Annotated in this window: 97 protein-coding genes, 7 tRNA genes, 1 other RNA gene and 1 riboswitch; of the genes, 76 read left to right on the top strand and 29 right to left on the bottom strand. The window is 65.7% G+C overall.

Annotated features, from left to right (window positions below; genetic code table 11):
• Positions 1–538 precede the first annotated feature (538 nt).
• The 7 genes from J2805_RS22360 to J2805_RS22330 all read left to right on the top strand — a co-directional run bounded on the left by J2805_RS22360 (position 539) and on the right by J2805_RS22330 (position 5,601).
• Positions 539–958, top strand: a complete 420-nt coding sequence (locus J2805_RS22360) for a DUF3052 domain-containing protein (RefSeq protein ID WP_214956791.1) — start codon at positions 539–541, stop codon at positions 956–958.
• Positions 955–1,458: a peroxiredoxin gene (locus tag J2805_RS22355; RefSeq protein ID WP_309980222.1), complete on the top strand. Its 504-nt coding sequence runs from the start codon at positions 955–957 to the stop codon at positions 1,456–1,458. Before J2805_RS22360 ends, J2805_RS22355 begins: the two co-directional genes overlap by 4 nt.
• 4 nt (positions 1,459–1,462) lie before the next feature.
• Entirely contained in the window at positions 1,463–2,383 is a 921-nt protein-coding gene (locus J2805_RS22350; RefSeq protein WP_309980221.1) for an NAD-dependent protein deacetylase, read from the top strand.
• 110 nt (positions 2,384–2,493) lie between these two features.
• A tRNA-Val gene (locus J2805_RS22345) sits at positions 2,494–2,569 on the top strand.
• A 103-nt stretch (positions 2,570–2,672) separates the two neighbouring features.
• Positions 2,673–2,963, top strand: a complete 291-nt coding sequence (locus J2805_RS22340) for a hypothetical protein (protein WP_309980220.1) — start codon at positions 2,673–2,675, stop codon at positions 2,961–2,963.
• A 311-nt stretch (positions 2,964–3,274) separates the two neighbouring features.
• Positions 3,275–4,072: an IclR family transcriptional regulator gene (locus J2805_RS22335; RefSeq protein WP_309980219.1), complete on the top strand. Its 798-nt coding sequence runs from the start codon at positions 3,275–3,277 to the stop codon at positions 4,070–4,072.
• Positions 4,073–4,245: 173 nt separating this feature from the next.
• Entirely contained in the window at positions 4,246–5,601 is a 1,356-nt protein-coding gene (locus J2805_RS22330) for an MFS transporter (protein ID WP_396134461.1), read from the top strand.
• A gap of 147 nt (positions 5,602–5,748) precedes the next feature.
• Here J2805_RS22330 and J2805_RS22325 read toward each other — a convergent pair whose 3' ends face one another.
• Positions 5,749–7,158 (bottom strand): aminotransferase-like domain-containing protein, encoded by a 1,410-nt coding sequence (locus J2805_RS22325; RefSeq protein ID WP_309980217.1) that lies wholly within the window; start codon positions 7,156–7,158, stop codon positions 5,749–5,751.
• Here J2805_RS22325 and J2805_RS22320 point away from each other — a divergent pair.
• Complete coding sequence (locus tag J2805_RS22320) at positions 7,157–8,158, top strand: DMT family transporter (protein ID WP_309980216.1); 1,002 nt, start codon at positions 7,157–7,159, stop codon at positions 8,156–8,158. The genes J2805_RS22325 and J2805_RS22320 overlap by 2 nt on opposite strands.
• A gap of 12 nt (positions 8,159–8,170) precedes the next feature.
• Positions 8,171–8,794 (top strand): FMN-binding negative transcriptional regulator, encoded by a 624-nt coding sequence (locus J2805_RS22315; protein ID WP_309980215.1) that lies wholly within the window; start codon positions 8,171–8,173, stop codon positions 8,792–8,794.
• Between the two features lie 100 nt (positions 8,795–8,894).
• On the opposite strand, the gene J2805_RS22310 is transcribed toward J2805_RS22315, so the two are convergent.
• Positions 8,895–9,959 carry a D-2-hydroxyacid dehydrogenase gene (locus J2805_RS22310; protein WP_309980214.1) on the bottom strand — a complete coding sequence of 355 codons (1,065 nt, stop codon included), beginning with the start codon at positions 9,957–9,959 and terminating at the stop codon, positions 8,895–8,897.
• A gap of 70 nt (positions 9,960–10,029) precedes the next feature.
• Here J2805_RS22310 and J2805_RS22305 point away from each other — a divergent pair, with 70 nt between their 5' ends.
• The 3 genes from J2805_RS22305 to J2805_RS22295 are packed head-to-tail and all read left to right on the top strand — an operon-like array spanning position 10,030 to position 12,856.
• Positions 10,030–11,016 carry an NAD(P)-dependent oxidoreductase gene (locus J2805_RS22305; protein ID WP_309980213.1) on the top strand — a complete coding sequence of 329 codons (987 nt, stop codon included), beginning with the start codon at positions 10,030–10,032 and terminating at the stop codon, positions 11,014–11,016.
• Complete coding sequence (locus tag J2805_RS22300) at positions 11,013–11,783, top strand: SDR family oxidoreductase (protein WP_309980212.1); 771 nt, start codon at positions 11,013–11,015, stop codon at positions 11,781–11,783. The genes J2805_RS22305 and J2805_RS22300 overlap by 4 nt, the downstream gene beginning before the upstream one ends.
• Positions 11,783–12,856 carry an L-idonate 5-dehydrogenase gene (locus tag J2805_RS22295; RefSeq protein WP_309980211.1) on the top strand — a complete coding sequence of 358 codons (1,074 nt, stop codon included), beginning with the start codon at positions 11,783–11,785 and terminating at the stop codon, positions 12,854–12,856. Before J2805_RS22300 ends, J2805_RS22295 begins: the two co-directional genes overlap by 1 nt.
• A 62-nt stretch (positions 12,857–12,918) precedes the next feature.
• Here the strand turns inward: J2805_RS22295 and J2805_RS22290 are convergent, their stop codons facing one another.
• Positions 12,919–13,647, bottom strand: a complete 729-nt coding sequence (locus J2805_RS22290) for a FadR/GntR family transcriptional regulator (RefSeq protein ID WP_309980210.1) — start codon at positions 13,645–13,647, stop codon at positions 12,919–12,921.
• 260 nt (positions 13,648–13,907) lie between these two features.
• Between J2805_RS22290 and gndA the strand changes: the two genes are divergently transcribed.
• Both gndA and J2805_RS22280 read left to right on the top strand, forming a co-directional pair.
• Complete coding sequence (gene gndA, locus J2805_RS22285) at positions 13,908–15,344, top strand: NADP-dependent phosphogluconate dehydrogenase (RefSeq protein ID WP_309980209.1); 1,437 nt, start codon at positions 13,908–13,910, stop codon at positions 15,342–15,344.
• Positions 15,345–15,475: 131 nt separating this feature from the next.
• Entirely contained in the window at positions 15,476–16,309 is an 834-nt protein-coding gene (locus J2805_RS22280; RefSeq protein WP_309980208.1) for an oxidoreductase, read from the top strand.
• Here J2805_RS22280 and epsC read toward each other — a convergent pair.
• From epsC to msrA, 3 genes are all read right to left on the bottom strand, one after another.
• Positions 16,306–16,890: a serine O-acetyltransferase EpsC gene (epsC, locus tag J2805_RS22275; protein WP_309980207.1), complete on the bottom strand. Its 585-nt coding sequence runs from the start codon at positions 16,888–16,890 to the stop codon at positions 16,306–16,308. The genes J2805_RS22280 and epsC overlap by 4 nt on opposite strands.
• 41 nt (positions 16,891–16,931) lie before the next feature.
• Complete coding sequence (gene cysK, locus J2805_RS22270) at positions 16,932–17,867, bottom strand: cysteine synthase A (protein WP_309980203.1); 936 nt, start codon at positions 17,865–17,867, stop codon at positions 16,932–16,934.
• Between the two features lie 77 nt (positions 17,868–17,944).
• On the bottom strand, positions 17,945–18,469 hold the full coding sequence (gene msrA / locus J2805_RS22265; RefSeq protein WP_307047693.1) for a peptide-methionine (S)-S-oxide reductase MsrA: 525 nt from the start codon (positions 18,467–18,469) through the stop codon (positions 17,945–17,947).
• A 100-nt stretch (positions 18,470–18,569) separates the two neighbouring features.
• Between msrA and J2805_RS22260 the strand changes: the two genes are divergently transcribed.
• Positions 18,570–19,496, top strand: a complete 927-nt coding sequence (locus J2805_RS22260; protein ID WP_309980199.1) for a Nif3-like dinuclear metal center hexameric protein — start codon at positions 18,570–18,572, stop codon at positions 19,494–19,496.
• A gap of 122 nt (positions 19,497–19,618) precedes the next feature.
• Positions 19,619–20,356 (top strand): zinc ribbon domain-containing protein, encoded by a 738-nt coding sequence (locus J2805_RS22255; protein WP_309980197.1) that lies wholly within the window; start codon positions 19,619–19,621, stop codon positions 20,354–20,356.
• 61 nt (positions 20,357–20,417) lie between these two features.
• On the opposite strand, the gene J2805_RS22250 is transcribed toward J2805_RS22255, so the two are convergent.
• Both J2805_RS22250 and J2805_RS22245 read right to left on the bottom strand, forming a co-directional pair.
• The gene (locus tag J2805_RS22250; RefSeq protein ID WP_309980195.1) at positions 20,418–21,182 is read right to left on the bottom strand and encodes a YaaA family protein; all 765 of its coding nucleotides are present in this window, start codon (positions 21,180–21,182) and stop codon (positions 20,418–20,420) included.
• Positions 21,183–21,361: 179 nt separating this feature from the next.
• The gene (locus tag J2805_RS22245; protein WP_309980193.1) at positions 21,362–21,889 is read right to left on the bottom strand and encodes an alpha/beta hydrolase; all 528 of its coding nucleotides are present in this window, start codon (positions 21,887–21,889) and stop codon (positions 21,362–21,364) included.
• Between the two features lie 118 nt (positions 21,890–22,007).
• Here J2805_RS22245 and rnpB point away from each other — a divergent pair.
• The 4 genes from rnpB to J2805_RS22225 all read left to right on the top strand — a co-directional run bounded on the left by rnpB (position 22,008) and on the right by J2805_RS22225 (position 25,366).
• Positions 22,008–22,400: RNase P RNA component class A (gene rnpB, locus J2805_RS22240), an RNA gene on the top strand.
• A 308-nt stretch (positions 22,401–22,708) separates the two neighbouring features.
• Positions 22,709–24,190: a glyceraldehyde-3-phosphate dehydrogenase gene (locus tag J2805_RS22235; protein WP_309980192.1), complete on the top strand. Its 1,482-nt coding sequence runs from the start codon at positions 22,709–22,711 to the stop codon at positions 24,188–24,190.
• A 76-nt stretch (positions 24,191–24,266) separates the two neighbouring features.
• Complete coding sequence (locus tag J2805_RS22230) at positions 24,267–24,476, top strand: hypothetical protein (protein ID WP_309980190.1); 210 nt, start codon at positions 24,267–24,269, stop codon at positions 24,474–24,476.
• 92 nt (positions 24,477–24,568) lie between these two features.
• The gene (locus J2805_RS22225) at positions 24,569–25,366 is read left to right on the top strand and encodes an HNH endonuclease family protein (RefSeq protein WP_309980188.1); all 798 of its coding nucleotides are present in this window, start codon (positions 24,569–24,571) and stop codon (positions 25,364–25,366) included.
• Positions 25,367–25,462: 96 nt separating this feature from the next.
• On the opposite strand, the gene def is transcribed toward J2805_RS22225, so the two are convergent.
• From def to orn, 3 genes are all read right to left on the bottom strand, one after another.
• Positions 25,463–26,035 (bottom strand): peptide deformylase, encoded by a 573-nt coding sequence (gene def, locus J2805_RS22220; protein WP_309980186.1) that lies wholly within the window; start codon positions 26,033–26,035, stop codon positions 25,463–25,465.
• A gap of 159 nt (positions 26,036–26,194) precedes the next feature.
• A tRNA-His gene (locus J2805_RS22215) sits at positions 26,195–26,267 on the bottom strand.
• Positions 26,268–26,411: 144 nt separating this feature from the next.
• Positions 26,412–27,047, bottom strand: coding sequence for an oligoribonuclease (gene orn, locus J2805_RS22210; RefSeq protein WP_309980184.1), 636 nt, complete (start codon positions 27,045–27,047; stop codon positions 26,412–26,414).
• A 157-nt stretch (positions 27,048–27,204) separates the two neighbouring features.
• On the opposite strand from orn, the gene mptB reads away from it, so the two are divergent.
• Positions 27,205–28,761: a polyprenol phosphomannose-dependent alpha 1,6 mannosyltransferase MptB gene (gene mptB / locus J2805_RS22205; protein WP_309980182.1), complete on the top strand. Its 1,557-nt coding sequence runs from the start codon at positions 27,205–27,207 to the stop codon at positions 28,759–28,761.
• Between the two features lie 53 nt (positions 28,762–28,814).
• On the opposite strand, the gene J2805_RS22200 is transcribed toward mptB, so the two are convergent.
• On the bottom strand, positions 28,815–29,504 hold the full coding sequence (locus J2805_RS22200; RefSeq protein ID WP_309980180.1) for a DNA alkylation repair protein: 690 nt from the start codon (positions 29,502–29,504) through the stop codon (positions 28,815–28,817).
• 180 nt (positions 29,505–29,684) lie between these two features.
• Between J2805_RS22200 and J2805_RS22195 the strand changes: the two genes are divergently transcribed.
• Positions 29,685–30,590 (top strand): aldose 1-epimerase family protein, encoded by a 906-nt coding sequence (locus J2805_RS22195; RefSeq protein ID WP_309980178.1) that lies wholly within the window; start codon positions 29,685–29,687, stop codon positions 30,588–30,590.
• Here J2805_RS22195 and xylB read toward each other — a convergent pair.
• Together xylB and xylA are read right to left on the bottom strand one after the other, a co-directional pair.
• A complete protein-coding gene (gene xylB, locus J2805_RS22190) occupies positions 30,580–32,007 on the bottom strand; it encodes a xylulokinase (protein ID WP_309980176.1) in 1,428 nt (475 codons plus the stop codon). The two genes, J2805_RS22195 and xylB, sit on opposite strands and share 11 nt — an antisense overlap.
• 85 nt (positions 32,008–32,092) lie before the next feature.
• Complete coding sequence (xylA, locus tag J2805_RS22185; RefSeq protein ID WP_309980174.1) at positions 32,093–33,280, bottom strand: xylose isomerase; 1,188 nt, start codon at positions 33,278–33,280, stop codon at positions 32,093–32,095.
• 138 nt (positions 33,281–33,418) lie between these two features.
• Here xylA and J2805_RS22180 point away from each other — a divergent pair, with 138 nt between their 5' ends.
• Positions 33,419–34,657 (top strand): ROK family transcriptional regulator, encoded by a 1,239-nt coding sequence (locus tag J2805_RS22180; RefSeq protein ID WP_309980173.1) that lies wholly within the window; start codon positions 33,419–33,421, stop codon positions 34,655–34,657.
• 41 nt (positions 34,658–34,698) lie between these two features.
• On the opposite strand, the gene J2805_RS22175 is transcribed toward J2805_RS22180, so the two are convergent.
• From J2805_RS22175 to J2805_RS22165, 3 genes are read right to left on the bottom strand one after another with little or no spacing between them, the layout of a single operon-like run.
• Positions 34,699–35,352, bottom strand: a complete 654-nt coding sequence (locus J2805_RS22175; RefSeq protein ID WP_309980171.1) for a GNAT family N-acetyltransferase — start codon at positions 35,350–35,352, stop codon at positions 34,699–34,701.
• Between the two features lie 45 nt (positions 35,353–35,397).
• Positions 35,398–36,144, bottom strand: a complete 747-nt coding sequence (locus J2805_RS22170; RefSeq protein WP_309980228.1) for an alpha/beta hydrolase — start codon at positions 36,142–36,144, stop codon at positions 35,398–35,400.
• A 14-nt stretch (positions 36,145–36,158) separates the two neighbouring features.
• Positions 36,159–37,256: a LacI family DNA-binding transcriptional regulator gene (locus J2805_RS22165; protein WP_309980169.1), complete on the bottom strand. Its 1,098-nt coding sequence runs from the start codon at positions 37,254–37,256 to the stop codon at positions 36,159–36,161.
• A gap of 159 nt (positions 37,257–37,415) precedes the next feature.
• Here J2805_RS22165 and J2805_RS22160 point away from each other — a divergent pair, with 159 nt between their 5' ends.
• The 5 genes from J2805_RS22160 (at position 37,416) to J2805_RS22140 (ending at position 41,428) form a co-directional block, all read left to right on the top strand.
• Positions 37,416–38,585, top strand: a complete 1,170-nt coding sequence (locus J2805_RS22160) for a Gfo/Idh/MocA family protein (protein ID WP_309980167.1) — start codon at positions 37,416–37,418, stop codon at positions 38,583–38,585.
• Positions 38,585–39,799: a dihydrodipicolinate synthase family protein gene (locus tag J2805_RS22155; RefSeq protein WP_309980166.1), complete on the top strand. Its 1,215-nt coding sequence runs from the start codon at positions 38,585–38,587 to the stop codon at positions 39,797–39,799. The genes J2805_RS22160 and J2805_RS22155 overlap by 1 nt, the downstream gene beginning before the upstream one ends.
• Entirely contained in the window at positions 39,796–40,653 is an 858-nt protein-coding gene (locus J2805_RS22150; RefSeq protein ID WP_309980164.1) for a sugar phosphate isomerase/epimerase family protein, read from the top strand. The genes J2805_RS22155 and J2805_RS22150 overlap by 4 nt, the downstream gene beginning before the upstream one ends.
• A 111-nt stretch (positions 40,654–40,764) precedes the next feature.
• The gene (locus J2805_RS22145; protein WP_309980162.1) at positions 40,765–41,196 is read left to right on the top strand and encodes an SRPBCC family protein; all 432 of its coding nucleotides are present in this window, start codon (positions 40,765–40,767) and stop codon (positions 41,194–41,196) included.
• 55 nt (positions 41,197–41,251) lie between these two features.
• Complete coding sequence (locus J2805_RS22140; RefSeq protein WP_309980160.1) at positions 41,252–41,428, top strand: hypothetical protein; 177 nt, start codon at positions 41,252–41,254, stop codon at positions 41,426–41,428.
• A 72-nt stretch (positions 41,429–41,500) separates the two neighbouring features.
• Here J2805_RS22140 and J2805_RS22135 read toward each other — a convergent pair whose 3' ends face one another.
• Both J2805_RS22135 and J2805_RS22130 read right to left on the bottom strand, forming a co-directional pair.
• Complete coding sequence (locus J2805_RS22135; protein ID WP_396134460.1) at positions 41,501–41,761, bottom strand: lipopolysaccharide assembly LapA domain-containing protein; 261 nt, start codon at positions 41,759–41,761, stop codon at positions 41,501–41,503.
• 433 nt (positions 41,762–42,194) lie between these two features.
• Positions 42,195–42,267, bottom strand: a tRNA-Arg gene (locus J2805_RS22130).
• Between the two features lie 219 nt (positions 42,268–42,486).
• Here J2805_RS22130 and ssb point away from each other — a divergent pair.
• From ssb to ettA, 3 genes are all read left to right on the top strand, one after another.
• On the top strand, positions 42,487–43,062 hold the full coding sequence (gene ssb, locus J2805_RS22125) for a single-stranded DNA-binding protein (RefSeq protein ID WP_309980158.1): 576 nt from the start codon (positions 42,487–42,489) through the stop codon (positions 43,060–43,062).
• A 209-nt stretch (positions 43,063–43,271) separates the two neighbouring features.
• Entirely contained in the window at positions 43,272–43,742 is a 471-nt protein-coding gene (locus J2805_RS22120; RefSeq protein ID WP_309980156.1) for a DUF6993 domain-containing protein, read from the top strand.
• A gap of 126 nt (positions 43,743–43,868) precedes the next feature.
• Positions 43,869–45,551 (top strand): energy-dependent translational throttle protein EttA, encoded by a 1,683-nt coding sequence (gene ettA / locus J2805_RS22115; RefSeq protein ID WP_309980154.1) that lies wholly within the window; start codon positions 43,869–43,871, stop codon positions 45,549–45,551.
• A gap of 115 nt (positions 45,552–45,666) precedes the next feature.
• Here the strand turns inward: ettA and J2805_RS22110 are convergent, their stop codons facing one another.
• Complete coding sequence (locus tag J2805_RS22110; protein ID WP_309980152.1) at positions 45,667–46,647, bottom strand: acyl-CoA thioesterase; 981 nt, start codon at positions 46,645–46,647, stop codon at positions 45,667–45,669.
• Between the two features lie 63 nt (positions 46,648–46,710).
• Here J2805_RS22110 and J2805_RS22105 point away from each other — a divergent pair, with 63 nt between their 5' ends.
• Positions 46,711–47,376 (top strand): hypothetical protein, encoded by a 666-nt coding sequence (locus tag J2805_RS22105; protein WP_309980150.1) that lies wholly within the window; start codon positions 46,711–46,713, stop codon positions 47,374–47,376.
• A 27-nt stretch (positions 47,377–47,403) separates the two neighbouring features.
• On the opposite strand, the gene J2805_RS22100 is transcribed toward J2805_RS22105, so the two are convergent.
• Positions 47,404–47,859: a globin gene (locus J2805_RS22100; protein WP_309980148.1), complete on the bottom strand. Its 456-nt coding sequence runs from the start codon at positions 47,857–47,859 to the stop codon at positions 47,404–47,406.
• Positions 47,860–47,861: 2 nt separating this feature from the next.
• The gene (locus tag J2805_RS22095) at positions 47,862–48,527 is read right to left on the bottom strand and encodes a mechanosensitive ion channel family protein (RefSeq protein ID WP_309980146.1); all 666 of its coding nucleotides are present in this window, start codon (positions 48,525–48,527) and stop codon (positions 47,862–47,864) included.
• A gap of 109 nt (positions 48,528–48,636) precedes the next feature.
• On the opposite strand from J2805_RS22095, the gene J2805_RS22090 reads away from it, so the two are divergent.
• Entirely contained in the window at positions 48,637–49,638 is a 1,002-nt protein-coding gene (locus J2805_RS22090) for an NAD-dependent epimerase/dehydratase family protein (protein ID WP_309980144.1), read from the top strand.
• Positions 49,639–49,679: 41 nt separating this feature from the next.
• On the opposite strand, the gene J2805_RS22085 is transcribed toward J2805_RS22090, so the two are convergent.
• The gene (locus tag J2805_RS22085; RefSeq protein ID WP_309980143.1) at positions 49,680–50,159 is read right to left on the bottom strand and encodes an OsmC family protein; all 480 of its coding nucleotides are present in this window, start codon (positions 50,157–50,159) and stop codon (positions 49,680–49,682) included.
• Between the two features lie 105 nt (positions 50,160–50,264).
• A complete protein-coding gene (gene pepN / locus J2805_RS22080) occupies positions 50,265–52,817 on the bottom strand; it encodes an aminopeptidase N (RefSeq protein ID WP_309980140.1) in 2,553 nt (850 codons plus the stop codon).
• A 145-nt stretch (positions 52,818–52,962) separates the two neighbouring features.
• Between pepN and J2805_RS22075 the strand changes: the two genes are divergently transcribed.
• From J2805_RS22075 to J2805_RS22065, 3 genes are all read left to right on the top strand, one after another.
• A complete protein-coding gene (locus J2805_RS22075; RefSeq protein ID WP_309980138.1) occupies positions 52,963–53,964 on the top strand; it encodes a hypothetical protein in 1,002 nt (333 codons plus the stop codon).
• Between the two features lie 113 nt (positions 53,965–54,077).
• Complete coding sequence (locus J2805_RS22070; protein ID WP_309980136.1) at positions 54,078–54,572, top strand: ribose-5-phosphate isomerase; 495 nt, start codon at positions 54,078–54,080, stop codon at positions 54,570–54,572.
• On the top strand, positions 54,572–55,510 hold the full coding sequence (locus J2805_RS22065; RefSeq protein WP_309980134.1) for an Fpg/Nei family DNA glycosylase: 939 nt from the start codon (positions 54,572–54,574) through the stop codon (positions 55,508–55,510). The genes J2805_RS22070 and J2805_RS22065 overlap by 1 nt, the downstream gene beginning before the upstream one ends.
• A gap of 67 nt (positions 55,511–55,577) precedes the next feature.
• On the opposite strand, the gene J2805_RS22060 is transcribed toward J2805_RS22065, so the two are convergent.
• Positions 55,578–55,651 (bottom strand) — tRNA-Gly (locus J2805_RS22060).
• A gap of 131 nt (positions 55,652–55,782) precedes the next feature.
• Here J2805_RS22060 and J2805_RS22055 point away from each other — a divergent pair.
• The 6 genes from J2805_RS22055 to J2805_RS22030 all read left to right on the top strand — a co-directional run bounded on the left by J2805_RS22055 (position 55,783) and on the right by J2805_RS22030 (position 61,071).
• Positions 55,783–55,857, top strand: a tRNA-Pro gene (locus J2805_RS22055).
• A 67-nt stretch (positions 55,858–55,924) separates the two neighbouring features.
• Positions 55,925–57,322, top strand: coding sequence for a trigger factor (tig, locus tag J2805_RS22050; protein ID WP_309980132.1), 1,398 nt, complete (start codon positions 55,925–55,927; stop codon positions 57,320–57,322).
• 270 nt (positions 57,323–57,592) lie between these two features.
• Positions 57,593–58,204 (top strand): ATP-dependent Clp protease proteolytic subunit, encoded by a 612-nt coding sequence (locus J2805_RS22045; RefSeq protein WP_309980130.1) that lies wholly within the window; start codon positions 57,593–57,595, stop codon positions 58,202–58,204.
• A 38-nt stretch (positions 58,205–58,242) separates the two neighbouring features.
• Entirely contained in the window at positions 58,243–58,902 is a 660-nt protein-coding gene (locus tag J2805_RS22040) for an ATP-dependent Clp protease proteolytic subunit (protein ID WP_309980128.1), read from the top strand.
• Between the two features lie 197 nt (positions 58,903–59,099).
• Positions 59,100–60,389, top strand: a complete 1,290-nt coding sequence (clpX, locus tag J2805_RS22035) for an ATP-dependent Clp protease ATP-binding subunit ClpX (RefSeq protein WP_309980127.1) — start codon at positions 59,100–59,102, stop codon at positions 60,387–60,389.
• Between the two features lie 67 nt (positions 60,390–60,456).
• On the top strand, positions 60,457–61,071 hold the full coding sequence (locus J2805_RS22030) for a mycothiol-dependent nitroreductase Rv2466c family protein (RefSeq protein ID WP_309980125.1): 615 nt from the start codon (positions 60,457–60,459) through the stop codon (positions 61,069–61,071).
• 421 nt (positions 61,072–61,492) lie between these two features.
• On the opposite strand, the gene valS is transcribed toward J2805_RS22030, so the two are convergent.
• Positions 61,493–64,114 carry a valine--tRNA ligase gene (gene valS / locus J2805_RS22025; RefSeq protein ID WP_309980123.1) on the bottom strand — a complete coding sequence of 874 codons (2,622 nt, stop codon included), beginning with the start codon at positions 64,112–64,114 and terminating at the stop codon, positions 61,493–61,495.
• Positions 64,115–64,175: 61 nt separating this feature from the next.
• Between valS and J2805_RS22020 the strand changes: the two genes are divergently transcribed.
• Positions 64,176–64,535 carry a DUF488 domain-containing protein gene (locus J2805_RS22020; protein WP_309980122.1) on the top strand — a complete coding sequence of 120 codons (360 nt, stop codon included), beginning with the start codon at positions 64,176–64,178 and terminating at the stop codon, positions 64,533–64,535.
• 9 nt (positions 64,536–64,544) lie between these two features.
• Positions 64,545–65,306 (top strand): SDR family oxidoreductase, encoded by a 762-nt coding sequence (locus tag J2805_RS22015; RefSeq protein ID WP_309980121.1) that lies wholly within the window; start codon positions 64,545–64,547, stop codon positions 65,304–65,306.
• Between the two features lie 7 nt (positions 65,307–65,313).
• Here the strand turns inward: J2805_RS22015 and J2805_RS22010 are convergent, their stop codons facing one another.
• Positions 65,314–66,339, bottom strand: coding sequence for an endonuclease/exonuclease/phosphatase family protein (locus J2805_RS22010; protein ID WP_309980120.1), 1,026 nt, complete (start codon positions 66,337–66,339; stop codon positions 65,314–65,316).
• A gap of 376 nt (positions 66,340–66,715) precedes the next feature.
• Between J2805_RS22010 and ileS the strand changes: the two genes are divergently transcribed.
• Genes ileS through ndk form a run of 4 tightly spaced genes read left to right on the top strand, consistent with a single transcriptional unit; the run spans position 66,716 to position 72,334 of the window.
• A complete protein-coding gene (gene ileS, locus J2805_RS22005; protein ID WP_309980118.1) occupies positions 66,716–70,069 on the top strand; it encodes an isoleucine--tRNA ligase in 3,354 nt (1,117 codons plus the stop codon).
• 3 nt (positions 70,070–70,072) lie between these two features.
• Positions 70,073–71,431, top strand: coding sequence for a bifunctional folylpolyglutamate synthase/dihydrofolate synthase (locus J2805_RS22000; protein ID WP_309980116.1), 1,359 nt, complete (start codon positions 70,073–70,075; stop codon positions 71,429–71,431).
• A 2-nt stretch (positions 71,432–71,433) separates the two neighbouring features.
• Positions 71,434–71,877 (top strand): DUF4233 domain-containing protein, encoded by a 444-nt coding sequence (locus J2805_RS21995; protein ID WP_309980114.1) that lies wholly within the window; start codon positions 71,434–71,436, stop codon positions 71,875–71,877.
• Between the two features lie 37 nt (positions 71,878–71,914).
• On the top strand, positions 71,915–72,334 hold the full coding sequence (gene ndk, locus J2805_RS21990; RefSeq protein ID WP_307047593.1) for a nucleoside-diphosphate kinase: 420 nt from the start codon (positions 71,915–71,917) through the stop codon (positions 72,332–72,334).
• Positions 72,335–72,456: 122 nt separating this feature from the next.
• Here the strand turns inward: ndk and J2805_RS21985 are convergent, their stop codons facing one another.
• Positions 72,457–73,128 carry a vitamin K epoxide reductase family protein gene (locus tag J2805_RS21985; RefSeq protein WP_396134459.1) on the bottom strand — a complete coding sequence of 224 codons (672 nt, stop codon included), beginning with the start codon at positions 73,126–73,128 and terminating at the stop codon, positions 72,457–72,459.
• Positions 73,129–73,597: 469 nt separating this feature from the next.
• On the opposite strand from J2805_RS21985, the gene J2805_RS21980 reads away from it, so the two are divergent.
• The 20 genes from J2805_RS21980 (at position 73,598) to J2805_RS21885 (ending at position 94,837) form a co-directional block, all read left to right on the top strand.
• Positions 73,598–76,921, top strand: coding sequence for an Rne/Rng family ribonuclease (locus J2805_RS21980; protein WP_309980111.1), 3,324 nt, complete (start codon positions 73,598–73,600; stop codon positions 76,919–76,921).
• Between the two features lie 102 nt (positions 76,922–77,023).
• A riboswitch (TPP riboswitch) is annotated at positions 77,024–77,121 on the top strand.
• The gene (locus tag J2805_RS21975; protein ID WP_309980109.1) at positions 77,104–78,693 is read left to right on the top strand and encodes a bifunctional hydroxymethylpyrimidine kinase/phosphomethylpyrimidine kinase; all 1,590 of its coding nucleotides are present in this window, start codon (positions 77,104–77,106) and stop codon (positions 78,691–78,693) included. It overlaps the preceding riboswitch by 18 nt.
• Before the next feature lie 323 nt (positions 78,694–79,016).
• Positions 79,017–79,325, top strand: a complete 309-nt coding sequence (gene rplU, locus J2805_RS21970) for a 50S ribosomal protein L21 (RefSeq protein ID WP_011692233.1) — start codon at positions 79,017–79,019, stop codon at positions 79,323–79,325.
• A gap of 61 nt (positions 79,326–79,386) precedes the next feature.
• Positions 79,387–79,650 (top strand): 50S ribosomal protein L27, encoded by a 264-nt coding sequence (gene rpmA, locus J2805_RS21965; protein WP_009372867.1) that lies wholly within the window; start codon positions 79,387–79,389, stop codon positions 79,648–79,650.
• A gap of 116 nt (positions 79,651–79,766) precedes the next feature.
• Positions 79,767–81,356: a GTPase ObgE gene (gene obgE, locus J2805_RS21960; RefSeq protein ID WP_309980107.1), complete on the top strand. Its 1,590-nt coding sequence runs from the start codon at positions 79,767–79,769 to the stop codon at positions 81,354–81,356.
• 64 nt (positions 81,357–81,420) lie between these two features.
• Entirely contained in the window at positions 81,421–82,518 is a 1,098-nt protein-coding gene (gene proB / locus J2805_RS21955) for a glutamate 5-kinase (RefSeq protein ID WP_309980225.1), read from the top strand.
• 26 nt (positions 82,519–82,544) lie between these two features.
• Complete coding sequence (locus J2805_RS21950) at positions 82,545–83,894, top strand: glutamate-5-semialdehyde dehydrogenase (protein ID WP_309980105.1); 1,350 nt, start codon at positions 82,545–82,547, stop codon at positions 83,892–83,894.
• Positions 83,895–83,974: 80 nt separating this feature from the next.
• Positions 83,975–84,199 (top strand): hypothetical protein, encoded by a 225-nt coding sequence (locus J2805_RS21945; protein WP_309980103.1) that lies wholly within the window; start codon positions 83,975–83,977, stop codon positions 84,197–84,199.
• A 55-nt stretch (positions 84,200–84,254) separates the two neighbouring features.
• Positions 84,255–84,872 (top strand): nicotinate-nucleotide adenylyltransferase, encoded by a 618-nt coding sequence (gene nadD / locus J2805_RS21940; RefSeq protein ID WP_396134462.1) that lies wholly within the window; start codon positions 84,255–84,257, stop codon positions 84,870–84,872.
• Positions 84,873–84,880: 8 nt separating this feature from the next.
• A complete protein-coding gene (locus J2805_RS21935) occupies positions 84,881–86,275 on the top strand; it encodes a hypothetical protein (RefSeq protein WP_309980099.1) in 1,395 nt (464 codons plus the stop codon).
• 107 nt (positions 86,276–86,382) lie between these two features.
• Entirely contained in the window at positions 86,383–86,784 is a 402-nt protein-coding gene (rsfS, locus tag J2805_RS21930) for a ribosome silencing factor (protein WP_104173103.1), read from the top strand.
• Positions 86,785–86,924: 140 nt separating this feature from the next.
• A tRNA-Ala gene (locus tag J2805_RS21925) sits at positions 86,925–86,997 on the top strand.
• Positions 86,998–87,183: 186 nt separating this feature from the next.
• Positions 87,184–87,256: transfer RNA gene (locus J2805_RS21920), tRNA-Ala, on the top strand.
• Positions 87,257–87,348: 92 nt separating this feature from the next.
• Positions 87,349–87,699, top strand: a complete 351-nt coding sequence (locus tag J2805_RS21915) for a zinc ribbon domain-containing protein YjdM (RefSeq protein WP_309980095.1) — start codon at positions 87,349–87,351, stop codon at positions 87,697–87,699.
• A gap of 87 nt (positions 87,700–87,786) precedes the next feature.
• Positions 87,787–88,926 (top strand): NAD(P)-binding domain-containing protein, encoded by a 1,140-nt coding sequence (locus J2805_RS21910; RefSeq protein ID WP_309980224.1) that lies wholly within the window; start codon positions 87,787–87,789, stop codon positions 88,924–88,926.
• 79 nt (positions 88,927–89,005) lie between these two features.
• Complete coding sequence (locus J2805_RS21905; protein WP_309980093.1) at positions 89,006–90,148, top strand: class I SAM-dependent methyltransferase; 1,143 nt, start codon at positions 89,006–89,008, stop codon at positions 90,146–90,148.
• A gap of 204 nt (positions 90,149–90,352) precedes the next feature.
• Positions 90,353–91,555, top strand: a complete 1,203-nt coding sequence (locus J2805_RS21900) for an ROK family transcriptional regulator (RefSeq protein WP_309980091.1) — start codon at positions 90,353–90,355, stop codon at positions 91,553–91,555.
• Between the two features lie 109 nt (positions 91,556–91,664).
• The gene (locus tag J2805_RS21895; RefSeq protein WP_309980090.1) at positions 91,665–93,080 is read left to right on the top strand and encodes an extracellular solute-binding protein; all 1,416 of its coding nucleotides are present in this window, start codon (positions 91,665–91,667) and stop codon (positions 93,078–93,080) included.
• 3 nt (positions 93,081–93,083) lie between these two features.
• Positions 93,084–93,965, top strand: coding sequence for a carbohydrate ABC transporter permease (locus J2805_RS21890; protein WP_309980088.1), 882 nt, complete (start codon positions 93,084–93,086; stop codon positions 93,963–93,965).
• Positions 93,962–94,837, top strand: a complete 876-nt coding sequence (locus tag J2805_RS21885; protein ID WP_309980086.1) for a carbohydrate ABC transporter permease — start codon at positions 93,962–93,964, stop codon at positions 94,835–94,837. The genes J2805_RS21890 and J2805_RS21885 overlap by 4 nt, the downstream gene beginning before the upstream one ends.
• Before the next feature lie 4 nt (positions 94,838–94,841).
• Here J2805_RS21885 and J2805_RS21880 read toward each other — a convergent pair whose 3' ends face one another.
• On the bottom strand, positions 94,842–95,045 hold the full coding sequence (locus tag J2805_RS21880; protein WP_309980083.1) for a hypothetical protein: 204 nt from the start codon (positions 95,043–95,045) through the stop codon (positions 94,842–94,844).
• Positions 95,046–95,207: 162 nt separating this feature from the next.
• Here J2805_RS21880 and J2805_RS21875 point away from each other — a divergent pair, with 162 nt between their 5' ends.
• The 8 genes from J2805_RS21875 (at position 95,208) to metE (ending at position 104,350) form a co-directional block, all read left to right on the top strand.
• Positions 95,208–96,215: an AAA family ATPase gene (locus tag J2805_RS21875; RefSeq protein WP_309980223.1), complete on the top strand. Its 1,008-nt coding sequence runs from the start codon at positions 95,208–95,210 to the stop codon at positions 96,213–96,215.
• Between the two features lie 10 nt (positions 96,216–96,225).
• Positions 96,226–97,167 carry a DUF58 domain-containing protein gene (locus J2805_RS21870; protein ID WP_309980081.1) on the top strand — a complete coding sequence of 314 codons (942 nt, stop codon included), beginning with the start codon at positions 96,226–96,228 and terminating at the stop codon, positions 97,165–97,167.
• A complete protein-coding gene (locus tag J2805_RS21865; protein WP_309980080.1) occupies positions 97,157–97,657 on the top strand; it encodes a hypothetical protein in 501 nt (166 codons plus the stop codon). Before J2805_RS21870 ends, J2805_RS21865 begins: the two co-directional genes overlap by 11 nt.
• On the top strand, positions 97,648–98,658 hold the full coding sequence (locus J2805_RS21860) for a vWA domain-containing protein (protein WP_309980078.1): 1,011 nt from the start codon (positions 97,648–97,650) through the stop codon (positions 98,656–98,658). Before J2805_RS21865 ends, J2805_RS21860 begins: the two co-directional genes overlap by 10 nt.
• Positions 98,655–99,662, top strand: a complete 1,008-nt coding sequence (locus J2805_RS21855; protein ID WP_309980076.1) for a vWA domain-containing protein — start codon at positions 98,655–98,657, stop codon at positions 99,660–99,662. The genes J2805_RS21860 and J2805_RS21855 overlap by 4 nt, the downstream gene beginning before the upstream one ends.
• Positions 99,659–100,456: a hypothetical protein gene (locus tag J2805_RS21850; protein ID WP_309980074.1), complete on the top strand. Its 798-nt coding sequence runs from the start codon at positions 99,659–99,661 to the stop codon at positions 100,454–100,456. Before J2805_RS21855 ends, J2805_RS21850 begins: the two co-directional genes overlap by 4 nt.
• A 433-nt stretch (positions 100,457–100,889) precedes the next feature.
• Positions 100,890–101,861, top strand: a complete 972-nt coding sequence (locus tag J2805_RS21845) for a methylenetetrahydrofolate reductase (protein WP_309980072.1) — start codon at positions 100,890–100,892, stop codon at positions 101,859–101,861.
• A gap of 143 nt (positions 101,862–102,004) precedes the next feature.
• Positions 102,005–104,350 (top strand): 5-methyltetrahydropteroyltriglutamate--homocysteine S-methyltransferase, encoded by a 2,346-nt coding sequence (metE, locus tag J2805_RS21840; protein ID WP_309980070.1) that lies wholly within the window; start codon positions 102,005–102,007, stop codon positions 104,348–104,350.
• Positions 104,351–104,494 lie beyond the last annotated feature (144 nt).

The following is a 104,494-nucleotide window of genomic DNA, read 5'->3' as shown; positions in this document are numbered from 1 at the left end:
CCCTGATCAGCGTATCCAGGGACTCAATCCATTCGGCGGTCTCTTCCGGATCACGATCAGGCAGCTGGTTAGTCAACCCGCTGAGGATATGGGAGGTATCTTCTCCTGCAGCCACGTCCAACCTCTCTTTGCGCGCATGCATCGGCGCCCTCAGGTCCGGCAGGGTAGCTGCCTGGCGTGAACGCGACGTGTGCGACGTATCGGTTACAACAGCCCGGTCATGTGCGCCGGGCAGGGTCCTACCACGTCTATGACCGTATAAATCCAGGGCGATCGCCCCGCCGGCATAGTCGTCATCAGCCACTCTAGCTGTGAGAGCTATCCGATGCGTAGCCGCCGCCTGACGGCCCCGTCGCATTTGACGTCATACTGGTTGTGTGACGGAAAGCCGCCTGTGCGGACGGACGCCAGCCCTTGGTGTGACGCAGAATAAGTGGGATCGCGGGGGCAACAGCTTGAAGAGCAGGCACAAAGGGTGTTGGCTTGTAGTAATGGAAATCACTAGATTTATGAAAATGACTAAGCATTGGAGGAACACGTGAGCGAGGCCGACGCCGCCACTTCGGTAAATGTGGCGGAAAAATTGGGTTTCAAAAACGGGGATCTGATTCAGGAGTTCGGTTACGACGACGACGTCGACTTCGACTTGCGTGACGATATTGAAGACCTCACGGGCTCGGAACTCCTTGATGAAGACGACCACGACGTAGTCGACGCCGTCATATTCTGGTGGCGCGACGGCGACGGGGACCTGGTGGACACGCTCATGGATTCACTGACCACCCTGAGTGAGAACGGTGTGGTCTGGGTACTGACGCCAAAGTCGGGGAGGCCCGGTTACGTGTCCCCTGCAGAGATCCAGGAAGCTGCGCCCACAGCGGGGCTGCACCTAACGACATCGCCGGGTGTATCCAAGGACTGGAGCGCCACGCGCCTGGTCACCAGGAAGAACAAGTGACCCCACCGCCGGTACAGACCGCCGATGCGGTCAGCGTAATTCCGGAAATCGGCGACACTGCGCCCGACTTTGAACTTGTCAATCAGTACGGCGAGCCCGTCCGGCTGTCGGAACTTCGGGGGCGCAACGTCGTCGTCGTTTTTTATCCGTTTGCCTTTTCCGGGATATGTACCGGGGAGCTCTGTGAAATCCGGGACAACCTTGCGCTGTTCGAGGATGCTAACGCCACCGTCCTCGCCGTTTCCGTTGACAGCAAGTTCACACTGCGTGCCTACGCCGAACAGGAAGGCTACGGCTTTGACCTGCTGGCGGACTTCTGGCCGCACGGCGGAGCGGCATCCCTGTACGGAGTCTTCGATCCCGACACCGGGATGGCGAAGCGTGGAACCTTCATCATCGATGCTGACGGCATCATCCGTTACGTCGTGGTGAATCCCCGCGGCCAAGCCCGTGACTTGGCAGGATACCGTGCCGCCCTTGCGGAGCTCGGCGGGAGCTGACGGAATGAGTGAGCGGCGCCCCGGGTTAGGCATGACTGGTTTCGCCAGCCTGCCACCGGTCAGCGCCGCCGCTCCTGCACCTGACCAGCTTGGAGTTCTTCGGGGCATCCGGGACGCCTTGGCGGGAAGGCGCTTCGCCCTCCTCACCGGCGCCGGCCTCAGTACAGACTCGGGCATCCCGGACTACCGGGGACCCGGTGCCGCACCACGGGCGCCCATGACCTATCAGGAGTTCATCGGCCACCAGGACAACCGGCAACGCTACTGGGCCCGCAACCACATCGGCTGGTCCCACCTGCGGCGTGCCGATCCGAACGACGGCCACACGGCGGCGGCCAGGCTGGAGCAACGCGGCCTGCTGACCGGCCTCATTACCCAAAATGTGGACCGGCTCCACGAGGACGCCGGCAGCGTAAATGTGGTCGACCTTCACGGCCGTTTCGACCGCGTGGCCTGCCTTGCCTGCGCGCGGCGGTATACGAGGACGCTGCTGGCCGGGTTGCTGGAAGAACTGAACCCCGGATTCCTCGAACAGGCCCTGGCGGACGGTGTGGTGGAGATGGCACCCGACGCCGACGCAACGGTGGAGGACTCAGCCCTTATCCGCAGTTTCGTTGTGGCGCACTGCCCGGCGTGCGGGGGGACGCTCAAGCCGGACTTTGTGTATTTTGGCGAGAATGTTCCCAAGGACCGCGTCGAACGCTCCTACGCCATGGTTGACGATGCCGGCGCCCTTGTTGTTGCCGGATCCTCACTGACCGTGATGAGCGGACTCCGCTTCGTCCGGCACGCCGCCCGGCAGGAGAAACCGGTGGTGATCATTAACAGGGGAGCCACCCGGGGCGACGATTTGGCAACCATTAAGCTGGAAGCCGGCGTCAGCGAATCGCTCACCTGGCTTGCCCGCGAACTGCCGGACCTGTGATGTGCGACTCACCGCAGCCCGGGGGCGGGCGCCGATTGGCGTTCTGCCGGTTTCATCCGGTACAGTTGCTGTTCGTTGGTTGAAGCGCTGAGGCGCCGAAATCACGGTTTGGGTCTTTAGCTCAGCTGGTAGAGCGCCACGTTTACACCGTGGATGTCATCGGTTCGATCCCGGTAGGACCCACCACCAAACCCCGTCATTGCAGGCCATAAAGGTCGGCAAGGGCGGGGTTTTTTGTGTTTGCTGCCGGTGACCAAAAATGTCCGACCCCGTCCCTAGTGTTGCGGGCATGGAACACGTCTTGATGAGGATGGCCCCGGACGGCCAACCGCTCGCCCTTGTCCGCGGCGGACGGGAATGGACCATCGGCGCGGAGCCGGTCCGCTGGTTTGAACGGGTCAGTTGGTGGGAGGCCGAACGGAGGATGCCGAAGGGCCTCGGAAGAGTGGACATTGAGGTGTGGCGGGTCCAGGCGCGGCTCGGCAGGAACGCCGACTCCGCCCTCACCACCATGGAACTGATCCGCGACGGACTCGGAGGAGGCTGGCGGCTGCGGGAGGCGGTTGCGGATGCCGCGTGATCCCCGGGTCCCGAAAACGGCAAGGCCCCGGGAAATTGGAAAAGCCTTCCACCGCGGCTATTGGGGGATGCCGCGGTGGAAGGCTTGAAATGAATATACAGTGAATTTTTCGAAATGTGAAACATTCGGGAGGACACGCCGTGGCTCTTCGCTGGTTGCCGGGCTGCCGGCCCGAAACCCGAGGGCAGCGGTCAGCCGCTGACCAGGCGGATCCGGCGGCCACACATTATGATGGTTACTGTTCAGCTGAATGAACACAACTGTGACTTAAGCGGCGCTTTTAACGGACGCGCTTTACCTGAAGGAGAATCATGGCCGATTCCCGAGCTCCCCGCACCTCTGACGGACTGGGCAGTGCGTCCCCTGCGCCGGCTGTAACGCGTGCCGCCGCCGTGTTGGAGGCGCTGGCCGCCTCCTCGAGCGGCAGGCTCACGTTGAGTGACCTTTCGAGGGAACTCGGCATCCCCAAATCGTCAACGTCGAATCTCCTGCTGGCCCTTGAAGAGGCCCGGCTGATCAACCGCCAGGGCGCAGACTTCACCCTCGGACGCAAACTCGTGGAGCTCGGCGCCGCCTACCTCAGCCGGCTGGACGAGGTCCAGGAGTTCTACCGCTTCTGCGAGCAGGCCCCCACGCTGTCCGGCGAAACAGTCCGCATCGCCATGCTGGACGGCGCCAATGTCATCTACCTTGCCCGCTATGAAGGGCACCCGGCTGTCAGACTGACGTCCAACATTGGCGACAAGATGCCGGTGTCGCTGTGCGCCGTTGGCAAAGCGCTGATCGCCCGGCTGCACGACCATGACATCGAGGAGATGTTCCCCGATGATGCGGAACTTCCGGTACTGACGCCGAAATCGCTTCGGACCGGCGCCGACTTCAAGAAGCAGCTGCCTGCCATCCGGGAGCAGGGGTATGCCTTCGAGGACGAGGAGTCCACCACCGGTGTTGTCTGCTTGGCGGTCTCCGTCCCCACCAGGGGAGCCCACGGCCCGAGCCTGGGGCTGTCCGTCACTGCCCTGAAGGCCACCTATTCCGCGGAGCAGGGCGCAATGATGGTGAAGGAACTGAGGGAATTGGCCCGCTCCCTGGGCAATCCCATGGGCTAGGGCCGCTTCCTGAACGGGCACAACGGGGTGGCACTGGTTCGCGCGAAAATAAATCGTATTTCTTCATTGGCGATTGGTTCAGCGTGCTGTACTCTGTTCAATATAGTGATCCACGCCGCAGGGGTGGCCGCTATCCCACCAGACCAACGGGGGTCTGGAGTGTTCTTAAGGGAGTGCTAGTGACAACTCGTACTAATTCACCGCTTGCCGATGTGGACGACGCCGTCGTCGAACCGGAACAACTGCGGAGGGCAACTCTTGCCAGCTCCGTAGGCTCCGCTCTGGAGTACTACGACTTCTACATTTACGGCCTGGCCTCGGCCCTCATTTTCGGCCCGCTCTTTTTCAAGCCGCTCGGCGAGGACGGCGCGCTGATCGCATCGTTCGCCACCTATGGCGTGGGGTTCGCCGCCCGCCCGTTCGGCGGAGTCATTTTCGGCTATATCGGTGATAGGTTCGGACGCAAAATGGTCCTGATCCTTACGATCGGCCTGATGGGCACGGCGAGCTTCGCGATCGGCCTGCTGCCGACGTTCGAGCAGGCGGGAATGCTGGGCGCGGTCCTCCTCGTCACGCTGCGCATCCTCCAGGGCCTCGGCGCCGGTGCTGAGCAGGCAGGTGCCACCACCTTGATTTCGGAAGTCGCGCCGCGCCGCCGTCGTGGATTCTTCGCTTCCCTGCCGTTTGTCGGCATCCAGCTGGGCACGCTCCTCGGCGCCGGCACCTTTGCCCTGATTGCCATGGCTGACAAGGCCGTCCTCGAGGGCTGGCTGTGGCGTGTGCCGTTCCTGGCCAGCATCCTCCTGATCGCGGTGGCCATCTTCATCCGGCTCCGCCTCAAGGAAACGCCGGTCTTCCAGGAGCTGGAGAAGCACAAGAATGTGGTCAAGAACCCCATCGGCCAGCTGTGGAAGCACTCCAAGAAGAACGTGCTGATTGGCATCGGCCTGCGCATGGGTGAGAACGGCAACTCCTCGATCTACTCAGCCCTCCTGATTGCCTTCCTGGCAGCGAAGGACGGTGTCTTCCCCGGCGACAAGTTCATCGGTCCCGTAGGCCTGCTCATTGCCGCCGGCTTCGCCGCCGTCATGGTGGTCACCTTCGGGGCGCTTTCGGACCGGTTCGGACGGGTGCCGGTGTACCGTTACGGTGCACTGTTCCAGGCCCTCATCGCACTCCCCGCGTTCTACCTGGTGACGCTGGGCAACGTAACCCTTGTCTGGGTGGTCATGGTGGTTGGCATCGCGATCGGCGTCCAGTCCATGCTTGGCCCGCAGTGCCCGCTCCTGCCGGAGCTCTTCGGTTCCCAGTACCGCTTCACCGGTGTTGCCATGAGCCGTGAACTCTCCGCCGTCATGGCCGGCGGACTTGTTCCGCTGGTGGGCGCGTCGCTCCTGGCGGCAACAGATCACTCCTGGCTGGTGCTGGCCATCTACTCGCTGGTTTTGGCGCTCATCTCGTTTGCCACAACGTTCTTCACTCCGGAGACTGTGGGCCGGGACCTCCTCCTCACGGAGGACGCAAGCTAGCGCCGCCTGCAACACCCGGACTGCACTCGGCAGCAAGGCTGTGGCTCCCTCTGCAGAGGGGGCCGCAGCCTTTGCTGCGCTGGGACCCGCCCGCCCCTGCCGTCCGATGCGGCCGGTCCGCCCTGCCAGCCAGTCCCTGCCCGGTTCCTAAGTGTTGCGTTCCAGTGCCTGGCCGATGATCCGGGCGCCTTCCGGGAAGGCGCCCGGGTTGGACCCCGAGTAGTTGAGGCGGATGAACGCGCCCGCGGGTTCTGCCGGGAACCACTCCCGCCCGGCGGCGATGATGACCCCGGCGCTTTCGCAGTCGCGGGTCAGCCGTTCCAGATCCGTGCCGTCGGGAAGACGCGCCCAGAGGTTCAGGCCCCCCTTAGGGACCTGCTCGATGTGCGCCTGCGGAGCGTGCTCGCGCATGCTGGTGACCAGGAGGTCGCGGCGCGACTGGAGCTGGTGGCGGAGGCTGCGCAGGTGCGTCTGCCACCCGGGCTGCGTCACGACGTCGAGCGCTGCGGCCTGGAGCAGGCCACTGACATACATCGACTCGGCTGCCCGGTCCGCGAGGATGCGCTCACGTGCCGGGCCGCGTGCGATGACGGCGGCGATGCGGATGGCCGGGGACACGCTCTTGGTCAGGGACCGAAGGTACACCACGTGGCCGGAATCGTCCCGGGAGGCGACGGGCACGGGGCTCGTGGTGATGCCGAAGTCGTGCGCCCAGTCGTCCTCCACCAGGAACGCACCCTTCGCGCGCACCACATCCAGCACCTCTTCCCCCCGCCCTGCGGCCCACTGCGCACCGGTGGGGTTCGCGTAATTCGGTTGGGCATAGAACAGTCGCGCACCCGTTTCGTCAAAGGCCCGGGCCAGTTCCGCAATGTCCGGGCCGTCCGGTCCGCTGGGCACCGGGACAACGCGGACCCCGGCCTGCGCGGCCGCCAGGATGGCGCCCCAGTAGGTCGGTGATTCCATCAGCAGCGGCTGTCCGCGGCCCGCGAGGGCGCTGAAGATGGAGCTGAGCCCGCTCTGGCTTCCCGGCAGTACGACGACGTCACTCGGGTTCGGCGGTGTGGTTCCGGCTGGTGTCGAAGTGCCGAGCTCGTGCGCGAACCACGATTGCAGTTCCGGCAGGCCCGCTGCGGGCGGACGGGACAGCGCCGCGTCGCCCCGGGCTGCGCGTGTGAGTGCCGCCCGGACGAGGCGCTCGGGCAGGAGTTCGCGGTCCGGGTAGCCCGAGTGGAAGGCGATGGCGTTGTTCGCGACGTCGCGCATGGTGCTGGAGGCCGACGGAAGCGGTGTCAATGGCGACCGCAGGGCCGCCGTCTGCCAGCCGTAGTCCGAGGGGCGCGCAGTCCGGACGGCGCGGACGAAGGTCCCGACGCCGGGCCGGCTCTCGATCAGCCCCTGCGCAGTGAGGGCCTGCAGTGCCTTTTGCACGGTCACCGGACTGGCCTGGTACTCGGCCACCAAGGACCGTGTGGACGGCAGCCTTGATCCGGGTGCGGCCTGAGCGATCCATTGCCGCAGTCGCGTCGCGATACGGGAACTGCTATCGTTGTTCATGAGAGACAATAGTAGCGCTACTATCCAGATTCGCCCAGTGGTACTGGCCCGTGGTCAGTCCGGGCTGTGGTTCGGGCTTCTCGGAGTAGCGGCCTTCTCCTTCACGGTTCCCTTCACCAAGGTCGCCGTCGCGGGGCTCCCGCCGCTGTTCATCGGGTCCGGCCGGGCCGTCGTGGCCGCGGTCCTCGCTGGCTTTGCCCTTGCACTCACCCGCCAGCGCTTTCCTCGCGGCGTGCAGTGGGCCCGGCTTGCGGTGGTGGCCGCCGGCGTCGTGATTGGATTTCCGTTGCTGACGTCCTTTGCGCTCACCACGACCCGGGCCAGCCACGGTGCGGTGGTGATCGCCCTGCTCCCGGCCGCGACGGCGACAGCCGCTGTCCTGAGGGGACGCGAGCGTCCACCCCGGGCGTTCTGGCTTATCACCGGTGCGGGCGCGCTGGCTGCCATCGTCTTCGCCTCCATGCAAGCCGGGGGATTCGGTCAGCTGCACTTTGCGGACCTGCTGCTCGTTGGTGCGGTGGTGGCAGCCGCCGTCGGCTACGCGGAGGGCGGCCTGCTGGCCCGCGAGCTCGGCCCCTGGCAGACCGTGTCCTGGGCATTGGTGCTGGCAGCGCCGCTGATGGTGCTTCTGACGACGCTCTCCATGGCCCAGCAGTCGCCGTCAGCCACTCCCGTCCAGTGGGCGGCGTTCGCCTACCTCGGTGTGGTGAGCATGTTCCTGGGCTTCTTCGCCTGGTATCGGGGCCTGGCCATCGGCCCCATGGCCCAGGTCAGCCAGATCCAGCTGGTCCAGCCGGTGCTGAGCATCTGCTGGGCAGGCCTCCTGCTGGGCGAGTCCCTGACCTGGAGCACGGTCATCGGCGCCCTCGCCGTCATCGCCTGCGCCGGCACCGCCGTGCGGGTCCGGTTCAAGCCGGCCGCCCCGGCCGCCGCACCTCCCGCTGCTGCTCCGGTCGCCAAACCGGAGGCCATTCCCGCCACAAAATTCTCCAGCCCATAAAGGATTAGCACTATGTACACACCAGCCCACTTCGCCGCCGGACCCGACGCGATCAGCGACCTCCTCGCCCGCCCGGCCGCGGCCAATCTGGTCACCATGTCCCCGCAGGGGCTGCTCGCCACGCTCCTGCCGTTCGTTTTCGATCCGTCGATTGGCGAACACGGTGCCCTGCATACCCACGTTGCCCGCAACAATGCGCAGTGGTCCGAGCCGGTGATCGGAGAAGCACTTGCCATCATTCAGGGCGCGGATGCCTACGTCTCGCCGTCCTGGTACGCCTCGAAGGCCGAACACGGGCGCGTTGTGCCCACCTGGAACTACTCCACGGCGCATGTATACGGCAACCTGGTGATCCACGACGACCCGGTCTGGCTGGCCAGTCAGGTCAGGCGGCTGACCGATGCCAACGAAGCAGGACTCGGTCACTCGTGGAGCGTGGACGATGCGCCGGAACGCTACATCTCAGGGCAGTTGCGCGCCATCGTGGGGCTGGAACTGGTGATCACCAGGATCGAGGCGAAGACCAAGCTCAGCCAGAACCGGCCGGACGCAGACATCGATGGTGTGGTGGCAGGACTGGCGGCCCGCGGGCAGGCAGAGAGTGCCGCCGACGTTGCGAGAGCAAGGCGGCACTAGTCCCCGGACCCACGAAAAGGGCGGCCCCTCCGTTTTTGGAGAGGCCGCCCTTTTACCGAAGGTGTGCCGCGAGGTCCCGCGGACTCCGGATTAGTCGGGTTTAGTAGAAATGCACTGTGTCCACGAGGTGGGGGAGTTCCCCGCCGTCGAGGAACGTGCGCAGGTTGCTGCTGAAGCGTTCGGCGATCAGCCGGTTCTCCGCCGCGCTCAGGGCCGAGGTGTGCGGCGACACCATGACCTTGGGGTGGTTCCAGAGCGGGCTGTCATGCGGCAGGGGTTCGACGGCGAACACGTCGAGGCAGGCATAACCCACTTGGCCGTTGTTGAGCGCCTCCAGCAGGGCGTCCTCGTCCACCACGGTGCCACGGCCCACATTGACGAAAACCGTTCCCGGCTTCATGGCCGCGAACACCTCGCGGTTGAACAGCTTCTCCGTGTATGGCGTGCCGGGCAAGGTGTTCACGACGGCGTCCGCAGAGGCGAGCAGTCCGGCCAGGCCGTCGTTGCCGGCAACCTCTTCGATGCCCTCGATCGGCTCAACGTTCCGTTTGGTGCCGCTCACCTTCATACCGAGCGCCCGGGCGATGCGGGCTGTTTCGAGTCCGATCTCGCCGAGGCCGGTTACCACCAGGGTGGAGCCGTTCACCAGGCGCGTCGGAGTGCGCAGTTCCGGCCAGACCTTGGCGGCCTGGTCCACGGCGAGCTCGGCGCTGCGCTTGAAGCCGTTGAGGATACCAAGGGCGGCGAACTCCGCCAGCGGCAGCGCGTGCACTCCGGCCGAGGTGGTGACTTTGAATTTCTGCAGCGTTTCCTGGTCCAGGCCCGAGGCCTTGACCGCTCCGCCGGCGCCTGCCGCCATTGCGTGGATCCACTGGAGTCGGGGATTGCTTCCGGCGATGCGGGCAAGCCCGGCAGGATTCTCGTTGGGGAAGCCATACAGAACGTCGGCCTTGTTCAGCATGTCCCAGTAGCGGTCCTCCTGTTCCGGGCTGCGCCTGAAGTCCGGATCGCCGGCGTGATCGGCGGGGAACCGTTCGGGCGGGAGAAGGTCGGGCTCATAGAGGACGGACACGGCGGGATCTACGGCGCGGATACGCTCAACCAGCTCAGCTTCGAGCGGGACGGCGATTGCGACAGTGGTTTTAGTCGTCATAGTGTTCATCATACTGAATGGAGGCTAGGATATTGAACAGATTCCCCTCCATTAACCACGATGAAGTGAGGTGCCCCTGTCGATGGATGTCCGGACAGACCACGATTTGAACGACTATTTGCGTGAAAAGAGGGCCGGTTTCGTCGGGCTGGGGCTGATGGGCGGCCACATGGCGGCCAACCTGCTCAAGGTCGGCTGGTCCATCACCGGCTGGAACAGGTCAGCTCCCGCCCTGGACGATTTTGTTGCCCGCGGCGGTGAGCGCGCTACCGGCGTTGACGCCCTGCGCGACGAACCGGCCATTGTTTTCATGCTCCCGGATCTGTCCTACATAGAGGAAGCGGCGGCCGGGCTCCTGGCAAGCTGGTCCGAAAGCCCTCCCCGCCCGGGTACCGCCGTCGTGGTGATGAGCAGCGTGTCCCCGGCAGCCGTGCGGGACTTCGGGGCACGGGTATCCGACGCGAGCCATGGCAACGCCGTCGTCGTTGATGCACCGGTCAGCGGCGGCACCGACGGCGCCAGCGTCGGAAGCCTGGCCATCATGGTTGGGGCGGAGGCAGACGAATTTCAGCGCCTCCTTCCGCTGTTCAACGCCATGGGCGGCACGGTGCGGCTATTGGGTCCCCTGGGGTCGGGCTCGTTGGCCAAGGCGTGCAACCAGCTGATCGTGGGAACCACGACGGCGGCGCTGGCGGAAGCAGCGGAACTCGCCGAACGCTCCGGGATGGATGTCGGTGCGCTGTATGAGGTGCTGTCCGGCGGGTTGGCGGGCAGTCGTGTGCTGGAATTCGTTGGGCCGCGCCTCGCCGCCAAGGACTACGCGCCCACCGGGCCGGCAAAGTTTATGCACAAGGATCTTTCCTTCGTCCTGGAAAGCGCCGAGGCGGTAGATGCCTCCGTACCCATGGCGACGGCGGGCGTCGAACTTTATGCGGAACTGAAGCGGCAGGGGCTGGGGGACCTCGATCTCGCTGCAGTCCGGCAAACCATCTCGAATCTCAGCAACGGCACAGTCGCAACCGCAGCCCCGTCCAGCAGTCAAGACCAATTGAGGAACAGGAAACAATGAGTGCACTTTTTGACCTGACGGGGCGGGTTGCCCTGGTGACGGGTTCGAGCCGGGGGATCGGTAATGCGCTGGCGCGGGCGCTGGCGGATGCGGGCGCGACGGTGGTGCTGAACGGGATTAATCCCGAACGGCTGAAGGCCGCTGAAGCTGTGATGGCGGGGGATTACCCGCCGGGGCGGGTGCACAGCTGCGCGTTCGATGTCACGAAGGACACCGAGGCCGCCCGGGGCGTGGCGTGGGTGGAAGAAAACGTCGGGCCGCTGGAGATCCTGGTGAACAACGCCGGCATCCAGCACCGCGTGCCGATGCTGGATCTGGACGTCGCCGATTGGGAGCGGGTGATCTCCACGGACCTGACCAGCGCGTTCCTGGTGGGGCGGGAAGCGGCCCGGCACATGATCCCGCGCGGGCACGGGAAGATCATCAACATCTGTTCGGTGCAGACCGACCTGGCCCGGCCCACCATCGCTCCGTATATTGCGGCCAAGGGCGGGCTGCGGAACCTGACCCGGGCGATGACCGCGGAATGGGCCGGGTCCGGGCTGCAGATCAACGGCATCGCCCCGGGCTACATCCACACCGAAATGACGCAGAACCTGGTCGATGATGAACAGTTCAATGCCTGGATCCTGGGCCGGACCCCGGCCCACCGGTGGGGCACGGTGCAGGACCTGGCCGGCCCGGCGGTGTGGCTGGCCTCGGACGGGTCCGACTTCGTGAACGGCCAGACCATTTTCATCGATGGCGGCATGACGGTGGTGGTCTGATGCCCGGCATCCAGGAACTCCCTATGACCTCGGCCGCGGTGGTGGCCCACGCCGCCGGGGACCTCCGGATCGAGGACGTGCCGGTGAAGGCCCCGGCTCCCGGTGAGGCGGTGGTGGAAATCGCGTTCGGCGGGATCTGCGGCTCTGACCTGCATTACTGGCTGCACGGGGCCGCCGGTGAATCGGTCCTGAAGGCTCCGCTGGTCCTGGGCCACGAAATCGTCGGCACCGTGCTGCAGGCCGCGGCGGACGGCACCGGACCGGTCGCCGGGACCCCGGTCGCGGTGCATCCGGCCACCCCCGGCCCCGGCGCTGCCCGGTACCCGGAGGACCGGCCCAACCTCTCCCCGGGCTGCACGTACCTGGGCAGCGCCGCCCGGTTCCCGCACACCGACGGCGCGTTCAGCCGGTACGCGACCCTGCCGGCCCGGATGCTCCGTGCCCTGCCGGCGGGCCTGTCCCTGCGGAGAGCGGCCCTGGCCGAGCCGGCAGCGGTGGCCTGGCATGCGGTGGCCCGCGCCGGGAACGTCAAAGGGAAAACGGCCCTGGTGATCGGGTCCGGACCCATCGGCGCCCTGGCCGTGGCCGTGCTCAAACGCGCCGGCGCGGCCCGGATCGTGGCCGTGGACATGCACCCCCGGCCGCTGGAAATCGCCCGGGCCGTCGGCGCCGACGAGGTCCTCACAGGCGATGATGCCGAGGCCATCGCCGCGGTCGAGGCGGACGTGGTCATCGAATCCTCCGGCAGCCACCACGGCCTGGCCTCCGCGATCAAAGGCGCCGTCCGCGGAGGGAAAGTGGTGATGGTCGGGCTGCTGCCCTCCGGCCCGCAGCCTGTGCTGATCTCCCTGGCCATCACCCGGGAACTGGAACTGCTGGGCTCCTTCCGCTTCAACACCGAAATCGACCAGGTCCTGGCAGCCCTGGCCGACGGCACACTGTTCGTGGACCCCGTCATCACCCACGACTTCCCCCTGCACCGCGGACTCGAAGCCTTCGACGTGGCCCGGAACTCAGCCGAATCCGGCAAAGTCCTTTTGGACTTCCGCCCGGAACCGGGGCCGGGGCAGTAGGGACACTGCCCGCAACCACCCTCGCCGGCCGGCCGTTGGCCGGCGTACGGCAGCCTGGCGGGTCAGGCCTGCGGCAGTGGAACGAAGACCCTGGGCTGGTCCCGCCAGCTGGCCTCCATTTCGGTAATCGTCTCGCGCATGATCCGGCTGGAGGCCTCCCGGGCACCGGCCGTATCGCCTGCGACAATGGCCTCCGCCACGTCCACATGCCACTGCAGTGCGGTCTCGCGCGGGTGGTCCGGCATGAGGCCGTGGACAGTCCGGCCGGTCAGGGTTTCGGCCACCTGACCCACGAGGTTGGCGAACATTTCATTGCCGGAACCGGTGAGGAGCAGGGAATGGAAGTGGATGTCCAGCTGCAGGAACTCCGGCACGTTGCCGGCGTGGCCGGCGTCGCGCATGGCGAGCGACACGTCCAGCAGCTCCTTCCGGAGGTCCTGTGGCGCGTTGGCGGCAGCCAGTTCGGCCGCGACGGGTTCGACGGCGGAGCGCAGCTCCGCGAGGGACCTGAGCTGGGCGCCGCGGCCTTCGCCGGCCAGGCGCCACCGGATAACAAGCGGATCGAACGGATTCCAGCGGTTGGCCGGAAGCACCCGGATTCCCACCCGCTTGATGGTCTCCACGAGGCCAAGGGACTGCAGGACGCGGACCGCCTCGCGCACCACGGAGCGGGATACCTTCAGCTCTTCCTCGAGCTGCTCAGCCAGCATCACATGGCCAGTGGGCAGGGCGCCGCTCACGATACGGGTTCCCAGGTGTTCGATGGCGCGGTGATGGAGGCTGGTTGACATAGTGGTAAGCATAATCGGGCCGGAGCGTCCGTCCGGTGCGGTCCAATCCGTTCCGGCGTCCGGGCGGCCTCCGCGTCGGGTGGACCTTGGCGGCATCATAGACTGTTTTATGACGCGCCGCCTTCCAAAACGTGGGCGCTACTTTCCCGTTGTCCGCGGAAATACATATGGTTTATTGACAGCCACTGGTTCTTAAAGCGTGTTCCGCAGGAAGTGCGGAACAGAATGCACACGTTGCACAGAAATGAATTGGAGTTTTGATGTCAGCACACATCGGTGTCACCGGCCTTGCGGTGATGGGGGCCAACCTCGCCCGCAACCTGGCCCGTAACGGCTTCACCGTTGCCCTGCACAACAGGTCTGTTGAGAAGACTGACGCGCTGCTGGAAAAGCACGGACACGACGGCGACTTCGTGCGTACCGAAACCCTCCAGGAGCTTGTCAATTCCCTGGAAAAGCCCCGCCGCGTACTCATCATGGTCAAGGCCGGCAAGCCGGTTGACTCCGTGATCGAGCAGCTGGAGCCCCTGCTGGAGGCAGGCGACATCATCATCGACGCCGGCAACTCGCACTACGAGGACACCCGCCGCCGCGAAGCCGCCCTGGCCAAGAAGGACCTCCACTTCGTGGGCGTCGGTGTTTCCGGCGGCGAAGAAGGCGCGCTCAACGGCCCGTCCATCATGCCCGGCGGCTCCAAGGAGTCCTACGACGCTCTGGGCCCGCTGCTCGAAAAGATCGCCGCAAAGGTCGACGGCGAGCCCTGCTGCGCCTGGGTTGGCACCGACGGCGCCGGTCACTTCGTCAAGATGGTCCACAACGGCATCGAATACGCCGACATGCAGGTCATCGGTGAAGCGTTCGACCTCCTCCGTTCGGGTGCCGGCATCGAGCCCGCAGAGCAGTCCAAGATCTTCACCGAATGGAACAAGGGCGAGCTGTCCTCGTTCCTGATCGAAATCTCCGCCGAGGTCCTGGGCCACGTCGACGCCAAGACCGGCAAACCGTTTGTGGACGTTGTGGTTGACGCCGCAGGCCAGAAGGGCACCGGACGCTGGACGGTCATCTCGGCGCTCGAGCTCGGCTCGCCGGTTTCCGGCATCGCGGAGTCCGTTTTCGCCCGTGGACTGTCCTCCCAGGCCGAGCAGCGCAAGCTGGGCCAGGAGCTGCTGGCCGGCGGGGAAGCTGCCGTGGAGGTCCCCGAGACTTTTGTCGAGGACGTCCGCCAGGCCCTGTACGCCTCCAAGCTGGTTTCCTACGCCCAGGGCATGGACATGCTGACGTCCTCCGCCAAGGAATACGGCTGGGACCTCAAGCTGGACGAGATTGCCTCGCTGTGGCGCGCAGGCTGCATCATCCGTGCAGAACTCCTCAAGGACATCACCAAGGCCTACGCCGCTGAAGAGAAGCCGGCCAACCTGCTCTTCGCACCGGCCTTCACCAAGGCCATCGCTGACGCACTTCCGGCCTGGCGCCGCGTTGTTGCGACCGCTGTTCAGCTCGGCATCCCGGTGCCGGTGTTCTCCTCCTCGCTGGCCTACTACGACGGCCTGCGCCGCAAGCGCGTGGCTGCCGCCCTGATCCAGGGCCAGCGCGACCTCTTCGGTGCCCACACCTACGGCCGCGTTGACGCCGAAGGCACCTTCCACACCCTGTGGGGCGAGGACAAGTCCGAAATCGAGGCAGTAGACACCCACTAGCTTCCACGCCGCACGGCTCACACCAACGGTGACATCAACGGCCGGTGCTTCCCGGATACTCTGGGAAGCGCCGGCCGTTGGCGTTAACAGGCCGAGTTTCCGATGCCTGCCGTTAGCAAGGAGTGCTGCACATGTCCCAGCCAGTCGCGTTAGTCACCGGTGCATCCGCCGGCATCGGGTTCGAGGCCGCCAGAAAGCTCAGCGAGCACGGGTTCACTGTGTATGCCGGGGCCCGACGGGTCGCGAAGATGGAACCGCTGAAAGCATCCGGCGTGGAGGTGCTGGAGCTGGATGTCACGGATGAGGCATCAATGGCAGCTGCCGTGGCTACGATCCTCGAAGCTCACGGCAGGATCGATGTCCTCGTCAACAACGCCGGCTACGGATCTTACGGGTCCCTGGAAGAGGTGGAACCGGCGGAAGGACGGCGGCAGTTCGACGTCAATGTCTTCGGCCTGGCACGCATGACCCAGCTGGTACTTCCCGCCATGCGTGCAGCGGCGCAGGGGAGGATCATCAACGTGTCCTCCATTGGCGGCAAGATGTACGAGCCCCTCGGCTCGTGGTACCACGCCACGAAGTTCGCAGTTGAGGGGCTCAGCGACTCCCTGCGCCTGGAACTCAAGCCCCACGGCATCAAGGTGTCAATCATCGAACCGGCAGGCACCCAGACGGAATGGGGCGGCATTTCCGGCGAGAGCCTGCTGGCAACGTCCGGGCATGGACCCTACCGGGACCAAGCGAAAATTGTCGCGGCGGCGCTGGCCTCCACGGCAGGTAGCGACAGGTCGACGCATCCGGAAGTCGTCGCGGATGCCATCGTCCACGCCGCCATGGCCGCCCGGCCGAAGACGCGTTATCCCGTCGGCAAGGGCGCCCGCGCCATCGTGACACTGCGCCGGCTGCTGCCGGACCGTGTGTTCGATGCGGTTTTCTGGGCCGTCTACCAGCGGGTGGGCCGCTAGATACGATACTCGATGTAGTACTCGGCCGGGTCCACTGCAGGCTTGGTTTCGCGCTGGGCATCGCGGTGGCGCCACGTTCCCGGGATTCCGGTGATGATGGATTCCGGCGGGGCGTCCTTGACCACGACGGCGTTGGCCCCCACGGCGCTGTCGCGTCCGATGGTGATGGGACCCAGGACCTTGGCACCGGCGCCGATGGTTACCCTGTCTCCGATGGTGGGGTGCCGCTTGACCTTGGCCAGGGACCGTCCACCGAGGGTTACGCCGTGGTAGATCATCACGTCCTCACCGATTTCCGCCGTCTCACCGATGACCACGCCCATGCCGTGATCGATGAAGAAGCGTTTGCCGATGGTTGCGCCCGGGTGGATCTCGATTCCGGTCAGGAACCGGGCCAGCTGCGAAATCAGGCGGGCCGGGAAGCGGAGCGAGGGATTCTGCCAGAGCTTATGCGTGAGGCGGTGCGCCCAGATGGCGTGGAGGCCGGAGTAGGCAAAGAAGTTCTCAAAAGAACCTCGAGCCGCCGGGTCATGCGACCGGGCGGCGTCGAGGTCTTCCTTAAGTCTTGCGAAAAAGCTCACAAAGACCTTTCTACAGGAAACAGTGAATGGCGGGCTAAGACTTAGCCTCGGATGTCGTCATAGAGCACGGTGGAGATGTAACGCTCACCGAAGTCGCAGACAACCGCGACGATCAGCTTGCCGGCGTTCTCCGGACGCTTTGCGAGCTCGAGGGCTCCCCAGACGATCGCGCCGGAGGAGATGCCGCCCAGGATGCCTTCCTTGATTCCGAGGTCACGGGCCACGCGGACCGAGTCCTCCAGGGTGGCGTCGAGGACTTCGTCGTAGACGTTGGTGTCCAGGATTTCGGGAATGAAGTTGGCGCCGATGCCCTGGATCTTGTGCGGGCCCGGAGCGCCGCCGTTAAGGATTGCGGAATCCTTCGGTTCGATGGCGACAATCTGGACGTTCGGGTTGCGTTCCTTCAGGACCTGGCCGACGCCGGTCACGGTGCCGCCGGTGCCGATGCCGGCGACGAAGATGTCCACCTTGCCGTCGGTGTCGGTCCAGATTTCCTCGGCAGTGGTGGTCCGGTGGATTTCCGGGTTGGCTTCGTTGGCGAACTGCTGGGCCCAGATGGAATTCTCCGTGTTGGCCACAATTTCCTGGGCCTTCTCCACGGCGCCACGCATGCCTTCGGAGCCCGGGGTCAGCACGATCTCCGCGCCGAAGGCACGCAGCATGACACGGCGTTCCGTGGACATGGTCTCGGGCATGGTCAGGATGACCTTGTAGCCGCGGGCGGCACCCACCATGGCCAGGGCGATGCCCGTGTTGCCGGAGGTTCCTTCGACGATGGTTCCGCCGGGCTTGAGGGCGCCGGACTTCTCCGCGGCATCAACAATGGCGACGCCGATGCGGTCCTTGACGCTGTTGGCCGGGTTGTAGAACTCAAGCTTGACGGCCACCTGGGCGTCCAGGCCCTCGGTCAGGCGGTTGAGCCTGACCAGCGGAGTGCCGCCGACAAGCTGGGTGACGTCGTCGTAGATCCGTGCCATGTATTTGTGCCTATCTCTGAAGAGTTCTCTGAACAGCGAATACTGAGGTCAGCCTAACGAGGGGTGCCGGAACGCTGCTAAGCATTAAGCCATGCAGAGTAATATTTCCGCGCCTTGGCCAGTTTCGGGTTGATGATCACCTGGCAATAGCCCTGTTCCGGATGCTTGGCGTAGTAGTCCTGGTGGAAATCCTCCGCCACGTGGAACACGGGCAGCCGGCTGACCTCGGTGACGATCGGGTGTGCCCACAGTTCCTGGTTCCGTTCGATGGCCTCTTCGAAGAGGATCTTTTCCTCGGTGGTCTCGTAGAACATGGACGAGCGGTACTGGGTGCCGACGTCGTATCCCTGCCGGTTGAGCGTTGTGGGATCGTGGAGGGCGAAGAACATGTCCAGGATGATCTCGGCGGGGATAACGTCCTCATCGAAGCTCACGGCCACCACTTCGGCATGGCCCGTGGTGCCTGAGCAGACCGAGTAATAGTCCGGATGGCGGTCATGGCCGCCGGTGTAGCCCGAAATGACCGATGTGACACCTTTGGTTTTTTGGTAGACGGCGTCAAGGCACCAGAAGCAGCCTCCGCCAAGCACAAAAGTTTTCATGTCCTCTTCAATGGTTGAAGCGCGCTGATGATTCCCCCCACCACCTTACGAGACTGTTACACGTGCGGGCGAAGCCCACGGATAGGGTAAAAATGAGGTTATGGAACCTGTGAACACCGACGTTGCAGACGACGCCCCTACCACTGCCGATAACGCCGGTGCGGAGTCCACTGAAGCGGCCGAATCCTCCGATGCCCCCACGCTCGGCCAGATCCTGCTGGCGGTCGAAGAGCTCTGGCCGGAGTCCCTCGCCGAGGAATGGGACGAGGTGGGCCTGGTGGCAGGCCATCCGTCAGCCGAGGTCAGCAGGATCATGTTCGCGGTTGATCCCACCCTCGACGTCATTGAGGAAGCCATCGAATGGGGTGCTGAACTTCTGATCACGCACCATCCGCTGCTGCTCAAGGGAGTCACATCAGTGGCGGCGACGACGGCGAAAGGCAAAGCGGTCCACCGCCTCATCGAATCCGGAACCGGACTGCTGACTGTCCACACCAACGGTGACTCCGCCGTCGGCGGCGTCTCTGATGTCCTGGCCGACGCCCTGGGCCTGCATGACGTTGTTCCCCTTACGCCCGCCCCCAACGGGCTGCCCGAAGAAGGAATCGGCCGGGTAGGGGACCTTGAGGACGTCATGACGCTGGGGGACTTCGCCGCCCGCGTCTACGGCATCCTGCCCTCCGTGGCGGGAGGCGTCCGGGTGTCCGGTGACAAGGACGGGCTGGTCCGGCGCGTTGCCGTCTGCGGCGGCGCCGGAGACTCCCTGTTTAACGAGGTGCGGGCAAGCAACGCCGATATCTTCGTGACGGCGGACCTTCGCCACCACCCGGCGTCCGAGGCCCGCGAGAATGCCGTGAACGACAGGCCGTACCTCATCGACGTTTCGCACTTCGCCAGCGAATGGCTGTGGCTGCCCGCTGCGGCCGACGCACTGGGAAATGTCCTCAGCGACCAGGGCCACGACGTCGACATCCGCGTCAGCACCACCAACAGTGATCCGTGGGACTTCATTCTGACTCCGGGCTAAGCCTGGCGTGCCCGGGGCCGCCGGGTGAGCGTATCGAGGCAGGGGAGCATGCTAGGCGCTAGAGTCTAAACTGCGCCGATCCGGTGCCCGGCTTCGGCCGGTAGGAACAAGCGGAGGTAATAGTGGCCAAGGCAGCACCGGCGGAACAGTTGAAATTGCTCGAATTGCAGGGACTCGACGCCAGGCTCAAGTCCCTGTCCAACCGCCGCCGGACCATCGAGAGCGATCCCCGGATCAGCGACCTTGAAGCTGCGCTCTCCGTGGCGAACGGCGAACTCGGGGCCGCGAAAATGGCCGTGCACGACGCCGAAGCCGAGCTCAAGCGCTCGGAAGCAGACGTTGAGCAGGTAGCCTCCCGGATCGAACGGGATGAGGCGCGGCTCAACAGCGGCACCGGCCTGTCCAAGGACCTCGTGGCCCTGCAGAGCGACATCGCCTCGCTCAACAAGCGCCGCTCCGCCCTCGAGGATGTTGAACTCGAAGTCATGGAGCGCCTCGAAGGGCTCCGCGAACGCCAGGCGGCCCAGCAGAAGATCGTGGACGACGTCCAGGGCTCCTTTGCCGTGATCCGGGCCGAGCTGGACACGGCCCTGGCCGAGATCGCCGCCGAGGCGGCAGAGGTGGCCGGCAAACGCTCGGAGTTCGCCGCTGGCCTCGATGCGGCCCTGCTTGCCGTCTATGAGAAGACTCTCGCCAAGCGCGGAGTCGGTGCGGCCAGGCTGTTCCACGGCAAGTCCGAAGGCTCCGGGATGCAGCTCAGCCCCGGCGACCTTGCAGAGATCAAGGCAGCAGCCGAGGACGACGTCGTATTTTGCCCGGACTCCGGGTGCATCCTGGTCCGTTCGGCGGAGTGGGCCTAAGCATCCCCAAGTAGCTGGCAGTTAGCGTCGTGAAAGCGCGAATGACGACGTTAATTGCGAGTTAGTTGGGCAGGATGATGTTCAGGGCGTGCGCTTTGCGCGCCGTGCCTTCGACCAGCTCGGCGTCCCATTTTTCCCGGGCCGCCTTGAGCAGCTGGGCGGGAGTGCGGGGAGCGGTGCCCCGGCGCGTCAGCAGGTGGCGGGCCAGTTCGCCGCGGGTGTGCTTGGCGAAGTGGCTGACCACCTTGCGGACGCCGTTGACCTCCGTGAAAACATTGACGGCTGCGGTCTGCGCCGGCGGGGGTGCCCAGGCGGCGGCGTAAGTGCTGGAGCGGCAGTCCACCAACAGCTCCCCTTCGGTTTCGGCCGCCAGAGCGTCCGAAATCTGCGGCTTCCAGAACGAGGCAAGGCGGCCGACGTCGGGCAGCGACGTCCCCATCGACAGCCGGTAGGCGGGCACCCGGTCGGCAAAGCGGATGGCGCCCCAGAGGGCGGAAATGACCAGTACCGACTCATCCGCCTTTCGGCGCTGTGCGGCCGTCAGGGACTGGTAGTCGAGTGCGTCGTACAGGACCCCGGAGTAGACCTGGTGCGCCGGCGCCGCCGGTTCCGTATGCAGCCGGGTGTTGCGTTCGACGTCGGCACTCAGCGAGGCGCCGACCCCCAGCAGCGCGAGGGCGTCGCGGTGCGCGCTGACATCTCCCAGCGCCTCCAGCACCTTCGCGCGGTACGTGTTCAAAGCGGGAAAGCTCAGGGCGGTCCAGTCGACGGCGTCACCGGTGGGAGCGGGGGTCTTGCCTTCGGACGGCGGCAGCAGAATCAGCACCGTACGATCTTACCGGCGCGCGCAAAACGCGGGGGCTGCGGTGATGCCGGCAGCGGCGTCAGGCCAGATTCCGGCCAAGGAACGAGAAGACATCCGGGAGGATGGAGCGCCAATAGCCGCTGTCATGGCCGCCGTCCTGGAATCCGCCCTCATGGTCCCCGGGCAGGCCGCTCACGTAGTCAGGCGAGGAGCAGTGCTCCGAATCCGCCCATTGACAGGCCGAAGACGGCGAGCCGGCCGGTATCGAGGCCCTGCTCGGCCAGTAAGGGGATGAATTCCTCCACCACCATGGCCTGTGTGTCCGTGCCGCTTGCGCGGCGGTGCCACCAGCTCTCGCCGCCATCCACAGCCGCGATCGCGAACGGCGTGGCGCCGCCGGATATGTGCTGTGACAGAACATCGGCCGCGCGGAGGTCCTCGAAGATCATGCGGTGGCCGGCACCTGTCCCGTGCAGGAAAACCGCCACGGGGGAGTTCCCGGAGGCGGCAGCGCCCGGCGCCCCTGAGGAGCCGGCCGATTCCGGGACGGCCAGGGACCAGCCGGTGGCGGTCTCCGGGCGGAACTGTAAGGTGAAGCTTCCGGTGCTCATGGACACGGCCCCGGCGGGGTCCGAGGTGGTCCCGGCGGCGCAGGCCGCCAAGGAAGCGGCCGCGGCGGCACCGCCGAGGCCCAGCAGCCGGCGGCGGGAAATTCCAGGGGATCCCATGGGCCGATCATAGGCGGATAGCGCGGGCAGGAGGAACGGAAAACGGATCGTCAGGACGGCAGGGCCCGATCCCCACCGGACGGAACGGACCGCTACTGCCCGTAGAATGAAATGCGGATGGGTTGACCAGGCGGCCGCGCGTCACGCAAGTGGCTCGAGGAACGTCCGGGCTCCGCAGAGCAGGGTGGTGGGTAACGCCCACTCGGGGTAACCCGCAGGCCAGTGCCACAGAGAACAGACCGCCTGCGTCGCGCCGGTTTTGAAAGCGGCACGAAGCAGGTAAGGGTGAAACGGTGGTGTAAGAGACCACCAGCTTCCCGGGTGACCGGGAAGGCTAGGTAAACCCCACCCGGAGCAAGGCCAGACAGGGCACGTTCGAGGGCTGCTCGCCCGAGTGTCCGGGTAGGCCGCTGGAGGGCGTCGGCAACGGCGTTCGTAGATGGATGGCCGCTATTCCCGCACCGGCAACGGGGCAGGAACACAGAACCCGGCGTATCGGTCAACCCATCCACCACCAACCTTCGGCGGGTTAGCCGGCAACGCGGCCCGTCGGCTCGCGAGCCGACGGGCCGGGTCGGCCTGTGTGAGTGACTTCACGCTTTTCGGGGCGGTGGAGGAGGCAGCGCGGCCCTAGAATGGATAGCGAACGTAGAAGTTCTGCCGCCGGGTCTGCGTTCGCAGCCGGCGGTTTTTTCTTTGCGCTTCTCGAAGGTGTCCGGGGTGGACCGAATCCCCGCCGATGCCTGTGCCCCGGAATACCTCCGGTGGCCGACATCCGCATACGAAGACGTATGTGGTTGACCCAAGGAAGGTAGTTCTGTGAGCCAGACGTCAGATTCTTGTCTTGATACGTGGATGGGCCGGGAGGCGCTCGCCGAGGCCATGATCCCGGTGATCGGCCGGCTGTACCGCGAGAACAACGTGGTGACCTCAATCCACGGCCGCAGCCTGATCAACAAGTCCACCATGAACATCCTGAAGGCGCACCGCTTTGCGCGTCGGATGAGCAAGGACGAGCTGCTCCTGGAAGAGACGGCCCCGCTGCTGGATGCCCTCGCCGGGCTGGAACTTGGCGCGGCGGCAATCGACATTGCCCGCCTGAACCAGAAGTACAAGACCGAGGCCAATGGCGCCAGCCTGGATGAATTCCTGCGCGCCGAACTTGCCGACATCGTGGGCAAGCGGGGCGGCGATGACCGCACCAGCACCGACGTCGTGCTGTACGGCTTTGGCCGCATCGGCCGCCTGCTGGCGCGCCTCCTGATCGAAAAGGCCGGTGGCGGTCACGGCCTCCGGCTTCGCGCCATCGTGGTCCGCCGCGGCTCGGACAACGACCTCGCCAAGCGGGCCAGCCTGCTTCGCCGCGACTCCGTCCACGGCTCGTTCGAGGGCACCATCAAGGTCGATACCGAGAACAACACCATCACGGCCAACGGCGTGCAGGTCCAGGTCATCTACTCGGACAACCCGTCCACGGTGGATTACACGGCCTACGGCATCAAGGATGCGCTCGTGGTGGACAACACCGGACGCTGGCGCGACGTCGACGGCCTGTCCCAGCACCTCCTGAGCAAGGGCGTTTCGCGTGTCCTGCTCACGGCACCGGGCAAGGGCGAACTGAAGAACATCGTGCACGGCATCAACCACGGCACCATCCTGGATTCGGACAAGATCGTCACGGCCGCGTCCTGCACCACCAACGCCATCACCCCGGTCCTGAAGGCCATCAACGACAAGTTCGGCGTGGTCCACGGCCACGTCGAGACGGTCCACTCCTTCACCAATGACCAGAACCTGATTGACAACTTCCACAAGGGTGACCGCCGCGGACGTTCTGCAGCGCTCAACATGGTGATCACCGAAACGGGTGCAGCCAAGGCCGTGGCCAAGGCCCTGCCCGAACTCCTGGGCAAGCTCACCGGCAGCTCCATCCGCGTTCCCACCCCGGATGTGTCCCTGGCCATCCTGAACCTGAGCCTGGAGCACGGCACCACCAAGGACGAGGTCAACGACTTCCTGCGCCAGATGTCGCTCCACTCGGACCTGCGCAAGCAGATCGACTACATCGATTCGCCCGAGGTCGTCTCCACCGACTTCGTCGGTTCACGCCGCGCCGGAATTGTTGATGGCCTCGCCACCATCTCCAATGACAAGAACCTGGTCCTCTACGTCTGGTACGACAACGAGTTCGGCTACAGCTGCCAGGTGGTCCGCGTGATGGAGGAAATGGCAGGGGTCAACCCGCCGTCATTCCCCGTCAAGGAGCCGGCCGCCGCGCTGGCAGCGATCGCAGCGGTCTAACCGACCGGCAGCTCGGGTCTGAGGTTTCCCGGCGGGTGCTCTGGCATCAGCCGGGAAACCGACACAGAATGGTGTCATGGAACAGGAATCGACTCTCGAACATGAAACCACGCTGGAACACGCCCTCGACGTAGCGCGTAAGAACCATAAGGAAGCCACCCGTCTGTTTGAGCAGGCGCGTGCGGCGCATGCTGCGGGAGAGATTCCGGAATCCAGGGTCAAACAGCTCGAGGACCTGCTGGACATCGCCACCGAAGACCTCAAGCGTGTGATCAAGGAGCAGTAACCGCTCCTCCACACTGTGGATATCGGCCTGGTTGTCGGTGCCAGCGCCTAGTCTTTTCGCGTGCATAAATACCGCCACCGGACGCAGCAGCCATGACCATCAGCTGGACGGCTTACCGCCGTGCCCGGCGCCGCTCCCGGCAGGCTTGGGCAATCCTGGTTGTGCTGGCCGTGGGGCTGGTTTCCGCAGTTTGCTGGTTTTTCACCGCCGGACAGTTCGCAGCAGCCGAGCCGCCGGTCACCGGTCCCAGCGACGTTCCCGTACTGGACCCGTCGTGGATGAAACCGGTTCTCCCGGTCCGGGCTGTGCCCGAAGGCAGTGCTGCAGCAGCGCTGGATACCCTTGAGGTCAAGGGCCGGGCGGCCAACGACAACTACGATCGCACGGCATTCGGCCAGGCCTGGATGGATGTGGACCGTAACGGCTGCGACACCCGCAACGACATCCTGCGGCGCGACTTGGGCGGCGTGCAGTTCACCGAAGGATCGCGCTGCCGCGTGGCGGCCGGCCAGTTCCACGAGCCGTACACCGGAGCGGTGGTGACGTTCACCAGGGGAGCCGAGAGCAGCAAGGCCGTCCAGATCGACCATGTGGTGGCGCTGGGGGATGCCTGGCAGAAGGGGGCCCGGCAGCTGACGCCGCAACAGCGCCAAAACCTCGCCAACGATCCCGTTAACCTCATTGCCGCCGACGGCCCGGCCAACCAGGAAAAGAGCGCTTCAGACGCGGCCAGCTGGTTGCCGAAGAACAAGGCCTTCAGGTGCCACTACGTAGCCCGCCAGATCTCCGTTAAAGCCGCCTACAAGCTGTGGGTCACTCCGGCGGAGAAGGATGCCATGAAGCGCGTGCTGGCATCATGTCCGCAGCAGCGAACGGTCGTTCCGCCCTAGGGCCCGGGAAAGCGGGCCGGGGGAGCGGGGGTGGCGCAGCGGGGGTGCCCGCGGCGCCCGGCAACCCACTGACCGTCCGACTGGCGGGTTCGCGGCTCAGTGCCCGAACGGATCGGGGTCGACGCCGGGCAGCCACGTCAGGCCGGGAACTCCCCAGCCGCTCCTTTTGGCCTGCTTCATGGCCTTCCGGGCGTAGCGGTCCATCAGCCGGTTCACATAGAGCTTGCCGTCCAGGTGGTCGAACTCATGCTGAATGATCCGGGCGAACCAGTCCGTGGCTTCAAAGTCCACCGGGTTCCCGTCACCGTCAAAGCCCTGCACCCGCGCCCACTCAGCACGCTTCAGGGGATACTGGCCGCCGGGAAACGACAGGCAGCCCTCCACTTCCTCATCCGGATCCGGAAGGGCCCCGGAAACCTTGGACAGGGTAAGCACCGGGTTCACCAGGACGCCGGCAGGGGGAACGCCGTCGTCATTGGCGAACTTGTACACAAAGATGCGTTTGCCCACGCCTACCTGGGGTGCGGCCAGCCCCACTCCGTTCGCGGCGTCGTTCGTCTCGAACATGTCGGCGATGAGCGAGCGGAGTTCGTCGTCGAAGACTTCAACTTCGGCGGCCCGGCGGTGCAGAACCGGCTCGCCCCAGATGGTGATCGGCAGAACGGTCATGTCAGGTTGTTCCTTTGGTGCAGTGCGGGATCAGATCCGGGAACAGTCCTGCCCGCAGTGACCGGCGGTGCCTTGGACATTCCAGGAAAACAACTAAAGGCCGCACCGGATAACCGGTGCGGCCTTTACGTAAGGGCGGAAAATCCTGCCCTTCATGAGGGTGAGCGACGGGGGTTGAACCCGCGACCTCCTGGACCACAACCAGGCGCTCTGCCAACTGAGCTACGCCCACCATGTGCCCTGCGAGACCGTCCGGCTATCCGGCTGTCTTGGAAGGCAACGTCATATAGCTTACCTGCTCCGCGGAGGTGTTTTTGCCACTTTTGCCGCTTTTGCGAAAAATTCCCTCAAACGTGGCGCAGATTACTTTTCCGCCCTACTTTTCCGACGACTCCGCGAGGGTCCCGGCAGAGGCCATGACGGACTTCGAAATGCGCTGGGCGGTGGCGCTGTCCGGACCCGGCGCCGGGACAAAAATTGCCTCGCGGTAATACCGCAGCTCATCGATGGAATCCTTGATGTCCCCGAGCGCGCGGTGGCCGCCGTGCTTGGCCGGAGCCTGGAAGTAGGCGCGGGCGAACCAGCGCCGTGAAAGTTCCTTGATGGTGCTGACGTCAATGACGCGGTAGTGCAGGTGCTCCACCACGGCGGGCATGTCCCGGGCGAGGAACACGCGGTCCGTGCCCACGGAGTTGCCGCCCAGCGGGGCCTTGCGGGGGTCCGGAACCCATTTCGCGATGTATTCCATGATCACGGCCTCTGCTTCGGCCATGGTCTTCCCGTGAGGAAGCTCTTCGAGCAGGCCCGAGCGGGTATGCATGTCCCGGACGAAGTCGTTCATCTGGGCCAGCGCGGCTTCATCCGGGCGGATGACGACGTCGACGCCCTCGCCAAGAATGTTCAGTTCGGAGTCCGTCACCAAGGCGGCAACCTCAATGAGGGCGTCGTTCTTGGGGTCCAGGCCGGTCATCTCGCAGTCGATCCAGACAATGCGTTCGTTAGTTATAGGCACCCGCCCAGCCTACCGTTTCGCGGCTGTTGAGCTGTCCGATGCTAGGATTTCGGGTACGTGGCGATGCCCTTTTTTCACCGCCGCGGCCCCGCTTCCGTCGGCCCGGCCGGCTGCCACCGGGTGAAATATGCCCCACAACAGATTGGACGATCCTGAGATGACGGCGCCTGTACCTGCGGCGGGAAATGTGGCTGCCGGTACGTTACCGCGGCCGGTCGCGGCTGAAGTGGACAACGCCCTCTCGCCCCTCCTGTCGGGGTTCGCAGGTTCCATGTTCATGGCAATCGGCTCGCTGGGGGTCGGCTGGCTCGCCCCCGTCTCCGAACTTCGGCGCCTGTCGCTGTTCATCTGGATGCGCACCGAAGCCCTCGGCGTTGCACTTTCCATCGTGTTGCTGGCCGTGGGCGGCATGCTCCTGGTCCGTGCCTGGCTTCGCCTCGGCCAGCGTGTCCGGGTCTGGGGAGCAGGTGCCCGCAGGGCCACCCTGCAGGCGGTGGTGTTGTGGGGGCTGCCCATGATGTTCTCCGTGCCTCTCTTCAGCCGGGACGTCTACGCCTACATCGGGCAGGGCCGCCTTATGGTCGAAGGCTTCAACCCCTACGAAAACGGCATCTCCGCCCTGTCCAACTATTTCCAGCTCGGCGCCGACAAGATGTGGACGGAAGCGCCGGTACCGTACGGCCAGCTGTTCCTGTGGATTGAACAACTCGTGGTGTGGACCACCAACGTGCACCCGGAAGCCAGCGTCATGCTCTTCCGGCTGGCGGCGCTCGTTGGGGTGGTGCTGTGCATTGTCTATGTCCCCAAACTGGCCGAGCTGCACGGCGTGAATCCGCACCGCGCACTGTGGCTGACCGCAGCCAATCCGCTCTTCCTCACCAACTTCATCGCCAGCGTCCACAACGACGCCCTGATGATCGGGCTGGCGCTGGCCGGCCTCTACTACTGCGCTACGCGGCGCGTGGTGTTCGGGCTGGTGCTGGTGACGCTTTCGATCTCCGTCAAACCGATCACCATCGTGTTCCTGCCGTTCATCGGGCTTCTCTGGGCCGGTAAGAACGCAGGCTGGCCGCGGAAATTCGTGTTCTGGGGACTCACTGCAGGCATCAGCCTGGCAATCCTGTACGGCATGAGCCTGGTGAACGGCTTCGGCTTCGGCTGGGTGAACGGGCTGTCCGCACCCGGCAGCATCTGGATCTGGTACGCACCGGTTGGCCTGCTCGGCCTCGTGGTGGCGTCCATTTCCAATGCCTTCGGGTTGGACGGCTGGGGGCTGGCCAAATGGGTTTACGACGCCGGCAAGCTGCTCGCCGTTGGAATCGTCGCCTGGCAGATCTTCCGCGGCGACCATGACCGGCTGATGCGCCGGCTCACCCTGGCGTTCGCGGCAGTGGTGCTGCTCGCGCCGATGATCCAGTCCTGGTACGTGGTGTGGCTTATCCCGCTGTTTGCCGTCACCGGTATCCGGGACGACTGGCAGGTGAAGGCGCTCTACTTCATCGTGTCCTTCTTTATGGTCTACGCCATCTCAGACCAGCTGGAGGTTTTCCCGTACCTGCAGACCGAGGACCTGGGCCTTCCCCTGGCCCTTGCCCGCAACGCCGCGGCTATCATCGCCCTGATGTTCGCGCTGTACCTGATCTTCCTGGATCCCAAAACGAAGCAGCTGTTCAGCAAGCCGGACGAGCCGGTGACCACGCGCCCGGTCATCTGACCAAGTCCGGGCATCTGACGGATCCGGGCGATTGCGGCTTTTAGTCCCGCAAATCAGTCCCCGGCAGGCAGGTTCCTGAGCGCCTCGCGGCGTGACAACGGGCTGAGGGCGTCCCCGTGCGCCGCAGTGAACTGCCTGACCCACGCCGGATCGGTTTTTGCGTATTCGCGCAAGGCCCAGCCGATCGCCTTGCGGATGAAGAACTCCCGGTCCGCCAGGTTGGCCTCGATAACAGCGGCCAGAAGTCCGGTGTCGGTGTTGGCTTTTGCGCCCAGCTGGGCCGTGATGGACGACCTCCTGATCCAGAAATCCGGGTCCTTGCTCCACTGCAGCAGGACTGGCGTCAGCACGCTCCGGTGCGCCTGCAGCAGCCGGCCCAACCGGTCCTCCACCCCATCTACCAGGTCCCACCACGCTCCGGTGCGGATGATTTCCTCATAGACAGGCAACATCGCCAGGTCCGTCCTCACAAGACGCGAGGCCGTCAGGTCTATCGCGGCGTACCGTTCCTCCCGGTAGGTCGCCGTCCGGAACAGCTCCAGCACGGCGCACCTCAGCTCATCGGCAGAGGTGAACGGCGCGGCTGCGGCCTCGGCTTTGACGATCCTTCGCACCTCGGGCACACGCACGCCCAGCTGCGGCATGGCCGATTTCAGGTAGGCCTGCGCGCCGGCGGCACGCGCCGGGTCGGCAGAGTCGGCGAGCCTGGCCCGGATGGCGGCCAGCAGGTCACGGTGTCCCATGGAGCAACCATAGCCACAAGAGGTCCACGGGTCCCCGTGCAAGGCCCCGGAGTGCACGTCCATACTCAGGAGCCGCCCGCGGGGTTGCCGGCCTCCGGCCGCGATGCGACTGGGAATTTACGGCCAATGGAAATAGGATAGTTAGCGCTAACAACCTCTCTAGCCAGTAACGGACCCCACATGACCGCCACCGAGCACCAGATCAGTTTCGGCCCCTACACTGCCATCGCAACTGCCAGGGGAGGAGCCCTTCGCGAACTTCGCCACGAAGGCCGGGATCTGGTGATCAGCTTCGGGGCCGACGGCGGAATCCCGGACTACCGCGGTGTGATCTGCGCACCGTGGCCGAACCGGCTGGCCGACGGCCGCTACAGCTTCGACGGCGGGGATTTCCAGGCCGTGGTCAACGAGGAGGAACGGGGGACCGCCCTGCACGGACTGGTGTTCGGTGCCGTGTGGGAGCTTCGGGAGCGGACCGCGTCGTCCGTCCGACTTGGCGCCCGCGTCGAGCCTGGCGACGGGTATCCGGGGCGCCTTGACGTTTCCGTTGAATACGAGCTGCGGACCGACGGGCTGCACTGCACCGTACGCGCCGAGAACATAGGCTCGGAAGTGGCGCCCTACGGCGTCTGCCCCCATCCGTACCTTGTGGCCGGGCCGGCCCCGCTCGACGAGTGGACCGTGCAGATCCCGGCAAGCGAATTCATGGAGGTCTCCGCCGACCGGCTGCTGCCCCAGGGCATGGCCGGGGTCGAGGGCCATGCCTTTGACTTCAGGGCAGAAAAGGTCCTGGGCACCGTGGAAATCGACCACGCCTTTACGGGACTGATGCCCGGTGCTGACGGTCTTGCCGCGGTTCGGGCCTACGACCCGTCCGGCTCCGGCGTTGAGTTGGAGTGGGATTCGTCGTGGCCGTGGCTGCAGATCCATACCGCGGACAAGCCCGTGGGGCCGTCCCGGCTGGGCCTCGCGGTGGAGCCCATGACGTGCCCGCCGGATGCCTTCAACAGCGGTACCGGGGTGATCCGGCTGGCACCGGGGGAGTCCCACAAGGCCAGCTGGACCATCCGGGCGCTCAGTCGGTGAGGTAGGCCCGCGCATACCGCCGGTACTGGGCGAGGACGTCCGGGGACCCGCCGCCGGGCGGAGTCACTTCGATCCGGGCCGAATCCCACTCCGGCCACCGTCCCGTGAGGACGGCCGCTGCCTGGCGGGCGGCGCCGTCGGCCACGTATTCCCCCGGCTCAGGCACCACCACGGGGAGCGCGAAAATGGAGGCGGCAATCTGCTGCACGGCCGCGGACTGCGCCCCGCCTCCCACCAGGACAATCCGCCCGGTCCTGACACCCTGAGCCTGCAAGGCAGCCAGGCCGTCCGCGAGGGAGCAGAGCACGCCCTCAATGGCGGCCCGGGCCAGGTTGGAACGGGTGTAGCTGGCAAGGGTAGCCCCGTGGAGGGAGCCCGTGGCGTGCGGCAGGTTCGGCGTGCGCTCGCCCTCGAAATAGGGCACGAGCGTGAGGCCGCCCGATCCGGCCGAGGCGTCGAGGGCCAATTCGGTGAGCCCGGCGAGGGTCACGCCAAGGAGCGCAGCGGTGGAGTCGAAGATCCGGGTGGCGTTCAGCGTACAGGCCAGCGGGAGGAAGTTGCCCGTGGCATCTGCAAATCCGGCGACGAGTCCCGTTGCGTCAGCGGCCGGGGTCTCCGAGACGGCGAAAACCGTCCCTGACGTACCCAGCGACACCACAACGTCGCCAGGGCGCGCGTCGACACCGAGTGCGGCAGCAGCGTTGTCGCCGGCTCCCGGGCCGATGAGCGCACCGGCCGGCGTCTTGCCAGCGGCTTCCAGGGGACCGGCGACGGCGGGAAGTACCGGCACGTGGCCCAGTACCTTCGCCAGGATCTCCGGAAGGTAGGTCCCTGAAGTCGTGGAGAAATAGCCTGTGCCCGACGCATCGGACCTGTCCGTCCGAAGCAGCTGCAGCGACGAGGGGCCTGTTCCCGCGCCATGACCGGCCAGCCGCCAGCTCAGCCAGTCGTGCGGGAGGCAGACGGCCGCGACTCGGCGCGCTTTGTCCGGTTCCTCCCGCGCCAGCCAGCGAAGTTTGGTGATGGTCAGCGATGCCACAGGGACCGTTCCGGTTGACTCCGCCCAGAAGGCGGCGCCGGCCTCGGTGTCGCCGTCACCCGCGTCTGCGATGAGACGGTCCGCGTCGCCGGCGGAGCGTGTGTCGTTCCACAGCAGCGCCGGGCGGACCACCGCGCCGGAGGAATCCAGGCACACCATGCCGTGCTGCTGGCCGCCAACGGATACGGCGGCGACGTCGTCGAGCCCGCCGGCCTGGGCGATGGCCTCCTGGAGTGCGGTCCACCAGTGGTCTGGGTGGATCTCGCTGCCGTCGGGGTGGGCCGCGCGCCCCTGGCGGACCAGCATGCCTGTGCCTGCGTCGCGGATCACCACCTTGCATGACTGCGTGGAGCTGTCGATTCCTGCGACCAGCGGCATGGCGGTTACTTTCTGCAAGGTTGCCGCCGGACCCGGGAGTCCGGATCCGGCGGCAGCGGATATGTGTTGGGTGGGTAAAGCGAGCCTAGCGGGCGCCGAGCAGGTGCTCGATGGCCAGTTGGTTGAGGCGGACAAAGGCGAACGAGCGCTGTGCTGCCGCATCGGCGTCGAAGTCCGCGAAGGCGGACGCGTCAGCCAGCAGATCCGCTGCGGTCTCTCCAGCGGCGAGCGTGGGCTCGCCGAGTTCGAACACGCCGGAGGTCTTCAGGGCCTCCTGGACATCCGGGTCGGCGCGGAAGGCGAGGGCGCGTTCCTTGAGGAGCAGGTACATGGCCATGTTGGACTTCGCGGAATCCCAGACACCGTCGTAGCCGTCGGTGCGCGAAGGCTTGTAGTCAAAGTGCCGCGGGCCGTCATACTTGGGGCCGCCGTTCGGGAATCCGTTTTCGAGGAGGTCAACCGTGAAGAATGCGCTGGTCAGGTCGCCGTGGCCGAAGACGAGGTCCTGGTCGTACTTGATGCCGCGCTGGCCGTTGAGGTCGATGTGGAAGAGCTTGCCCGCCCACAGCGCCTGGGCGATGCCGTGGGTGAAGTTGAGCCCGGCCATCTGCTCGTGGCCGGTTTCCGGGTTGAGCCCCACGATGTCGCCGTGTTCGAGTTGGGCGATGAAGGCCAGTCCATGTCCCACAGTGGGCAGGAAGATGTCGCCGCGGGGTTCGTTGGGCTTGGGTTCGAGTGCGATGCGCAGGCCGTAGCCCTTGTCCTTGATGTACGCCGCGGCCGTGTCCACGCCCTCCTTCATGCGGTCCAGGGCAGCCGAGAGGTCCTTGGAGCCGTCATATTCGCTGCCCTCGCGTCCGCCCCACATGACGAACGTTTCGGCGCCCAGTTCGGCTGCGAGGTCGATGTTCTGCAGGACCTTGCTGAGTGCGAACCGGCGGACGGAGCGGTCGTTGGAGGTGAAGCCGCCGTCTTTGAAGACCGGGTGGCTGAAAAGGTTCGTGGTGACCATCGGCGTCTTCAGGCCGGTCTCGGCGAGGGCTGCCTTGAAGTTCTTCAGGATCAGGTCGCGCTCGGAGGACGTGGCATCGAAGGGGACCAGGTCGTTGTCGTGGAAAGTGATGCCGTAGGCGCCAAGCTCGCTGAGCTTATGGACAGCCTCGACTGGGTCCAGGGCCGGGCGCGTTGCGACGCCGAAAGGATCCGCGCCGGTCCAGCCGACGGTCCAAAGGCCAAAGGTGAAGCGGTCTGCAGGGGTGGGCTGAAGAGTCATGAAGCGTCCTTGGTTCAGAGGTTGAAAGTAGGAAATCAGAGCGACCGGCCACCGCTGCGACGGCCGGCTAAGCATTTAGTTTTCAATCTGAACTATATGCGCCATGATTGACTTAGGTCAATGATGAAGGCAGCGGAAATGTCTCTGGAAAAAAATGCCGACGGCGGCGCGGGCCGTCCCGCGCCCGGCCGGGTGGAGGACGTCCGCCGCGGAAACCTGGTGCGGGTCCTGGCATCCCTGGCGGAGGCGCGCACTGATCCGGACGTGCGTCCCACGCGTGCCGATTTGGCCGCCCGGACCGGCCTGACCAAGGCCTCGGTGTCCAGCCTCGTGGCGGATCTCGTGGACGCCGGGCTGGTGGCGGAATCCGGAACCACCCGCGACGGCGAACGCGGCCGCCCGGGAGTGGGCCTGGAGCTCAACAGCCGCCGCGGCGTCGTGGGCATGGAAATCAATGTTGACTATATTTCCGCCGGGCTCCTGGACCTCGGCGGGACACTGCGGATCCACAGGACACTGGAAAGCGGCAACCGCGGCCAGCCGCCCGAAGCCGTTATGGCGCTGCTGGCCGGGCTGGTCAGCGAGGTTGCTGCCGAGGCGTCCGCGGCCGGCACGGTGATTCTTGGCGGCGGGCTGGCAGTGCCCGGGCTTGTGGATTCGGCGTCGGGGACTGTTGCCAGCGCCCCCAACCTGCACTGGCGCGGGGTTGCCCTGCAGCTTGACCGGCTTCTTCCCGACGCACCGTTCGGCACGGTGCTGCACAACGAAGCCAACTGCGCGGCATTGGGCGAGCTTTGGTACGGGCACGGCCTGGATTTCCACGACTACCTCTTTGTCTCCGGTGAGGTGGGTGTCGGTGGTGGCCTGGTGATCGGGTCCGAACTGTTCGCCGGACCTTTGGGACAGGCCGGCGAGGTGGGCCACATGGTGGTGGAACCGTCCGGCCCCGAGTGCTCGTGCGGCGGCCATGGCTGCCTTGAAACGTACGCAGGGCAGGAGGCCATCTTCTCCGAAGCCGGCATCCCGCCGGGATCGCCATCCGTGCGGCTCGCGATGCTCGGCGAACAGCTCGCCTCCGGGGAAGCGGCCGCTGTTTCAGCCGTCGCCCGGGCCGGCCGTTACCTGGGCATTGCGGCAGCGTCCACGGCGCGCCTGATGAACCTGTCCGCCGTCGTGCTCGGGGGCCACTTCACCCAGATGGGGCCCTGGATCGCCCCCGCTGTGGTGCGGAGCCTGGCCGACTACGCGCCCGGCGTTGTCAGTCCCTCAAGGGTGGCGGTCTCGGAGCTCGGCCAGTCCGCGGCCATGCAGGGCGCGGCCGGAAGCTCCCTGCGCTCTGTCCTGGCCGCCCCGTTCCGCCTGACACCGTCCGGTTAGATTTTTGGGGTCCGTACTGCCGGGCATTCAGGACTGTCCGTTCAGGACCGGGCCACGAGCCGGACCACCGCCCGGCCGGGCACCGCATCACTGACCACCTCGAAGCCGGCGGCCAGGAACAGCTTCAGCGTTCCCTGGTAGAGGTCGGCGGGGCCCGCCTTCGGCCGCAGCTCAGGATTCACCGGGTAGCCTTCCACGATGCCGGCGCCGTGAGCTAGCGCGTGGCCGACGGCGGCGTGCAGCAGCGCTGCAGCCACACCGCTGCGGCGGTGCCCCGCTGCGACGACGAAGCAGCTCACCGACCAGACGGGCACCTCAGGTCCGTCGCCGGGACGGCTGGACGCGGCCGGACCTGCCGCTTTCAGGACCTGCGAGCGCAGGATCCTGGGGTAGCAGTCACGGGGTTCGACGGCGCACCAGCCCACCGGCTGTCCGTCCCTGAAGGCGAGGACCCCCGGCGCCGGGGCACCGGCGTCGAACTTTTCCCGCAGTTGGTTTTTGCGGTCCTTGGGAGCGGAATCATTCCATTCCTGCCCGGTCAGGGCGAAGAACCTGCACCAGCAGCGCGACGGTTCGCCGCGCACCCCGAAGAGCCGTTCGACCTCGGGCCATTCGGCCGGCGCAGTGGTCACCGGCGCTGCGGTCACGGGCGCTGCGGTCGCGGGGGCAGGACTGTCAGGTCGCTTGGCGGTCATGGCAACAGGCTAGACCGGTTGCCTCCTGCGACGGAACGGCTGCTCTCACGAGCCGGCGACAGCAGCACGCCAGCCGTGCCCCGCAAGCCACTCGGCGCACAGCTCCGTCCACCGCTCCACTCCGGGAACCCCGGCCGCAAGCCCCAGCCCGTGCCGGCCGCGCGGAAACACATGCAGTTCGGCGGGCACGGCAGCGTGGCGCAGAGCGAGGGCGTACCGCAGGCTGTGTTCAACATCAACGGACGCGTCGTCAAAAGTGTGCCAGATGAAGGCCGGGGGAGTGTGGCCGGTGACCGTCAGCTCGGCAGACAGTCCCGTCAGTACCTCCTTGGATGGCGAGGCACCGAGCAGGTTATCGATGCTTCCCTGGTGCACCGCAGTTTCGAAGGACAGCACCGGATAGCACAGGATGGACAGGTCGGGCCGCGAGCCCGGTACATCGAGCGACGCCTCGCCAGAGGCCACTCCTGCCGCGAGCGTGGCCGCAAGGTGACCGCCGGCGGAAAACCCGAGGACACCCACCCTCGAGTCGTCGACTGGGAGTCCGTGCCGGCCGCTCCGGATCCAGGTGAGCGCTGCCTTTGCATCCTGCAGGGGCGCAGGGTGGCGGTGCGGAGCCACCCTGTAACGCAGCACGAAGGCATGGATGCCCAGCGAGGCCAGCCATTCAGCCACCGGTTCGGCTTCGTGGTCGGCGTGCCGTTCGTAGCCGCCGCCGGGAAGGACCAGCATGGCAGGGGACTCCCCACGCGCTTCCCCTTTGGCCGCGGTGATACTGAGGCCGGGCGGCATCGTGCGGTTGCCGGTCAGGGTGCCCACTCGGTGCTCCGCCTGAGGGTCACCTGTCCCGTAACGGTGCGACCGCCGTCGTCGTGGCCGTCCCCTCGATCGGCGGTTTCGGTACCCACGGTGCTCAGTGTGGCAAGGCGGCCGATTTCCTCGAGCGGAAGGCGGACCGTCGAGAGTCCCGGGCGGAAGTCCCGCAGGGTCTCGATGTCGTCGAACCCGGCGATCAGGGCGTCGCGGGGGATTCTGAATCCCTCGGAACGAAGCGCCGCCGCGGCGCCGATGGCCATGACATCGTTGGCTGCGAAGATGCACAGGCCTGGCCGTTTGCCCTCTTGCGACGCTCCGGACGCACGGGCCTCCCGGATCCGCCGGGCCAGCTCGAGTCCCGCCTGGTAGCCGCCGGCGCGGTTGAAGGATGCCCGGAGCACTTCCGCGGCCGGACGGCCGGCCGCGGCAAGGCCTGACTGGAAACCGCGGATCCGGTCATCGGAGGTGATCAGTCCCTCCGGGCCGCCGATGATCACGAATTCACCCGAATGGCCGGCCGCGAGGTTCCCGGCGAGTTCCGCAGCCAGCTCCTCGTTCGGAACTTCCACCAGATGGTATCCGTCCAGCGCTCCGGCACCGACGATTGCCTGCCCCACGACGCCTACGTGGCCGCCGTTGCGGCAGTAGCGGTCCAGTTCGGCGGCAAGTTCAGCATTGCCCTTGTCGTCCTCCGGCCGGCGGGACCGGGAGCCGGCAATGACAATGGCATCCGCCCGCCGGGCAGCGAAAGCGGCCACGGCTTCCTTCTCATCCGCCGGAGTTCCGCCCGTGGTGGCCAGCAGTACCATCTTGTGCTGCTCGCGGGCCACCTCCTGCACGCCGCGGGCTATGGCGGAGAAATAGGGATCCGCAATGTCGTGCACAATCAGGCCCACGAGTCCCGAACTGGATTTTGCCAGCGCCTGGGCCTGGGCATTGGGAATGTAGCCGAGGGCTTCAGCTGCCTGCCGCACCCGCTCGGACACGCCCGGGCCCGGCTTGCGGGCGGACCCGTTGAGGACCCGTGAGGCAGTTGCCGGCGAAACCCCGGCCAGTCGTGCCACCTCGGTGAGGGTACTTGCAGCCACCGATATCTCCTGTTCAGCCAACATGCGCGTACTGGCCATTATGGCAGTCTGACCGAGTTTCGGGAAAGCGCTTGCCATCCGGGACAGGAAGATGCATCATGATTGCAGTGGGAATGCGCTTTCCCGATCACAAACCAAGCTACGAACTGTGGAGGACACATGGGTTTCGAAACAAGGACGATCCGTATCGCCATGAACGGCATCACCGGCCGGATGGGCTACCGCCAGCACCTGCTGCGCTCCATCCTCCCCATCCGCGACGCCGGCGGCTTCACCCTTGAGGACGGCACCAAGGTACAGGTCGAACCCATCCTGGTCGGACGCAACGAAGCCAAGATCCGTGAACTCGCCGAACTCCACAAGGTGGCGGAATGGACCACGGACCTCGACTCCGTGATCAACGACCCCACCGTGGACATCATCTTCGATGCCTCCATGACCAGCCTCCGCGCCGCCACCCTGAAGAAGGCCATGCTGGCCGGCAAGCACATCTTCACCGAGAAGCCCACGGCCGAAACCCTCGAGGAAGCCATCGAACTGGCCCGCATCGGGAAGGAAGCCGGCGTCACCGCCGGCGTTGTGCACGACAAGCTGTACCTCCCCGGCCTGGTCAAGCTGCGCCGCCTGGTTGACGAAGGCTTCTTCGGCCGCATCCTGTCCATCCGCGGCGAATTCGGCTACTGGGTATTCGAGGGCGACGTGCAGGCGGCGCAGCGCCCGTCCTGGAACTACCGCAAGGAAGACGGCGGCGGAATGACCACGGACATGTTCTGCCACTGGAACTATGTCCTCGAAGGCATCATCGGCAAGGTCAGGAGCGTCAACGCCAAGACCGCCACCCACATCCCGGCACGTTGGGACGAAGCGGGCAAGGAATACACGGCCACCGCCGACGACGCCTCCTACGGCATCTTCGAACTGGAAACGCCGGCGGGCGAGCCGGTCATCGGCCAGATCAACTCCTCCTGGGCCGTCCGCGTCTACCGCGACGAGCTGGTTGAATTCCAGATCGACGGCACACACGGATCCGCCGTTGCCGGCCTGAACAAGTGCGTTGCCCAGCAGCGCGCCCACACGCCCAAGCCGGTCTGGAACCCGGACCTGCCCGTCACGGAATCCTTCCGCAGCCAGTGGCAGGAAGTCCCCGCGAACGCCGAGCTGGACAACGGCTTCAAGCTGCAGTGGGAAGAGTTCCTGCGCGACGTTGTTGCCGGCCGCGAACACCGCTTCGGCCTGCTCTCCGCCGCCCGCGGCGTGCAGCTCGCCGAGCTCGGCCTGCAGTCCAACGACGAACGCCGCACCATCGACATCCCGGAGATCACACTCTAATGACATCGCTGATCCTCCCCACAGACGACGGCGGGACCCGCGAATACCGGCTTCAGTCCGCCCCCGCCTGGTCCCGGCCCGCCGCCCCCATCACCTCGCGTCACGCCTACGCCGCCGCCCACGTGATTCCTGAGGTCACCGCCGACAACACCCCCGGCGCCCCTGCCCGGCTCGACTGGGACGCCACCATGGCGTACCGGCACGAGCTCTGGTCCTACGGCCTTGGTGTGGCCGACGCTATGGACACCGCCCAGCGCGGCATGGGCCTGGACTGGGCTGCCACCCAGCAGCTGATCAAGCGCACCGGAGTGGAGGCCGCTTCGGTGGTCTCCTCCCGTAGTGCCGCCACGGCAGGAAAATCCGTCCGCGACCTGGTGTCCTGCGGCGCCGGCACCGACCAGCTGGATCCGGCCACGCTGCCGGCAGGCGCCGCCGGCATCCAGGCTGTCCTCGACGCCTACCGCGAGCAGGTCGCCGTCGTGTCCGAGGCCGGTCCCAAGGTCATCCTGATGGCCTCACGGGCCCTGGCGAAGGTTGCCAGCGGGCCGGATGACTACCTGCACGTCTACTCGACGCTGCTGCAGGAAGCGGACCAGCCCGTCATTCTGCACTGGCTCGGAACCATGTTCGATCCCGCGCTGGCCGGCTACTGGGGCTCCGACGACGTTTCCACGGCCACTGACACGTTCCTCTCCCTGATCCGCGAGCACGCGGACAAGGTGGACGGGGTCAAGGTTTCACTCCTCGACGCTTCGCATGAAGTCGCGCTCCGGGCGGCGCTGCCCGACGGCGTCCGCCTCTACACCGGTGACGACTTCAACTACCCGGAACTGATCGACGGCGACGGCGCACACCACTCGGATGCCCTGCTGGGCATCTTCGCGGCCATCTACCCGGCAGCATCGGCGGCGCTGCAAAGCTACGATGCCGGCGACGCCGTCAAGGCCCGCGCCGTCCTGGACTCCACCCGCGAACTGGGCAAACACATTTTCAGCGCCCCCACGTTCTACTACAAAACCGGCATCGCGTTCATGTCCTGGCTCAACGGCAAGCAGCCGGGCTTCCAGATGGTGGGCGGACTCCACTCGGGCCGCTCCGTGGTGCACCTGGCGAAGACCTTTGAACTGGCCGACCAGGCCGGACTGCTGAAAGACCCTGCGCTGGCCGCGTTCCGGATGTCGGACTACCTCCGCATCAACGGAGTAGGAGTATGACATTGAATTCCGGACCGTCCCCTTTTTCACGACTTTCCCTCAACAGCGCCACAACCAAGAAATGGACCCTGGCCGAGGCTGTCGACGGCTGCGCCCGTGCCGGTATCCCCGCGATTGGCCCGTGGCGTGACCGCGTGCACGAAGCCGGCGTGGACAAGGCAGCCAAGCTCATCAGGGATGCCGGCCTGCGGGTATCCTCACTGTGCCGCGGCGGTTTCCTCACGGCGCCCGACGCCGAGGGACAGGCCGCGGCGCTCGCCGACAACCGCGCAGCCATCCTGGAAGCCGTGGCTCTGGATACGCGGGAACTGTTCCTGGTGGTCGGCGGACTCGCGCCGGGGGAGAAGGACGTGGTGGCTGCCCGCCGGCGCGTCGCCGACCGCCTCGCCGACCTGGTTCCGTTCGCCGTCGAGAACGGCGTCCGGCTGGTGCTGGAGCCGCTGCACCCGATGTACGCCGCCGACCGCGCCCTGATCTCGACCCTCGGCCAGGCATTGGACCTGGCGGCACCGTACGACGCGAAGGCGGTGGGCGTCGCCGTCGACACCTTCCACGTGTGGTGGGACCCGGAGCTGCAGGCGCAGATCCAACGGGCCGGCCGGGAGAACCGACTCGCCTCCTATCAGGTGTGCGACTTCAACCTGCCCATCGCGGCCGACGCACTGCTGTCCCGGGGCATGATGGGCGACGGCGTCATCGACTTCGCGACCATCGGCACCTGGGTCCGTGATGCCGGCTACACCGGCGACATCGAAGTGGAAATTTTCAATCAGGAAATTTGGGACGCCGACGGCGACAGTGTCCTGGCGACCATGAAGGAGCGTTACGCGGACCTCGTCCTGCCGTACGCCTGACGTCTCGAGCCCACTTGCGGCGGCCCGCGCCGAGCATCGGTGCCGGGCCGTCGCACGTTCCCTTAACAGCGCCGCCCGTGGGGCGTATTGTCGGGCGAAGGAGGCACACAGATGAACAATCAGATCAAGGACGCGGAGGCGTCCGTCCTCGTTGAAGCCCCGCGGAACCGGGTATGGAAGGCGCTCACTGACCCGGAGATTGTCAAACAGTATTTCCTCGGGACGAATGTGACCACCACCTGGCGGGAAGGTGACCCTGTGACTTTCGCCGGGGAGTGGAAAGGCAAGAGCTACGAAGACAAGGGCATCGTGCTGGAAAACCGGCACCAGGAAGTGCTTCGCATCACGCATTACAGCCCGCTGACGGGGCTGCCGGACGTGCCGGAAAACTACCACACCGTGGAATACCGGCTTGACGAGAAGCCGGAAGGCACCCAGGTCACCATCACGCAAGGCAACAACAAGAGCGATTCGGAGGCGGAGGAGTCTGCAAAGCTCTGGGAGATGGTCCTGGGAAACCTGAAGGAGCTCTTGGAACGCTAAGGTTCGACCCGTGCGGAGCCTCGACAAGCACCTGGAACAGGTTTAGCTTGGCCTCATGACAGAGACTCCAGACGGAAACGGCACCGCGCGCGGCGACGACGGTACGTCACGGCCCATGGACGAGGCCGCGAGGGATTCCGTCGACAGCGACCTGGCCGCAACAATAGAGCCCGAAATTGCAGAGATGGATGATACTCCCGAAGGGCACCCCGGCGGTGCGGATCACAGGTGACGCAGCGGGCCGGATCCGCGGCCGGCGCCTGCCGGCCAAACCCTGGCTCAAGGTGCGTCTCCAGGCGCATCTCTAGCGGGCGCGCTGCGCCAGGACCTTCCTCCGATGGGCAGCCGCCCGCAGCTGGATTATTCTGGCTGCGCCCGCAACGGCCACCAGGATGCCACCGCCCACGGCGGCGATGAACAGCGCAATCCCCAGGGGAACAGCTCCCTCCAGTCCGAAGAACCTGACCTGCACATAGTCCTGGTTCTGCAGGATAAAGACGATGAGCAGAACCATCACCGCCAATGCGGTGGCCACGGCCGCCCAGACCATGCCGGCGCGTGTCACGCGCCGTTCCTCGGTCGCAGGCGGAGCAGCGGCCGGGCCAGGCTGTAGCGGACGCTCCGCGTTTCCGGGTTGCATCGGCCGCTCCGTATTGCCGGGTTGAATTGGCGCCGGTGTTGGGGCTGTCCCGTTCGGATCGTCGTCGTGCGAGTGCTGAGTCATTCGGTCCATCCTCTCCGAGGTGATCCGCCGTGGCGGCAGATGTGGCGCCGACGCCACTTCAAATGAGTCGGCGCCACACTAAAATCATAAGCATGCTTAGCGTAAAAGCCATGGAGAAGTGCGGTGGTCGAATACCAGTAAGTCGGTAACACCCCTCGCTGGGGTGCCCGGGGTGTCTGCGTGCCCGGGGTGTCCGGGTGCCTGCGTGCCCGCATGAAAAAGCGGAAGCGGCTCCCCCTTGCGTTTGCGCAGGCGGGAGCCGCTTCCCATTTTGTGCCCCAGGAGGGAATCGAACCCCCGACCGGCGGATTAGAAGGCCGCTGCTCTATCCCCTGAGCTACTGGGGCACGTTAGCGAGGCCGGACCATTCCGGCGGCGCCTAGAAAAGTTTACAGTGCCCTGCGCTTTCGGCCAGTCAGCCCGTTTGCAGCGTTTTGACTCATCCCCCACAATCGCGGTTCGTCCCGGGTTTTGCACATACGGAACACGGACCTCGCTCCGGAGCCCCTACGGCGTGAAGCTGAAGGTGCCTGCTAAGGCACCAACATTCGAGACAGGACACCAAGATGACTGACACCATCACTGTCCGGGGCTTCGTCGCCACGGAGATCAGGACTTCCACCACGCCCGGGGGAGTCGCAACCGCGTCATTTCGGCTCGGTTCCACGGACCGGCGGTATGACCGCGCATCAAGCACGTGGGTCGACGGCAATACCAACTGGTTCACCGTGCAGGGCTACCGACAGCTTGCCGGCAACATGGGCTGCAGCATCAAGAAGGGCCAGCGCGTCATTATCGTGGGCCGGCTCAAAATGCGGAGCTGGGAAAAGGACGGCCGGATTTACCACGTTGCCGAGATCGACGCCGAGTCCGTCGGCCATGACCTCATGTGGGGTTCCGCCAACTTCACCCGCACGGCGGGAAACACAGCCCAGCCCGGCACGGGACAGGGTCAGCAAGGCTCCGCCCCAGGTTCGCAGGACGGCATCGTGCCCGACGCTGAAGAGCCTGATGACGCCCGGGATCGCGGGGAGGAGGACGAAAACGGTGACCCCGCCGCCGGAGAGATCTTTGAGGACGATAACGGAGACGTCCTGCAACTCGATTCGGAAACCGGGGAACTTACCGGCGCCGCCGCCTGAACATGTCCCGCTGATGCCCGAGTGCGGCACCGTTCCCCCGCGGTGCCGCATGGCAGAATGGCAAGGTGATCCGAGCAGAGACACCCCGGCGCCAGTCCGGAATCCGCCAGTCCGAGAACCAGCAACCCTCAAACAGCCAGTCCCGAAAGCCGCACTCCGGAAATCGGCGGCCCGCAAACCGGCGGCCCGTTTCCCAAGCATGCGCATTGGTGATTGCTGCATCTGTGCTCGTCGCCGGCATCGCCGGTTGCACGGGAGCGGATCCGGGATCTTCGGCTCCGTCATCGGAGGCTGCGGCAGCTGCCTCGGAATCGCAGTCCCCGCAGCCAACATCGTCGGCTACCGCCGCGTCGGCTGAGGCTCCCGCCACAGTGCAGCCCGAACCGGACCCGGCAACCGCGAGGCTCAGTGAAACCGTGGGCAATGCCCTCCAGGGAGTCGCCGCCGCCAATCCCAAGCCCGGCCAGGAACAGCTGACCGCGGCCCTGACCGGCGCAGGAATCCCCGCAGGTTCGTTGCAGGTCTCGGCCAGCCGCACGCCCACCGGGCTGGAAGTCGATGCCATCGAGGCTGCTGCGCTGCAGGGCAAGGACTGCGTTATCGGCCAGATCCGCGACGGAAATGTCGTAGTCACCGTTCTTCCGGTGTTGGCGACCGGAAAGTGCTTTGTCGGCGGTTAGCCTGGATCGGGTACCCACGTTCCAGCCTCTCCCTTTCGGCTGGCTGTCCGGTCCGGACGCTGCTGTCTCGCCTAAACGCAGGCCGCGAATGTGAGTTAACCCCGCCGACCCACTAGATTTGGAACCATGGCGGAATTTATCTACACAATGACCAAGGCCCGTAAGGCCGTTGGCGAAAAACTTATTCTTGACGACGTAAGCATGTCCTTCTTCCCGGGGGCCAAGATTGGTGTTGTTGGCCCCAACGGTGCCGGTAAGTCCACCATCCTCAAGATCATGGCTGGCCTGGACACTCCCTCCAACGGTGAGGCACGGCTCAGCCCCGGCTACACCGTGGGCATCCTGCTGCAGGAGCCGCCGCTGAATGAGGAGAAGACCGTCCTGGGCAACGTCCAGGAAGGCGTCGGCGAGATTTACGGGAAGATCCAGCGCTTCAACGCGATCTCCGAGGAAATGGCCAACCCCGACGCGGACTACGACTCCCTCCTGGAGGAAATGGGCCAGCTTCAGGAAGCCATTGACGCGGCCGACGCGTGGGACCTCGACTCCCAGCTCGAGCAGGCCATGGATGCCCTCCGTTGCCCGCCGGCCGATGCCGATGTCACCCTCCTCTCCGGTGGTGAACGCCGCCGCGTAGCGCTGTGCAAGCTCCTGCTGCAGAAGCCGGACCTCCTGCTGTTGGACGAGCCCACCAACCACCTTGACGCCGAAAGCGTGCTGTGGCTGGAACAGCACCTCTCCAGCTACGCCGGCGCCGTGCTCGCCGTTACCCACGACCGGTACTTCCTGGACCACGTTGCCGAATGGATCGCCGAAGTGGACCGCGGCCACCTCTACCCGTACGAGGGCAACTACTCCACGTACCTTGAGAAGAAGCGCGCCCGCCTTGAAATCCAGGGCAAGAAGGACGCCAAGCAGGCCAAGCGCCTCACCGAGGAACTCGAGTGGGTCCGCTCCAACGCCAAGGGCCGGCAGACCAAGTCCAAAGCCCGTCTGGCCCGCTACGAGGAAATGGCCGCAGAGGCGGACCGTACCCGGAAGCTCGACTTCGAAGAGATTCAGATCCCGCCGGGACCCCGCCTCGGCGGCCTGGTGCTCGAAGCCAAGAACCTGCAGAAGGGCTTCGAGGACCGCACCCTCATTGACGGACTGTCCTTCACGCTTCCCCGCAACGGCATCGTGGGCGTCATCGGCCCCAACGGCGTCGGCAAGACCACCCTGTTCAAGACGATCGTCGGCCTGGAGCCGCTCGACGGCGGTGACCTGAAGATCGGTGATTCGGTCAAGATCTCCTACGCGGACCAGAGCCGCGGAGGCATCGACCCCAACAAGTCCCTGTGGGAGGTCGTCTCGGACGGCCTGGACTACATCCAGGTGGGCCACGTCGAAATGCCGTCCCGTGCCTACGTCGCGGCCTTCGGGTTCAAGGGACCGGACCAGCAGAAGAAGGCCGGTGTCCTCTCCGGTGGTGAGCGTAACCGCCTGAACCTGGCCCTGACCCTCAAGCAGGGCGGCAACCTGCTGCTCCTTGACGAACCGACCAACGACCTGGACGTCGAGACGCTCAGCAGCCTCGAAAATGCGCTGTTGGAATTCCCCGGCTGCGCCGTCGTCGTGTCCCACGACCGCTGGTTCCTGGACCGGGTGGCCACCCACATCCTGGCCTACGAAGGTGACGAGGAAAACCCCTCGAAGTGGTACTGGTTTGAAGGAAACTTCGAGTCGTACGAAGAGAACAAAGTGGAGCGCCTAGGCCCCGATGCTGCCAAGCCGCACCGCGTCACGCACCGCCGCCTGACCCGCGACTAGGCCCCGAAGCCACCGCGGTTATGCAGAAAGGCCGGTTTCCCCGAAGGGAAGCCGGCCTTTTGCTGTTCTTTGACGGCAGTTGCTGCCATGCCTGCCGTGCACCGGCAGGCGCGTGCTAGTCCTTGTCCGACTTGCGCAGCTGATGCTGGAGGACTTTCGTCTGGAAGGCACCCACAACCTTGTTCTTCAGGTCGGTCGGCACCCTGACCATGCCTTCCTGGGCCACAGAGGCGACGTGCTGGCCGTCCCGGCTGAAAATCTTGCCGGTGGCAAGGCCTCGGGCACCCTGGGCGCTCGGCGATTCCTGCACGTACAGCAGCCATTCGTCGACACGCACGGGCCGGTGCCACCACATTGCGTGGTCGAGGCTTGCCACGCTCATGCCGGGAGTGATCCAGCTGAGTCCGTGTTTGCGCAGGATGGATTCCAGCAGCGTGTAATCGCTGGCGTAGGCCAGTGCTGCGCGGTGCGTGTTGGCATCGTCCGGCATCGGCCCGAAGGTCTTCATCCAGACGGCGTTGCGGGCTTCCCTCTCGCCCTTGGCCGAAACGTACAATGGCGGGTCCACGTGGCGGATATCGAAGGGACGTTCGTAGGCCCAGTGCCGTGCCACCGGGTGGTCGAACTTGCCCAGGAGGTCTGCGGTGCTGGGCAGCGACTCGGGATCCGGGATGCCGTCGGGGAACGCGGACTGATGGTCGATTCCCTCGTCTTCCTCCTGGAAGGAGGCAATCATGGAGAGAATCGGCGTTCCGTCCTGGTACGCGTGCACGCGACGGGCCGAGAAGGAACGCCCGTCGCGCAACCGCTGGACGCCGAACGTGATGGGCTTGTTGGCGTCGCCCGGGCGCAGGAAGTAGCCGTGCATCGAATGAACACTCCGGGCCGAGTCAACGGTCCGGTTGGCCGCGATGAGCGATTGCGCCAGGACCTGTCCGCCAAAGACGCGCTGCCGGGGCTGGCGCTGGGACGGTCCCATGAAGATGTCCTCGTCGGTCCGGGCACCCTCAAGCTCGCCGAGATCCAGGAGTTCAATGAGCGAGGTTGTGGGGTCCTCCAGGGGCAACGCCTGTAATCCGGCTTCCGCTTCAGTCATGGTTTGACTCTAGACGTCGCCCCGGCGCTCCTCAACCGCGGCTCAGCCGGTAGAGTCCTTAATGTGTCTGATGTCTTAACCCAGTCCTTCCGCTTCGCCGATCCGCGTGATCTGGCCGATCTCCGAACCTACGTCACGCGTGCCAAGGCAATTGATGACGGCGCCATCCGGCTTCAGGCGTCCGGCTCCGTGCTTGCCGCCTATGTGTGCGTGCTCAGGCCGCGGCTGCTCGGCGAGTCCACGCCCACTATCCTTGGCCTGCGGACCATGGCGCTGGCCGAGCCGGCGTCGGCCGACGTCACAGTCCCGCTCTCGGCGGTGCTGGACCGGCTCGCCCGCGCGGGGGAGAACGACGTCGAACTGCCCGTTCCGCCCACAACAGTCACCGAGTCGTGGGCCGGCGTCAGCGCGCCGAGGTCCGGCTGGGAACCCGTTGGCTCGCTGGCCGATGCCGACCTGCGGTCCGCCGCGGAAGCGGGCATCACCGAAGTGGCGGGCATCGTTCCGGACAAACCGGGTGCCCTGATCGTCAACAACGCCCGCGCCGCCGTCTGGGGCCGTGAACTGCCCGGCAGCGGCGGACTCCCGGCGGGCGCTGCCTTCGCGGCCCTGACGCTGGGGTTCCTGGGCGGGGACGAGCAGAAGCTCTACCGGGCCGGGCGCTGGTTCCGGCTCAGCGGCAGCCGCGGCCACGTCCTTGCCCGCACGGGTGCCGGCCTGGGCCTCTGACAGGCACGCCTGCGGCCAGGCCAGGTCTTAGGCGTCGGAGGGGCTGTTCACCATGGACAGCGCAGCACGCTCCATGTAGTCCCACAACGTGCCTTCGTAGAGCGGCGGCAGTTCCAGCGCGTCCACTGCCGTGCGCATGTGGTGCAGCCACCGGTCCTTGGCCTCGGGGGTGACCCGGAAAGGCATGTGGCGCATGCGCAGCCGCGGATGGCCGCGTTCTTCGCCGTACGTGGTGGGACCGCCCCAGTACTGCTCGAGGAACATCAGGAAACGCCTCTTGGCCGGTCCCAGGTCCTCTTCCGGATACATCGGCCGGAGCAGCGGGTCCGTGGCCACGCCGTCGTAGAAGACGTCAATAAGCTTCACAAAAGTCTCGTGGCCGCCCACGGCGTCATAGAAGTTGTCCGTGTAGCCGGGCTGGGTGAAGGGATCGTTCTGCATCAGCATTTTCGGCTGGCTCTGCTCAGGATTTGGCGTGCTCATGGTTACTCTCCGGCCTTCTGTTGGGGTGCCGAATCATGGTCGGGTACGTCCGCGGCGTCGTCCACCGGTGCCACGTAGTTGCCTTGGGAGCGGTTGCCCACGCGCAGGATTTCGCCGTTGCGCAGGTACCAGATGGCCCCGTCCTCCGACCGGACGCGGGTGATGCGGAGGCCCATGGACTCCACCGTTCCCACCACTTCGCTGGTCTCAATGACATCGCCGATCCCGTACTGGTCCTCGATCGTGATGAAGATGCCGGCCAGGAAGTCGCGGATGAGCTGCTGGGCGCCGAAACCGATGGCGACACCCAGGATACCCACGCTGGTCAGCAGCGGTGCGATGTCCACATCCAGGTTCTTGAGGACATACATGATGGTGATGACGGCGATGAGGACGCTGGCCACGCTGTTCAGCAGCGAGCCGATGGTCTTGGCCCGCAGGACGCGGCGCTCGTGGTCCAAGGCGCGCAGGGCCGGGGCGACCCACTTGAAGTGGGGCTTCTTGAAGAATGAGGTGCCGGCGGCAACGCTCTTGGTGATTCCGGCAATCACGAAGGTGGCCGCGAGCCACACTCCAACGCCAACCCCGATGCTGATCACAATTCCGGCGGCGTTGATTCCGGAAACGTCCGGGACGGCAGGTGGGGTGATCGACAACATGCTGTACATCGGCAGGGGTACTCCTTATTGCTGACCGGCGTCTGCCGGAGGTTGCCGGACGTTCGCCGGGCGCATAACACTCTGTTCACCTTCAACACTAGCGCCGTAGCGTGGCCACATGCGCATCCTGATCCTTGGCGGTACCGCCTTCCTGTCCGCCGAAATCGCCCGGCAGGCGCTTGCCGCCGGACACACTGTGACCTGCCTCGCCCGCGGGTCCGCCGCCACTCCGCCGGACGGCACCGTCTGGCTGAAGGCCGACCGCACCCAGGGTATGCAGGCCTACGAAGAGGCGGCCGGGAACTGGGACGCCGTCATAGATGTGACCCGTGATCCGGAGCAGGCCAGGGACGCGCTGGAACTCCTGGCCCCGGCTGCGGCGCACTGGACCACGGTGTCCAGCTGCTCCGTGTACGCCGACCACTCAGTGCCCGGTGAGGACGAGAGTGCAGCGTTGCTGCCGCCCCTTGCACCGGGCATCGCCTTCGCACCGGAAAACTACGGTGAGGCAAAGTCGGCCATCGAGCAGCGCGCCGTAGCCTTGGCCGGCACGAAGGCCCACCTCTGCCGGGCCGGGCTGATCGGCGGGCCCGGCGACGGCACTGACCGCTACGGCTATTGGCCGGCCCGGTATTCCCGGGGCGCGGGACCGGTTCTCGTTCCGGACATCGGCGGGAGTGCTACCCAGATCATCGACGTCCGGGACCTGGCGGCCTGGATTCTGAAAGCGGCAGCACTGAAGATTACCGGCCCCCTGAACGCGGTGGGAAGTGTCGTACCGTTCAGGGACTACCTGGACGAATCCATGCGCCTCGCAGGCTATGATGGCCGATCCATCACGGTGTCGGAGGACTGGCTGGTTGCCCGGGGGATCGCCTATTGGGCAGGCAAAGACTCGCTGCCCCTGTGGCTCCCGCCGGGACATGATGGTTTTGCCGCACGTTCCAACGCTGCTGCCATCGCAGCCGGCCTCACCTTCCGGCCATGGCAGGAAACCCTGCGGGACACGCTCGACGACGAACGCGGCCGCGGCCTGGACCGGGCGCGGAAGGCCGGGCTCAGCGAAGAAACGGAGAAGCGGCTAGTGGCCGAATTCCAGGCCGCGGGGACGTCCTCGTAAGGGCAGCGCCGCCGGCCGGCAGCCTTGGCCGGTAGCCCCGGTCAGGCGCCCGGGCCAACCGTGGTGGGTGCATGCAGCACGGGAAAGTTGACGCTGCGGGCAATGAAGCAGACCTTGTTTGCCTCTACATGCAGCCGTTCCATGAGCGCGGCGTCCACAGCCGCCGCAACAGTGACCTGGGGTCGGAGCGTGACGGACTCGAACTGGCCGCTGCCGTCGCGGTTGGTCCGCATCAGGCCTTCGGCGCGGTCCTCGTAGGCCGTCACCACCACGCCATGCTTGACGGCCATGTGGAGGAAGGAGAGCATGTGGCACTGCGACAAGGCGGTCAGCAGCAGCTGTTCAGGGTTATGCCGGGCCCTGTCTCCATGGAACGTCGGATCCGCGGAGCCCTTGAGCGTGGGAAGTCCGGGGATGTCGACGTCGTGGTCGCGGGAGTACCCGCGGTACGTCGACGTTCCCTCGCCACGGTTTCCGGTCCAGCGGACCGTCACGGCATAGCGGTGCTCATCAAGGCTCATGCGGCAATTCTAGTAACGGCCAACGTCCGGTAAGGGCAAACGCCGGAACCCCGGAGCTGCGGCGGGCAGCTCCGGGGTTCCGGATCGGTCGGGCAATTGCGGGCGCTACCCGACGTCGGCCTGGCGTGCCCGGAGCGCGCGGGCCACGCCGTCGCGGTTTTCCAGCATCATGCGCCGCAGGGCGGCGCTGTCCTCCGGCAGGGCGGCCAGGAACTCGTCGGTCCGGTCCACCGTTTCCTGGGTTGTCTGCAGTGACGGGTAAAGCCCGACGACGATCTGCTGGGCGAGTGCATGGGTGCGGTTGGCAACGATGCCGGGAACGGCGTCGAAGTACTTCTCCGTGTACGGCGCCAGCAGTGCCGGATCCAGCACGCGCGTGAAGCCTGCCACCGCGGAGGCCTGCAGCGCATTGGAGAATTCACCCTTGACCACGATCGACTCCCAGGCGGCAGCCTTCGCCTCGGCCGTGGGAATGGCCGCCGCGGCCAGTGCTGCCGCGTTCTGGCCGTTGGCCGTGTTGTCCCCCTCGAGTTCGGCATCGATCCGTTCCTGGCCGGCCCGTCCGCCGGCCACCAGCGAGGCGAGCAGCTCCCACCGGAGGTCCTGGTCGACCGTGAGCCCGTCCAGCGTGGCCGAGCCGTCCAGCAGCCCCGATACGGTATCCAGCTGGCTGTCAGTGCGTGCCAGCAGGGCGTACGACTTCACGAACTGGAGCTGCGCATCCGACCCTGCCGGAACTGCGCCGGCAAGGTCCCAGAGCGTGTCCGCGGCTGCCGCGGACGTCTTTTCCCGGTGTTCTTCGGCAACGTAGTAGGTGAGCGTTGTGGCCAGCTGGCGGAGCTGGACAAGGATCACGGAGGAATCCGACTCGGAGGCGATGTTGGCCAGGATCAGCTCGACGTAGCCGCGGGCAGGTGATTCCCCGTCGCGGGCGGCGTCCCAGGCGGAGCCCCAGACAAGCGTCCGCGGCAGGCTCTCGTGGAAGTCCTTCAGGTGGGCCGTGGCGGTGGCCAGCGACTTCGCATCCAGGCGGACCTTGGCGTAGGCGAGATCGTCGTCGTTGAGCAGGATCAGGTCCGGCTGCTGCAGTCCGTGCACGGCAGGCACATCGGTGCGTTCGCCGTCGACGTCCAGTTCTTCGCGGTGCACGCGGACAAGCCGTCCGTCGGTGATGTTGTAGAAGCCGACGGCCAGACGGTGCGGCCGGAGGGTGGGCTGCTCGGCAACTGCCGACTGCACGATGGTGAAGGAAGTGATCTGGCCCGCGGAATCCACGGCAACGTCGGGCGTGAGCGTATTGACCCCTGCGGTCTCCAGCCAGAGCCGCCCCCACTGGTCCAGGTCGCGGCCGCTGGCCTTCTCCAGCTCCACCATGAGGTCGCTGAGCTCGGTGTTCTGCCACGCATGCTTGCTGAAATACTCACGGACGCCGGACATGAACTGCTCCGGCCCGACCCAGGCAACCAGTTGGCGCAGCACCGAGGCGCCCTTGGCGTAGGTGATTCCGTCGAAGTTCACCTCCACGTCCTGCAGGTCGTTGATCTCGGCAAAGATGGGGTGCGTGGTGGGCAGCTGGTCCTGGCGGTACGCCCACGACTTCTCCACGGAGGCAAACGTCGTCCAGGCGTGGTCAAACTCGGTGTTCTCCACCGCCGCCAGGTGGGACATGTACTCGGCGAACGATTCGTTGAGCCACAAGTCGTTCCACCAGCGCATCGTCACGAGATCGCCGAACCACATGTGCGCGAGTTCGTGCAGCACAGTGATGGCCCGGCGTTCGATCTGCGCGCCCGTGACTTTGCCGCGGAATACGTAGCCTTCCAGGATTGTGACGGCACCGGCGTTCTCCATCGCGCCGGCATTGAACTCGGGGACGAAGAGCTGGTCATATTTCTCGAACGGATACGGGCACCCGAACTGCGCCTCGAAGAACTCGAACCCCTGGCGGGTGAGTTCGAAGATGTTGTCCGCATCGAGGTACTGCATGAGCGACTTCCGCGCGAACACCCCCAGCGGGACCACCCTTCCGTCAGCGCACTTCACCTCGCTGCGCACCGACTGGTACGGGCCGGCCACCAGAGCGGTGACATACGAGGAAAGCCGGGGAGTGGGGGGAAACTCCCAGACGGAGCGTGCGCCGCCGCCCTCACCGGGAATGGTTTCGATGGGGACGGGCGTGGGGGAGTTGGACACCACGTCCCAGTGCGACGGCGCAGTCACCGTGAACGTAAAGCTGGCCTTGAGGTCGGGCTGCTCGAACACGGCGAACATCCGCCGCGAGTCGGGAACCTCGAACTGCGTGTACAGGTACACCTCGTTGTCCACCGGATCCACGAACCGGTGCAGGCCTTCGCCGGTGTTCATATACGGTGCCTCGGCCACCACCAGCAGGTTGTTTTCCGCGGCGAGGTCAGGGAGCTGGATGCGGATGCCGTCGGACACCTCCGCGGGATCCAGTTCGATGCCGTTGAGCATCACGCTGTGAACCTTGTGGGTTACCGCATCGATAAAGGTGGAGGAGCCCGGGCGTGCGCTGAATTTCACGGCGGTGGTGGATCCGAAGACCTTCTCACCCCGCGTCAGGTCCAGGCTGACGTCGTAGGACTCAACGGAGATGAGATCGGCGCGTTCACGGGCTTCGGCGCGCGTCAGGTTCATACCTGGCAAGGTGGGGCCTCCAGAAAGGTTTGCGGTTGCCGGCCGGCAACGGTCATTGCCGGCACTGTGAAATTATTCTTTCACTTCATTGCCCGTTGGCAAGTTAGGTGGATCACACGGCGTTGGCGCGGAGTAGCGTTGAGGTATGGGAAAGTTCAGGGAGTCGGTGGATGCAAAGGCACTACGGTTCGCGGCGGGATTCCCTGTGCTGCTGGCGGCCGCATTCGTCGTGTGCTCACTTTTGATCCGGCCGGACGTGCCGGATCCCATGGCGGTCCAGTGGTCCGGCACCGGCCCGGCCGGATTTGCGCCGTTCTCCACCTTCGTGACGTTCGGCGGCCTGATCATCGCGGTGGTGGGCTGGCTGGCGTTGGGACAGGCCGTGCCCTTGAGCCGGCCCGCTGTGATGCGGCGCATCATGATGGGCGCCGGCCTGAGCATCAGCCTCTTTGTCACCACGGCACTGGCTGCAATCCTGGTGGGCCAGGCGGGCATCACCGACGTCCGCGAGGCGCAGGTCGACGTGACGGTGATCGCCCTCGGGAGCGGGGCGGCCCTGGCCCTCGGCGTCATCGTCGGGTTCGTCTTCAAAGCCGACGAACAGTGGTCCGTGGACGATGATCGCGCCCTGCAGGAGGCGCTGGAGCGCGAACTCGATCCCGAACTGGCCACCGATTCCGTGCGGCTGTGGGTGCACGCCCGCAGTTCGGTGTTCGTGATGCTTGGCGTTGCCTCGCTTTTCCCGGCCGCCCTGATCTCCATCGCCGTCCCGTGGCTGAGTGCCCTGCTGGTGGTGCTCGCCGTGTTGGCAGCAGCGTTCCTCTTCGCCCGGGTCATCGTCGACCGGAGCGGGCTGCGGGTCTTCGTCGCAGGATTCGTCCGCGTGATGGAGGTGCCGGCAGCGGCCATTTCCTCGGCCTCTCCCGCGGACGTCCGGGCAGCAGATTACGGCGGATGGGGCTACCGGCACCACGGCGGAACCACCGCCATGCTGGTCAGCAGCGGCCCGGCTGTCGTCGTGAACCGTGCGGACGGCAAGAAGGTGGCCGTCAGCGGCGGCAGCACCGACTCCGCCGAACGGGTGGCCGCTGTCCTCTCCCGGGTGGCCGCGAGGGCCCGCGGGGAGAAGCGCCCGCCGCAGTCCTGAGGTCCGCAGAGTGTTCACGGCGGGCGCCTGACGCCTGCGTCCTAGTACGCTTGGACCCGACCCCCGAAGCAGCCCGGAAGCCTACCGGTGCTTACGACTGAACGGACATTGCCGTGACCACATCTTCCGACTTTCCGCGCGTCCACATCGCCACTGACCACGCAGGTATGGAACTCAGCGCCCACCTGGTAGCCCACCTCACGGCCAAGGGCTACAACGTGGTGGACCACGGACCCAAGGTCTACGACGCCCTGGACGACTACCCCTCCTTCTGCATTAACGCGGCGCTGGCCGTCGTGGCGGACCAGGCCGCAGGAGTAAACGCCCTGGGCATTGTCCTCGGCGGCTCGGGCAACGGCGAGCAGATTGCCGCCAACAAGGTCAAGGGCGTCCGGGCTGCACTGGCCTGGAACCTGTCCACCGCAACGCTCGCCCGCGAGCACAACGACGCCAACGTGGTTGCCGTCGGCGGCCGCCAGCACAGCGTGGACGAAGCAACGGAGATCATCGAGGCGTTCCTGCAGGAGCCCTTCAGCAACGATGAACGCCACGTCCGCCGCATCGGCAAGATCGCTGCCTACGAGACCACCGGCGAGGTCATCGCCTAGTGCCGGAGGGGCATTCGGTCCACCGGCTGGCACGCCAGTTTTCGGACGTATTTTCCGGCCAGCGCCTCGCTGTTTCCAGTCCGCAGGGCAGGTTTACCGACGGCGCGGCGCTGCTGGACGGCCGCACCCTCGCGGGCACGGTGGCCCACGGCAAGCACCTGTTCCTGCAGTTCGACCACGGACTCGTCCTGCACGTTCACCTGGGTCTTTACGGCGCCTGGGACTTCGGCGGAGACGCCACGTTCCGCGGCGCTTCCAGCATCGGCGCGCCCCGGAAGGTGGGGGAGCGGGAAGTGTTCGACGACGGCGCTCCGGGCATCGCGGCATCCGGCACCGGCGGGTCAGCCGACGGCGCTTCAGAGTACTCGGGACCTCCTGCGCCCGTCGGTGCCGTCCGTGTCCGGCTTGCCGGCACCCACGGCTGGGCGGATCTCCGGGGTGCCACCACATGCCATGCCATCACCGAAGCGGAGGCGGACGCCGTCCTGGCCCGGCTGGGTCCGGACCCCCTGCGGAACCTTGCCGGGGACAAGGAAGGTTTTGTCGCCGGCGTGCGGGCACGGAGGACGCCACTCGCCGCGCTGCTGATGGACCAGAAGGTGATTGCCGGCGTCGGGAACGTCTACCGTGCCGAACTGCTGTTCCGCCAGGGACTTGATCCCTGGCTGTCCGGCCGGTCACTGGACGCGGAGGCAGCGGGAGAACTGTGGGAGGACACCGTCGCCATGATGTCCGACGGCGTCCGCGACGGCCGGATCATCACCACACCCCCGAGCTACTGGACGGATCCTGCGGCCGGACTGCCGGCGCCGGAGGAGTCGCACTTCGTATACCGGCGGCACGGCCTCGACTGCCGCGACTGCGGAACGGCTGTGGCGCTGACCGACCTCGGAGCACGCAAACTCTATTGGTGCCCGGTATGCCAGCAAGTGGCCTAGACACACGAAAAGCCCCTCCGAGGAGGGGCTTTTCTGTTGTTCTGCGTGTGTCCTTGCGGAACTGTCGTGGAGGGGACGACGGGAATCGAACCCGCGTAATCAGTTTGGAAGACTGAGGCTTTACCATTAAGCTACGTCCCCGTGGAGATGCGGCGGCTACCGCATTTCTTCCGGTCGGCTGCTCGAGCCGGATATAACTAAACCTAATTCAGGGCCCCGGTGTCAAATGTGCATATCCGGCCGATATGACCGTAGACTGTTCTGTGCACTTACGGGGTGTAGCTCAGCTTGGCTAGAGCGCCTGCTTTGGGAGCAGGAAGTCGCAGGTTCAAATCCTGTCACCCCGACTCTGCAGCTTGTCAGATCGTTGCGTTTGCAGAACCCCATCCCACAAAAACCAGGAGTACTTAGACTGTGAAGAGCGCTGTCGAGAACCTCACCCCCACGCGGGTCAAGCTCAATGTTGAGGTCCCCTTTGAGGAATTGAAGCCCAGCATCGAAGAGGCATACAAGACTGTTGCTTCGCAGATCCAGGTCCCTGGCTTCCGCAAGGGCAAGGTCCCCGCAAAGCTGATCGACCAGCGCGTTGGCCGCGGCTACGTGCTGGAGACCGCCATCAACGAAGGCCTCAACGGCTGGTACCAGGAAGCTGTCCAGGAAACCGGCATCCGCCCGCTGAGCCGTCCCGAGGTCGAAATCACCGAGGTTCCGGACCCCACGGCCACCGACGGTGAACTCAAGTTCCACGCTGAAGTTGACATCCGGCCCGAGATCGAACTGCCGGACTACGCCGGTATCAAGGTTGAGGTTGCCGCTGCCGAGTCCTCCGAAGCAGATGTTGACAAGGCGCTCGACGAACTCCGTGGCCGCTTCGGCACGCTGAAGTCCGTGGACCGTCCGGCCGCCGACGGCGACTTCCTGACGATCGACATCACCGCCTCGATCGACGGCGCGGAAGTTGACTCCGCTGCGGGCCTGTCCTACCAGGTTGGCGCCGGCACCATGCTCGAAGGCCTCGACGAGGCTGTCACCGGCCTCAGCGCCGACGAGGACGCCATCTTCGAGACCACCCTCGTAGGCGGCGACCACGCCGGCGAAGCGGCCCAGGTCAAGGTAGTGGTCAAGTCCGTCAAGGAGCGCGAGCTTCCCGAGGCCGACGACGACTTCGCCCAGTTGGCATCCGAGTTCGACACGCTGACCGAACTGCGCGCGGACCTCGCCAAGCAGGCTGCCGACTCCAAGGTCGTCGAGCAGGGCGTCGAGGCACGTGACAAGGTTCTGGACAAGCTCGTTGAGCTTGTTGAGGTTCCCGTTCCCGCGTCGGTTGTTGACGAGCAGCTGGAGCAGCACTTCAAGGCCGAGAACTCCCACGGTGAAGGCGAGCACGACACCGAGGAGCACCGCGCCGAGGTCAAGGCCAACACCGAGCGCGCCTTCCAGAACGAGATCATCCTTGACGCCATCGCTGACAAGGAAGAGGTCGGTGTCAGCCAGAACGAGCTGATCGACTACATCGTGACCACTGCCAGCCAGTACGGCATGGACCCGAACCAGTTCGCCCAGATCATTGATCAGTCCGGCCAGGTTCCCATGATGGTTTCCGAGGTCCGCCGCCGCAAGGCCCTGGCCGTAGTCCTGGGCCAGGCCGAGGTTACCGACTCCGAGGGCAACAAAGTCGACCTGAGCGACTTCGTCCGCCCCGGTGGCGAAGAAGCTGCTGCCGCTGAAGCCGAAGAGGCTCCCGCCGTTGACAGCGAAGCCGCCGCTGAGGAAGCCGCTCCGAGCGACGACCCCGCAGCAGTGAAGTTCTAACCCGCATTGCCCTGACGAGCACTGCACGGAAGCCCCCGGATCCCTGATCCGGGGGCTTCCCCGTTAAGCCCGGAGTTGAGCCCGGAATCGCCGCGGGCCGGCGCCATTGCGGCAATCGTGCGCCGTCAGCGAACAGTGCGATGCGGGAGAACAAAACGGCCGCGAAACCGGTTAGTGTCCAAGTAGTGATTTTCAGTGATGTCGTCCAGTGACGTCACCGTCGCCAGCGAGAGGTAAGTACATATGTCACAGCAAGCAGGGACCCCCCGGATGGCAACTGTCGATCCGGCAGCCCAGGACAACTACATCTACAACCGCCTGCTGAAAGAGCGCATCATCTGGCTCGGTTCCGAGGTCCGCGATGAAAACGCCAACGCGATTTGCTCGCAGCTGCTGCTGCTGTCAGCGGAGAACCCCGATAAGGACATCTACCTCTACATCAACTCTCCGGGCGGTTCCGTTACCGCCGGCATGGCCATCTACGACACCATGCAGTTCATCCCGAACGACGTCGTGACGGTCGCCACCGGCCTGGCAGCCTCAATGGGCCAGTTCCTGCTGTCCTCGGGCACCAAGGGCAAGCGCTACGCCACCCCGAACGCCCGCATCCTGATGCACCAGCCGTCCGGCGGCATCGGCGGCACGGCTTCGGACATCAAGATCCAGGCCGAGCTCATCCTGCACATGAAGAAGGTCATGGCGGAACTCACTGCCGACCAGACCGGCCAGACGGTCGACACCATCCTCAAGGACAACGACCGCGACAAGTGGTTTACGGCTTCCGAAGCCCTCGACTACGGCTTCTTCGACAAGATCGCCGCGCACGCGGGGTCTGTGGCCGGCGGCGGCGGTACACAAAACGCCAGCGGCTCGGAAAACTAACCGGCACAAAGACAGAATTGATTCCAGGAGAAATGAACATGAACTACAATTTCGGATCGTCTGCCGGGAACCTGCCCACCAGCCGTTACGTCCTCCCGCAGTTCGAGGAGCGCACGCCGTACGGCTTCAAGCGCCAGGACCCGTACACCAAGCTCTTCGAGGACCGGATCATCTTCCTCGGTGTCCAGGTGGACGACGCCTCCGCTGACGACGTCATGGCGCAGCTCCTGGTGCTGGAGTCCACGGACCCGGACCGCGACATCACGCTGTACATCAACTCCCCGGGCGGCTCCTTTACGGCCATGACGGCCATCTACGACACCATGCAGTACATCCGTCCCGAGATCCAGACTGTGTGCCTGGGCCAGGCGGCAAGCGCCGCGGCCGTCCTGCTCGCAGCCGGTACACCGGGCAAGCGGCTGGCACTGCCCAACGCACGCGTGCTGATCCACCAGCCGGCCCTGTCCGGCGGCCAGGGCGGCCAGGCTTCGGACCTTGAGATCCAGGCTGCCGAGGTCATGCGGATGCGCTCCTGGCTCGAAGACACGCTGGCCAAGCACTCCGGCCGGACCTCCGAGCAGGTCAACAATGACATCGAGCGTGACAAGATCCTGACGGCCGCCGAGGCACAGTCCTACGGCCTCATCGATCAGGTCCTTGATTCCCGCAAGATCAAACCGCAGGCGATCGCCAGGTAACTGGCACGACACGCGGAGCCGGTGCGGTTCATCCAAAATGGACCGCACCGGCTTTCGTTTTCAACGCGTAAGGTTCCACCCCTCAGGCCGAATGTGACCTAGAGTGGAACATGTCACGGCCGGACCTTCCGGACCCACCGTGATTCCAGCAACCGGTGCAGTGCTGCAGTAGCAGCAAGATACTAAGGGGTTCACATATGGCTCGGATTGGCGAGAGCACGGATCTGCTGAAGTGCTCTTTCTGCGGAAAGAGCCAAAAGCAGGTGCGAAAGCTCATTGCCGGGCCCGGGGTCTACATCTGCGACGAGTGCATTGAACTCTGCAACGAGATCATTGAAGAGGAGCTCGCGGAAGTAGCGGACCTCGGCAGCTTCGAACTGCCCAAGCCGCGCGAGATCTTCGACTTCCTGCAGGAATACGTCATCGGCCAGGAGCCGGCCAAGCGCTCACTCGCCGTCGCGGTTTACAACCACTACAAGCGGATCCAGGCCGGCCACGCTCCGAAGAGCGGCAGCCTCGCCGAAGGCGTCCATCACGACGACGTCGAGATCGCCAAATCGAACATCCTCCTGATCGGCCCCACCGGTTGCGGCAAGACCTACCTCGCCCAGACCCTGGCCAGGCGCCTCAACGTTCCGTTCGCTGTCGCTGACGCCACGGCACTGACCGAGGCCGGGTACGTTGGCGAGGACGTCGAAAACATCCTCCTGAAGCTCATTCAGGCCGCTGACTACGACGTCAAGAAGGCCGAACAGGGCATCATCTACATTGACGAGATCGACAAGATCTCCCGCAAGAGCGAGAACCCTTCCATCACCCGGGATGTCTCCGGTGAAGGCGTTCAGCAGGCGCTGCTGAAGATCCTGGAAGGCACCGTGGCCTCGGTTCCCCCGCAGGGCGGGCGGAAGCACCCCCACCAGGAATTCATCCAGATCGACACCACCAACGTGCTGTTCATTGTTGCCGGAGCGTTCGCGGGGCTCGAGGACATCATTGGCTCCCGGTCCGGCCGCAAGGGCATCGGCTTCGGCGCCCCGCTCAACGAAGTCAAGAACAACTCCGATTCCTACGGTGAGGTCATGCCGGAGGACCTGCTCAAGTTTGGGCTGATCCCCGAATTCATCGGCCGGCTTCCCGTCATCACCACGGTCTCGAACCTGGACCGGCCCGCATTGATCCAGATTCTCTCCACGCCCAAGAATGCGCTGGTGAAGCAGTACCAGAAGATGTTCCAGCTCGATGGCGTCGAACTGCTGTTCGACGACGCCGCGCTGGACATGATTGCTGACCAGGCACTCGAGCGGGGCACCGGCGCCCGCGGACTCCGCGCCATCATGGAGGAAGTCCTGCTGCCGGTCATGTTCGACCTTCCCAGCCGGGACGACATCGCCAGCGTTGTTATCACCGCCGACGTCGTGGCGAAGAAGTCCCAGCCCACCATGATCGCCCACGATGTTGTGGCGAAGCGCCGGAATAAATCCGCTTAGTTCGTCGCTCTTGGTAGATGTGTGCCCGACGCGCGCACGCCCTGATGACTTTTACGAGGAGATTTCCGTGCCTGAAACCACCGCGAGCAAAGCCGACTTCTGGTTCGACCCTCTGTGCCCTTTCGCCTGGATTACATCCCGCTGGGTGGGCGAAGTGGAGGAAGTCCGGAACATCGACACCGAATGGCATGTCATGAGCCTCGCCGTCCTGAATGAGGGACGCGAGCTAGACCCGGGCTACCGCGAAATGATGGACAAGGCGTGGGGCCCCGTCCGCGTCATCATCGCCGCCCGGGAGCAGCACGGCGACCAGGTCATCAAGCCCCTGTATGACGCCATGGGCAGCCTGATCCATAACGCCGGCGAGAAGGACTTCGGCGTCGTGATCAGCAAGGCCCTGGCCGAGTGCGGCCTCCCGGCCGGGCTCGCGGCCGAAGCGTCCTCGGACGCCTTCGACGAGCAGCTTCGCGCCAGCCACGAAGAGGGCATCTCCCTCGTGGGGCAGGACGTGGGAACGCCGGTAGTGGCCTTCAACGGCACGGCGTTTTTTGGTCCGGTACTGACACGGATTCCCCGGGGCGAGGAAGCCGGCCGCCTGTGGGACGCCGCTGTCACACTGGCCGAATACCCGCATTTCTTCGAGATCAAGCGCAGCCGCACCGAGCGCCCCGAATTCAACTGACTGCCCCCGGGGGGGGGACAGCCGCTTCGGCCCGAGAGAATTACTAGCTTGTAGTTCTTCCGAGACTCTTGCGGATCCCCGTGGGTGGGACAACAATAGTTCTTACCCACTTCGAAAGAAGAGGGACACGGAAACCAAAGATTCAGTGACACGCATCTGACGCAGCCTTCGGCAAAGTCAGAAGCTGGCTACCAGTGACGAGGTAGGAAGACCTGAAATTTCCGAGGATTCCGCCAGATTGTCACAGACGTCACGAGACAATCGAAAAGTCGAAGCCCCACCAACGGCAATACGCTGATGGGGCTTCCCCTTTGCCCAAAAACAGGAGCCCAAAAAACAGGAGCCCCAAAAACGGAAGCCCCACCAGCAGGACGCTGATGGGGCTTCGTGTTGTGGAGGGGTCCTGGCGGACCGGCTGGGCCTAGGCGCTGGGCGCGTCCTCCGGCTGGGCGAGCACAACACCGCTGACGGTGAGTTCGCCCTCGCCTGCCACGAGGGTCAGCTCGCGTGCGTTGGAGGCCGCCTTCAGGTCCGCAAGGCCGGCCTTCAGCTGCGTAGTGAGTGACTCCGTGGCCGTAATCGTCGCAGACAGTACCTCAGTGCGCTGCTTGACCTTGGCCTCGGACTTCGCCTTGCGGATGCCGCTCAGCGCAACCCCGACGGTCGCAAGCATGGTGGTGTCGCCGTCGGAGACCTCCAGCGGCGCCGGCCACTCGGCGCGGTGCACCGATCCGCTGCGCCACCAGCCCCAGACCTCTTCGGTGGCGAAGGGCAGGAAGGGCGCGAACAGCCTCAGCAGGGTATCCAGGCTCGTGGCCAGGGCCGCCAGCACGGAAGCCTGCTCTGCCTCGCCGGCGGCGCCGTAAGCGCGGTCCTTGATGAGCTCCACGTAATCGTCGGTGAACTGCCAGAAGAAGCTTTCGCTGATCTGCAGGGCGCGGGCGTAATCGTAGTTGGCGAAGGCCTTGGTGGCCTGCGCCACGACATCCGAGAGCTGCGCCAGTACCGCCCGGTCCAACGGGTTGGTGACCCCGGACAGATCCGCGGAAACCACGGAGTTCTCCGTGGCGCCAAGGTTCAGGACGAACTTCGAGGCGTTGAGGAGCTTGATGGCCAGGCGGCGGCCGATTTTCATCTGGGCGATTTCGTAGGCGGTGTCCGCGCCGAGCTTGGCCGAGGCCGCCCAGTAGCGCACCGCGTCCGAGCCGTACTCGTTGAGGACGTCGGTCGGGACAATCACGTTGCCCTTGGACTTGGACATCTTCTTGCGGTCCGGATCCAGGATCCAGCCGGAGATGGCCGCGTGCTTCCACGGTGCCGTGTCCTGCAGCGCGTCGGCGCGTACCGCGGTGGAAAACAGCCACGTGCGGATGATGTCGTGGGCCTGCGGGCGAACGTCAAACGGGAAAACCTTGGCAAAGAGCGCCTCGTCGGTGCTCCAGCCGCCCACGATCTGCGGTGTCAGCGAGGACGTGGCCCAGGTGTCGAGCACGTCGGCGTCACCGGTGAAGCCGCCGGGCGCATCGCGCTGGGCTTCTTCGTAGCCGGGAGCCGCATCGGCGGCCGGGTCGACCGGGAGCTGCTGATCCGAGGGCAGGATCGGGGCGTCGTAGTCGGGGTTGCCGTCTGCATCGAGCGGGTACCAGACCGGTACGGGCACACCGAAGAAGCGCTGGCGGGACACGAGCCAGTCGCCGTTCAGTCCGGAGATCCAGTTCTCGTAGCGTGACCGCATGAAGGCCGGGTGGAACTCGATCTCGTTGCCCCGGCCGATCAGGCGTTCGCGCCGGTCCTCGTCACGGCCGCCGTTGCGGATGTACCACTGGCGCGAGGTCACCACTTCGAGGGGCTTGTCGCCCTTCTCGAAGAAGTTGACCGGGTGCATGATCTTTTTGGGCTCGCCGTCGAGGAGTCCAGTGGCGGAGAGCTGCTCCACCACCGCTTCCTTGGCGCTGAAGACCGTCTTGCCGGCGATCGCCTCGAAGGCGGCGCGGCCTTCTTCAGTGGTGATCCAGTCCGGCGTCTCACCGATGATGCGGCCGTCGCGGCCCACGATCGCGCGGGTGGGCAGCTGGAGTTCGCGCCACCAGGTGACGTCGGTCAGGTCGCCGAAGGTGCAGACCATGGCGATGCCGGAGCCCTTGTCCGCCTTGGCGAGGTGGTGCGCCTTGACCTCCACCTCAACGCCGAACAGGGGAGAGGTGACCTTCTTGCCGAACAGCGGCTGGTACCGCTCGTCGTCGGGGTTCGCCACCAGGGCGGCACAGGCGGCCAGCAGTTCCGGGCGGGTGGTCTCGACGTAGATCTTTTCGCCGGCCTCGGTGAAGAACGGGTAGCGGTAGTAGGCGCCGGCAACTTCGCGGTCCTCGAGTTCGGCCTGGGCCACGGCGGTGCGGAACGTGACGTCCCACAGCGTGGGGGCTTCGGCCATGTAGGCGTCGCCTGCTGCGAGGTTGGCCAGGAAGGCGCGCTGGGAAATGGCCCGGGACTTGTCGTCGATGGTGCGGTAGGTCAGGTCCCAGTCGACGGAGAGGCCCAGCGTCTGGAAGAGGTTCTCGAAGACCTTCTCGTCCTCGACGGCGAGCTCCTCGCAGAGTTCGATGAAGTTGCGGCGGGAGATGACGTCGAAGTCGCGCTGGTTTTTGGCGGGCTCTGCCGGCGGGCGGTAGGCGGCGTCGTAGGAAATTGCCGGATCGCAGCGAACGCCGTAGTAGTTCTGGACGCGGCGTTCGGTGGGCAGGCCGTTGTCGTCCCAGCCCATCGGGTAGAAGACGTTCTTGCCGGTCATGCGCTGGTAGCGCGCCAGGACATCGGTCTGGGTGTAGGAGAACATGTGCCCCACGTGCAGGGAGCCCGATGCCGTGGGCGGGGGAGTGTCGATCGAGTAGACCTGCTCCCTGGTGGTCTCCCGGTTGAACTTGTAGGTCCCTTCGTCAAGCCAGCGCTGCGTCAGCGCAGCTTCCAGCCCCTCCAGGGCGGGCTTGTCCGGAACGTTGATAGGGGCAGTGGTGGGCGTGTCTGTACCCTGTTTGTCTTCAGCCATGGAGCAATTGTTTCATGATCTCTTCCATCGCCTGCGCGGCCCCCTGCCGTAGCATCCCGGTATGGACAACGCAGCCCCCAGGTTGGTGACCAAACGCATCTACGATGAACCGGCTGACGGCGACGGTTTCCGGGTTCTGGTGGACCGGCTCTGGCCGCGCGGCGTCAGCAAGGAACGGGCCCGGCTGGATCTCTGGCTCAAGGACATTGCACCGTCAGCCCCGCTGCGGACCGAATTCGCCCACATGAAGGAACGTTTCGCGGATTTCCGCGACCAATATGAGGCCGAACTCGAGAACAACCCGGCCGTGGCCACGCTGCGGGAACTGGCGGCGAAGCACCCGCGCGTCACGTTGCTCTATGGCGCCAGGGACCCCGAGGTCAACCACGCCCGTGTGCTGCTGGAGTTCCTCCGACGCTAGGGTGGTGCCATGACTGAGGTACAGCAAACGAAGGCAGCAGTAGTTACGGGAGCCAGCACGGGAATTGGCGAGGCCACGGTCCGCGCGCTGAGGGCCGAAGGGTGGAGGGTCTTTGCCGTGGCACGCCGCGCTGACCGCCTGGCAGCACTGGCAGCGGAAACCGGAGCCACGGCCGTGCCGGCGGACATCGCCGATGACGCGGACGTGGAACGTCTGCTTGCCGAAGTGACGCAGGCCGGCGGCATTGACACCCTCATCAACATTGCCGGCGGGGCCCGCGGCGCGGACCGGATCGCGGATGCCAAGACGGACGACTGGGCATGGATGTTCGAAGTGAACGTCCTGGGCACCATGAAACTGACCCGCGCCTTCTTGCCCATGCTCCGTGCCTGCGGGGAGGGAACTGTGCTGAACCTGACCTCGACGGCGGGACTTTCCGCGTATGAGGGCGGCGGCGGCTACAACGCGGCCAAGTTCGCGCAGCACGCCATGACCGGCGCGCTGCGGCTCGAAGAGGTGGAACACAACCTGCGTGTCATCGAGGTTGCTCCGGGCCTGGTCCACACCGAGGAGTTCGCCCTCAACAGGCTGGGGGACCAGGAGGCTGCCGGCAAGGTCTACCAGGGTGTCGAGAAGCCGCTCACGGCTGATGATGTCGCCGACGTGGTCCGCTACGCCGTCACAGCACCGCACCACGTCAACCTGGACCAGATCGTGATCCGGCCGGTTGCTCAGGCCGCAAACTACAAGCTCATCCGCAAGCAGGCCTGAGCAGGCGTCAGCCCGCCGGGACGGCGAGCGTCGCCCGGACTGCTGCATGGTCCGTTCCGGGGATGCGCTGAACCGCGTACCCGGAACCGGCGATGCCCGGGCTGGTTACCACGTGGTCGATGGCAATCCCGGGCAGCAGGGGTCCCTCCATCGGCCAGGTAGGCACGAGCCGCATGCCGGCGGCCATCCCCACATCCACCATTTTCCGGCCATCAGGGCCGCCGTCGAGGAGTTCACGGAACTCGGCGTGGTCGTAGGTGGCATTGAAGTCGCCGATGAGCAGCCGGTTGCCCGGACGCGCGGCCAGGCCGGCCACGGCGGCCAGGTCGCTGCGCCACTGGCCAACGCGGACGTCAACCGGCGGCAGCGCATGGACGTTCGCCACCTCGAGGACCGCCGTCGTTCCCGAACCTTCAACGCTGACCCGGACCACCGGCATCTGGAATGGCGTGTCCGGCACAACGCCGACAGCCTCCATGCGGTGCGCCGAATAGACGGCGCTGCCGCCGCCGTCGTCCGTGGGGTCGCTGATCCTGTTCGGCAGCAAAGCGGACAGCCCGGCGGCCGCCAGCCTGTCTTCGAGCCCCCGGGAATGTTCCTGGACCGTCAACAGAGCGACGCCGTTCTCCCGCACCAGCCGGACAATCTCCGCCGCATCGGCCTGGCCGAATTCCGAATTGATGTTCATGACCGTCAGCGGCACTGCCTGCGTACCGGCATCGGAAGTGCTGCGGCCGTGGTCCAGCGGGAACAGCCACAAGAGCTGGACCCCCAGCAGGGCAGCCGTGAGCCAGACCAGCCACCTACGTCGGCCAACAACGGCCAGAAGCAACGCGGTGCCGGCCGGGATCACCAGCCAAGGAGTGAAGGACAGCAGCTGAACGACGACGGTGGGCCACTCAACCGGAACGGCACGGAACAGGGACAGGACCGCCACCGGCAAGGAAACCAGTGCGGCGAGGACCGGCCACACGACGGACCGGCGGCGTTGCTGACGGCCGGCGGCGGCGGAAACCGGTGTGGAGATGGTCATGGGCCCGAGTCTATGCAGTGTTCTTCAGGAAACCCGGCGGCAGGGATGCGCAGTTACGTGCAGCTAAGTGTAGTTACGTGCAGTTTCATGCAGTTTTCTGGGTAGAATCGAGTATCAGCTTTGACCCGGCCATCACCGGTGAGCTTCCGGAAGAACCTCCGGGCCCTGCGGCGCAGGAACCCGGACCAGTAGACCCGGACGGGTAAGCCCGTCACAGCAGCAATGAGCGGCCGACGCCGGTGCTCCCCTTTCGCAGGGGACCGGCGACGGTAAGTGAGGTGGTACCGCGGTGCCGGTGCTGTTGCAAAACAGCGTACGGGCCGTCCTCGCATCCTGAATGATCCACTTGTTCACTAGCTCAACCCAGGATGTCGAGATGACTCATTACCCCAAGGCCTCTGCCGCACTGTCAGGCTCCGGTTCCACTACGTCTGCTTCCAACACCTCTGGCGTGTCTGCCTCCGTGAAGTTTCCGGAGGTCGAAGAACGGATCCTCAAGTACTGGGACCAGGACGGCACCTTCCAGGCGAGCATCGACCAGCGCAGCGCAGATACGCCCGGCGGTGAACCCGGCAGCAACGAGTTCGTCTTCTACGACGGCCCTCCCTTCGCCAATGGGCTGCCGCACTACGGCCACCTGCTGACCGGCTACGCCAAGGACCTGGTGGGCCGCTACCAGACGCAGCGCGGCCGCCGCGTCGAGCGCCGCTTCGGGTGGGACACCCACGGCCTCCCCGCCGAGCTGGAAGCCATGAAGCAGCTGGGGATGACGGACAAGACCCAGATCGAGGCCATGGGCATCGACAAGTTCAACGACGCCTGCCGCGCATCCGTCATGAAATACGCGGACGAGTGGAAGAGCTACGTCACCCGCCAGGCCCGCTGGGTGGACTTCGACAACGACTACAAGACGCTCAACGTCGAGTACATGGAGTCCGTGCTCTGGGCCTTCAAGCAGCTGCACGAGAAGGGCCTGACCTACAACGGCTACCGGGTCCTGCCGTACTGCTGGAAGGACGAGACGCCGCTGTCCAACCATGAACTGCGCATGGACGACGACGTCTACAAGAACCGCCAGGACCAGACCGTCACCGTCACGTTCCCCATCACGGCAGGGGAGTCGGAGCTGTCCAGGCAGCTCGCCGGCGTGCAGGCGCTCGCCTGGACCACCACGCCCTGGACGCTGCCCACCAACCTGGCGCTCGCCGTCGGGCCTTCAATCACGTACGCCGTGCTGCCCGCCGGCCCCAACGGCATCAAGGCGGCATCCCCGGAGGCCCCTGTCTCGGGCAGCTTCCTGCTCGCCGCCGACCTGCTGGGCACCTACGCCAAGGACCTGGGCTACGGCGACGGCACCGCCGGCGTCGAAGCCGCCGAGGCCGCGGTAACCGCCACCTACACCGGTGCCGAACTGGCAGGGCTGCAGTACCAGCCGCTCTGGACCGACTTCAGCGATGCCGAGAAGTTCGGCACGGAGAACGCCTGGCGCTTCCTCGTGGCCGACTACGTCACCACCACCGACGGCACCGGCATCGTCCACCAGGCGCCTGCCTACGGTGAAGACGACCAGAAGGTCTGTGAAGAGGCCGGCATCCCGGTAGTCCTGTCCGTCGACGAAGGCGCGAAGTTCCTGCCGCTGTTCTCGCACGGCGACCTGCACGACATCGTCGGCCTGCAGGTGTTCGAGGCCAACAAGCCCATCACCCAGGTTCTCCGCGCGCACGGCCGCCTGGTCCGGCAGGCCAGTTACGAGCACAGCTACCCGCACTGCTGGCGTTGCCGCAACCCGCTGATCTACCGCGCGGTGTCCTCCTGGTACGTGGAGGTCACCAAGTTCAAGGACCGCATGTCCGAGCTGAACCAGGAGATCAACTGGATCCCCGGCAACGTCAAGGACGGCCAGTTCGGCAAGTGGCTGGCCAACGCCCGCGACTGGTCCATCAGCCGCAACCGCTACTGGGGCAGCCCCATCCCGGTGTGGCAGTCCAGCGACCCCGAATACCCGCGCACCGACGTCTACGGCTCGCTCGCCGAGATCGAGGCGGACTTCGGGCGGCTCCCGCTGAACAAGGACGGGCAGGTTGACCTGCACCGGCCGTTCATCGATGAACTGACCCGCCCCAACCCCGACGACCCCCGCACCCCGGAAGAGGGCCAGTCCGTGATGCGCCGCGTCGAGGACGTCCTGGACGTCTGGTTCGATTCCGGCTCCATGCCGTACGGCCAGGTCCACTACCCGTTCCAGAACGAGGAATGGTTCGACACCCACAACCCGGCAGACTTCATCGTCGAGTACATCGGGCAGACCCGCGGCTGGTTCTACATGCTCCACATCCTGTCCACGGCGCTGTTCGACCGGCCGGCCTTCCGCAACGTCATCAGCCACGGCATCGTGCTCGGCTCGGACGGGCAGAAGATGTCCAAGAGCCTGCGCAACTACCCGGACGTCTCCGAGGTCCTGGACCGTGACGGCTCCGACGCCATGCGCTGGTTCCTGATGTCCAGCCCCATCCTGCGCGGCGGCAACCTTGTGGTCACCGAGCAGGGCATCCGCGACGGCGTCCGCCAGGTCATCCTGCCGCTGTGGAACGTGTACAGCTTCTTCACGCTGTACACCAACGCCGCGTCTGGCGGTAGCGGCTACGACGCCAAGCTGCGCTACGACGGGTACGCCGACACGCTGGACCAGTACCTCCTGGCCAACACCGGGGATTTGGTCCGCAACATGACAGCCCAGCTGGACAGCTACGACATCTCCGGTGCCTGCGACGAACTTCGCAGCTACCTGGACATGCTCACCAACTGGTACGTCCGCCGCAGCCGCCAGCGCTTCTTTGACGAAAGCGTCGACGCGTTTGACGCGCTCTACACCGCACTGGAGACCGTCTCCCGGGTGGCCGCGTCGCTGCTGCCACTGGTCTCCGAGGAGATCTGGCGCGGCCTCACCGGCGGGCGCTCCGTGCACCTGGCCGACTGGCCGGACGCTGACCTCTTCCCGGCCAACCCGGAACTCGTCGAGGCGATGGACCGCGTGCAGCAGATCTGCTCCACCGGCTCCTCGCTGCGCAAGGCGGCGAACCTCCGCGTCCGCCTGCCGCTGCAGGAGCTCACCGTTGTGGCACCCGGCGCGGATGCGCTGGGAGGCTTCGCCGCCGTCGTCGCCGATGAACTGAACCTGCGCTCCGTCCGGCTGCTGGACGCCGAGAGCGCCTCCCCGGAGGAGTTCGGCATCGAGCAGAAGCTCGTGGTCAATGCACGTGCCGCCGGACCGCGCCTGGGCAAGAACGTCCAGCAGGCCATCAAGGGCGCCAAGTCCGGCGACTGGTCCGTTTCGGAGGCCGGCGTTGTGACTGCGGGCGGGCTCGACCTCGAACCGCAGGAATACACGCTGGAAACAGTCGTGGCGGAAGCCGCGGAGGGAGCCGGCGCACGGGCCGCTGCGGTACTGCCCGGCGGCGGCTTTGTGGTCCTCAACACCGAGGTCACGCCCGAACTGGAAGCCGAAGGCCTGGCCCGGGACATGGTCCGTGCCATCCAGCAGGCCCGAAAGGATGCCGGCCTCAATGTGAGCGACCGGATCCGCACCACCGTGACCGCCGCGCAGAACGTCATCGACGCACTGGAAGCCAATGCCGGACTCATCAGGACCGAAACCCTGACAGTGGACTTGGGCACCGTTGCGGCAGATTCCGCAGAACCGCAGATCAGCGTTGAAAAAGTAGAGGCCTAAGCAATGACAGACGAATTTTCCGTAGAGAGCGTCTACGCCGAGCTGCTGGGCCGGGCGCCGGAAAACAAGATGGAACCGCGCCTCGCGCCGCTGTTCCGGGCCATGGACGTGCTGGGGGAACCCAACAAGGCGTTCCCGATCATCCATGTCACCGGCACCAACGGCAAGACGTCCACGGCGCGGATGATCGAGTCCGGGCTCCGGGCCCACGGGCTGAGCACCGGAAGGTACACGAGCCCGCACCTGTCCAAGGTGACCGAGCGGATCAGCATCGACGGCGCACCGGTATCGGATGAGACCTTCGTCCGGATCTGGGACGAGATCCGGCCGTACCTGCAGATCGTGGACGGCGAGCTTGAGGCCGAGGGCCAGCCCCGGCTGACGTACTTCGAATGCCTCACCATTCTGGCGTTCGCCGTCTTTGCCGACCAGCCGGTCAACGTGGCCGTGATGGAGGTGGGCCTGGGCGGCATCACCGATGCCACGAACGTCGGTGACGGCCAGGTTGCCGTGGTCACGCCCATCTCGCTGGACCACACCGACCTGCTCGGCGACACCACGGAAGAGATTGCCTACGAAAAGGCGGGCATCATCAAGCCCGGGGGCTTCCTGGTCAGCGCCGCGCAGCCCGTCGGCGCCGCCCAGGTCCTGCTGGAAAAAGCACGGGAAGTCCAGGCGCCCTACCGCTTCGAAGGCGTGGAATTCGGCGTCGAGTCGCGGACCGTTGCCGTCGGCGGCCAAGTGGTTACCATCCAGGGCCTTGCCGGACGGTACGAGGAATTGCTCGTGCCCCTGCACGGAGCCCACCAGGCGGAGAACGCCGCCGTCGCCATTGCTGCGCTTGAGGCGTTCTTCGGCGGGGAGAAGGCGCTTGACGCCGAAGTCCTCCAGGAAGCGTTTGCTTCGGTCACGTCGCCCGGCCGGCTGGAGGTCCTCCGGACTGCCCCGACCATCATCGTGGATGCCGCCCATAACCCCGAGGGGATCCGGGTTTCGGCCGAGGCCATCCATGAAGCCTTCAGCTTCACCAAACTGGTAGTGGTTGTTGGTGTCCTGAAGGAGAAAGACGCCGAGGAGATTCTCCGTCAGCTCAAGGAATCCCTGGGCGACCTCGCAGCGGAATACTGTTTCACCCAGTCCAACTCGCCCCGGGCGGTACCGGCCGAGGACCTCGCCGAACTTGCGCTGGACCTGGGCTTCGGCGAAGACAACATCCACGTTGCCGAAAAACTCGACGACGCCTTGGAATGGGCCGTGGAGCATGCCGAAGCCAATGAGGACCTCGCCGGCGGCGTCCTGGTGACCGGCTCCATCACGCTCGTGGCAGAGGCCCGGATCCTGCTCGGAAAGGCCGGCGCCTGACCATGGCTCGACTCACAAAGGCGCAGCGGGAGTGGCGGCCGGGCATGCCCAAGAAGCGCCGCTCCACCAAAGTCATGTTCGCCTCCACGGTCCTGGTGCTCGAAGGGTTCGTCGCGTTCTTCGCCACGCTGGCGGTCTTTGGACTCCGGCGCGACGAGTTCCCGCCTGCAGTGATTCTGTCGGTGGGCATCGTCCTGAGCCTGGTGCTCGTGCTGACCTGCGCCGTGCTGTCCAGGCCCTGGGGTGTGGCACTGGGCTGGATCCTGCAGCTCGTCCTGATCTTCACCGGGTTCATTGAGCCGATGATGTTCGTGGTGGGGCTCCTCTTTGCCGTGGCCTGGTGGTACGGGATCAGGACCGGCATCCGGATCGACCGCGAGGCCGCCCAGCGCGAACGCGAACAGGCGGAGTGGGAAGCGGCCCACCCCGACGGCGAAACCAACTAGACTAATCCCAAACCCCACCAACCACATTGGAGCAGCTGTGAGCATTGAGCGCACCCTCGTCCTGATCAAGCCCGACGGCGTAACCCGCAACCTGACCGGCGCCATCCTTGGCCGGATTGAAGCCAAGGGCTACAACCTCACCGAGCTCAAGAAGGTCGACGCCAGCCGCGAACTGCTGGAGCAGCACTACGAGGAGCATGTGGGCAAGCCCTTCTACGAGCCGCTCGTGGAGTTCATGCTCAGCGGACCCGTTGTTGCCGCGATCTTCGAGGGCCACCGCGTCATCGAGGGCTTCCGTTCCCTCGCCGGCACCACGGACCCGACGACGGCGGCGCCCGGCACCATCCGCGGTGACTTCGGCCGCGACTGGGGCCTGAAGGTCCAGCAGAACCTGGTGCACGGTTCGGACTCGGTCGAGTCCGCAGAACGCGAGATCAAGATCTGGTTCCAGGACTAAGCACCCTCCCTTAAGCGCGAGCGTACAGTTGAGGCCCCCTTTTCCTATGGAAACGGGGGCCTCAACTGTACGCTCGCGCCTTTTTGCGCCGCGGGGACGGGCCGGAAGTGTACGTTCGCGCTTTAGTACCCGGAGGTCCCGATGAACACCTGGATGAAGGCGAAGAAGATGGTGGCGATGACGGCCACGTAAAGCAGGGCCGTGACGATCCAGCCGGAGTCGCCCACGATCTTGGCCGGGCCGGCGGGAACCTTGATCACTCCATGCGAGATATTCCGGACCGTGACCCACACGAAGAGCGGGATCATCGCTGCCCAGACCACCATGCAGAACGGGCAGAGGATGTGGATGGAATACAGGGCCTGCGACCACAGCCACACCACGAACGCGAAGCCCAGCGTCACACCGGCCTGGAGGCCAAGCCAGTACCAGCGGGCAAACCTTGCCCCGGAAAGGACAGCCATGCCCGTGGTGATGATGACGGCGAACGCCACGATGCCAATGAACATGTTGGGGAAGCCGAAGACCGAGCTCTGCCAGGTCTGCATGACAGCGCCGCACGAGACCCACGGATTGATGTCGCAGGCCGTGACGTGGTTCGGATCCTTGAGGACCTCGAGCTTTTCCAGGACGAGGGCGCCTGAGGCAAGCCAGCCGACGATGCCGGTGATCACCAGGAGCCATCCGAACGGTTTGTCCCTGGTCATGGGAGGCAGGCCTTCCTGCGTCTTTGCACGCTCGCGGAGGCTACCGTCAACCATGTCGTCCTGCGTGGAATTGGAGATGCTGGGCATGGGATGTTGCGTCCTTTTTCTCGAGGGCTCCTCGCCCTGATTGTAACGCCGGAGGCTGGAAGGGCTGCACAGACTCCGGCCGAACGTGCCCTGATTGTGGCCGGACCGGCCCTGCTTCCCGCCCGATTGACCGAGCGTATGAGAGAATGAAGCTGGCTGGAATACGATCCACATTCGGATTCCGGTCCGGTGGCTCGTTTGTAAGACCGCCAATGATGAGCAGGGCACGCTCCGGATCCACGATAGATCCCGGCTTTCCCGCAATTCCATTGGACGGCACCTGGTTGTGGCTTGAGGAACAACGGGTTTCAGAACGGCGTCGCCGGCCCTCCAGGGCTGCCGCACCCCACTGCCGGTGCGAACCTGAGGGTATCCAATTGACTTCTGTCAACGCCTGCGGGTTTTGACAATATGTGCCCCAATGGGTGCCGGATGTGGCGGTACGTCAGGGGCAGGAGTGTCGCCACATATGGATAATGACCAAGTTCTAGCCGTTAATGAAGAAGCCGCTGCCAGCGAAGAGGCGGCAGCACCCGAAGCGCCCAAGAGGGCCACCCGGACAAGGCGCAAGGCCGCCCCCAAGGCGGAAGCCGAACCGGAGGCAGCTCCGGCGGAGGCCGCAGCGGCCGGTATCGCCGCTGAGGAAAAGCCGCCGGCACGCCGCAGCCGTTCACGCAAGAAAGTCGAGCCCGCCGAACCGCTCCCGGTCTTCGCTGAGGACACCGCCGCTGAGGTGGATTCCGCTCCCGTTGCTGCCGCTCCGGCTGCCGCCGCGGACGAAGCTCCCGTTGAGGCCGCCGCCGTTGAAAAGCCCGTCCGCCGCCGCGCCTCCCGTGCCAAAGCCCCCGCGAAAGCCGTAGAGGCCCAGCCGGCTGCTGAGCCCGCCGCCGAGCCCGCACCGTCCGCTGAGCCCGCTGCTGAGTCCGCTCCGGTCGCTGAGCCTGCGCCCGCCGAGGAAGCCGCGCCCGTCGCTGAAGCAGCAGCTCCGGAGGAAGCAGCAGCCGCCGAGCCGGAAAAGCCCGCAACTGCAGAAGCCGGCAGCCCGGTGGGCGCGCTGTTCCTGGAACCCGGCTCGGTCACCTCGATGATCTTCCAGGCACCCGACCTGAGCACCGTGGTCCGCCCCGCCGCGACGCCCGCCGCGGCAGTCGAGGAAACTGAAGAGGAAGAAACGGACGACGACGGCGATGTTGACGCCGCCGGCCGCCGTCGCCGCCGCAGCCGCGGACGCCGCGGACGCAGCCGCGTGAGTGACCGCGAAGCCACCGGCGAGGCCGAAGACGCCGAGGGCGCCGCTGACGAGGACGCCGATGAGGAGTCCACCCGGACCACGGACGACGGCGTGACCTCCCGCCGCCGTCGTCGCCGCCGCCGTGGCGACCAGGACCTTGAGCTCACCGGCGGGGGAGACGACGACCCGCCCAACACCGTGACCCGCGTCCGCGCGCCCCGCGCCATCAGCGAGGCACCGGTCAACAACCGCGTCACGTCCGTCAAGGGCTCCACCCGGCTTGAAGCCAAGAAGCAGCGCCGCCGCGAATCCCGCGACACGGGCCGCCGCCGCACCGTCATCACCGAGGCCGAGTTCCTAGCCCGCCGTGAATCCGTGGACCGGCAAATGATTGTCCGCCAGCGCGACGACAGAATCCAGATCGGCGTCCTCGAAGACGGCGTCCTGGCAGAGCACTTCGTGTCCAAGACCCAGCAGGATTCCCTGATCGGCAACGTCTACCTGGGCAAGGTCCAGAACGTGCTGCCGTCCATGGAAGCCGCCTTCGTGGACATCGGACGCGGCCGGAACGCCGTGCTGTACGCCGGTGAAGTCAACTGGGATGTGGTCAACCTCGAAGGCAAGCAGCGCCGGATCGAGAACGCACTGAAGTCCGGCGACTCCGTGCTGGTCCAGGTCACCAAGGACCCGGTGGGCCACAAGGGCGCACGCCTGACCAGCCAGATCTCCCTGCCCGGCCGTTACCTCGTGTACGTTCCCGGCGGCTCCATGACCGGAATCTCCCGCAAGCTGCCCGACGTCGAACGCAACCGCCTCAAGCGGATCCTCAAGGACCGCCTGCCGGAAGATGCCGGCGTGATTGTCCGCACCGCTGCCGAGGGCGCTTCCGAGGAAGAGTTGACGCACGACATCAACCGCCTGCGTGCCCAGTGGGAAGGCATCGAAGGCCAGGCAACCTCCACCAAGATCCTCGCCCCCGAGCTGCTCTACGGCGAACCGGACCTCACCATCAAGGTGGTCCGCGACGTCTTCAACGAGGACTTCTCCAAGCTGATCGTCTCGGGCGAAGAAGCCTGGGACACCATCGAGGCCTATGTCACGTATGTGGCTCCGGACCTGGTGGGCCGGCTCGAAAAGTGGACCAAGGACCAGGACATCTTCTCGGCCTGGCGGATTGATGAGCAGATCCACAAGGCCCTGGACCGGAAGGTGTTCCTGCCGTCCGGCGGTTCCCTGGTCATCGACCGCACCGAAGCCATGACCGTGGTGGACGTGAACACCGGCAAGTTCACCGGCAGCGGCGGCAACCTCGAGGAAACCGTCACCAAGAACAACCTGGAAGCTGCCGAGGAAGTGGTGCGCCAGCTGCGCCTGCGGGATATCGGCGGCATCATCGTCATCGACTTCATCGACATGGTGCTGGAATCCAACCGCGACCTGGTGCTGCGCCGCATGGTGGAATGCCTGGGACGTGACAGGACCAAGCACCAGGTTGCTGAAGTGACCTCGCTGGGCCTTGTGCAGATGACCCGCAAGCGGATGGGCACCGGGCTCCTGGAGGTCTTCGGGGAGCAGTGCGAGGCCTGCGCCGGCCGCGGCATCGTCACCCACGACGAGCCCGTGGAGCACCGCCGCGCCAATACCGTTGCCGCCGAGCACCACGTCCAGCGGACGGAAGCACAGCCGCCTGTCCGCACGGAGCGCAAGAGCCGCCGTCGCGGAAAGGGCGGGCAGGCTCCCGAGGCCGCTCCGCTGACCCCGGCCGCTGTTCATCACGAACCCACCGACGCCGAGCGCCATGCCAAGGCTGAAGCTACCCGAGTGGCGCTGGCCAACATCGCTGCAGCGGCCCACGCCGCCCACCTGCACGACGCCGAAATCGGCCACGCCGCCCCCGCTGCGGCTGCCGCCGCCCCGGCAACCGGGCAGGCACCTGCAGCGCAGGCAACCCCGGCGCAGCCCGCTGCCACGCAGCACACGCCAACCCCGTCCTTGCCGACGGTTCGCCCGGCCAAGGTGTCGGAAGGCGAAGCCGCCGCCGCAGGGCGGCCCGCGGCTGTCCTGACCTTCGGCGGCGAGAAGGTTGCGCTGCCGTTCGTTGAGCACGCAGGGGAAACGCCGGCCAGCGGTGCGGCCCTGACCCTGGACCGCCTGGCCGAGGCGTTCGCTCACCTCGGCGAGCCGGCGGCCGACAGCCCGGCAGCACCGGGCTCCCCGGCTGAGCAGCAGGTTCCGGAGGTACACGCCCCCGCAGCCGAGGCGCCGGCAGTACGGGTTCCGGCAACCCGGGCACCGGTAGCGCAGGCTGCTGAAGCCGACTACACGGACCACACTGCGGTGCAGGGCCGGGCGCGACGTCCGCGCCGTAACCGCAGCGCGAGCCGTGCCCAGGGTGCAGCGAACGAAACGTCTGTGGAACACCACGAGACCGCTCCGGTCGCCGCGTCAGGCCACAGCCACGAGGCGAAGGCTCCGGAGGCGGCAGCAAAGGACGCCCCGGCAAAGGCCCCGGCCAACGAACCGATCATCCTTGGTGTGGGAGTACCGGCCTCCGAGCTCTAATCACACCAGCTGACTGTTATCGCGGGTGCGGTCCGAAGCGGCGTAGTAATACGCCGGTTCGGGCCGTACCCGCGAGTTCGTTAAAGGAAACAGCTAGGCTAGGGGACTGACACGGGGTGCCGCGCACAGGGCCGGCTGAGATCCACACCCGTTGAACCTGTCCGGTTAGCACCGGCGAAGGGATGTCTCCTTTGGCTTCATCATTCCTGCCCACCCCGGCTTCCGCTGCGGCCGTTTCAACTGCGCATTCCACCCTGCGCGCTACGCCGCGGGTGCTGGCCATCGCCGGATCGGACCCGTCCGGAGGGGCGGGGATCCAGGCAGACCTCAAAAGCATCGCCGCCAACGGCGGGTACGGCATGGCCGCCATTACCGCCCTGACGGCGCAGAACACCCACGGCGTCCGGGCCGTCCATGTACCCCCGGGGGACTTCCTGACCGCCCAGCTTGAGGCCATCAGTGACGACATCAGCATCGACGCCGTCAAGATCGGCATGCTCGGCGACTCCGCGGTGATTGCCGCCGTCCGCAGCTGGCTGGCCGAGGCCCGTCCCGCCGTCGTGGTTCTGGATCCCGTTATGGTGGCCACCAGCGGGGACCGGCTCCTGCAGGAAGCCGCCGAAGCGGAACTGCGGGAGCTCCTGCCACTCGCCGACCTGATCACGCCGAACCTCGCGGAACTGGCGATGCTCCTCAATGAACCCCTCGCAGTCGACTGGGAGGCGGCACTCGCCCAGGGCAAGCGGCTCGCCGCCCAGGCAGGCACCACCGTGCTCGTCAAGGGCGGGCATCTCGACGGCGGAGAGTGCCCGGACGCACTAGTCAACACCGAAGGGCTGCTGGCCCAGGATGTGGTGGTGGTTGACGGTGAGCGGATCGCCACCCGGAACAGCCACGGAACCGGGTGTTCCCTCTCGTCGGCCATGGCCACCGCACAGGCAAGGCTGGGGGACTGGGAGGCGTCCTTGCGTGCGGTCAAGCCGTGGCTTCAGGGGGCACTTCGGGAGTCCGATGCGCTGGACGTGGGAACCGGCAACGGCCCGGTCCACCACTTTCATCATTTGGCACCCGGTAATGCGGCCGAGCCGGCGGAAGGCCAGTTCGCTGCGGTACTCCGGCAGGACGCCGGGCCGGACCTGGACGACATCTACGCGCTGGACTTCATCCGCGCACTGGCCGACGGTTCCCTCACGGAACAGCATTTTGCCTATTACCTTGCCCAGGACGCCATCTACCTGAACGGCTACTCCAGGGTGCTGTCCCGCGCCTCCGCGATTGCCCCCACCGAGGCCGAGCAACTGTTCTGGGCACGATCGGCGCAGCAATGCCTTGAAGTCGAATCGGAACTGCACAGAACATGGCTGAGTACCCGTACCGTGGACTCCACCCTGGGCCCGGTGACCAAGTCCTATGTGGACCACCTGCTGGCCTCGTCTGTTTCCGGCAGCTACGGGGTGCTCGTTGCCGCGGTGCTCCCGTGCTTCTGGCTGTATGCCGAAGTGGGGGAGACGCTGCACGGGCAGTTCCTGGCGGACGGATCGCCGTCGGGCCATCCCTACGCCGACTGGCTGCGGACGTATGCGGACGAGGACTTCGCCGCAGCCACCAGACAGGCCGTGCGGATCGCCGACGCCGCCGCCCGCGCGGCCTCGGAAACGGAACGGCAGGCCATGCGGCTGGCCTTCCGGCAATCGTGCCGTTACGAGGTGGAGTTCTTCGACGCGCCGCGCCTGCACGCTGAACCGGAAAGCCTCCCGAAGCCGGTAGGATAGTGGGGCACGGTTCCGGAAGTCGTTGCAGTGGCAGTCCGTATTACACGGAGTGGCGCCTATCACGTACTACCCCCGGAGCCAGCCTCATTTGCGGCCGAAGGCAAAATTAGCGTATTCTAGATCTTCGGTGCTTACGCCAACACTTGGGTTATGACCCCGGATCAGTCCGTTTGGAATTACAAACGGAATAGTTCGTGGGATAACTCATGGGTTCCCCCGGGGAATCCACCGGCGTTGAGGCACAGCGTGAGCCAGGCCAAACAATTGGACCCAGGTTCCGCACGCAAATCTAGTAATAAACGTCGAGAGAAGTGAGTTCCCCAGTGGTGTACGCGATTGTCCGCGCAGGCGGCCGCCAAGAGAAGGTTTCCGTTGGAGACTTCGTTACCCTGAACCGCGTCCCCGGTGGAGCCGGCAGCACCATTGAGTTGCCCGCACTGCTCCTGGTAGACGGTGACAAAGTCACGTCTGCCGCTGCGGACCTGGCCAAGGTAACGGTTACGGCTGAGATCCTTCAGGACCTTCGTGGTCCGAAGATCGTCATCCAGAAGTTCAAGAACAAGACCGGGTACAAGAAGCGCCAGGGTCACCGTCAGGAACTGACCAAGGTCAAGATCACCGGTATCAAGTAACCTTCCGTTACTTTTCAGGTTTTCAGCAGATTCCCCAGAATTTTTAAGGCAGGCATTTCAAATGGCACATAAAAAAGGCGCGAGCTCCACTCGCAACGGTCGTGACTCCAACGCCCAGTACCTCGGCGTCAAGCGCTTCGGCGGCCAGGTAGTTTCCGCAGGCGAGATCATCGTCCGCCAGCGTGGCACCCACTTCCACCCGGGCGCCGGCGTAGGCCGTGGCGGCGACGACACCCTGTTCGCCCTGACCCCGGGCGCCGTCGAATTCGGCACCCGCCGCGGACGTCGAGTCGTGAACATCGTTGCTGCTGCAGCTGCAGAGTAACAACAAGATCTAAACCGGTGGAGCGGGCCATGATGGCCCGCTCCACTGTTCTTTTAACCGCATTACAATCAATTTGGGCGTCCAAGACGGTCAGGTTAAGCACAGAGGAGATTCACGTGGCGAGCTTTGTAGACCGGGTAGTACTGCACGTATCCGGCGGTACCGGCGGTCACGGCTGTGTCTCCGTCCACCGCGAAAAGTTCAAGCCCCTTGGCGGTCCCGACGGCGGCAACGGCGGTGACGGCGGCGACGTCATCCTGCGCGTTGACCCCCAGACCACCACGCTGCTGGATTACCACCACGCACCGCACCGCCACGCCACCAACGGCGGACCCGGCATGGGCGACTGGCGCGGCGGGAAAAACGGCGAAACGCTGATCCTTCCCGTTCCGGAAGGCACCGTAGTCAAGACCAAGGACGGCCGCGTCCTGGCCGACCTCGTCGGCGAAGGCACCGAGTTCGTCGCTGCCGCCGGCGGTCCCGGCGGACTGGGCAACGCCGCGCTTTCCTCGCAGAAGCGCCGCGCACCGGGCTTCGCCCTGCTCGGCATCGAAGGCGAATCCAGCGACATCGTCCTGGAGCTGAAGTCCATTGCGGACATCGCCCTCGTGGGCTTCCCGTCCGCAGGTAAATCGAGCCTCATCGCCGCCATGTCCGCGGCACGCCCCAAAATTGCCGACTACCCCTTCACCACCCTGATTCCCAACTTGGGCGTGGTGCAGGCCGGCGACGTCCGCTTCACCATCGCCGACGTCCCCGGGCTCATCGAAGGGGCCAGCGAAGGCAAGGGCCTGGGCCACCACTTCCTGCGGCACGTGGAGCGCTGCGCAGCTTTGGTTCATGTTTTGGATTGCGGTACGTTGGAATCTGACCGGGATCCGCTCTCCGACCTCGCCATCATCGAAGCCGAACTCGAGAAGTACGCGGTGGACATGAGCTATGCAGGCTCCGACGGCGAGGTTGTCCCGCTGAACCACCGCCCCCGGCTGGTGGCGCTGAACAAGGTCGATTTGCCGGACGGCAAGGACATGGCCGACTTCGTCCGGCCCGAGCTTGAGTCCCGCGGCTACCGTGTGTTCGAGATTTCCGCAACGAGCCATGAGGGCCTGCGACAGCTGGGCTTTGCGATGGCCGAGATCGTCAAGGCCGCCCGGGACGCCGTGGCTGCCACGCCGCCCAAGGTGCACGCACCTGTGCTGCGCCCACGGGCAGTCAACGAAACCGGCTTCAAGATCCGCCGCGAAGAGAAGAACCTCGAGCCGCTGTTCCGCGTGTTGGGCGACAAGCCCGTGCGCTGGGTCAAGCAGACCGACTTCACCAACGAGGAAGCCATTGGCTACCTCGCCGACCGCCTCGCCAAACTGGGTGTGGAAAACGAGCTGTTCAAGCAGGGCGCCAAGCCGGGTGACACCGTGGTTATCGGTGAAGACGACGGCGTGGTGTTCGACTGGGAGCCCACCATGATGGCAGGAGCCGAGCTGCTCGCCGCTCCGCGTGGCACCGACGTCCGCTTCGCCGATATCGGCGACCGCCCCACCCGCGGGCAGAAGCGCGACGAACAGCAGGAGCGCCGGGACGCCAAGGCAGCGGCCCGCGCCGAGCTTGAAGCCGAACGCAAAGCCGGCATTTGGACTGAATCAGTCAGCGGGCGCCGTGCCGCACGGCCGCTCAAGGAAAGCGGACTGACCACCGAGAATGAGGAGTGAACCCCCACACGTGACCGATAATTCCGCAATTGTCATCGAGGAACCCAGGACCGACGACCGCAGCATGCTCGCGAGGGCCCGCCGCATCGTAGTCAAGGTCGGATCGTCGTCGCTCACCAGCATCAAGGGTGGAATCTCCGAAGAGGCGCTGATCGAGCTGTCGGATGCGCTGGCCGCAAAGTGCAACGCCGGCACGGAGATCATCCTTGTTTCCTCCGGCGCCATCTCGGCGGGCCTCGCCCCGCTTGGCCTGGTGAAGCGCCCGCGCGACCTCGCCACCCAGCAGGCCGCTGCCAGCGTGGGGCAGGGGCTCCTGATGGCCCGCTACACCCATGCCTTCGCAGCGCACGGCGTGACGGTAAGCCAGGTGCTGCTGACCGCGGATGACCTCATGCGGCGCAGCCACCACCAGAACGCGTTCCGGGCATTGAACCGCCTGCTGAACTTGGGCGTGGTCCCCGTGGTCAACGAGAATGACACCGTCGCCACCCACAAGATCCGCTTCGGCGACAACGACCGGCTCTCGGCACTTGTGGCCCACCTGGTCCGCGCCGATGCACTGGTGCTGCTTTCCGACGTCGACTCCCTGTACGACGGTCCGCCCGCCAAGGGCGCCAAGCGGATCCCGCAGGTTGACGGCCCCCAGGACCTGGAGGGCGTGAACATCGGCAGCCCCGGCAAGGCCGGCGTCGGCACCGGCGGCATGCAAACCAAGGTCGAGGCCGCCACGATGGCAGCCGATTCGGGCATTCCCGCCCTTGTCACCTCAACGGCGAACGCGGCGGCCGCCCTGGCCGGCGAAGACGTGGGAACCTGGTTCTCGGTCAACAGCGGCCGCAAGTCCGTGCGCATGATGTGGCTCGCCCACCTGGCACACGTGCAGGGCCGCCTGATCCTCGACGACGGCGCCGTCAAGGCCGTCCGTGATAACCGCACCTCGCTGCTCCCGGCCGGTATTACGTCCGTTGAAGGCCACTTTGAATCGGGTGACGCCGTCGAAATGGTCGCGCCCGACGGTACCGTGATTGCCCGCGGCCTGGTCAACTATTCAGCCGATGAACTGCCGCAAATGCTGGGGCGTTCCACGGTGGAACTGGGGGAGTCCCTTGGGCGCGGTTTCGACCGTGAGGTTGTTCACGTTGACGACCTGGTTCTGGTCTAGCGGGCCGGTTCGCCTAGACTTGAATGATGACTGAGGCACTGATTCACCAAGCCGCTGAGAAATCCAACGACTCCACGGAGGCATCTGCCACGCCGGAGAATGCCCAGCTGTCCCCGGCTGACGTCGAGGCCGCCGTGTACGCCATCGCCGACCGGTCGCGCCACGCTGCCCGCAGCATGGCGCGCGCAAACCGGGCCTGGAAGGACAAGGGCCTTCGCGCGATCGGCGCTGCCCTGCTCCACAGCAAGACCCAGATCCTGGCCGCCAACGCGAAGGACGTCGAGGCAGGCCGCGCCAACGGAACGTCTGCCGCCCTGCTTGACCGGCTGACGCTGAACGACACGCGGATCGAGGCCCTGGCAGCGGCGCTGGAGAACCTTGCCGGCCTGCCGGACCCGGTAGGAAACGTGGTCCGCGGACAGACGCTCCCCAACGGCCTGCGACTGCGCCAGATCAACGTTCCCATGGGCGTGGTTGCCGCTATTTACGAAGCCCGTCCCAACGTGACGGTGGATATCGCCGGTTTGGCGCTGAAGAGCGGAAACGCCGTCATCCTGCGCGGCGGCACCGCCGCGGCAGCCACCAACGAGGCCCTCATCAGGGTCCTCCGCGAGGCACTTGATTCGGTCGGCCTGCCGGCAGACGCCGTCCAGACCGTTGACCAGTTCGGCCGCGAAGGCGCCAACGTCCTGATGCGCGCCCGCGGCCGGGTGGACGTCCTGATTCCGCGCGGCGGCCGGGACCTCATCCAGACGGTCGTCACCAACTCGTCCGTCCCCGTCATCGAAACCGGCGAAGGCAACGTCCATATCTTCATCGACGAATCTGCCACTGAAGACATGGCCGTGGACATCCTCCTCAACGCCAAGACGCAGCGGCCCAGCGTCTGCAATACGGTGGAGACCCTCCTGGTGCACTCCAGGTCCACTGTGCTTCCCGCCGTCGCCGCGGCCCTTCGGAAGGCCGGCGTCACCCTGCACACCGACGCGAGGGTGCGCGACGCCCTGCCCGCGTCGGTGGAATCCGTTCCCGCCACCGACGAGGACTGGGCCACCGAGTACATGGACCTGGACCTCGCCGTTGCCATGGTGGACAACCTCGATGAGGCAGTGCAGCACATCCGCAGCTGGTCCACCGGCCACACGGAGGCCATCATCACCAACGACCTTGCCAACGCGGAACGCTTCATCTCCGAAATCGACTCGGCGGCGGTCATCGTTAACGCCTCCACCAGGTTCACGGACGGCGGGGAACTGGGGCTGGGCGCCGAGGTGGGCATTTCCACCCAGAAGCTCCACGCGCGCGGCCCCATGGGGCTGACCGAGCTGACCACCACCAAGTGGATAGTCCAAGGCGAGGGCCAGATCCGCAGCTAGCAACGCTGTAACATGGAACAGAAGTCCGGAACGGCGGGAAGAACCGCCGTCGTCATTGTGTGAACTCTTTAGGGGAGAAAATGCTGCTGCAGCAGGTGGGCGCGTCCGTCGCCGAACATGAAGAACTGGCTCCGTTGTGGGCCGAGCCGTGGGTCTTCGGTGTGGTGATTTTTGCGATCATGCTCGTCCTGATGTTCGTGACGCTGTCCTACAGCAACCTGGGTAACCGGCACGAAGCCGTCGATGAGCACTCGGACCCGCACCGCCAGCACCCGAACAAGCACGATCACGGCCAGGGCCACTAACATTACTGCCGTCCTGAAGCGGCGCGGCGCCAAGCGCCGCCTGCGTTTGGGTGTGATGGGTGGCACCTTTGATCCCATTCATCACGGCCACCTTGTCGCGGCCAGCGAGGTCGCGGCGAAGTTCGGCCTCGACGAAGTGGTGTTTGTCCCCACCGGCCAGCCGTGGCAAAAAACGCACAAGCAGGTCAGTGAGCCCGAACACCGTTACCTTATGACGGTGATCGCCACCGCCTCCAACCCGCGTTTTACGGTCAGCCGCGTGGATGTGGACCGTCCCGGTCCCACGTACACCATAGACACCCTGCGGGACCTCCGGACGCAACGGCCGGATGCGGACCTTTTCTTCATCACCGGCGCGGATGCCATGGCGCAGATCCTGTCCTGGAAGAACATCGACGAACTGTGGTCATTGGCGCATTTTGTCGGTGTGACCCGTCCGGGGCACGTCCTCGACGGGATGGGCAGGAAGGACGTCAGCCTGCTGGAAGTGCCGGCCATGGCCATCTCTTCCACGGACTGCAGGGCCCGCGTCGCGGCAGGCAATCCCGTCTGGTACCTCGTACCCGACGGGGTGGTCCAGTATATTGCGAAATACGGCCTGTACGCCGGGCGGTCCGGCCCGGACTACAGCGCCGCACTTACCGAGTTACACGAACCAGCCAGTACCGAGTGAGTTTTTAGATGAGCCAGGAACAGCCTCCCCTCCGCAGCCGTCGTGAATTGCGGCAGGCCAGAGATGAGCGCGCGGAATCACGCCAGGATACGGAGCCCTCGGCTCCGCGTCCGGTTCCCCCTGCCTCGAAAGCACCCGTGACGCCCGCTCCGGCCCGCGGCGAGGCCCCTGACAAGCCCGAGGCCGCGAAGAAATCCGGTGCCGGTACACAGCCCGGGTCGCAGCCCGGCGAAACCGGTTCGGGTGCCGGCGCGGGCCACCCGGGTGCCGGGACCGGCCGGATCCGACGCGTGGCTCCAGGCCCGGTGGATTCCGTCCGGCCGTCGACCGGTTCCGAGCGGTCCTCGCAGAGCAGGGCGCGCGACCGTGCTGCCCTGCGCACCATCAAGGAACTGGCGGAAAAGGAAGAGCGCCTGTCAGGTGGCGGCCAGCCGACCCGGCGCCAGCTTCGCCTCCAGCAGCTCCAGGCCGAGGCCGCACCGGCCACGGCTGCGAACCTCATCGTTCCGCCTGCCCGCACCTCCGCACAGCGGACCGTTCAACCGGCGCAGCCGGCGCCGCCGCCGCAGGCAGGAAACCCGCAGGCACAGGCCGCTCAGGCCGGTCAGCCGCGGGCCAAACAGCCGCAGGCCGGCGTGGCCCATGCAAATCCGGACAGCCGGCTCCCCGACGGAATGACCGTGGAGCAGGCTCTCGCAGCACGTTCCCTCATCGCCGAACAGGCCAGGAACCAGATTGCCAAGATGGAGCACATCGCGGCGACGGATCCTGAAGCGGTGGATCCGGAAATCCTCGCCGAGCAGATCGCCCTGGCAGAGCGTGCCGCCGTCCTGAACAAACGGGCCATGGCCAAGCAGAAGCTCGCCGAGCAGGCCAGCCAGCCTGCACATCCAAAAACCGAGCCGTCAGCTGTCAGCAACCTTGCGATGGTAACTCCCTTGGAGTTCGAGAAGGTTCCCGGGATTGACCGCCCGGTGATGAAAAAACCGGCAACGTCCTACGTGCCGGTAGTCACCAACCCCGGCCCACGGTTGCAGCCGCCAAGCACCAAGGGAACACGCAAATCCGGAGCGTCCAGACAGCGGAACGGCGGGCCCGTGACGGGCCGGGCCGGTGTGCTGGCGCGAGCCGAAGCAGCAGCACAGGCAGCAACAGATCCCGCGGCCACGCAGGTAGCGGCAACAGCGTCCGGTGAGCCCTGGGCTGCGGAATCCGGCGAAAATTTCGTCGACAGGCCACGTGTGGCCGCCAATTCCGCCTACGGCCTGGAACCGCTTGATGCCGTCACTGCCGGCTTGGGCCGGGCGCACCGTATCCGGCTCCTGCAGCTGGGCGTACTCGCTTTGGGGATTGTCGCGCTGATTGCCGGCGTCACCATGATCATCAGCGGCCTGGCGCCCTGATTTCAACGTTCCGGCGCGTCGCCAACGGTGCTGTCCTCCCCGTCACTGTGACGCAGACACCACCGGCGTCGGAACATACATAGCTTTAAACCACTACAAGGAGTCCCGTGACTGCAACCCAAACATCCATCGCCACAGCCCGCGTAGCAGCGCGTGCTGCTGCGGACAAAATAGCCCAGGACATTGTTGCCCTGGACGTCAGCGAGCGGTTGGCCCTGGCCGACGTCTTCCTGATCGCCTCGGCGCCCAGTGAGCGTCAGGTCAACGCCATCGTTGACGGCATCGAAGAGGAACTGGGCAAGCAGGACCTCCGTCCTGTTCGCCGCGAAGGCCGCTCCGGCGGACGCTGGGTCCTGCTGGACTACTCCGACGTTGTCATCCACGTCCAGCATGAGGAAGACCGTGTGTTCTACGCCCTCGAGCGTCTGTGGAAGGACTGCCCCGTAGTGGACCTCCAGCTCGGTGACGACACTTCGGCCAAGGCGGCTGTTTCCTCAGACAGCGAGTAAGGCGGAGCCTGCCGCCCGAATATGCCCGATTTGGAATTTTCGGAACGGCTGTTCTAAGATATTTGAGTTGCTTCGGAGAGTTCCGGACGAAGTGCCGGGCCCGGCAGTGAAAGCTGAAGGTGCCGGAGCAATGAAAATTCGGGGCTGTGGCGCAGCTGGTAGCGCACCTGCATGGCATGCAGGGGGTCAGGGGTTCGAGTCCCCTCAGCTCCACCGAATGGTCCGCCGGAATCGAAAGATTCCGGCGGACTTTTTTGTTGTCACGCACCTCCCGTGCCGGTACAGGCGGGAGCTGCCGACGGCGTCGCCAACCGTCTCTGCCCGATTGGCGTCTTACACGATTGTGGTTTAAGATAATCAAGTTGCTTACGGAGATCGCTCCGAAAGAAGCAAGAGTTTGGGGCTGTGGCGCAGCTGGTAGCGCACCTGCATGGCATGCAGGGGGTCAGGGGTTCGAGTCCCCTCAGCTCCACCGGATTCAAACAGCGGAAGCCGCCCGATCGGGCGGCTTCCGCTGTTTAACGCCTTCGCCGCTGGTGATGTCGGCTCGACTAATATGGGATGGTGAACGACTCCCTTCCCCCTTGCCCTTCATGCTCGTGCGAGTACACCTATGAGATGGGGGCGCTGCTGGTGTGCCCGGAGTGCGCCCACGAGTGGTCCGCCGAAACCACGGAAGCTGCAGAGGCACCGGAAGCGGTGACCAGGGACGCCGTGGGAAACGTGCTGGCCGACGGTGACACGGTGACAGTAATCAGAGACCTCAAGATCAAGGGAAGCTCCACCGTAATCAAAGTCGGGACGAAAGTCCGCGGTATCCGGCTGATGGACGGCGTGGGGGACCACGACATTGATTGCAAAGTGGACGGCGTTGGCCCCATGCAGCTCAAATCCAGCGTGGTCAAGAAGGTCTAGGACGGGGGACCGGAAATCGCTGACGCCCAGCTGAAGGAACCGCAGGGAACGGAACTGCGGGCAACGGAACCGCAAACCGCGGATGTGGTGGTGATCGGTGCCGGGCAGGCCGGCCTGTCAGCGGCCTATCACCTGCAGCGGCGTGGCGTCGTTCCTGCCTCCGCCACAGCCAAGGCTCCAGCGACAGCCAATGCCGCGGAGGAACCGCCCCGTTCATATGTTGTGCTGGACGCTGAGGCCGGACCCGGCGGAGCATGGCGCCACCGCTGGCAAAGCCTCCGGATGGCAACTGTGAACGGGATCAGCGACCTGCCAGGCATTCCCAAGCCGGACGTCGACCCGGCCGAGCCCAGTTCAGGGTTCCTCTCCCGCTATTTCGGGGATTACGAGGACGGACTCGCGCTGAACATCGTGCGGCCCGTGAAAGTGCGCTCAGTATTCCGCGAGGACAACAGCCCCTCCGGGAGGCTAAGGATTGAGACCTCGGCCGGCAGCTGGTCCGCACGCGCTGTCATCAATGCCACAGGCACCTGGACCAGGCCGTTCTGGCCTATCTACCCCGGCCAGTCCACGTTCCGGGGAAGGCAGCTTCATGTGGCCGACTACGTGGCTGCCGAGGAGTTCCGCGGACTGCACGTGATCGTGGTGGGCGGCGGTATTTCCGCCGTCGGCCTGCTTGACGAAATATCCCAGGTGACCTCCACAAGCTGGTTCACCCGACGGGAGCCTGTATGGCGCGACGCCGCCTTTGACCGTAAGGCGGGGCACGACGCCGTCGCCCTCGTTGAAGAGCGGGTCCGGCAGGGGCTTCCCCCGCAGAGCGTGGTTTCGGTGACCGGGCTGATTTGGACCCCCGCCCTGCGGGCGGCTGCAGCGCGCGGCGCCCTCGACCGGCGGGCAATGTTTACCGCGATCGAACCCCTCGGAGTCCGGCTGGCCGACGGAAGTTTCCTGGCGGCCGATGTCATTCTTTGGGCCACCGGTTTCCGGGCCGAGCTGGAACACCTGGCCCCGCTGCACCTCCGGGGCGCCGGCGGCGGAATCGCCATGGACGGCACGCAAGTGGCTGCAGAGGAGCGCGTTCACCTCGTGGGCTACGGGCCGTCGTCGTCCACCATCGGCGCTAATCGCGCAGGCCGGGCGGCTGTGGCCGGCATCCTGAGGATGCTTGACAGCGGCGTCCCGGCAGCGGTGCCGCCGACCGCGGACCGGGCCGTTTCGCGGTAGGTTTACTGGGTAGCTTTTCGCCCGGTGAATCTTCCCGGTCAGCGGATCGACGATGGACAGAGAAGGCGGCAGCTTGCACGTGGCGGAAAACAGCTTGGAATCAGTCCTCTCGGGCCTTCGCCGGTTCCCGGATGTTGAAGCCCCCAACCTGCAGGCCTGGGACGCCACGGATAAGCTGCTCCTCCAAACCGCGTTGGAACTGCTGACCCCGGACAGCCGCATCGCTGTAGTCGGGGATCGGTATGGTGCACTGACGCTCGGGGCGCTGTCCGCCTGCGGCGTCAGGAATGTGCGGGTCCACCAGGACCTCATCACAGGGGAGCGGGCGCTCCGAAACAACGCCGCGGCTCTCAACGTCGACGCCGGTTTTGAGCAGCTGCCGCTCGGTGCTGCCCTCTTCGAGGGCGCCGACGTGGTGCTGCTGCAGCTGCCGAAAACGCTCGCGGAGCTGGAGGAAGTGGCCGACGCCGTGGCCCGCTATGCGGCACCCCGCACCGTCCTGCTGGCCGGCGGCCGGATAAAGCACATGAGCCTGGGCATGAACTCCGTCCTGCTGCGCCACTTCAACGACGTCCAGCCTCAATTGGCCCGGCACAAATCCAGGGTTCTGATAGCCCGGAACCCCCGGCCTGTGACGGGACCGCCGCCGTTTCCGGTCGCTGACCCCAACACCGAACTGGACCTCACGGTCTGCGCGCGCGGCGCGGTGTTCGCCGGCACCAAGCTCGATATCGGGACACGATTCCTGCTGAGGTTCCTGCCCGACATGCCATCAGCTGAGAACGTGGTGGATTTGGGGTGCGGAACCGGTATTTTGGCCGCCATGTATGCCAGAAGCCATCCGGCCTCCCAAATCACTGCGACAGACCAGTCGGCGGCCGCCGTCGACTCCGCCCGGGCAACAGCAGAAGCCAATGGACTGGCGGGGCGGATCACTGTCCTCCAGGACGACGCCATGGATTCGTTGCCGGACGGAAGCGCCGGGCTCATTCTGCTGAATCCGCCCTTTCACCTGGGGGCCAGCGTCCATGCCGGAGCGGGGCTCAAGATGTTCCATGCCGCCGGAAGGGTACTGGCACCGGGTGGAGAACTGTGGACCGTCTATAACAGCCACCTGCAGTACCTTCCGGCCCTGGAACGGCTCGTCGGCCCGACCCGTGTGGCCGGCAGGAATGCCAAGTTCACGGTTGCGGTCAGCACCGCGCGCTCCCCGCACGCCTAATGCTGCCGACGCGCGGGTGCGGGCCGGATGATGGACCGTAACGGCAGGGAAACCGCCGTTTCAGAAGTCAGCGTGTGAGCGTACCGCCACGCCCGCAGGTAACGTACGATTCAAGCATCAGTAGTGCATAACCGAAGAAGTTTAGGGGAATTCGTGACTGAGATCCGCACGCCATCGCCGAGGCGCGGAACAAATTTGCCCCGGATGGGGGACTTCAATCTCACGGTGATCCTGGATGCCATCCGGCGGTCCTCCGGCGGCCTCAGCCGGGTGGAACTCGCCCAGATCGTTGGGCTTTCCCCGCAAACGATTTCCAACATCTCGAGGCGCCTGCTCGACCAGAACCTTATCGTCGAAGCCGGCAAGGAAGGAAGCGGTCCCGGCAAGCCGCGCACCATCCTCAGGCTTAACCCCGCGGGAATGTACGCCGTGGGCGTCCACCTCGATCCCGCCGTTACCACCTTCGTGGTGCTCGACCTCGTGGGGGCCGTCGTCAGGCATTCACGGATCAACACCCCCGGCGCCAGCGACCCCGACGGCGTCATCGCCACCATTGCGGCCGAGATCAAGGACCTCGTGGCCGCCTCCGGCGTCGATCCGGACAAGATTGCCGGCCTGGGCGTGGCTGCCCCGGGCCCCATCAACCTGGAAGAGGGCACGGTGGTGGATCCGCCGCTGCTGCTCGGCTGGGACCGTGTGCCGCTTCGCGACGCCCTCGCGGAGGCTACCGGCCTGTCCACCCTCGTGGATAAGGACGTCACCAGCGCCGCCGTCGCCGAAACGTGGGCGGGCGGACCCAGCGGCTCGGGCAGCTTCGTTTTCATGTACATGGGAACCGGCATCGGCTGCGGCATCGTGCTGAACGACGAAGTGGTTCGCGGCACCTCGGGGAACGCCGGCGAAATAGGGCACATCATTGTGGACCCTGACGGCGCACCCTGCGACTGCGGGCTGAGGGGATGCGTGAAGTCCTCGTGTATTCCGCAGGTCCTGGTGGCGCAGGCCGAAGCTGCCGGGGTGCTGGAAGTGGCACGCCACCCCTCCGGAGCTCCGGCGGTCCAGGAAAGCTTCGCGAAACTGTGCGAGGCAGCCGACGCCGGCAACAGCAAGGCCGGGGAGATCATTGACCAGTCCGCCGTCCTCGTTGCCCGGGCGGTCGCCGTCGTCACCAACACCCTCGACGTCGAGAGGGTGGTGTTCGGAGGCCCGTTCTGGACGCTCCTTTCGCGGAGGTACCTGGACCGCGTGCCGCAGCTGCTGGCCGAGAACAGCGCGGCCCGCCAGATTCACGGCACCGAAGTTGTCGGCACCGGCGTGGGAGAGGACGTGGGTGCCATCGGGGCGGCATGCCTGGTGCTCGAGCATACGTTGGCTCCGCGCGCACAGCGGCTGCTGCTGGAAGGCTGAGGCCGGCGGGCGCTGCGGTGTCAGTGGCCAGTATTAACCTGAAATTGCATACAGGCTGGGGCCAGCTGGAGATTATTGGGGGCTGCAGCCGCTCGAAGATAGGAGCGTCATGCACCGCCCTGCCACATTTCCGCCTGCCAAATACCGCCCTGGCTTATCGGGCCCGGCCAAATTGCGACCGGCCAGCATTCTTGTCGCGCTGTTATCCGCGGCAGCCCTGCTGGCAACCGCGGCCTGTTCCGCGGAACAGCCGGCGGCCGAAAACCGGACCTTGAAGATCGTCTACCAAAAAACCGATTCGTTTTCTGCCCTCGACACCCTGTTCAAGGACGCGAAGAAGGACTTCGAAGCTGCCAACCAGGGCACCACCGTGGAGCTGCAGCCCATCGAGGCCAACGACGACGATTACGGCACCAAGCTGTCGCTGGCCCTCAGATCGGCGGAGACCGCCCCGGACGTCTTTTACGAGGACACGTTCAAAGTGAGGTCCGACGTCGACGCCGGATACCTCCTGAAACTGGACGGCTACCTTGAGAAATGGGACGACTGGAAGCTGTTCAACGATGCGGCCAAAGCTGCCGGCACCGGAGACGACGGCGGCATCTACGCCGTGCCCCTCGGAACTGACACCCGTGCCATCTGGTACAACAAAAAAGTCCTGGAGAAAGCCGGCATTGCCGTTCCATGGCAGCCCCGGAGCTGGGACGACATCCTCGAGGCCGCGCGCAAAATGAAGGCCGCAGACCCGGACCTTGTCCCGTTCAACATGTATGCCGGCAAAGCCACCGGTGAAGGCACCGTCATGCAGAGCTTCTACGAGCTTCTCTACGGCACTGACACCGAACTGTATGACCAGCAGGAGAAGAAATGGGTCGTCGGCTCGCAGGGATTCACGGATTCGCTGGCCTTCCTGAAGACCCTCTACGACGAAAAACTGGCTGTCACCCCGGCCGAGGCACTTGATGCCAACGTCTGGAAGAAGGTCTTCGGCGAATGGCTGCCGCAGGGCAAAATGGGGGCCACCGTTGAAGGGTCCTACACGCCGTCGTTCTGGCAGAAGGGCGGCAGCTACGAATGGGCCGGCTACACGGAGGACATGGGTGTTGCAAGGTTCCCCACGCAGCGGGGGCAGGAGCCGGGCGGCGTTAGCATGTCCGGCGGCTGGACCCTGGCCGTCGGGGCGGACTCCAAGAATCCGGACCTGGCGTTCAAGTTCCTCACCGAGGCAATGAATAAGAAGAACTCGCTGTCGTTCACCGTGGCCAGTTCCCAGATTGCGGTACGCACGGACGTGGCCTCCGAACCCGACTACCTGGCCGCCAACCCGTTCGTGAAGGACGTGTCCGAACTGGTCGCCGTCACCCATTACCGGCCTGCCACAGCCGACTACCCGCGGATCTCCGCCGCGGTGCAGGTTGCCACGGAAGCCGTGATCACCGGTGCCCTCTCGCCGCAGGAGGCGGCCGCGCAGTACGACAAGACAGTCAAGGACCAGGTGGGTGACGCCAAGGTCCTGCAGAAGTAGCGCATGGCTCCACGCAAAGATGTCCGGCAGCAGCTCCGGCTGCTGCCGATGGTGCCGTCCGTCCTGCTGATCCTCCTTTTCCTGGCGGCGCCTGTCCTTTGGTCCTTCCACGCGTCGTTCACGAACGCCGCCCTTACTGGCCGCAACGCCAGGAATCCGGCCTGGACGGGCCTTGAGAACTACGCGCGCCTGTTTAGCGACGCGGCGTTCCCGGCTGCGGTGGTTCTGACGATGATCTTTGTCGTAGCTTCCGCGATTGTGGGCCAGAACCTGCTGGGACTGCTCATCGCCGGTCTCATGACCCGCGCCCGCAGGACGGTGTCCGCCGTGGTGGGCACGGCCGTGGTGGCGGCCTGGGTCCTTCCCGAGATCGTTGCCGCTTTCGCCGCCTACGCGTATTTCAGCAAGGACGGGACACTGAACCAGCTGCTGGGCGGTGCAGGGCTGGCGGGTGCCGACTGGCTCTATGCGTTCCCCATGGTGGCCGTGGTGCTGGCCAACATCTGGCGCGGCACCGCGTTCTCCATGCTGGTGTACCGGGCGGCCCTGGCCGAGGTGCCCCGCGACATTTCCGAGGCCGCCCTCATGGACGGCGCATCGGGTTGGCAGCGCCTGGTGTTCATCACCCTTCCACTGATCAAATCCAGCATCGCCACGAACCTGATGCTCGTCACCCTGCAGACGCTGGCGGTGTTCACGCTGATCTGGGTGATGACAGCCGGCGGGCCGTCCAACGCCAGTACCACGTTGCCGGTCCTGGCCTACCAGGAAGCCTTCAAGTTCGGCGACATCGGCTACGGTACGGCCATCGCCTCGGTGCTCATTGTCCTGGGCCTGGTATTCGGGATCGCCTACGTCCGGCTGCTCAAGGGGGACAGGAGATGACGACGGCGGAACGGGCCGCCAGGAGGGCACCGTACGGGGGAGTGACCTCACCGGGGCGGCGCCGTGCCCGGGCCCCGGCGGACGCGGCCCTGCTCCTGATCGGTGCCTGCTTCGTGCTGCCGTTGCTGTGGCTGATTTTCGCCTCGCTGGACACGAAGGCCGGGTACCAGACAGAGCTGCCGGCCAGTGCCTCGCTCACCAACTTTGCTGCCGTACTCACTCCGGAGCTGCTGATCAGGCCGCTCTGGAACAGCCTGCTGCTCTCAGCCGGGACGGCAACGGTGACACTGGTGGCTGCCGTGCTGGCCGCCTACCCGCTGTCCCGTTTCGAGTCGCGGTTCCACCGGCCGTTCCTGTATTCAATCCTGTGCGGCACCTGCCTCCCGGTGACAGCCATCATGGTTCCCGTCTACGGCCTGTTCGTCCAGCTGCGGCTGCTGGATTCGATGCCTGCCACGGTCTTCTTCCTGGCGGCAACAGCCCTGCCCATGGCCATCTGGATGACCAAGAATTTCATGGACGCGGTGCCTGTTTCGCTGGAGGAAGCCGCGTGGGTGGACGGAGCTTCCGGGCTCACGGCGCTGCGCACGGTGGTGCTGCCGCTCATGCGCCAGGGCCTGGGAGTGGTGTTCATCTTTGTGTTCATCCAGACCTGGGGCAACTTCTTTGTGCCCTTCGTACTGCTGCTGTCCCCGTCCAAGCAGCCCGCGTCCGTTTCGATCTTCAGCTTCTTCGGACAGCACGGCGCAATAGCCTACGGCCAGCTGGCCGCGTTCTCGATCCTGTATTCGGTTCCGGTCCTGGTCCTCTACGTGCTGGTGGCGCGCGGATCCGCGGGATCGTTTGCGCTGTCCGGGGCGATGAAGGGCTAACCTGTCAGTCGATGTCTTCGACCACGGTTCCGAACGGGATCGCGTCGTCCAGGTGCGCCTGGTGGCCGGTGGAGCCGGGGTTGTAAACGACCCGCACACCATGCAACTGGTCCGCCGCCGACTGCATGAGAATCGGCCGGATGGTGTTGATGAAACTCTCGCTCTTGCCGGCGAGATACTCCTGGTAACTGGCTGGAAGCTGGATCATCACATCAGGATAGTCCCGCCCGGCCCCCATGGGGAGGGGTCCCCATTGTGGAAACCCCCGTCCGCGGCTTGGATAGTATGGCCCGTGGCGGACGCTTGCGACCTCCACGCAAACCGGCAGCAGCAGCGGCCGGTCATGAACAGCAACCAGGGGGACTCTTCAGTGCTTCAGACTACGGCCGCCGTCCGGATCGAAGCGGCGGAATTGGCCCGGGCACAGCAGGTCATGGCCAACATCTCGCGCAGCTTCGACGCGAAGGTCGTGGGGCAGGCCAGGCTCCGTGAATCGCTGCTGGTGGGACTCATGACGGGCGGGCACATCCTGCTCGAAAGCGTCCCCGGGCTGGCGAAGACCACCGCCGCGCAGACCGTGGCGGAGTCCGTCAGCGCGGAATTCCGAAGGATCCAGTGCACCCCGGACCTGCTGCCCAGCGACATCGTCGGCACGCAGATCTACGATGCGGCCAAGGGGACATTCGTCACGCAGCTTGGTCCGGTCCATGCCAACATCGTGCTCCTGGACGAGATCAACCGCTCCAGCGCCAAAACACAGAGCGCCATGCTCGAAGCGATGCAGGAACGTCAGACGTCCATCGGTGGGGTGGTGCACCGCCTGCCGACCCCGTTCCTGGTGCTGGCCACCCAGAACCCCATCGAGCAGGAGGGCACTTACCTGCTCCCCGAGGCACAGATGGACCGTTTTATGCTCAAGGACGTCCTGGACTACCCCACTCCGGCGGAAGAGGCAGAGATCATCCGCCGGATCGATTCCGGCGTCTTTACCGACGAACAGCGCCCTGCCGCCGCCGCTTCGCTGGAGGCCGTCTCGGAGGTGCAGGAACTGGTCAAGCGCGTCTACATCGACCCGGCGATCGTCAGGTACATCGTGGGGCTGGTGTTCGTCACCCGCAACGCAGCCCAGTACATCGACGCCCGCCTGGCGGGCTTCATCGAATTCGGTGCCAGCCCTCGCGCCAGCATCGCCTTCAGCCAGGCCGCCCGCGCCGTGGCCCTCCTGAACGGCCGCGACCACGTGATCCCCGAGGACGTGAAGGCGCTGGCACACCGTGTGCTCCGGCACAGGATCATCCTTGGCTTCGAAGCCGTGGCGGAGCAGGTTCCCGTCGAGACCGTCATCGATGCCATCGTGGCATCCGTCCAGACCCCCTGAGCGCGCCCGTATGTCCAGCCTCCTGACCCGGGTGAAATCGAAGATGTCGATCTTCGCCCATCGCAAGGCCCGGGGAATGCTCGATGGCGAGTACGGTTCGGTCTTCAAGGGCCGCAGCCTGGACTTTGACGACCTGAGGGCCTACATCCCCGGAGACGAAGTCCGCGACATCGACTGGAAGGCGTCCGCCCGGCACGGATCCCCGCTCATCAAGCGTTATGTTGCGGTGCGACGGCAGACCGTGCTGCTGATCACCGATACCGGCCGCAACATGGCCGCCTCCGCGCTTGGCGGCGAGGAAAAGAAGGACATAGCCGTCATGGCTCTGGGCGTGGTCGGGTACCTTGCCCAGCGCCACGGCGACGTCGTCGGCCTGGTCTGCGGTGACGCCACGGGCACCCGTTCCTTGCCCGCAAAGGCCGGTGAGGCCCACCTCGAACGGCTTTTGCGGACTGTCGACGGGGGGACGGCCCTGACCTCGCCCCGCAGCAGTATCGTCGAACAGCTGTCCTATGTGGCACGCAACTACGGTCAGCGCATGCTGCTCTTTGTCGTGGCCGATGAACTGGTGCCCGACGCCGGGATGGAGCGGCTACTTCGCCGGCTCCGGGCCCAGCACGAGGTGCTTTGGCTGACGGTCCGGGACGCGCAGCTGGCCGGGACCGGCACTGACAGGTTACGGGAACCCGTGTCACAGGCGGCAGGGCTACAGGACGCTGCTGCCATCCAACCCGCCGACCGTTACGACGTCGCGGACTCCCGCCTCCTTCCCGGCCGGCTGGCTGCGTCAGAGGCGGTCATCCGTGCCTACACAGCGGCGCAGGGACAGCGCGACGCCGCCCGGGAGGCCGTGCTGCGCCGACTGGGCATTGCCCACGTCCACGCGGGCAGCAGCCATGACGTGATGCCTGCCGTGTTCACCCTGTTGGAACGGCACCGCCGTGGAAAATGATTCGGGCTTCTATGCACCGCTGACGTACAGCGCGTGGTTGCCCTGGGCCGGCCTGGGCCTGCTGTTCCTCGTGGCCGCCTGGCTCGCCTTCGTTTTCCTGAGCACCCGGCAACGGAGGCGTGCGGTGCCTGCCGCTCCGTTCGGGCCGCAGTGGGATCCTTCCAGCCTCAAGCTGGACTACCTGCGCCGCATCGATGCGGTGGCAGACGACGCCGAAGCCGGACGGTTGTCGGCGCGCGCCTCGCACCAGGAGCTGAGCCTGCTCATCAGGAACTTTGTCCGCGACATTGCCGGGATCGACGCTCCGCGCATGACCCTCGCTGAACTTCACCGGCAGGGCATTCCGGCGGCTGCGGCGGCCATCAGGAGGCTCTATCCGGCGGAATTCGGCCCGGAACCCCGGGACACTGAACCCCGGGACACCGAACCCCACAGCTCCGTCGCGGCCGCTGCGGAAACGGCCCGGGAAGTGGTGAGGACATGGAACTGATCTTCTGGTGGATGATTCCGGCGGCCCTAGCCGTCGCCGTCGTGACCTACTGGGTGGCCCGGAAGCGGGAGAGTGGCGGTTCCGTCCGGAGACCTGTGGCGCACGGCCACCGGCTCACCGAGCTGCCCGAGTACCAGGCCGCGGTCCGCCGACACCGCCGCTGGCTCACCGTTGCCGCGGTCTCCGGGGGAGTTCTGATGGCAGCGGCAGTGGTGGCGGCAGCACGCCCGGCGGAGCGCAGCACTGTAAGCCCCGAGCAGCGCAACCGCGACATCGTCCTGTGCCTCGACGCGTCCGGATCCATGAGCAGCGCCGACGCGGCAGTAGTGGAAGTCTTCGCCCGGCTGGCACAGGGATTCGACGGCGAACGGATCGGCCTGACTGTCTTCGACAGCAGCGCCGTGCAGGTCTTTCCGCTGACGGATGACTATGACTACGTACAGGAACAGCTTGCGGTTGCCAAAGAAGCGTTCGACGGGGCATCCGGCAGCTCCGGCTTCCTGGACGGCACCTGGAACGGCGCCGGCTCCTCGCTGATCGGTGACGGGCTGGCCTCCTGCGTGCAGGGCTTCCCAGCAGCCGAGGGCGGTGCGGAGGCAGGAACGGCCGGCACGGCGGAACGGTCGCGTTCCGTGATCCTGGCGACCGACAATTTCGTCTCGGGCGATCCCATCTTCACCCTCGAGGAAGCGGCGGTGCTGGCCAAGGAGAATGAGGTCCGCGTCTATGCCCTCAACCCCGGAGACTACGACTACGGGACGGACAGGGAACAGCCCGGCGCCCAGCTGCGGACCGCTGCCGAAGGGACGGGCGGGGCGTACTACCCGCTGGACAGCCCGGAAGCTGTGCAGGACATCATCCGCAAAGTCCAGTCCACGGAGGCCACGGCCTTCAAGGCGGCCCCGCAGGCGGCCGTAGCGGACCGCGCCGAGGTCCCGCTGGGAATCGCCTTGCTTTCCGGTCTGGTGCTGGCCGGCGCATCCTGGAGGCTGAGGCCATGACCTTCCAGCCGATCTGGCCCTGGTGGGTCATGCTGCCCGTTCTTGTCTCCGTCGTCGTTTTCACGTCGTGGACCGCCGTCCGGGCCGGAGCCCGCAACGGACTCCGGAGTTCATTACTGCCTGCGGGACTTGTAGCCCTGCTGCTGTTGGCTGCCCTCCGGCCCGGTGTCTCCGGCGGCAGCGTCCGGACCGCCGCCGCCGACCTGAACGTCTTTTTTGTCGTGGACACCACCAGCAGCATCGCAGCCGAGGACTACGGGAACGGCAGCCCCCGGCTCGACGGCGTGCGGAAGGACATCATGGCCATAGCCGGGGAGCTCGCGGGAGCCAGGTTTTCCCTGATCACATTCGACTCCCAGGCCGTCGTCCGGATGCCGCTGACCACGGATGCCTCCGCGCTGGAAACCCTGACCGCTGTCCTGGAGCCCCAGGTCACCGTGTATTCCACGGGGAGCAGTGTGACGGTTGCCCGGACGGTGCTTAACGAACGGCTGAAGGCAGCCCGGGACAGCCACCCTGAGCGGGCCAGGATCGTCTACTACCTCGGCGACGGCGAGCAGACCAGCGGTAGGGCCCCTGAACCAATGCGTGTGGATGCTGCCCTGGTAAACGGCGGCGCAGTGCTTGGTTATGGCACCGCGCAGGGCGGCCGCATGAAGGAGAAAGCCAACTACTCGTCTGCCGCGGGCACCGATTACATCCAAGACCGCAGCGGCGGAAACGCCGGCGATGCCGTGTCCCGAATTGACGAGACCGCCCTGCAGGAGATCGCAGCGCAACTCGGTGTGCCGTACGTGCATCGCGCGTCAGGGGATTCGGTGGACCCGATGATGCAGGCGGCCAGGCCCGGAGCGTTGAAGGAAACGTCCGAGTCCCTCGAGGGCCGCGTGGAACTCTACTGGGCGCCGGCACTGGCCGCGTTCGTCCTTGCCCTCTGGGAGAGCCTCAAGGTGCTGCGGCAGCTAAGGCAGCTCAAACCTTCGAAGGAGGAGGTCCGCGTATGAACGGGGAACCGTTCCCGCCCACGCCGCCGCAGCAGGGGAAGCCGTACCGGGTAAGGCCGCATCAGGGATTGCAGCTACGGCACCGCCTGCTGCTGGTGTCCGCTGTGCCCGTGCTGGCTGCCGTGGCGCTCGCAGTCAAGCTGTTGAGCGTCGGCTATCTGGGCGGCCAGGCTGCCGGGGCCTTCGGCAGCGGCGACCAGGCTTCCGTCGCGTCTGCGGCATCCGGGCTGGGGGTCGCGAATATCGTGGAACGGCACAAGGCGCCCTTTGCCGCTGGCGATGCGCTGGTGCTGAGCGCGGACTATGCCGGCGCCCGCGCACTCTTCGAGGCATCCCTCGCTGACGCGCCGCCGTCCGATGAGTGCAAGGTACGCGTCAACCTCGTCCTGAGCATCGAACGGCTGGCTGACCAGGCTGTTGAGCCCGGGGGTGCCGGCCCGGAGGCCGCCAAACTCTATGACGACGGCCTGGCCGTGGTCAAGGCCGCCCCGCCCGGGTGCTTCAGCGCGGAAGGCAGCCAGGACGGCGCCAACGGGGCCGATGGTGAAGGGGACGGGCTGCGGGAGGCCGAACAGCGGCTGCAGTCGAAAGCGGACAAGCTGGCAAGCCCTGAAGCCCAACCCGGCGATGGCGCCGATGAGCAGCCGCAGCCCGACCCCGAACCGCAGCAGAGCCAGCTGGACAAGCTGGAGGAGTCGGCCAAGTCCGCGCAGCGCGAGCGGAACGACGGCCGGCAGCGGGACGAATATTTGAACGGAAGCGACTCCGAAACCGGGGCCGAAAAACCCTGGTAGCCGGGGACCGGAAAGACCGGAATCGGCGGGCAGTCCGCAGATGGATCCCGGGGCGCTCGTCGATTTGGGGTTTCTGGGCGAAGAATGTTCTATGCCGTGACGCAACAGGGCGTAAAGGTGCGTCTTAATTCGGCGGCCAGCTTGAACGCTCCGGGGCGCGGCCCTAGAGTCTTATACAAGTTACCGACGTAACGTGTCAGCGATCCTCCGCGTTGGATGTGCCGCCCCGCGGCCGCAAGGAGGGTGTGGGTGCCCCCATGTGGGCCTGACATTTGCTCACGGAAAACTTCTTGTCAGGCGTAACAGTCGCGGCTGCGCCCTGCCGGAGTTCATTCCGTGTTCCCCAAACTCAAATTCATTGACGGTGAGGCGTTTCCGAGGTCCCATGGACTGAGGCGCAGCTGCCGCCAATGGCTCAAAGCCAAGGACGCAAATGTCTCCACCTAGCCTCATTGACACACACCCGAACCTCTCCGAGACTGCCCCGGTGGCCCTCTCCTATGAGCTGTTCCCGCCGCGCTCCCCGGCTGCCGCCGAATCGCTTTGGACCACCATCCGCGAGCTGGAATCCACGGATCCGGACTACGTGTCCGTGACGTACGGCGCCAGCGGCTCCAACCGGGACACCGCCGTCGAACTCATTAACCGGCTCCTGCTGGAGACGACGCTCCGCCCGCTGGCACACCTGACGTGTGTGGGCAACACCCCGCAGGAGCTGTCCGAGATCATCGGTGAACTGCTCGACGTCGGCGTCCGGGGCATCCTGGCGCTCCGCGGTGACCAGCCCAAGGACGGCGGGACCCCCGCCAGGGGCTCCCTGCGTTACGCACAGGATCTCATTGAGCTGATCCGCCGTGTGGAGCAGCGCCGTTCGGCCCTGCTGTGCGCCGGCAAGGTGGCCGTCGGCGTGGCCGCGTATCCCACCCGGCACCCGGAATCACCCACTGAGGCCCACGACGTCGAGGTGCTGCTTGCCAAGCAGCGCTCCGGCGCCGACTTCGCCATCACCCAGGTGTTCTTCCAGACCGAGCAATACGCCGACCTCATCACGAGGGCACGCCGGGCCGGGGTGACGATCCCGATCATTCCGGGCGTCATGCCGTTGACCAGCGTGCGCCGGCTGACCCGCCTGGGTGAGCTGACCGGCGTCGAACCCGCCCCGGAACTGATGGCACGACTGGCTGCCGCGGACACCGACGCGGAACGCCGCCTGATCGGCGTCCGCGCCACGGTGGACCTGGCCAACGCCGCCCTGGACGCCGGTGCACCGGGAATCCACCTGTACACCTTCAACGAACATGCCTGTGCGCTGGAGGTCCTGGACAAGCTGGCCCTGCCGCGGCCGGCCCGTCCGGCGAGCCGGCTCAGCGCCATTGCCCGCCGCCATCAGGAAATGGCGAGCTGAGAGCGCCTCCGCGCTTCCTAACCGCCCGAAACCGCCGCACCTTTGCCGCCGCACTTTTCAGCGCTGGCGCCTTTAGCGTCGGCACCATCGCATTCGAACAGCAATCACCCATGATTTTTACCAACACATCCAAGGAATTTCACATGACTGAGCAGAACACCCAGGCCGTGACCACTCCGTTCCCGTCCGCCTCGATCCTGGGCTACCCGCGCATCGGCCGCCGCCGTGAGCTGAAGAAGGCCGTCGAAGCCTACTGGGCCGGCAAGATCGACGCCGCCGCGCTTGACGCGGCCGCCAAGGAGATCCAGCTGGGCACCGCAAAGCGCCTGCAGGGCCTGGGCCTGACCGAAGCCGCAGCCGTTCCGGGGACCTTCTCCTACTACGACCAGGTGCTCGACGCCGCCGCCCACCTCGGCGCCGTCCCGGCCCGTTTCGGCAACCTCCTCAACGCCGAGGGTCAGCTGGACATCGACGGCTACTTCACCCTGGCCCGCGGAACCAAGGACCAGCAGCCGCTGGAAATGACCAAGTGGTTCGACACCAACTACCACTACCTTGTGCCGGAAATCGGCCCCGAAACCAACTTCACGCTGGCCTCCAACCGCATCGTTGAAGAATTCGAATACGCCCTCGCCAACGGTGTGGAGACCCGCCCGTACATCGTGGGCCCGGTCACCTTCCTGCTGCTGAGCAAGGCTTCCGACGACGCCCCGGCCGGCTTCAGCCCGCTCTCCCGCCTCGAGGACGTCCTGCCGGTCTACACCGCGCTGCTGGAGAAGCTCGCCGCCGCCGGCGCCAGCTGGGTCCAGCTGGACGAGCCCGCCCTCGTGGTGGACCAGGACACCCCGGAACAGGAGATCCAGGCAGCGGTTGCCCGCTCCTACGAGGTCCTGTCCGCGGCTGCCCGTCGCCCGCAGCTGTTCGTTTCCACCCCGTACGGTGCACTGAACGGCCAGCTCGGCACCCTCGCGGCCACCAACATCGACGCCCTGCACATCGACGTCTTCAAGGGCGCTGTCCCCTCCGCAGCAGCACTCGCCGCGCTGGGCAGCAAGACCCTGGTTGCCGGCGTCGTGGACGGCCACAACATCTGGCGCAACGACCTCGCCGCGTCTGCGGACAAGATCGCCGAGCTGAAGAAGTCCGTCGCCAAGCTGGCCGTCAGCACCTCCACGTCCACCCAGCACGTCCCGCACGACGTCGAGGAGGAGGCACAGCTGTCCGCGCAGCTCCGCAGCTGGCTGGCCTTCGCCGACCAGAAGGCAGTGGAAGTTGTCACCCTGGCCGGCGTTCTGACCGACGCCGCCGCCGTACAGCCGGCCATCGACGAGGCTTCCCGCGTCATCGCCTCCCGCGCCGCCGCCGAGGGCGTCCAGCGCGCCGACGTCCGGGCCCGGACCGCAGCCCTGACCCCGGCCGACTTCAACCGCTCCGAGTACTCGGTCCGCGAAGCCGCACAGGAAGAGGCCCTGCACCTGCCGCCGCTGCCCACCACCACCATCGGCTCGTTCCCGCAGACCTCCGAAATCCGCTCGGCCCGTGCCCGCAACAACAAGGGCGACCTCACCAACGAGCAGTACGAGAAGCTCATGAAGGACGAGATCAAGCGCGTCGTGGAGCTGCAGGAAGAGCTCGGCTACGACGTCCTGGTGCACGGCGAGCCCGAGCGCAACGACATGGTCCAGTACTTCGCCGAGAACCTCGAAGGCTTCGACGTCACGGTCCACGGCTGGGTGCAGTCCTATGGCTCCCGCTGCACGCGTCCGTCCATCCTCTGGGGCGACGTCACCCGCAGCGCCCCCATCACGGTTGAATGGGCCAAGTACGCACAGTCCCTGACCAACAAGCCGATGAAGGGCATGCTCACCGGTCCTGTCACGATCCTGGCCTGGTCCTTCGTCCGCGACGACCAGCCGCTGGGCGAGACCGCGAACCAGGTTGGCTTGGCCCTGCGCGACGAGATCGCCGACCTCGAAGCCGCCGGCATCAAGGTCATCCAGGTGGACGAGCCCGCCCTGCGCGAGCTCCTGCCGCTGCGCAAGGCCGACCAGGCCTCCTACCTGGACTGGTCAGTCAACTCGTTCCGACTGTCCACCGCCGGTGCGGCTGACGCCACCCAGATCCACACGCACCTGTGCTACTCCGAATTCGGCGCCATCATCGACGCCATCGACGGACTGGACGCTGACGTCACCTCCATCGAGGCCGCGCGTTCACGCATGGAGGTTGTCCACGACCTCGAGTCCCACGGCTTCGGCCGCGGCGTCGGCCCGGGCGTCTACGACATCCACTCGCCGCGCGTCCCGGGCGAGCAGGAAGTCACCGAGCTGCTCAGCACCGCCGTCAAGCACGTTCCGTCCCGCCAGCTCTGGGTCAACCCGGACTGCGGCCTGAAGACCCGCGGCTACGCCGAGACCGAAGAGTCCCTGCGCAACCTCGTCGCGGCCACCAGGACGGTCCGCGCCGAGCTGCTCGAAGCAGCCAAGTAATAAAAGCACCGCATACGACGGCGGCCGGTCACCTCAGGTGACCGGCCCCCCCGCGTTTATACCGGCACTAGCCCCGCCGCGGCACCCCAAATACGTGCAGTTACGGTGCCACGCACCCGTGTCCCGGTACGAGAAAGTAAGGGC

The sequence above is a fragment of the Arthrobacter oryzae genome, from assembly GCF_031454875.1.
GTDB lineage: Bacteria > Actinomycetota > Actinomycetes > Actinomycetales > Micrococcaceae > Arthrobacter > Arthrobacter oryzae_D.
The sequence above is the reverse complement of the archived record's forward strand: the minus strand, read 5'-3'. Positions and strand labels throughout refer to the sequence as shown.

What these genes read in the sequence shown, in the direction of transcription:
- J2805_RS21895 (WP_309980090.1), top strand. Translation starts at nt 91,665, where the DNA reads ATGCACCGCCCTGCCACATTTCCGCCTGCCAAATACCGCCCTGGCTTA.
- cysK (WP_309980203.1), bottom strand. Translation starts at nt 17,867, where the DNA reads ATGGCACGGATCTACGACGACGTCACCCAGCTTGTCGGCGGCACTCCG.
- J2805_RS22315 (WP_309980215.1), top strand. Translation starts at nt 8,171, where the DNA reads ATGTACACACCAGCCCACTTCGCCGCCGGACCCGACGCGATCAGCGAC.
- xylA (WP_309980174.1), bottom strand. Translation starts at nt 33,280, where the DNA reads ATGACTCTTCAGCCCACCCCTGCAGACCGCTTCACCTTTGGCCTTTGG.
- J2805_RS22245 (WP_309980193.1), bottom strand. Translation starts at nt 21,889, where the DNA reads ATGGGATCCCCTGGAATTTCCCGCCGCCGGCTGCTGGGCCTCGGCGGT.
- J2805_RS22300 (WP_309980212.1), top strand. Translation starts at nt 11,013, where the DNA reads ATGAGTGCACTTTTTGACCTGACGGGGCGGGTTGCCCTGGTGACGGGT.
- J2805_RS22145 (WP_309980162.1), top strand. Translation starts at nt 40,765, where the DNA reads ATGAACAATCAGATCAAGGACGCGGAGGCGTCCGTCCTCGTTGAAGCC.
- J2805_RS22230 (WP_309980190.1), top strand. Translation starts at nt 24,267, where the DNA reads ATGGAACAGGAATCGACTCTCGAACATGAAACCACGCTGGAACACGCC.
- J2805_RS21890 (WP_309980088.1), top strand. Translation starts at nt 93,084, where the DNA reads ATGGCTCCACGCAAAGATGTCCGGCAGCAGCTCCGGCTGCTGCCGATG.
- J2805_RS22075 (WP_309980138.1), top strand. Translation starts at nt 52,963, where the DNA reads ATGGGAAAGTTCAGGGAGTCGGTGGATGCAAAGGCACTACGGTTCGCG.
- J2805_RS22170 (WP_309980228.1), bottom strand. Translation starts at nt 36,144, where the DNA reads ATGCCGCCCGGCCTCAGTATCACCGCGGCCAAAGGGGAAGCGCGTGGG.
- J2805_RS22140 (WP_309980160.1), top strand. Translation starts at nt 41,252, where the DNA reads ATGACAGAGACTCCAGACGGAAACGGCACCGCGCGCGGCGACGACGGT.
- J2805_RS22305 (WP_309980213.1), top strand. Translation starts at nt 10,030, where the DNA reads ATGGATGTCCGGACAGACCACGATTTGAACGACTATTTGCGTGAAAAG.
- J2805_RS22225 (WP_309980188.1), top strand. Translation starts at nt 24,569, where the DNA reads ATGACCATCAGCTGGACGGCTTACCGCCGTGCCCGGCGCCGCTCCCGG.
- J2805_RS21845 (WP_309980072.1), top strand. Translation starts at nt 100,890, where the DNA reads ATGTCTCCACCTAGCCTCATTGACACACACCCGAACCTCTCCGAGACT.
- J2805_RS22020 (WP_309980122.1), top strand. Translation starts at nt 64,176, where the DNA reads ATGGACAACGCAGCCCCCAGGTTGGTGACCAAACGCATCTACGATGAA.
- J2805_RS21880 (WP_309980083.1), bottom strand. Translation starts at nt 95,045, where the DNA reads ATGATCCAGCTTCCAGCCAGTTACCAGGAGTATCTCGCCGGCAAGAGC.
- msrA (WP_307047693.1), bottom strand. Translation starts at nt 18,469, where the DNA reads ATGAAAACTTTTGTGCTTGGCGGAGGCTGCTTCTGGTGCCTTGACGCC.
- valS (WP_309980123.1), bottom strand. Translation starts at nt 64,114, where the DNA reads ATGGCTGAAGACAAACAGGGTACAGACACGCCCACCACTGCCCCTATC.
- xylB (WP_309980176.1), bottom strand. Translation starts at nt 32,007, where the DNA reads ATGCCGCTGGTCGCAGGAATCGACAGCTCCACGCAGTCATGCAAGGTG.
- J2805_RS22160 (WP_309980167.1), top strand. Translation starts at nt 37,416, where the DNA reads ATGGGTTTCGAAACAAGGACGATCCGTATCGCCATGAACGGCATCACC.
- proB (WP_309980225.1), top strand. Translation starts at nt 81,421, where the DNA reads ATGCTCGCGAGGGCCCGCCGCATCGTAGTCAAGGTCGGATCGTCGTCG.
- ettA (WP_309980154.1), top strand. Translation starts at nt 43,869, where the DNA reads ATGGCGGAATTTATCTACACAATGACCAAGGCCCGTAAGGCCGTTGGC.
- J2805_RS21885 (WP_309980086.1), top strand. Translation starts at nt 93,962, where the DNA reads ATGACGACGGCGGAACGGGCCGCCAGGAGGGCACCGTACGGGGGAGTG.
- J2805_RS21975 (WP_309980109.1), top strand. Translation starts at nt 77,104, where the DNA reads ATGTCTCCTTTGGCTTCATCATTCCTGCCCACCCCGGCTTCCGCTGCG.
- J2805_RS22150 (WP_309980164.1), top strand. Translation starts at nt 39,796, where the DNA reads ATGACATTGAATTCCGGACCGTCCCCTTTTTCACGACTTTCCCTCAAC.
- gndA (WP_309980209.1), top strand. Translation starts at nt 13,908, where the DNA reads ATGTCAGCACACATCGGTGTCACCGGCCTTGCGGTGATGGGGGCCAAC.
- J2805_RS22095 (WP_309980146.1), bottom strand. Translation starts at nt 48,527, where the DNA reads ATGTACAGCATGTTGTCGATCACCCCACCTGCCGTCCCGGACGTTTCC.
- J2805_RS22155 (WP_309980166.1), top strand. Translation starts at nt 38,585, where the DNA reads ATGACATCGCTGATCCTCCCCACAGACGACGGCGGGACCCGCGAATAC.
- J2805_RS22350 (WP_309980221.1), top strand. Translation starts at nt 1,463, where the DNA reads ATGAGTGAGCGGCGCCCCGGGTTAGGCATGACTGGTTTCGCCAGCCTG.
- J2805_RS22110 (WP_309980152.1), bottom strand. Translation starts at nt 46,647, where the DNA reads ATGACTGAAGCGGAAGCCGGATTACAGGCGTTGCCCCTGGAGGACCCC.
- J2805_RS22260 (WP_309980199.1), top strand. Translation starts at nt 18,570, where the DNA reads ATGGAACCTGTGAACACCGACGTTGCAGACGACGCCCCTACCACTGCC.
- J2805_RS22180 (WP_309980173.1), top strand. Translation starts at nt 33,419, where the DNA reads ATGTCTCTGGAAAAAAATGCCGACGGCGGCGCGGGCCGTCCCGCGCCC.
- J2805_RS22010 (WP_309980120.1), bottom strand. Translation starts at nt 66,339, where the DNA reads ATGACCATCTCCACACCGGTTTCCGCCGCCGCCGGCCGTCAGCAACGC.
- J2805_RS21860 (WP_309980078.1), top strand. Translation starts at nt 97,648, where the DNA reads ATGGAACTGATCTTCTGGTGGATGATTCCGGCGGCCCTAGCCGTCGCC.
- J2805_RS21855 (WP_309980076.1), top strand. Translation starts at nt 98,655, where the DNA reads ATGACCTTCCAGCCGATCTGGCCCTGGTGGGTCATGCTGCCCGTTCTT.
- J2805_RS21945 (WP_309980103.1), top strand. Translation starts at nt 83,975, where the DNA reads ATGCTGCTGCAGCAGGTGGGCGCGTCCGTCGCCGAACATGAAGAACTG.
- J2805_RS22000 (WP_309980116.1), top strand. Translation starts at nt 70,073, where the DNA reads ATGACAGACGAATTTTCCGTAGAGAGCGTCTACGCCGAGCTGCTGGGC.
- J2805_RS22090 (WP_309980144.1), top strand. Translation starts at nt 48,637, where the DNA reads ATGCGCATCCTGATCCTTGGCGGTACCGCCTTCCTGTCCGCCGAAATC.
- J2805_RS22015 (WP_309980121.1), top strand. Translation starts at nt 64,545, where the DNA reads ATGACTGAGGTACAGCAAACGAAGGCAGCAGTAGTTACGGGAGCCAGC.
- J2805_RS21935 (WP_309980099.1), top strand. Translation starts at nt 84,881, where the DNA reads ATGAGCCAGGAACAGCCTCCCCTCCGCAGCCGTCGTGAATTGCGGCAG.
- J2805_RS22325 (WP_309980217.1), bottom strand. Translation starts at nt 7,158, where the DNA reads ATGAACAACGATAGCAGTTCCCGTATCGCGACGCGACTGCGGCAATGG.
- nadD (WP_396134462.1), top strand. Translation starts at nt 84,255, where the DNA reads ATGGGTGGCACCTTTGATCCCATTCATCACGGCCACCTTGTCGCGGCC.
- J2805_RS21985 (WP_396134459.1), bottom strand. Translation starts at nt 73,128, where the DNA reads ATGCCCAGCATCTCCAATTCCACGCAGGACGACATGGTTGACGGTAGC.
- J2805_RS22295 (WP_309980211.1), top strand. Translation starts at nt 11,783, where the DNA reads ATGCCCGGCATCCAGGAACTCCCTATGACCTCGGCCGCGGTGGTGGCC.
- J2805_RS22335 (WP_309980219.1), top strand. Translation starts at nt 3,275, where the DNA reads ATGGCCGATTCCCGAGCTCCCCGCACCTCTGACGGACTGGGCAGTGCG.
- J2805_RS22310 (WP_309980214.1), bottom strand. Translation starts at nt 9,959, where the DNA reads ATGATGAACACTATGACGACTAAAACCACTGTCGCAATCGCCGTCCCG.
- J2805_RS21870 (WP_309980081.1), top strand. Translation starts at nt 96,226, where the DNA reads ATGTCCAGCCTCCTGACCCGGGTGAAATCGAAGATGTCGATCTTCGCC.
- def (WP_309980186.1), bottom strand. Translation starts at nt 26,035, where the DNA reads ATGACCGTTCTGCCGATCACCATCTGGGGCGAGCCGGTTCTGCACCGC.
- J2805_RS22280 (WP_309980208.1), top strand. Translation starts at nt 15,476, where the DNA reads ATGTCCCAGCCAGTCGCGTTAGTCACCGGTGCATCCGCCGGCATCGGG.
- metE (WP_309980070.1), top strand. Translation starts at nt 102,005, where the DNA reads ATGACTGAGCAGAACACCCAGGCCGTGACCACTCCGTTCCCGTCCGCC.
- J2805_RS22200 (WP_309980180.1), bottom strand. Translation starts at nt 29,504, where the DNA reads ATGGGACACCGTGACCTGCTGGCCGCCATCCGGGCCAGGCTCGCCGAC.
- mptB (WP_309980182.1), top strand. Translation starts at nt 27,205, where the DNA reads ATGACGGCGCCTGTACCTGCGGCGGGAAATGTGGCTGCCGGTACGTTA.
- J2805_RS22290 (WP_309980210.1), bottom strand. Translation starts at nt 13,647, where the DNA reads ATGTCAACCAGCCTCCATCACCGCGCCATCGAACACCTGGGAACCCGT.
- J2805_RS22040 (WP_309980128.1), top strand. Translation starts at nt 58,243, where the DNA reads ATGAACTACAATTTCGGATCGTCTGCCGGGAACCTGCCCACCAGCCGT.
- J2805_RS21850 (WP_309980074.1), top strand. Translation starts at nt 99,659, where the DNA reads ATGAACGGGGAACCGTTCCCGCCCACGCCGCCGCAGCAGGGGAAGCCG.
- clpX (WP_309980127.1), top strand. Translation starts at nt 59,100, where the DNA reads ATGGCTCGGATTGGCGAGAGCACGGATCTGCTGAAGTGCTCTTTCTGC.
- J2805_RS21995 (WP_309980114.1), top strand. Translation starts at nt 71,434, where the DNA reads ATGGCTCGACTCACAAAGGCGCAGCGGGAGTGGCGGCCGGGCATGCCC.
- ileS (WP_309980118.1), top strand. Translation starts at nt 66,716, where the DNA reads ATGACTCATTACCCCAAGGCCTCTGCCGCACTGTCAGGCTCCGGTTCC.
- J2805_RS22340 (WP_309980220.1), top strand. Translation starts at nt 2,673, where the DNA reads ATGGAACACGTCTTGATGAGGATGGCCCCGGACGGCCAACCGCTCGCC.
- rpmA (WP_009372867.1), top strand. Translation starts at nt 79,387, where the DNA reads ATGGCACATAAAAAAGGCGCGAGCTCCACTCGCAACGGTCGTGACTCC.
- J2805_RS22100 (WP_309980148.1), bottom strand. Translation starts at nt 47,859, where the DNA reads ATGAGCACGCCAAATCCTGAGCAGAGCCAGCCGAAAATGCTGATGCAG.
- J2805_RS22320 (WP_309980216.1), top strand. Translation starts at nt 7,157, where the DNA reads ATGAGAGACAATAGTAGCGCTACTATCCAGATTCGCCCAGTGGTACTG.
- J2805_RS21980 (WP_309980111.1), top strand. Translation starts at nt 73,598, where the DNA reads ATGGATAATGACCAAGTTCTAGCCGTTAATGAAGAAGCCGCTGCCAGC.
- J2805_RS22175 (WP_309980171.1), bottom strand. Translation starts at nt 35,352, where the DNA reads ATGACCGCCAAGCGACCTGACAGTCCTGCCCCCGCGACCGCAGCGCCC.
- J2805_RS22195 (WP_309980178.1), top strand. Translation starts at nt 29,685, where the DNA reads ATGACCGCCACCGAGCACCAGATCAGTTTCGGCCCCTACACTGCCATC.
- J2805_RS21900 (WP_309980091.1), top strand. Translation starts at nt 90,353, where the DNA reads ATGGGGGACTTCAATCTCACGGTGATCCTGGATGCCATCCGGCGGTCC.
- ssb (WP_309980158.1), top strand. Translation starts at nt 42,487, where the DNA reads ATGACTGACACCATCACTGTCCGGGGCTTCGTCGCCACGGAGATCAGG.
- J2805_RS22085 (WP_309980143.1), bottom strand. Translation starts at nt 50,159, where the DNA reads ATGAGCCTTGATGAGCACCGCTATGCCGTGACGGTCCGCTGGACCGGA.
- pepN (WP_309980140.1), bottom strand. Translation starts at nt 52,817, where the DNA reads ATGAACCTGACGCGCGCCGAAGCCCGTGAACGCGCCGATCTCATCTCC.
- J2805_RS22045 (WP_309980130.1), top strand. Translation starts at nt 57,593, where the DNA reads ATGGCAACTGTCGATCCGGCAGCCCAGGACAACTACATCTACAACCGC.
- J2805_RS21950 (WP_309980105.1), top strand. Translation starts at nt 82,545, where the DNA reads ATGACTGAGGCACTGATTCACCAAGCCGCTGAGAAATCCAACGACTCC.